The organism is Intestinibacillus massiliensis, assembly GCF_900155735.1.
In the GTDB taxonomy this organism is placed as follows: domain Bacteria; phylum Bacillota; class Clostridia; order Oscillospirales; family Butyricicoccaceae; genus Intestinibacillus; species Intestinibacillus massiliensis.
This window is the reverse complement of record NZ_LT707060.1, coordinates 254604-365354: the sequence shown is the minus strand read 5'-3', so window position 1 is coordinate 365354 and position 110751 is coordinate 254604. Positions and strand designations below refer to the sequence as shown.

The following is a 110751-nucleotide window of genomic DNA, read 5'->3' as shown; positions in this document are numbered from 1 at the left end:
GCTGACCACCGCGCTCGCGGGCACCATCGGCACCGGCAACATCGTGGGCGTCGCCACGGCGATCACGGCGGGCGGCCCGGGTGCGATCTTCTGGATGTGGGTGTCCGCGCTGCTCGGCATGATGACGAAATATTCCGAAATTGTCCTGTCCGTGCACTTCCGCCAGAAGAACAGCACGGGCGAATGGAAGGGCGGCCCGATGTACTACATCGAAAAGGGGCTGCACCTCAAGTGGCTGGCCGTCCTGTTCGGCGTCTTCGCCTTCATCACGACCTTCGGCACCGGCAACCTGACGCAGATCAACGCCATTGCGACCTCCATGCAGACGACCTTCCACGTCCCGCCGTTTGCGACCGGCCTTGTGGTGGCGGCGCTGATCGGCTTCGTCATCATCGGCGGTATCAAGCGGATCGGGCGCATCACGGAAAAGGTCGTGCCGCTCATGTCGCTCTTTTATGTCGTGGGCGCGGCCGTCGTGCTGTTCATCAACCGCGAGGCAATCCTGCCCTGCTTCTCCTCGGTCTTCCATGCGGCCTTTACCCCGTCGGCGGCCATCGGCGGCTTCCTGGGCGCGGGCGTCATGAAGGCGATCCAGATGGGCATGGCGCGCGGTATCTTCTCCAATGAGGCCGGCCTTGGCACCGCGCCGATCGCGCATGCCGCGGCGGATACCGAGCAGCCCGTCGAGCAAGGCCTGTGGGGTATCTTCGAGGTGTTTATGGATACGATCCTCGTGTGCACCTGCACGGCGCTCATCATCCTGACAAGCGGCCTGTGGACCTCGGGCATCGACGGCGCAAACCTGACCATGGCGGCCTTCACCCAGGCGATGCCCACGGCCGGCAACCTGATCATCACGGTCGCGCTGTTCTTCTTCGCGCTGTCCACTATGCTGGGCTGGTCGTACTATGGCGAAAAATGCTTTGAATACCTGTTCGGCGAAAAATGGGTCATGGTCTACCGCGTGGCCTTCATCCTGGTCACGGTGCTCGGTTCCCTAATCGAACTCAAGATCGTCTGGGCGGTGTCGGACACGCTCAACGGCCTGATGGCAATCCCCAACCTGATCGGCCTGATCGGCCTGTCCGGCGTCGTCATGAAGCTGACACGCGACTACTTTGGGGAAAAGATGTAGTGTAAATTACAATCCGTATACAAAAAGAGGAGCCGTAAGGCTCCTCTTTCCTATTATTGCATCTTCCCGTCCCGGGTCTGCTGGATGATGCTTTCCATCTGTTCGCGCGACAGCATGCCGCGCACATACCCGAACGGCTTGCCCTCCTTATCGATCATGAACGTCGTCGGGAAGGAGGAAATCCCATAATCGAGGAAGGTGTCCCCGGTCGTATCCATGACGACCGGATAGGTGTAGCCGCTGTCCGTCAGGAACTTTTCGACCTCCTCCTGGGAAACGTCCTGGTTATACGGGTTGTCGTCGGTGCGCGGGTTCGCCACGCCCAGGATGACAACCTCGTCCTGGTTTTCCCCCAGGTCCTTATAAAGCGCCTCGAGATCCGGCATTTCCTCCTTGCAGAAGCCGCACCATGTCGTCCAGAAGTTGAGCAGCACGATCTTGCCCTTGTAATCAGACAGGGTGTGCGTGTTCCCATACTGGTCGGNGGCCGGCTCGTCCCCGCCCTTGGCGTCCGCGGCGGTCTGGCCGGTCGCCTGGGACAGGTAGCCGGTCACGCCGTTCATGGTGCCGGTAAACATCATCAGCCCCATCAGGATGAGCAGCACGCCGCCGGCCTTGACCGTGTATTTCACCACGTTCTGATGCCGCTTGAACAGGTCGAGCAGCGCGCCCGTGAACAGGCCGACCGCAAGGAACGGCAGCACGAAGCCCAGCGTATACACACCGATCAGCGCAAACCCCATCCCGGCGGAGGAAGCGGACGAGGCAAGCAGCAGCACGCCCGCGAGCGCGGGGCCGACGCAGGGCGTCCAGGCGAAGCTGAACGTAAAGCCGAACAGCAGCGCGACGACCGGGTTCATCGTCAGCTTATCCAGCCGGAACGGCAGGCGGCGTTCCTGGCTGAGCAGCTTCGAGCCGTAAAACCCGACCTGGTACAGGCCAAACAGGATCACCAGCACGCCGCCCACGCGCGCAAAAATCATCCGGTTGCCGGAAAAGAACTTGCCGAGCGCAGTAAAGCCGAAGCCGAGCAGGAAAAACGCGAAACTCACACCGATCACAAAAAACAGCGTGTTAAGCATCACGCGGCTGCGCTGGTAATGCGTCCGCCCCTCCCCGTCCACAGAGCGCGCGCCGCCTGCAAGATAGCTGATGTAGAGCGGCACCAGCGGCAGTACGCAGGGGGAGAAAAAGCTAAAGATACCCTGCAAAAATACGGTCAGGGCGGAAATATTCGTCTGTAAGGTGAGTCCCATAAAGCCTCCTTAGTGTTAGGTCACGCGGTGCCGGGGCCAAAAATGCGCCGGTCGATGTCCGCTATGGTGTAAGACGCCAGCCGTTCCCGGCACAGGCCGTCCAGCTCGCTGTAAATGCCGTCCATGATATCGGCCATGCCGGACGCGACCAGGCAGTCCATGTCCGCGTCGCCGCTGCGCCACGCCGTGCCAACAAACTGCACCGCAACCGCATCCCCGACCTGGCGCAGGGTAACGCCCGCGGGGTCGCGCGTAAACAGGTAACCGCCCTCCGCACCTTCCCGTGTTTCCACGAGGCCGTGCTTTTTGAGCTTTGCCATCACCTTGCGCACGCGCGCCGGGTGCGTGCAGATATTGTGTGCCAGCTGCTCGCTCGAGACCGTGGCCTGCTTGTGGTTTAAAAAAGTCAGCGCGTGCACCGCGATGCCGAACTCACTTGTCATGTTATCATTCCCCCATTTGTATTTTTACGAGCCGAAAGCGCCGCTTTCGGTCTCATAAGGCCAGTCGATAATGCCGCCCATATCGAAAACCGCGGTATAGCCCATATCGGTAAGCTTTTGCGCCGCTTCCGCCGAGCGCCGGCCGGAGCGGCAATACACGAGCAGCGGCGCGTCCAGGTCCGGCAGCAATTCCGGCGGGGTGCCCGCAATTTCCTCATTCGGCACCAGCAGCGCGCCGGGGACGTGCCCTTCCTCGTATTCCTCCGCGGTGCGCACGTCGACGACCGTCACACCGCCCGCATCTATCTTGCCCTTCCCTTCCTCCGCCGTAATCACGGTGATCGCGGCCGTGTCTTGCGCGGCCCCGCCCGCCGCAGGGGGCGCGCCCCGGCCACAGCCCGTGAGCGCTAGCACGCCGGCGAGCAGCAATGCAACGATACCCTTCTCCATAGAAAGCCTCCCAACTGCAATTGTTTCTGTTTCATTTCCTATCTGTTATTATAATAATATCAGTTTGGTTTGTCAAGCCATTTTTCTTGTGCATCCTGCGCCCGGATGCTATACTGGTTCCATTAAGATGATTCCCACAGGGGTGGTGAAACCATGTTTTACAATGAAAAAGGCGTGCTTGCCCCGTCGGCCAAGTATTTCCTTACGCCGTCGGGCATAGCGCGCGAACTATTCTTTTATATCACCCGCTGCGGGCATTATTTTTGCGACAGCCGGTATTCCTATAACGGGCAGACGAGCGAGGGGCAGGTTTCCTCCCGGCGCACCTTCCTGCTCTTTTACATCCGTTCCGGCAGCATGGCTCTGCGCCTCGACGGCCGGCTTTACAAAGCGTCCGACCACCACGCCGTGCTGATCGACTGCCGCCGCCCGCAGGAATATTACGCCACAAGCGACCTTGAATTTATCTGGATCCATTTTGACGGCGCAAATTCCCGCGCCTTTTATGAAAAGATCGTGCAGATGCGCGACAAGGTTTTCGCCGTGCATGACGGCGGCGTGCTCTTCCGCGCGATGCACGAGCTGGTGTCCGATTGCGGGCGCGCTGGCGGCCTGCCCGAAATCGTGCGCTCCCAGCGGATGTACGCCATCCTGTGCCAGCTCCTGCTGCCGCGCACCGCCGCGGGGCGGTATGGCGCCTCGCCGGTCGACCGCGCGCTCGATTACATCCGCCTGCACCTCGGGGAAAAGCTGACGATCCGCGACGTGGCCGATTCCGTCGGGCTAAGCCNGATGTGTATAAGAGACAGATGCACGAGCTGGTGTCCGATTGCGGGCGCGCTGGCGGCCTGCCCGAAATCGTGCGCTCCCAGCGGATGTACGCCATCCTGTGCCAGCTCCTGCTGCCGCGCACCGCCGCGGGGCGGTATGGCGCCTCGCCGGTCGACCGCGCGCTCGATTACATCCGCCTGCACCTCGGGGAAAAGCTGACGATCCGCGACGTGGCCGATTCCGTCGGGCTAAGCCCCTCCCATTTTTCCCGCCTGTTCCACAGCGCGACCGCGCTTTCGCCCTATGAATATATCCTGCTGCAGCGCATGGACCGCGCCAAGACCCTCCTGGTCACAACGACCTATTCCGTCAAGGAAATCGCATATATGGTCGGGTATGGCAACGAAGCGACCTTTACCACCGCCTTTTCCGACAAGGTCGGCGTGTCCCCGCGCGCTTACCGCAAGCTGGTCAATTATCTGGATTTATAGGCAAAAAGGAAGCCCTGCGGCAAAAGCCGCAGGGCTTCCTTTTTGCCCAGAACCGCTAGTATGCGATCCCGGGCGGAAAAAAGAGAAGATATTGGTTTAAAGCGTGTAGGACTGCGCTTTCCGGATGATATAGCGCAGCTTTTCCAGGCTGACGCCGGGCGGCAGGCTGTCGCCGTTTTCAATGATCCATTTGCGGCGCAGGCCGCCGAGCTTTTCCGCGGTTTCATCCAGATAGCGGCCGAGCTCCTCAATGGTGCAGTTGATCAGGAACGCCGGGTCCAGGCCGCCGATCATCAGGAATTTGTCGCCCCAGGCCGCGGCGCACTCTGGAAGCTCCACGTTGCCGGTCGTAAGCGGCGTAATGGACTCAAACGCCGCCACATGTTCGGTTTCCATGAGCGGCAGCAGCGCCTTGATATGCCCGCAGGCGTGGTGGATCAGCTGCTTGCCCGCGGCCGCCGTGATGGAGGTGAATTCCTCGAACTCCGGCAGGACATAGTCCCGGAACAGCGTCGGGGAAAGCAGCGTCGTGGAGGAATCCTCCCAGATATTGAACACCGTCGCCGGGCACTCCACCGCCGCCCGCGCGGCCTCCATATTTTTGCTGCGCAGCGTCGCAAGGAACTCCCCGACGACCTCCGGGTAATCCATCATGTCGAAGGTCGTGCGCTGCACGTCGTCTTCGCTCAGGTATTCCAACGAGGAGCGGAACTCGGTAAGCTGCGGGACGATGATGCCATGGTCGCCCAGCATCTTTTCGCGCTCGGCATACCAGCCCGAATCGGGTTCAAAAACGGTATGTTCAAACACATATTGCAGGATTTTGTAATCCTCTACGGTTTTAATGTAGCTTTCCTTTTTAAACGGGATGTCGCCCCACGCCATCTTGCCGGCATAGGACTCATAGACCGTGCCGACCGGGGTTTCAAAAATGCGCCGGGTCTCGCCGCCCTGGTAAACCTCCTGAAATGTCACGCCGCCGGTATATTTTTTGCGGTAGGGCAGCGGGCCGTCGCGGTCAAGGATGTCCGCCCCCAGCTCCATCATCAGCTTCATGGGATCGGGCTTGTCCGGCAGGCTGTTGGTAAAGTAGGGGTTGATCAGGAACGTCGAACCGACCCGGTCAGGCATACCACCTGCAAACAGGCAGGCCAGCCGCTCACGGGATGTCATATCCATTTGCATTCACCTCATATGGAATCTCGCCGTGTCATTTGTGCTATCCTGCTACCAGTATAGCGCGCCGCGTCCCGCTTTTACAATCGGGATTCCGCGCGCAAACCTTGGATATCCGGCCATGCAAAAATACCGTGCCGCGCGATTTATAGGTTTTCTACAAACCGGACGCAGCCTGCCTTATTTTCGCATAAACAGGCGGTTTTTCATCCCAAACCCGGAGGCTGTACCGTCCATTCCCAATAAAAAGCGCCTCCCGGATTCATCCGGGAGGCGTTTTCTGTCCCCTGCGACCCCTCAGCGGAAGTCGTAATGCTTTTCGTTGCCATGCGCGGCGGGGCGGCTCGCCCTGTTCTCCACGCGGGACGGGATGATGCTGGCCGCGATAACCGCTAGGCCACAAACCGTAAAAAAGGCTGCCATGGTATTTTCCCCCTTTCGGTAGTCGGCGCCTGCGGGCGCCGGTGCTTTTTTCTTTACGTCCATAGTATACGCCTACAGTGGGAAATCTGACAGATCATTCTTGCGAAAATACAGGCCGGTTTTGCACGGTTTCCCCGGCGTTCTCTTTGGTGGAATTGCACTTTTTTGCGATTTGTTTTTTGTGCATATTCTCCAAGTATTATTTTCCCTGTTTTGCCTGCTTCATGGAAAGGGAAATCCTTTTCTTGGAAGCGTCGGCCTCAAGCACCACGACGTTCACCACATCCCCCACGGTCACCGCTTCGGAGGGGTGGCGAATGAACCGGTTACAGATCTGGGAGACGTGCACCAGCCCGTCCTGATGCACGCCGATATCGACAAACGCGCCGAAATCGACCACGTTGCGCACCGTGCCGGTAAGTTCCATCCCGGGCTTCAAGTCCTTGACGTCCAGCACGTCGGTACGCAGCAGCGGGGGCGGCAGCTCGTCGCGCGGGTCGCGCCCGGGCTTTTGCAGTTCGCTTACGATGTCGAGCAGCGTCGGCGCGCCCACGCCGCACGCGCGGGCGGCCTCCGCCGTCCCCTGTTCCTTGACGCGCCCTGCCAAGCCGTCCAGCTTGCCGACGTCGGCAAGGCGGTAGCCGCACAGCGCGAGCAGCTTTTCCGCCGCCGCGTAGGATTCCGGGTGCACGGCCGTGCGATCGAGCACGTTTTCGCCGTCCGGCACGCGCAGGAAACCCCCGCACTGCTCGAAGGCCTTGGGGCCGAGCTTCGGCACCTTGCGCAGTTCCTTGCGCGTGCGGAACCGTCCGTTCTGTTCGCGGTACGCCGCGATGTTCTTGGCAACCGTGGCGCTCACGCCCGCCACCCGGCCGAGCAGCGAGGGCGACGCGGTATTGAGGTCGACGCCGACCGCGTTCACGCAGTCCTCGACCACGCCGTCCAGCGCCGCGCCAAGCTGCGCCTGCGGCATATCGTGCTGGTACTGCCCCACGCCGATCGCCTTGGGGTCGATCTTGACCAGTTCCGCCAGAGGGTCCTGCAGGCGGCGCGCAATCGACACCGCGGAGCGCAGCGACACGTCGAACTCCGGGAACTCCTCCGCGCCGAGCTTGGAGGCCGAATAGACCGACGCGCCCGCTTCGCTCACGACCATATAGGATATCCCGCCGCCGTACTCATGCAGGAACTCGGTAATAAAGATTTCCGACTCGCGCGACGCCGTGCCGTTGCCGATCGCGATGCACTGCACGCCGTGCTTATCACACAGGCGCGCCAGCTCGCGCTTGGCCTCCGCCGTCTTGTTGTGCGGCTTGGTGGGGTAGACGACCGAGGTCTCGAGCACCTTGCCCGTGCCGTCGACGACCGCGATTTTGCAGCCCGTCCGGTACGCGGGGTCGAAGCCCATGGTCACGCGGTCCCTGACCGGCGGCTGCATCAGCAGCGGGCGCAGGTTGAGCGCAAAGGTGCGGATCGCCTGCTCGTTTGCCTGCGCGGTCAGGTCGCCGCGCACCTCGCGTTCCAGCGACGGGAAAAGCAGCCGTTCCCAGGCGTCCTGCGCGGTTTCGCGGATGCGCGCTGCAAACGGGTTCTGCGGATGCAGCACCATGCGCAGGATCGCGACCTGCGCGCCCGCGTCGTCGCAGCGCACGGACGCCTTGAGGACGCCCTCCTTTTCACCGCGGTTGATCGCGAGGATGCGGTGGCTCTGCAGCTTATTGAGCGGCTCCTCAAAGTCGTAATACAGGCGGTAGACCGTATCCTCCTCCGTGGCGGCCACGGCGCGCAACACGCCGGTGCGCTGCACATGCGCACGCAGCTTCTTGCGCAGCGCGGCGTCGTCGGACAAATTTTCCGCGATGATGTCCTGCGCGCCCGCCAGCGCGTCTTCGGCGCTCCCGACGCCCTTCTCCGGGTTTATAAACGCCGCCGCGAGCGCCTCCGGGTCGCGGGACGGCGCTTTGCCGGAAAACAGCATCTCCGCGAGCGGCTCCAGCCCCTTTTCGCGCGCAATGCCCGCGCGCGTGCGGCGCTTGGGGCGGTACGGCCGGTACAGGTCGTCGACCTCGGCCAGCGTCGCGGCGCGGCCGATGGCGGCGGCCAGTTCCCCCGTCAGCTTGCCCTGCCCTTCGATCGCGGCCTTGACCTCGGCGCGGCGCGCTTCCAGCCCCCGCAGGTAGGCAAGGCGCTCGCTGATTTCACGGATTTTCTGGTCGTCCATCGTGCCGTGCTGCTCCTTGCGGTAACGCGCGATGAAGGGCACCGTATTGCCCTCGTCCAGCAGGCGCACGACATTTTCCACATGCTCCGGCCGCACGGAAAATTCCTGCGCCAGTATTGTAATCATGGTATCCATTTTAACCGTTCTCCTTTGTATCGTTGCCCTTCTATTGTACCCTTTCCGCCGCCCCGCGGCAAGGCGCTTTTCATGCGGGCGCACCGCGGGGTATGATAAGTAGCAGGCAATTTACGCAAGCTATACGTGAACCAAGGAGGATGGCCTATGAATAAAAGGACTTACGGCTATGTCCGTGTATCGACGCGCGACCAGAACGAGGACCGGCAGCTTATGGCGATGGAACCGCTCCGGATCGACCGCATTTTCCTGGACAAGCAGTCCGGCAAGGATTTTGCGCGCCCCGCCTACCGGCAGATGCTCCGCGCAACCCGCCCCGGCGACCTGATTATCGTCAAAAGCATCGACCGCCTCGGGCGGAATTATGAAGAGATCATCGCGCAGTGGAAACGCATCACCCGCGAAAAGGGGGCGGACATCCGCGTGCTCGACATGCCGCTGCTCGATACGCGCGCGCGGGACGGGAACGACCTGACGCGCACCTTTATCTCCGACCTGGTGCTGCAAATCCTGAGCTATGTGGCACAGACGGAACGCGAAAACATCCGCCAGCGGCAAGCCGAAGGCATTGCGGCCGCGCAGCGGCGCGGCGTAAAATTCGGCAGGCCGCCCAAGCCCGTGCCGGACAATTTTTACGAACTGCGCGGCCTGTGGCAGCGCGGCGAGCTGTCGTCGCGGCAGGCGGCACGGCTACTGCAAATCCACCACAGCACATTTTTGCGCTGGGTCAATGGTAAAAATAATGGCGCATGAGGTAGACTTTACACGACAAGGGAAATACATACGTTTCCGGTTATCCCACAGCCTATCAGAACCCACAGGCATGGATAACCTCTCATTTTTTATTATAGCGCCTGTGTCGGATATTNCGGCGGCCAGTTCCCCCGTCAGCTTGCCCTGCCCTTCGATCGCGGCCTTGACCTCGGCGCGGCGCGCTTCCAGCCCCCGCAGGTAGGCAAGGCGCTCGCTGATTTCACGGATTTTCTGGTCGTCCATCGTGCCGTGCTGCTCCTTGCGGTAACGCGCGATGAAGGGCACCGTATTGCCCTCGTCCAGCAGGCGCACGACATTTTCCACATGCTCCGGCCGCACGGAAAATTCCTGCGCCAGTATTGTAATCATGGTATCCATTTTAACCGTTCTCCTTTGTATCGTTGCCCTTCTATTGTACCCTTTCCGCCGCCCCGCGGCAAGGCGCTTTTCATGCGGGCGCACCGCGGGGTATGATAAGTAGCAGGCAATTTACGCAAGCTATACGTGAACCAAGGAGGATGGCCTATGAATAAAAGGACTTACGGCTATGTCCGTGTATCGACGCGCGACCAGAACGAGGACCGGCAGCTTATGGCGATGGAACCGCTCCGGATCGACCGCATTTTCCTGGACAAGCAGTCCGGCAAGGATTTTGCGCGCCCCGCCTACCGGCAGATGCTCCGCGCAACCCGCCCCGGCGACCTGATTATCGTCAAAAGCATCGACCGCCTCGGGCGGAATTATGAAGAGATCATCGCGCAGTGGAAACGCATCACCCGCGAAAAGGGGGCGGACATCCGCGTGCTCGACATGCCGCTGCTCGATACGCGCGCGCGGGACGGGAACGACCTGACGCGCACCTTTATCTCCGACCTGGTGCTGCAAATCCTGAGCTATGTGGCACAGACGGAACGCGAAAACATCCGCCAGCGGCAAGCCGAAGGCATTGCGGCCGCGCAGCGGCGCGGCGTAAAATTCGGCAGGCCGCCCAAGCCCGTGCCGGACAATTTTTACGAACTGCGCGGCCTGTGGCAGCGCGGCGAGCTGTCGTCGCGGCAGGCGGCACGGCTACTGCAAATCCACCACAGCACATTTTTGCGCTGGGTCAATGGTAAAAATAATGGCGCATGAGGTAGACAATATCCGACACAGGCGCTATAATAAAAAATGAGAGGTTATCCATGCCTGTGGGTTCTGATAGGCTGTGGGATAACCGGAAACGTATGTATTTCCCTTGTCGTGTAAAGTCTGATTTACGCGCCAATGCCCCGATAGAAGGAGGTGCGCCTTTGACGCCAACAAACGACCCCGGCCGGCTGCTGCAGGATCTCGCGGACGCGCTCGGGCTGCTATACCTGTCCGACCTGCATACGCCCCGGTACCGTGTTTCGCTCCTGCGGATGCTCGAAAACGTACCTGCTTCCCAATATAGCGACGCGGAATGGCGCGCCGCAGCATCCTATATCCTGTGCGGCGAAGCCGCGGCAGGCGAGGCGCCGCGCGACCACCTGCTGCGCGGCTTGCGCGAAATGCTGCGGAAAAATCCATAGATCTGCTAAAACCGTCCTTTAGGACGGTTTTTTACCGCCCCAAGGGGCACAAAAAAACCCCATCCGGCTAAAATCCGGACGGGGTTTTAAAATGGTGAAGATGAGAGGACTTGAACCTCCGACCCCCTGCATGTCAAGCAGGTACTCTAACCAACTGAGCTACACCTTCCTATATGGTGCAGATGGAGGGACTTGAACCCTCACGTCCTTGCGAACACTAGCACCTGAAGCTAGCGCGTCTGCCATTCCGCCACATCTGCATATTGCACCCCGCCGCCTTGCGGCAGGGCATGTCTCCGAAAAGAATACTGGACTCAACGTGTTGAATCCAGTATAATGGTGGACCTGGAGGGATTCGAACCCTTGACCTCTGCGTTGCGAACGCAGCGCTCTCCCAGCTGAGCTACAGGCCCATATATGGGGCTACCGCACCGAAGCGAGGACGCCCACATATGGTCGAGGCGACAGGACTTGAACCTGCGGCATCCTGCTCCCAAAGCAGGCACTCTACCAAACTGAGCTACGCCTCGGGACAATTTTCAGCGTTTCGCTTTAAGCCCTTGACAAGTATTAATTATACTTGTAAGATAGTCGTATGTCAAGCATAAATTTTAAAAAATGTGCGTGTCAGCCAGACACGCCAAAAGGAGACTGAAAAGCATGAAAAACAGCGAAAAGACCATGGAAAAGATCGTCGCCCTGTGCAAGGGCCGCGGTTTTGTGTACAGCGGCTCCGAAATTTACGGCGGCCTCGCGAACACCTGGGACTATGGCCCGCTGGGCGTTGAATTCAAAAACAACGTCAAGGCGGCATGGCGCAAGAAGTTCGTACAGGAAAGCCCGTACAATGTCGGCCTGGATTCCGCCATCCTGATGAACCCCATGACCTGGGTCGCATCCGGCCACGTCGGCGGCTTCTCCGACCCGCTCATGGACTGCAAAGACTGCAAGACCCGCCACCGCGCCGACCAGCTCATCGAGGATACGACGGGCGAAAACCCGGCCGGCTGGTCCAACCAGCAGATGATGGACTATATTAATGAGCACCAGATCGCCTGCCCGAACTGCGGCGGCCACAACTTTACCGATATCCGCCAGTTCAACCTGATGTTCAAGACCTTCCAGGGCGTTACGGAAAATGCCAAGAGCGAGCTGTTCCTCCGCCCGGAGACCGCGCAGGGTATTTTCGTCAACTTCCAGAACATCCAGCGCACCACGCGCAAGAAGATCCCGTTCGGCGTCGCCCAGGTCGGCAAGTCCTTCCGCAACGAGATCACCCCGGGCAACTTCACCTTCCGTACCCGCGAGTTCGAGCAGATGGAGCTGGAGTTCTTCTGCAAGCCGGGCACCGACCTTGAGTGGTTCAAGTTCTGGAAGGATTATTGCCACCAGTTCCTGCTGGATCTCGGCATGAAGGATGAAAACCTGCGCCTGCGCGACCACGAGCAGGAGGAGCTTTCCCACTACTCCAACGCCACCACCGACATCGAATTCCTGTTTCCGTTCGGCTGGGGCGAGCTGTGGGGCATCGCCGACCGCACCGACTTCGACCTTACCCAGCACCAGAAGACGTCGGGCGTGTCCATGGAGTATTTCGACCAGGAGGCGAACGAGAAGTACGTCCCCTATGTCGTAGAACCCTCCCTCGGCGCAGACCGTGTCGCGCTGGCCTTCCTGTGCGACGCGTACGACGAGGAAAACGTCGGCAAGGACGGCAAGGAGGACATCCGCACCGTGCTGCGCCTGCATCCGGCGCTGGCGCCGTTCAAGGCCGCTGTGCTGCCGCTCTCCAAGAAGCTGTCCGCCCAGGCCATGCCGGTTTGGGAGAAGCTGTCGAAAAAGTTCAACGTCGACTTCGACGACGCCGGCTCGATCGGCAAGCGCTACCGCCGCGAGGACGAGATCGGCACCCCGCTGTGCGTCACGGTCGATTTTGAGACCGAGGCCGACGGCTGCGTTACCGTCCGCGACCGCGACACCATGGAGCAGGAGCGCATCAAAATCGACGACCTCACGCATTATATCGCCCGCAAGATCGCGTTCTGACCCCTGCACAAATGTACCAAAAGCCCCGCCGTTTTTTTGGCGGGGCTTTTTCCCGCCTTTTTGCCAAAAAGCGGTTGACACCGGGCTTCACGTGGGGTATAGTTAATTCAGTAATAATTCCTAATATTAAGAGGAGGGAACCCCATGGCACATAAAGCATACGATAAGATCAGCGGCACGCTCGCCATTGTGTCCACCGCGCACGAGGGCAAACTGTCCGGCTGCATCATCAACTCCGTCCTGCTCGCCGCAGGCGGCAAGCTCGCCATTTCCGTCAGCAAGGACAACTTTACCTGCGGGGAAATTGAGAAATCCGGGCTGTTTACCGTCGCGCTGCTCACCCAGGAGGTACAGGGGCAGGTCATCGCGGATTTCGGCTTCAAATCCAGCGCACAGCTCAATAAATTCGCAAGCTGGGCGTATGTGAAGGACAAAAAGGGCGTCCCCTGCCTGACGCAGGACGTTGCGGCGCGCTTTGCCTGCCGCGTGACCGACAAAGTCGACCTCAACTCCCACATCCTGTTTATCGGCACGGCCTACGAGGTCGAGGCGCGCAGCGAATCGCCCGTCCTGACCACCGAGTATTACAAGACGGCCAAGGAAGGCCAGGTGCCCGCCGCCGCGCCATCCCACGTCACGGGCGAGCCGGGCTGGCGCTGCTCGGTGTGCGGCTACATTTTGGAATCGGACGAGATCCCGGACGACTTCAAGTGCCCGATCTGCGGCCGCGGGCCTAACATGCTCGTAAAACGGTAATAAGGCAATTGTTCCTCCTTATTCCCATCATAAAAGGGGACGGCTGACAGCCGTCCCCTTTTTTGTCCCCGGTAACCTTGCGCCGGTGCCGCAAACGGCATCCCGGCAGCCTATGCGCTGCCCTTCCGCCGCCGCTTTTGCCTGAAATAGCCGAGGTACAGGATGCCCGCCGCAAGCGACCAGAAATAGGCCATCATATACGGCACCTCGAAAATATTCTCGAAATAGCAGTGCACCAGCACGCCGCACATGCCCGCGAACATCGCGACCGCGAGCGGGTGCATGTCCGAATGCCGTGTGCGCCCGATCGAGCGCAGGCACCAGAGCGCCATGCCGACCAGCAGGATGATGAAGAAAATCAGGCCGATATACCCCATTTCCACGAGGGTCTTGAGATAATAGTTGTCCATGTAGAAATACTCGAAGGTATCGGTCTTCTCCATGATCTGGTTCTGCATCGCGACCGCGCCGCCGAACCTGCCGAGGCCGAAGCCGAGCCATGGGTTGCTTTCATGCAGCAGCTGCAGGCCGGTGTCCCACCGCACCATGCGCCCCGCGCGCTGGCTGGCTTCCACATAGTCCGACGTGAACAGGTAGGTGATGCGGTTTGCGATCGAGGGGATCGCAATCATCGCCCCCGCGCCGCCGACCGCCATGACCGCGATCAGCCTGCGGTCGAGGAAAATTGCAAAAACGAGCACCGCGACCACAAGGCCGCCCCATGCGCCCTTGGAAAAGGTAAAGATGATCGAAAGGCACATGACGCCCGTACAGCAGACCGCGGCGGCCTTGACCCAAAACTTTTTCGCATAATAGGCGATGCCCGCCGCCATCGGCGCGAACAGAACGAGGAACGACCCCATGATGTTCGGGCTGCCCGTGATGGAAAAGACGCGCGTGCGCACGCTCTCCTCGGTCTGGGAAACCCATGAGGCCGGGATCGGCGTCGCGACGATGAACTGGTAAATGCCATGCAAGCCGACCAGCACCGCCGCCGCCACGAGCGTCCCGTACAGGATACCGAAATCCCGGTCGTCCTCGATCAAACGGATGACGACGAAGAACCAGAAAATGTACTGCACCACCGCCCGCAGGCCGTCAATCGCAATGCCCATATAGGGCGAAACCGCGCACATCAGGAAAAAGCCCACCGCGACGAACAGGAAGATATACCCGTCCAGCGGGGTCGCGCGCGTGCCCATCGGGGCACGGCGCATGGCCTTGCGCCAGCAGACATAGCAGAACGCAAGCATCATCAGCCCTTCGTCCCAGAGCGAACCCACAATGGCGGGCGCATAGGCGCGCAGGAAATAATCGAGCGGCAGGTAAAGCGCGACCGCCATGATCAGGAACCCGCGCACGCCGAAGAAACGGCAGACCCGGCCGACCGCGCCGCCGCCCAAAAACCGGCCGACCGGCGCCGCGGCTGCCCGGCCAAGCCGGTATACGCCGCTTGCTTCAATATACGTACCGATGCGCTGCAAAAAACGGCCGAAACGCGCCACGGCGCGCGAATAAACCGAGCCGCTGCCCGCGAACATCGGCGTGCCGGTAAAACGGTCCCACCACTTCCGGGTGCGGGAAAACGGGTAGCTTTCCGCAAACGACCGGAAGAACGCCGCGATCGCGCCCGCATGGTACCACTCGCGCAGCCGCAGCAGGAACCGCCAAAGCACGCTTCCCGTCAGTATCTGTTTCATTCGCTAAATTCCACCGAATCAATATTGGCCGTGGTCTCGAAGTTGTTGGTCTTAATGATAAAGGTGCGGCCCGCGCGCACTTCCTGCGTGCCGATCTTGGGGGCCGGGGTGTCCTTGCGGACCTGGGACTCGACGATGATGACCACGTCCTTCTTGGACGGGTCGAGCGCATTGGCGATGCGGCCGTCCGCCGTCGGGATCTGCTGGACATAGTCCTCAACCGTCAGGCTCTTGATCTCCGCGTCCACATATTCGTTGCCGGATACCAGCTTTTTCCCCACCTGGTCGTTGCCCTCGCGCTGCAGCTCCTCCACAAGGAAGGGCGTCGCGCCGCGCACGCGCAGCACCGTGGTCATGGTCACCTGCGGGCTGACCGCTTCCGCCACCTTGGGCGCAAACAGCTTGTACCCCACGCCGGCGACCACCGCGATAACTGCAATCAGAACGAACAGATCCACCAGATTGATCAGTCCGAAAAGCTTGCCTTTTTCGTTGATAATCTTCATTTTAAACCTCCGTTATTTTATCTTGCCGCATCCATCATAGCACAAACGGAGGCCGACCACAAGCCTCTTTTCGGTCAGGCAGCGCCGAAGAAGTGCCGCACCTCGCCGAGCAATTCTGCGGCTTTGAAGCGCACCACATAGCGCGTGCCGTCCCGGCGCGTCATGGCGCGCTCCCCCGGGGAAAGCGACGCCGTCTCCCCCGCCGCCGCGCCGTCGCACAGCGGCGGGAAGATCACGCACCACCAATTATGCCCCTGCGCGCTGCCAATGCGCACCTTAAGCCCGACATACCGGCCGGCCGGCAGGGAAAAATCCGTATAATCGCGCGTCGGATAGTATTCTTCGCTGATCTGCGCGGTGACCCCGTCGTCCGCCCCCTGCGCCCACAGTTCGAGCTGCGCGGCGTCCACGATCTCCTGCATGTGCGCGCCCAGGATCTGCCGCACCTCGTCCTGGTTATCCGCTTCCTCCAGCCACGGCGCGCACAGCGCCAGCACGCGGTCGCGCACGCACAGCTTGACCCGCTGGTCCTCCGCGCTGTCCGAATCCGCAATCACGTGCAGCCGCAGCACCTTATCCGCGATATCCTGCTGCTGCGCCCCCGCGCCCGCCGCATATGTAAAGAGCAGCAGCACTGCCAGCGCCAGCATAAGCTCCACGCGTTTTACCTTTCCCGTCATAAATAAAACCTCCGTCCTGACTCTTTGCACAGAGTATGGACGGAGGTTTTGCATTTTATACCAAAGATATGCCGCATCCTCGCGCAAACCCGGCCTTGCGGGGTTATACGCCCCCGCGCAGGACCGTGGTGAGATGGGTATCCTTATACCGCGCCTTCAAAGCACCGTACGCCGCGCGGGCGGCCTCCCCGTCGGCAAACAGGCCGTAAGTGGTCGGCCCGCTGCCGCTCATCACCGCGCCGTCGGCGCCACAGGTCAGCAGGGTATCGCGGATTTCCGCAATTTCCGGATGGCGGCCGCCCGTGACCGGCTCCATCACGTTGTACAGCCGGTGGCACACGCCGGGGTAATCCCCCGCTCGCAGCGCGCCGAGCATCCCGGCGGTATCCGGGCGCGGGGAGACGTTGCCGCCGTTCATACGGGCGTACACCTCCGCCGTGGAGACGGAAAACGGCNGGTCGAGCCGCCCGCAAGCCCGGCCGCGACCGGGATGCGCTTGACAATGTGTATCGCGGTGCCGGGGTTCTGTATCCCGGTGCGCATGTAAAACAGTTTTGCCGCGCGCATGGCGAGGTTGCGGTCGTCCGACGGCAGGTACGGCAGGTTGTTTTTCAGCCTGAAGCCGCCTTCCCCCGTCAGGGCGACGGTTACGTCGTCGTGCAGCGCGACGGTCTGCATCACCATTTTGACCGTGTGGTAGCCGTCCGGCCGTTTGCCGGTCACGTCCAGCGTCAGGTTGATCTTCGCATAAGCGTCCCGTTTGACCTGTTTCATGGCTCCCCCTTCTTAAAACGATACCTGTTCGGGCTTGCGGCCGCGGAATACCGTCAGCTCCGTAAAGCCCGCCGCGCGCGCGTGGGCGAAGCACTGCCCGATGCCGCGCCCCGCGTCCGGCGCGCAGTGGCTGTCCGAACCGATGGACAGCATCGTGCCGCCGAGGTTCCGGTACATCTCCAGCACAAACCGCGGCGGCCCGGCCTGTTTCTGCCAGCCGAACAGCCCCGCGGCGTTGATTTCCAGCGCGATTTCGCGGTCGATGATCTCGCGGAGCACCTGCTCGATGCGCGCCTCATACCCCACGAAGGTCGGTTCGTAACCCGCCTTTTTCATCACGCGCAGCGGGTAGTCGATGTGCCCGAGCACGTCGAACCCGCCGTGCCGTACCATTTTGAGCAGCTCGTCGAAATAGGTGTGCAGGAACGCCTCGCAATCCATGCGCCCGTAGGGCAGGAAGTAGATGTCGATATCGTCGGGCGGCATCGTGTGCAGCGAGCCGATCACCTCGTCAAACTGGTACGCCGCGAGGAAATCCGGCGCTTCCGGGCTGACATGGATTTCGCCCAGCTCCACGCCGTACAGCACGGTGAGCTGGCCGCCGTATTGCGCCCTGCACCGCCGGATATCGCGCTGCTGCGACTCGATATCGAGCGGCATCGGGTGCTTATTATAATGGAAATCCTTGTGGTCGGTCAGCGCGATAATATCCAGCCCGCGCTGTATGGACGCGCAGCAGATGGACGCGACGGACGCGTCCGGCTTTGCATCCTCGGAGTATTCCGAGTGCATGTGCAGGTCGGCAAGCATAGTCAAGCCCCGTTTCTATTTTTATTTTTTTACGTCCTAATCATACCACAGCGCGCGCCATTTCAAAAGCCCTAATTCTGCCAGCATAAAGCGGGCGTAAATTTGCAAAACTAAAGCGAAAGGAGTGAACCTTATGAACCGTTTGGCACTGACCCTGGTCATTATCGGCGCGGTCAACTGGGGCCTCATCGGCATCTTCGGCTTCGACCTCGTCGCCTGGCTGTTCGGCGGCCAGCTTTCGGTCGTGAGCCGTATCATCTACACGCTGGTCGGCCTGGCCGGGCTTTGGGCGCTTTCCTTCTTCGGACGGCGGGAACCCGCGGCGCACAAGCCCTCCTGACAAGCCGGAAAAACGGCGGCCCGCATGGTTTTTTAACGATGCGCGCCGCCGTTTCCCTGTCTGGACGCGTCCCGCAGCACGCGTACCGCCGCCTTGTCCTGCGCGCCCACCTGCCGGGACTCCAGGATCTTTTGCAGCGCCTTGCGGTAGGTCTCGCCGTCCAGCGCGCCCCGCTGCAGGTACTGCATCGTCTGCGCCGGGAAGGCGGCAAAATAGATGGAAACCGCCCAGGCCACCGCCATTTTTACATAGTAATCCGGATGCCGCACCGCATCCAGCCGTGCAAGCGCCGCCTCCAGGTGCGCCGCGTCCACATAGTAGTTGAGCAGCATCACCGCGCCGAAGCGGATGGTATACGCCTGCGCCGATTGCAGGCAGCCGCCCACATATTCCCACATTTCTTCCGGCCAGCGGCGCGCAGCCTTCAGCCCGGCGCAAAAGCTGTCGCAGACCGACCAGTTGCCGGCCTTCGGCAAAAACCAGCCGATCCACCGGAACAGCTCCTCCTTCGGCATGTCGGCATAGCCGATCACCATGCCCTGGAGCATCACCTCTTCAAAGCTGCCGTCCGGCGCGCCCCGCAGGTAGGCGCGCCAATCCCCCTTCGCAACCTGCCGGGCAATCGCCCGCAGCGCGGGCAGGCGGACGCCGAGCATCCATCCCTCCGGCAGCCCGGGGACCAGCGCGCTGGAAAAATCCCGGAACCCCGGCTCCGCCAGGGCTTCCAGCTTTGCGCGCACCGCCCGGTACGGCGCGCCCTGCCCGGGCATAGTCCCGTTTGCCATCTTTCCTCCCCCTACAAAAAAGGCGGGGACACCGTCCCCGCCTTCCCGTTTTAATCCTGGATGCCGTGCTGCAGCTTCGCAGCCTTGAGCGTGTTTTTCATCAGCATCGTGATCGTCATGGGGCCGACGCCGCCGGGTACGGGCGTCATATAGGCCGCCTTGTCCATGACCGCCGCGTCCACGTCGCCGCAGACCTTGCCCTCGGCGTTGCGGTTCATGCCCACGTCGATGACCGTCGCGCCCTCCTTGACCATATCGGGCGTGATGAATCCCGCCTTGCCGACCGCCGCGACCAGGATGTCCGCGCGGCGGCACACCCCCGCCAGGTCGTGCGTGCGGCTGTGGCAGATGGTCACGGTGCCGTGACGGTGCAGCAGCAGCATGGACATCGGCTTGCCCACGATGTTGGAGCGGCCGACCACCACGCATTCCTTCCCCTTGGGGTCTACGCCGTATTCGTCGAGCAGCTCCATGACGCCGGCCGGCGTACAGGGCAGGAAATCAAAGTCGCCGATCATAATCTTGCCGACGTTGACGGGATGGAACGCATCCACGTCCTTCTTCGCGTCGATCGCCGCGATAACGGCCTCCTCGCTGATGTGCGGGGGCACCGGCATCTGGCACAGGATGCCCGAGACCGCCGGGCTGACGTTGAGCTGCGCGATCAGGCCGAGCAGCTCCTCCTGCGTGGTCTCGGCGGGCAGCGCGTACTTTTCGCTGTAAAAGCCGCACTCCTCGCACGCTTTTTCCTTATTGCGTACATAAATCTGGCTTGCCGGGTCGTCGCCCACGATGATGACTGCGAGGCCGGGCGTCACGCCCTGCGCCTTCAGCTTTTCGGTTTCTGCCAGGATGCTCCCGCGCACCTTGGCGGAAAGCGCCTTGCCGTCCATGCGTACTGCACTCATTTGTTGTCTTCCTCCTCTGTGTTGTCCGGGTTAACGGGGTTGATCTCGGTCGGCACCGCATAAACGCGGTGCTTTTTATAGTTATAAACGATCAGGCAGACCGCCGCGATGCAGGATATGCCCGCGAGCACCTGCGACACGCGCACCGGCGTGCCCGGCACATACAGGCTGTCCGTCCGCAATCCCTCGATGACCATGCGGCCAAGCCCATACCACGCGACGTATTCCAGGAATATCTCGCCGCGGAACCGCTGCTTTTTCGAGTGGAAGTGCAGCAGCACAAAGCCGAGGGCGTTCCAGATGGATTCGTAAAAGAACGTCGGGTGCACGCCCGCGCCGCCGTCGATCACCATGCGCCAGGGCAGCATGGTTTCCCCGCCGTGCGCCTCCGCGTTGACGAAGTTGCCCCAGCGCCCGACCGCCTGCCCGATCAGCAGCCCGTAGGCCGCGAGGTCGAGCATCGCCGGGATGCTGCGCTTTTTGATCCTGCCGTACAGGATCACCACGGCGACCGCGCCGATAATACCGCCGTAGATGGCAAGCCCGCCGTGCCAGATCTTGATGATCTCCGCCGGGTTATTTTTGTAATCCGCCCATTGGAAGATCACATAGTAGGCGCGCGCGCACAGGATGCCGACCGGCACCGCGAAAATCAGCACGTCGAACAGGTCGTCCGAGGTCAGGCCGTAATCGGGCACGCGGCGGTTGACATAGAGCGCCGCCAGGATAAAGCCGGCGCAGATGATGATCCCGTACCAGAAAATGTCCTTGCCGAATACGCTGAACGCGACACGGTTCAGGTGCAGCGTCAGCCCCAGGCCGGGAAAAGAAATTACATGTTCCATAAGCTGTCGGTCCTCCAGGCTCAGGCGCGCGGTTCGACGATGGACAGCGACGCGCGGCCGGGCGCCGACCAGCGCGCATAGCAGTCCCGTACATCCTCCGCGGTTACGGTGTCATAGATCGCCGGGAAGTCNGGCTTTCGCCGCCGAAGACCGCGCCGGCCGCCTCCGGCAGCAGGGAATACTCGCTGTCGAAGCTCGCGTTGATCAGGCGGCTTTCGTACAGGCGCGTATAGAGCGGCGACGTCTTGCCGCACAGCAGGCGCAGCGCGATATCGCCCACAATGGCGCGGCGCCGGCGGCTCTCGCCCGGGCGCACCGGGTCGTCCTTCAAACCGAGCATAAAGGTCGGCATGGAGACCTGCATGCTGCGCACCACCTCGGCCTGGTTGACCGTGCCCTGGCGCGCGCCGTAATGCCGCTGGCCAATCACGGCGCTCTCCTTCGGGGAATATTCGCGCGCTATATTACAAATTGTATTGAAATCTGCCGTGCCGACGACGACAAGCGCCATATTGCACGGGCTGTAAAACGCCTTGTGGCAGGCGTACAGGATCTCCGGCGTGATGTGCGAAATGCTCTCGACGCTGCCCGCGATCGAGCGGCGCACGGGGTGTTCGTGATACATCCCCTCGTACATGCCAACCATGGCCTGCCAATCGGGTGTATCGTCCATCATGCCGATTTCCTGCCCAATGATGCCCTTTTCCTTCTCCACATTCTCATCGGTAAAGTAAGGCGTGTATACAAACTTCAGCAGGATCTCGAGGTTCTCCTCGAACCGGTCGGTGCAGGTGAAGTGATAGGCCGTCATTGTATGGCTGGTAAAGGCGTTCGGGGACGCGCCGGTCGCCGCAAACTTTTGCAGCGCGTTGCCGTCCACATCCTCAAACATCTTGTGCTCCAGGAAATGCGCCACGCCAGTGGGGGTATCATACCGCACGCCGTCCAGCGTGAAGCTCTCATCCACCGAGCCGAAATCCGTGGCGAGCACGGCGAAGGTTTTGGAAAACCCGGGCTTCGGGAAATAGTAGATGCGCAGGCCGTTGTCCAGCGTCTCGCCCATCATGCGCTCATGGAGCGTTTCAAACTGCTTTTCCATTACTGCGCCACCCCTTTCAGGAAATACACCGTATCCAGGCGCACCTGGTTTGCCGCGGCGATGACCTCGTCCCGCGTGGCCGCGCGGATGCGCTTGGACAGGTCGTCCAGGCCCCACTCCAGACCGGCGACCGACTGGCTGAGCCAGAAGTTCTCGAGCTGCGCCGGGCTGTCCTGCATGGACTGCAAGCCGCTCAGCACCGTGCGGCGCGCGGACTCCAGCTCGTCATCCGACAGGCCGCCCTGCTGCATGCCGGAAAGCTGGCGCAGGATTTCCTCCCGCGCCGCGTCGTAGCTGGAATTCTCGATCCCCGAGCTGACCGACAGCAACCCCTTTTGCCGCTCGATGGACGAGGAGGCATAGTAGCACAGGTGCAGGCGCTCGCGCACGTTCATAAACAGCTTGGAGCTGGTCGAACCGCCGAAAGCCGCGTTAAACAGCATGAGCGCCGGGTATGCCTCGTCCGCGCCCGTGATGCCGGTGCGGAAGCCCAGCGACAGCTTGCCCTGCCGCACGTCCATTTCCTCCACCACGGTGCGGGGGCCGCCCGCCGGGCGCGCCAGCACGCGGGTGGACGGCAGGGCGTAATCCCCCGCTTCCCGGGCGCCCCAAGCCTCTGCAAACGCATTTTCCACCGCCGCAGGCTCCATGGCGCCGCAGTAAAACAGTTCGACGCAAGCGCCCGCGAGCGCCTGCGTATATACCTTATATAGGGCGTCCGGCCGGATGGCGCGCGCGCCGTCCACCGTGCCCAGCTCGCTCTGCCCGAACGCCTCGTCCGCGCACATCAGCTCATAGAGCCGGCGCACCGCATAGCTGCGCGGGTCGTTCTTGAGCGCCTCGACGCGGTCGGCCAGGTTTTCGCGCTCGCCCGCCACATAGTCCGGGCTGAATACGCCGCCCATCAGGAACGGCTGCTTCCAGAAGGAAACCAGCAGCGCGGCCGCCTGCGCGGTCAGCCCCGCGCCGCCCGGCGCATAGGTTTCGTCGATCACGTCGGAGATAAAGCCGACCGCGAGCGCCTCGCCGCGGCGGCGGACGGACGGTTCGACGCGCGCGCCGTACAGCGCGTCCAGCGCGCCGCCCAGCGCCTGCATATCGGGATAGTGCGCGGTGCCGCGGCGCAGCACGCGCGGCAGCACGGCATAATCGGAGGCGTGCACTGTGCCCAGCGGCAGCAGGAGGCACGCGCTCATGACCGAAGTCTTGAATTTGTCAGTCGGAACAATGGTCAGGCGCACGCCCGGCGCGACCGTTTTCCGGATCATTTTTTGCATAAGCCTTCCTCTTTTCGGAAAAAATGAAGTTCTGCTATCCAGTATATCCTGTTTCCTGCGCAAAGTCCAGAGGCGCGCCTCCTTCAATTGGCGTGTTTTCGGTATTTTCCCCGATTTTCCGAAAAATACTCTTGACATATGCGCGCTTTTCCTGTAATATAATTATCGTTGTAGTTGTAAAGGGATTTAACTTTACAGCACGGAGGTGGCACCATGAAAAACAAGCCTTTTGAAATGTGCCTGCTGTTTGATTTCTACGGCGATATCCTGACGGAAAAGCAGCATGAGCTGTTCGACCTCTACTATAACGAAGACCTGTCCCTCGCCGAAATTTCCGAGCACGCCGGCATCACCCGCCAGGGGGTGCGCGACGCGGTCGTCCGTGCGGAGCACACGCTGCGCGAGATGGAGGAGAAACTGGGGCTGGTCGCGCGCTACGGCCGCATCGAAGCCAACCTGGAATCGCTTGCCGCCGACCTGCGCGAAATCCACCTGATCAATATCAACCGGTACCGCAACCAGGACCTGGCGCGGCTGATCTCCCACATGGAGGACTGCCTGAAGACCATTTCCGGGTAAGCGCTGCCGCCCCGGCCTACGGAGGCAATTATGGCATTTGAAGGTCTTACCGAGAAAATTTCATCCGCCTTTAAAAAGCTGCGCAGCCGTGGACGCCTGACGGAAGCGGACGTCAAGGAGGCCATGCGCGAGATCCGTCTCGCCCTGCTCGAGGCCGACGTCAACTTCAAGGTTGCCAAGGACTTCGTAAAGGACGTTACCGAAAAGGCGACGGACGCCGAAATCCTCGAAAGCCTGTCGCCTGCGCAGCAGGTCATCAAAATCGTCAATGAGGAGCTGACCGCCCTGCTCGGCGGCCAGAACACCCGCATCAATATCGCGCCGCAGCCCCCGACGGTCGTCATGATGGTCGGCCTGCAGGGCGCGGGCAAAACCACGAACTGCGCCAAGCTCGCCGCGCTCCTGCGCAAGCAGCAGCAGCGCCGGCCGCTCCTCGTCGCGTGCGACGTATACCGCCCGGCCGCGATCGACCAGCTTAAGGTCGTCGGCAAGCAGCTCGATATCCCCGTCTTTGAGATGGGACAGGGCGACCCGGTCGAAATCGCCAAGGCGGGCGTCGACCACGCCCGCAAAAACGCCTATGACCTGGTCTTTTTGGACACGGCCGGCCGTCTGCACATCGACGAGAAGCTGATGGACGAGCTGAAAAACATCAAGGCCGAGGTAAAGCCCACCGAGATCATGCTGGTCGTCGACGCGATGACCGGCCAGGACGCCGTGAACGTCGCCAAGACGTTCGACGAGGCGCTCGGCATCGACGGCGTGCTCATGAGCAAGATGGACGGCGACGCCCGCGGCGGCGCGGCCCTCTCGGTCAAGGCCGTCACCGGCAAGCCGATCAAATTTGCGGGCACGGGCGAAAAGCTGGACAACATCGAGGCCTTCCATCCCGACCGCATGGCCTCCCGCATCCTCGGCATGGGCGACGTGCTGACGCTGATCGAGAAGGCGCAGCAGAACTTCGACCAAAAGCAGAACGCCGAGCTGGAAAAGAAGCTGCGCGCCGGCCGGCTGACGCTGACCGACTTTTACGAGCAGCTCAAGCAGATGAAAAACATGGGGAGCATGGAGGAAATGCTCTCCATGCTCCCCGGCGTGGATACAAAGGCGCTCGCGGGCGCGCAGGTCGACGAAAAGGCGCTTGCGCACACCGAGGCGATCATCCTTTCCATGACCCCCAAGGAGCGCGACAACCCGCAGCTGATCAACTTCTCCCGCAAAAAGCGCATCGCGGCGGGCTGCGGCCTCAAGGTCGAGGAGATCAACCGCCTGCTCAAGCAGTTCGACATGATGCAAAAGATGACGAAGCAGCTTTCCGGCATGCAGCGCCGCGCCAAGGGCAAGAAGAAAAAGGGCTTTGGCGGCATGAAGCTGCCGTTTTAACACACGTTTGTAATAAAACATTACAATAGACTTATTCTATTTCAAGGAGGTGAAAACCATGGTAAAAATCAGACTTCGTAGACTGGGCGCCAAGAAGGCTCCTTTCTACCGTATCGTTGTCGCTGACTCCCGTTACCCGCGTGACGGCCGTTTCATCGAAGAGATCGGTACCTACAACCCCCTCATGAACCCCGCTGAAGTGAAGGTGGACAGCGAGCGCGCACAGCAGTGGATCAAGAACGGCGCGCAGCCGACGGATACCGTTCGCGATATCCTCAAGAAGGCCGGCGTGCTGTAAGGATGAGTGAGGTTATATCAATGAAAGAACTGTTAACCTACATCGTAAAAAATCTGGTTACCGAACCGGATGCCATTGCTATCACCGAAACCATCGAGGGCGACGAGGTCGTCTATGAACTGCGCGTCGCGCAGGCGGACATGGGCCGCGTCATCGGCCGCCATGGCCGTATCGCAAAGGAGATCCGCACCCTGATGAAGGCGGCGGGCAATCGCGAGAACAAAAAAGTGTCGGTCGAAATTTGCGACTGACTTCTTGACTGTCAAAAAACTTCGTTTTTCGACACGAAGACCTGTCTCAGACAGGTCTTTTCGTTATCCGGAGGAAAATATGCAAAAAGAATTTCTCGAAGCCGGCCAGATCGTCAACACGCACGGCGTGACCGGCGACGTCAAGGTACAGTCCTGGTGCGACGCGCCCGAGGTGCTGACCGATTTTGATACCCTGTACTGGGCGGACCACACGCCGGTGCACATTGAAAAAGCCTATGTGCACAAGGGCTGCGTCATCATGCGGCTGGAAGGCGTCACCACCATGGAGCAGGCCGACGCGCTGCGGCAGAAGGTGCTCTACCTGCGCCGGGAGGACGTCGAGCTGCCGGAGGACCTGGTCTTTATCCAGGATATCCTGGGGTTCGAGGTGTTCGACGCGCGCACGGGGCGCACGGTCGGCACGCTCCGCGAGGTCATCACGACGAACCCGGCGCACGACCTGTACGAGATCGAGCGCGCGGACGGCGGCAAATGCTATGTCCCCGCGGTAAAGCCGTTCCTGGAGCGCGTCGACCAGGAGGCCGGGCGCATCACGATCCGCTCGATCGAGGGGCTGCTCGATGAAAATTGACATCATGACCCTGTTCCCCGGCATGATCAACGCGGTCATGCGGGAGAGCATCATCGGCCGCGCGCAGGACAAGGGGCTGGTGCGCGTGCGCGCGGTCAACATCCGCGACTGGGCAAGCGACAAGCACCACAAGGCCGACGACGCGCCCTACGGCGGCGGCCGCGGGCAGGTGATGCTGCCGGAGCCGCTGTACCGCTGCCACGACGCGCTGACCCGCGGCGAGCCGGTGCATACCGTGCTGCTCAGCGCGCAGGGCGCGCCCTTCACCCAGGAAAAGGCGCGCCAGCTGCTCGCGAAGGGGCGCTTTATCCTGGTCTGCGGGCATTACGAGGGCATCGACCAGCGCTTTATCGACGCCTGCGTGGACGAGGAGATCTCCATCGGCGACTTTGTGCTGACCGGCGGCGAAATCCCGGCGATGGCCGTGGCCGACGCGGTGTGCCGCATGGTGCCCGGCGTGCTGCCGGACGAGGAGGCTTTCACGGAGGAAAGCCACTGGGACGGCCTGCTGGAGCACCCGCATTACACCCGCCCTGAAACCTGGCGCGGCCGCGCGGTGCCGGAGGTGCTGCTGTCCGGCCACCATGCCAACATCGTGCGCTGGCGGCGCAAGATGAGCCTGCTGCGCACGCGGCGCGACCGGCCCGACCTGTATGCGGCGTTCCGGCCGCGGGACAAGCAGGACCGGAAAATCCTCGCAGAAATTGAACAGGGAACCTGAAGAACCCGCGGAAACGGCCTTGCAGCCGCATCCGCGGGTTTTTTTTGTTTATGCACGGCCGTTTGTCCGCCGCAGGCGCGCCAATACCGCATCCAGGCGGCAGCGGTTATACCGCTGGACCATTGCAAACGGGAAGTTGCACAGCCCCAAGGCGGTCGCAATCCCAAAAAACAGCGGCAGGTTGCGCGCCGGGCGCTCGCAGGCAAGGCAAAACAGCAGGGACAGGTAGCCCAAGGCCGCGATCAGGTAATGCACGGCCTCCGCCTGGCAGGTGATAAAGCGGTATTCCAAGAGGTACCCCTCCGTCACCTCGGCAGGCAGACCGCGCTTATCAAAGTCGCGGTTATACTGCGGCAGGCGGTCTTTCCACTCCGGCAAGCGGATTTTACGGTAAAACCGCATCTCTGCCTGCGGCACACGGAAGAACGCACGGCAGGCGGCAAACAGCCGCTCCCGGTAGCGCCGCGGGACCGAGGTAAAGGCAAAGGCCGTGCCAAAGTGCAGCCCGACCCAAAACGCCGTATTGGCCGCGATCATTATGAGCGTAAATAACATGCCGCACCACCACCCGCTTCCAGTCTACCACAGCGGCGCGCGCGGCGCAATCACGCCTTTTTCCGCACGGGGAACAGCACGCCGGTCTCCAGCCCCTCCGGGTCCTGCGCCTCCCCTTCGTCCTTGAGGTAGCGTTCGATTGCCGAGCCGCAGGACTCATATTCCGGATGCGCCGCCATCCACGCGCCCAGCGCCTTGTACGCAAAATGAATTTCCTCATACGGGCCGATATGCGTCACTGCGGCAAACGTGCCCGCGGGCAGGGTGCGCACGCCTTCGCCGTCCTGCGCGACGACCGCCTGCGCCTCGACGTCCATACTTTCGTAGGAAAATGCCTTGCCGTGGTACAGCAGCTGCGCCGCACCGGCACGCTGCAGGCCGCGCCGCCCCATTTCTTCATATAGCGCCCGGAACAGCGCATGCGTTTCCGCGATGTTGATGGTCTTGCGTAGGCCGAACACCTTTTGCGCCGGCGCTTCCATCAGAATCACATGATATTTTTGGTTGTTTTCCATGCCGTTTCCCTCCATTTTTAACAGGTACTCCTCCATCCGGCGGATCGTGCGCCGCAGGCCGTCCAGTTCGCGGAACGCGGCAAGGCGCCGCGTATGGATGCGCTGTGCCAGCGCCCCTTCCGGCAGGCGCAGCAGCGCGCCGACCTCGTTCAGCGCAAACCCGTACCCTTTCAGCGTCTCGATCTGCGCCAGTACGGGGAGTTGCGCCTCGTCGTAATAGCGGTATCCATTCTCCCCCACGTATGCGGGGCTGAGCAGCCTTACCTTATCGTAATAGCGCAGCATGCGGGGCGATACGCCGCCGCGCCGTGAAAATTCGCCGATGGTGAGCATAGCCGTTTCTCCTTTTACAGTAGCGGAACCAGTTCCATGCCTATATGGTACACCTTGACACGGTGTCAAGGTCAAGTAATATTTTTTTGCTAAATGTAAAACACTCTTGACATTTCAGGCGCGCCGCCTTACACTTAAATTGTCAAAAGGTTTTTACATTATTATCTGGCATACATCTGGAAAGGGTTGATCTCTATGCGGAAAATGGACGAAATGGAGCTGAATATCCGCCTACAGGCCATCAAATGGACACATTTGTATGTAACGGTGTTCCTTCTGGCCTGGATGCTCTATAATTGGCTCGCCACCGGGAAATGCGGCCTGGAGCTGCTGCTGCTTTGTACCTCCAACCTGCTGCTCTGCACGCTGCAGCAGGTATTCACCGCGCGCGCGACCGGCGACCGCAAACCGCTGCTGTGGCTCGCGGCCGGCGCGGCCATCTTCGTGGCGGCGGCGGTGCTCCTCCCCCTGCTCCTCATCGGGAGGGCGTGAATGCAGAACAACGTCAAGGAACTGCGCCGGGCGCGCGGCCTGCGGCAGGAAGACCTCGCCCGCGCGCTCGGCGTGACGCGCCAGACCATCAACGCGATCGAGAATGACCGCTACGACCCCACGCTCGCCCTCGCCATGAAGCTGGCGCGCCTGCTGGAAACGCCGCTGGAGCAGCTTTTTTTCCTGCCTGGATAACCGGCATAGGGCGCGCCCGGGGCGCATATGCTGATTACAGGACAGGCCTTCCAGCCCCTACGGATAACTGATTTTGCAATCCTCGTCGGAAAATGTAAATTTTAATTTACAGGCGCGCTTTTTTTCGGTAAAATAGAAGAGGAATACGATTGCCTATAACGGCACTGTGATACAATGACCCAGGAGGTTATGTCCCATGATTATCACGATTACCCTGAACCCGGCGATCGACCGCACGCTGCGGATCGATAAACCCCTCCAGCCCAACAAGCTGAACCGCGCCATCGGCAGCCAGGTTGAACCGGGCGGCAAGGGCATCAACGTTTCGCGCGCGATCAAGGCGATCGGCGGCGAAAGCGTTGCAATTGCTTTTTCGGCGGGCACCAATGGCCGCGCACTCAAGGACGCGCTGACCTCCATGGACATCCATCATGACTTTGTGGACGTCCCCGGCCAGACCCGTGTCAACATCCAGATCATCGACAACTGCGGCGACCATACCGAAATCAACGAACCCGGCGACAAGATCTCCGATGGGGATTACCTGCGCTTCCTCGAACGGGTCGAGGGCTATCTTGACCCGGAAAACATCTTCGTCCTCTCCGGCAGCACGCCCCCCGGCTTCTCCCTCAAGAACTTCGGCAAGCTGTGCCGCGTCATCAAGGACGCGGGCTGCCGCCTGATTGTCGACGCCGCCGGCGAATGGCTGCTGGAAGCGCTCAAGTACAAGCCGGACTGCGTCAAGCCCAACCTGTTTGAGCTGGCGGACGTGGTCGGCGACAAGCCCACGATCGACCCCGAAGCGGTCGCAGCGAGCGCGCGCAAGCTGCTCGACATGGGCGCGGGCATCGTCTGCGTATCCATGGGGCAGGAAGGCGCGGTCTATGTTTCCAAGGACAGCCCGGAAGCGCTGTACGCCAACACCAACCCCAAAATCCAGGAGGAGGGCGCGGTCGGCACCGGCGATTCCATGGTGGCCGCCATCGCCAACGGCATGCGCCAGGACATCAAGCTCGATGAGATCGCCAAGTTTTCCGTCGCGGCGGGGCGCGCCTGCGCACGCCTGCCCGGTACCGAAATGGCCACGCTCAAAAAGGTCTACGAGGTCTACGAGATGGTCGAGCTCTACACGATCTAAACCAGCACACACAAAAGCCCGCTGCCGGTATCCCCGGCGGCGGGCTTTTATTTTGCCCGGTAATTGACGATGTTTTGCAAGGAACCTGTAAGGAATGCCTGCTATACTGCTTGCAGACTGAAGGAGGGGTTCCCATGAATTTTAAACAGCTTAAATGCCTTGCTGTAGGCTGCATGGCCTTTGACCATGTGACGCGCATCTTCCCGATTGACCATATGCTGTTCCCGCTGGCCGATGCGCTCTGGGCGGCGGGGCATCCGCGCCTGGCGGACGGCATCCTGCAATGGGTGCCCTTCCTGCTCGGCTTTATCGGCCGCCTGGCGGCGCCGGTCTTCCTTTTCTGCATTGTGAACGGTTTTTTCCATACCCACAGCGTGCGAAAATACCTCCTGCGGCTCACAGTGGCCGCCGTCATCGCGCAGCCGCCCTATATGTGGTTCGACATGGCAGAACAGAGGCTGTACGGCGTTCCGGGGCCGTGGCAGCCGGTGGGGCTCAATATCCTGTTCACGCTGGCCTTTGGGCTGGCCGCGATAGCGGCGTTCGACTGCTGCGGGCGCCGTAACCGGCATTTTACCGGCCTGCTCGCGGTGCTGGCCGCTGCCGCGGCCTGCCATTACCTGCCGTGCGAGGGCAAGGAGGGCTACATCCTGCTCATCTTTACCATTTACCTGCTGCGCGGCCGCTCGCGCAGGGTACAGGCCGCCCTGCTTGCGCCCGCGGTGGCGCTGTCTCGCATCCGGCTGATCCTGATGCCCTTCACCGATCCCGCGGCCAATTGGGCGAGCTGGGCGATGACGGCGTCCATGAACGTCGCCGGCAATTATTTCGGCACGCTCATCCCGCTGCTCTATAATGGGGAAAAGGGCGAGGTAAAGCCCTGGTTCCAGTGGTCCCTGTATGCGTTTTATCCCGCGCACTTTGCGCTGCTCGCCGCCATCGGCTGGCTCCGCCCGCCGTTTTGAATACAGGAAAGGCCCTGCAAGCTTCATTGCAGGGCCTTTTCCCTTTATTTATGGTATTTCCCGCCGGCGAGGATGTTGAGTGCGCGGTAAAGCTGTTCCAGCACCATGACGCGCGCCAGATGGTGCGGGAACGTCATCGGCGACATAGACAGCCGCAGCGCCGCGTCCTGCTTGAGCGCTTCGTCCAGCCCGCAGGAGCCGCCGATCAGCAGGCACAGGCGCGATACGCCGTGCGCCGCCATCGTGCCGAGCTTATCCGCAAACGCTTCGCTGGACAGCGTCTTGCCCTCGACGCACAGCGCAATGACCGAAGCGCCCTGCGGGATCTTCGCGCGGATGGCCGCGGACTCCTTGGCGAGCGCCGCGGCGATTTCGCCCGCGGAAGGCGTTTGCGGCAGGCGCTGCTCGGGCAGCTCGGCGATTTCCAGCTTGCAGTAGGCCGACAGCCGCTTTTCATACTCGCGCACGGCATCCGCCCAGAACTTTTCGCCGAGCTTGCCGACGCAAATTAGCTTTACAGACAGCATACCCGCCCCTCCGCATCCAGCAGCACCGGCGCTTCCATCGCGTCCTTCGGCGCGACATACAGCTCGCACGCCGCGCCGCACTGGTCGAGCGCGCGCCGCGTTTCGCGGAACGCCGTGACCGGCGTGTTATTGTGCTCGCTCAGGTGCGCCAGGATCAGCGTGCGCGTACCGGCCTGCGCAAGCTCGGCCGCGCAGGCGGCGCAGTCCGGGTTGGACAGGTGCCCCTGCGCCCCGCCGACACGCTGCTTGAGCGGCCAGGGGTACGGGCCGTTTTGCAGCATCACCGGGTCGTGGTTGGACTCCAGCACAACGGTATCGCAGCCTGTAAGCTGCTTTTTGACCTGGGACGGCATAAAGCCGAGGTCGGTCGCAAAGCCGAGCGCGCCTTCCGTCCCGCGCAGCACATAGCCGACGCTTTCCGCCGCGTCGTGCGGCGTCAGGAAGGACTGCACCGACAGCCCGCCGACCGGGAAGGCCTCGCCGCCGAAAAACGGGCGCAGCTTGTCCGACGCGGGCGGCGTCTTGCGCACCAGCTCGCGCGCCGTCGGCCCGGTCGCATAGACCGGCACGTCATATTTTTTGACAAAGGTCGCAAGCCCCTTGACGTGGTCGATATGCTCGTGCGTAATCAGCACGCCGGCCAGGTCTGGCACGTCCATCCCGAGCGTGCCGAGCGCCTGCCGCAGCCGCCGCACCGACACGCCGAGGTCGAACAGCACCGCCGTCCCGCCGGACACATACAGCGAACAGTTGCCGCCCGACCCGCTCGCAATACTGTAATAATAGCGTTCTTTCATGCGTTCTCCATAAATGAATACAGGGACGCGTTTCCTGCGTCCCTGCCGTGTTTCCGCTTACTTTGCCTCGGGCAGGGAGGTGTCCCCCTCCGGGATCTCCGCACGGTACATATCCGCGCCGATCGCCTGGAATTTCTCCACAAGGTTTTCATAGCCGCGTTCAATATTGGTGACCTGCTCCACCTGGGTGACGCCGCGCGCCGCAAGGCCCGCAATGACCATTGCCGCGCCCGCGCGCAGGTCGTACGCGCGCACCGGCGCCGCCTTGAGCTCCTCGACGCCCTCCACCACGGCGATCTTGCCGTCCACATGGATGTTTGCGCCCATACGGGTCAGTTCCTCGGTGTAACGGTAGCGGTTATCCCATACGCCCTCGGTGATGATGCTCGTGCCCTTGGCCAGGCACAGCGCCGTGGTCAGCTGGGGCTGCATATCGGTCGGGAAGCCCGGATAGGGCATGGTTTTCACGTTCGTCTTGACCAGGTCGCCCATGCGGCGCACCAGCAGCGCGTCGTCGAACTCGTCGATCTCGACGCCCATCTCGGTCAGCTTTGCGGTGATGCACTCCAGGTGCTTCGGGATGACGTTCTTGATGAGCACCTGCCCGCCGGTCGCCGCGACCGCCGCCATAAAGGTGCCGGCCTCGATCTGGTCGGGGATGATCGAATAGGTGCCGCCGTGCAGCTTGGGCACGCCGCGGATCTTGATGATATCGGTGCCCGCGCCCTTGACGTCCGCGCCCATCGAATTGAGGAAGTTCGCCAGGTCGACGATGTGCGGCTCCTTCGCGGCGTTCTCGATGACGGTCTGCCCGTCCGCCAGGACAGCCGCCAGCATGATATTCATGGTCGCGCCGACCGAAACCACGTCAAAATAGACATGGCCGCCCTTGAGGCCGTCCGGCGCGTCCGCGACAATGTAACCGCCCTCGCGCGTCTCGATCGTGGCGCCGAGCGCGCGGAAGCCCTTGAGGTGCTGGTCGATCGGGCGGATGCCGCCGAAGTTGCAGCCGCCGGGCATCGCCACCTCGGCATGGTGGTACTTGCCGAGCAGCGCGCCGATCAGGTAATAGGACGCGCGGATCTTGCGCATCAGCTCGTAGGGCACCTTGCTGCCGCCCACGGCTTCCCCGCTGATCTCGACCGTCGTACTGTTGAGCAACCGGATGCGCACGCCCAGTTCCCGCAGGATTTCAAGCTGGAGCGTCACGTCAATGATCTTGGGTACGTTTTCAATCCGGCACGGTCCGTCCGCCAGCAGGGCGGCCGGGATAATGGCCACTGCCGCATTCTTGGCGCCGCTGATCGTAACCTCGCCGTTGAGGCGTTTGCCGCCGTTAATAATATATTTCGTCAAGCCTATCTACTCCTTATAGATTGGTTGGGCGCCAGCCTCCGAAACGGCTGCCGATTACTCCATCCTATTCCATACTTTTCCCCTGTGTGACCGCTCTCAAACGCAGCCTGCATGTTTTTTATTTTATCACAAGAACACCGGAAAATCAAAGTTATTTTGACGTGTTCTATACGATATTTGTTCCCGAAATGCGCCTTTATTTCAGCGCATCGACGAAAACCGTGCCCCGGTCGGTTTCCACCCGCCAAAAGGGGGAAAGCNGTGCGGCGTCAGGAAGGACTGCACCGACAGCCCGCCGACCGGGAAGGCCTCGCCGCCGAAAAACGGGCGCAGCTTGTCCGACGCGGGCGGCGTCTTGCGCACCAGCTCGCGCGCCGTCGGCCCGGTCGCATAGACCGGCACGTCATATTTTTTGACAAAGGTCGCAAGCCCCTTGACGTGGTCGATATGCTCGTGCGTAATCAGCACGCCGGCCAGGTCTGGCACGTCCATCCCGAGCGTGCCGAGCGCCTGCCGCAGCCGCCGCACCGACACGCCGAGGTCGAACAGCACCGCCGTCCCGCCGGACACATACAGCGAACAGTTGCCGCCCGACCCGCTCGCAATACTGTAATAATAGCGTTCTTTCATGCGTTCTCCATAAATGAATACAGGGACGCGTTTCCTGCGTCCCTGCCGTGTTTCCGCTTACTTTGCCTCGGGCAGGGAGGTGTCCCCCTCCGGGATCTCCGCACGGTACATATCCGCGCCGATCGCCTGGAATTTCTCCACAAGGTTTTNACTGCCCCGCGACCGCCGTCTGCCCCTCCCCCTGCCAGGAAACCGTCAGGCGGCGGTTGAAAACCGGGAGGCCGCCGACCGTGGCCGTCAGCACGGCTTCCCCCGCCTCAAGGTCGGCCTCGACCCTGCTGCCCTTGAGGGTTACGCCGCAGGCGGCGAGCAGCTCGGAGGCGCTTTTTTCCATCCCGCGCGCGGAGCCGGGCACGACCGCGCCTTCCTGCCGGAAGGCGGCGTTTACCGTCCCGTCCGGCCGCCAGCTTACCGAGCCGTTGCCGCCGGTGAAGACGGTCTCGCCGTCCTCCCGCTCCACGCGCTCGACCGTGCCCTCCAGCACGGCGCGGGCGAAGGCCTCCTCCGCCGTGCGGCTGCGGTCGATCTCGAGCGCGAGCATCCCGCGCTGCGCGGGGATGCGCAGCCCCTTGCCGCATTCCACATCGTATTGCCGCAGCACCACCCGGATATCCTCCAGAAGCGCCTGCTGTTGCATGTCCGTGCCGGCCTGCCGCAGGATCAGGCTGCCGAGCAGGAAGCCGTTGACCACGAGCAGGATCACAAGCAATATGTTTTTGACCTTATCCCACTGCACTGCCGCCCCTCCAATCCTTCCGGTAGGCCGCAGGCAGCACCCGCCCGCTGCCGTCGTCCGTGTAAGCCACGACATACCCGTACTGCGATGCGCCGTCCAGCGCGGCCGCGGCCTGCGCAACCGGCAGGACATACAGCTTCTCCCCGGTGGATACATAGTCCCGCAGGGACAGCTCCGCCGCAACCAGCATGCCGTCCTGGAAGGTAAAGCGCGCGAGCGGCTGCCCATCCGCCCGCCGCACGGGCAGCCCGCCCACCGTCTGGTTGAACTGCACGTTCCACGCGCCCGATTCCGCATCCAGCCGCACGCTCTCCAGTTCCGCGGGGATGGTGGAGCCGACCGCGCCCAGCGCGGCGTTCAGCACCTCATGTGCATAGTCCACCTGCGCGGCAAGTGCGCCCGCCGCGTCGACCTCGCCCTCCTGGTAGGCGGGCAGGCCGCCGGACAGCGAATTGGCCTTGAAGCGCACCTGTCCGTCCTGTGAAACGCGCAGCGCGCTGTAATTCTCGACAAAAACCTGCGTCGCGCCGTCGTTCTCCGAATAATTTGTCACATATGGGTCATAGCTGAACGCGGCGAGCAGCGTCTGCAGGCTGTCGCCGCTCGCCGGGTCGCCGAAGGCCGGCATGCGCGCCTGCAGCACGTCATATGCCGCCGCGCCTTCCGGCACCAGGGTTTCCGGCAGCAGCGCACCGTATACCTGCGTATCGAGCGTGCCCGCATAGCTGCACGGCGGCGCGGTGACGCCCGCCGCGACCCGCTCCCACACGCCGGCGTCGACCTTGACGCCGCCCACCGTGCGGTACAGCATACCGTCCGCGCCGTCGCGCACATAAAGCACGCCGCCGCGCGTCAGCACCAGGCTGGCCACGCTGCGGCTGTCGGTGTGGGCGGGGTCCGCGCCCATCCAGCCTGCGAGCAGGCTGAGTGGCAAGCTGCTGTTGTAGGACAGGAAAAGGGTATCCCCGCGCAGCGCCTCTTGCAGCGCGGCCTCTTCGGCCTTCTCAAAGCTGCGCGCCCCCGCCAGCGCGTCCGCCCAGAGCGGCCGCACCGATTCGTACAGGGAACCTTCCGCGGTCTCGTTATAGGAAGCGCCCCGCAGCCCATCCGCCGCCGTCATGGCGATGCCCGACGGGTAGGCCGCCGGGGTATCGCCCGCGCGCTGGATATAGCCGCCGTCGCCCATGGGCAGCAGCGCGTAAACCTGTGCAAAGAACGAGTCCGCGGGCGCGTTGTCCCGCCCCAGGCCGGTGCCCCAGTTGAGCGCGACCAGCAGGGCGAGCAGCAGCGTCAGCAGGACGAGCACAAGGTTCTTCAAGTGGTTTTTAAGGGAGCCTTGACGTTTCTTCATACGGCTTTTTCCCCGTCGAGCGGCAGGTCGGTCGGCAGGACGATGGTCACCGCCGTCCCGGCGTCCAGTTCGCTTTCCAGATGGATCGTGCCCTTGTGCGCCTCGACCATTTCCTTGGCGATGGCGAGGCCGAGGCCGGTGCCGCCCTTTTCGCGCGAGCGCGCCTTGTCCACACGGTAAAAGCGCTCAAACAGGCGCGGGACGTCCTCCTTCGGGATGCCCATGCCGTTGTCCTTGACGCGGATCACCACATGCCGGTCGTCGCGCATTGTGGCGAACAGCTCGATCCGGCCGCCGCGCGGCGTATATTTGATGGAATTGGATACGATATTTACGATCACCTGCTCCAGGCGCTCGCGGTCGCCGACCATGTCCGGCAGCGGGCCGCGCAGGTCCATCCGCAGTTCGTGGCCGTTGTCGCGCGCGGCCAGCAGCATCGCCGTGTGCACGCCCTCGAGCATCGTCTGCAAGGAAAAGCGCGTGAACCGCAGGTCCATCCGGCCGTAATCTAGCTTGGACAGCGTGAGCAGGTCCTTGACGATGCGCGTCATGCGGTCGGCTTCGTTCGAGATGACGCCGAGGAACTTGACCTCGGTCTCCGGGGGCAGGTCGCCCGCCGCGTCGACCAGCGTCTCGGTATAGCTTTTGATGTTCGTCAGCGGCGTGCGCAGCTCATGCGAGACGTTCGCGACAAATTCGCGCCGCGCGTCGTCCAGCTTGCGCTGCTCGGTGATATCGTGGATGACCGCCATGATCCCGCCCTCGCCCGTGCCGCCATAGGGTGCGAACAGCACGTTCAGCGTGCGGCCGAGGCGTTTGATTTCGGTCTGCACATAGCCTTCCTTGCCCGCATCCTCGCTGTCGGGCAGCGCCATGCTGTGGAACATTTCGCCAAACGTCATATCCTCGCGGAACTCCACGCCGAGCAGGCGCTCGGTCGCCGGGTTCATATGGATGATGCGCCCCTCCGTCGTGAAGGCGGCCACGCCGTCCGTCATGTGCAGGAACAGCGTATTCAGCTTGTCGCGCTCGCCCTGCACCTCCTCGAGCGTGGTTTTGAGCACGCGCGACATGTTGTTGAACGTGCGCGTCAGTTCACCGATCTCGTCGCTCGACTGGATCGGGATGAGCTGCCCGAAATCGCCCGCCGCGACGTGCTGGGCGCTCTTCGTGATGTTTTCGATCGGGGTCGTAATGGTCTTCGACAGCAGGAAGCTGAGCAGGATCGCGACGAGCAGGCCGAACAGCATCGCCTGCATGACAATGGCGAAAAAGCGCCAGGTCAGGGACTGGATGTCCTCCTTCGTGTCGCGGATATAGACGATATAGGGCTTGTCCCCCTGTACCGGGATGGCCACGTCCATATAGCTGTCCGCCATCGAGCCGCTCGCGCCCACCCGCCCGGCCATGGCCGCGACGATATTGGGGTTCGCGCGCAGCTCGCTGCCGACGGCCTGGTTGGAGCCGGCGACAAACGCGCCCTCGCCGTCCAGGATGTAGTAATTGCGGTAATTGTCCAGCCCGAGCGGCCCTGCGTAGTAGGATATCATTTTGGACAGGCGTTCCCCGCCGTCCCCGCCGCGGGCGGTCTGCCCCAGCTCCTCCAGCAGGTCGCGTGTGAACACGTCGCCCACCTGCTTCTGGAAATCCTCAAAATAAAAGTTGCTGACGCTGTTGATCAGGAAGGTGCCGACCACCGCCATCACCGAGATGATCAGCAGCACGAGGATCAGCACCAGCTTCATATGCAGGCTGCGAAACATAACTTATAATCCCCTTGTATCTCTGTCAATTCCCGGAGGAAAAGTAATAGCCCAGCCCGCGCTTTGTGATGATGTACTGCGGCTGCGCAGGGTTGTCCTCCAGCTTCTCACGCAGGCGGCGGATCGCGACGTCCACCGCGCGCAGGTCGCCGTAGTATTCGTAGCCCCACACCTTTTCCATCAGTTCCTCGCGCGAAAAGACCTTGTCCGGCACGGCGGCCAGGAAGGTCAGGATTTCGTACTCGCGCACCGAAAGGTCGAGCGGCTTGCCGTTTTTGCAAATTTCGCTTTTGTCCTCGGAGATCGTGAGCGCGCCCGCAAGCCGGCGCGCCTGCCCGTCCGTTTCCCCCGCGTCCGGCGCGGGCACGCGGCGCATGTTCGCGCGCACGCGCGCCACCAGCTCGCGCATGGAAAAAGGCTTCGTAATGTAATCGTCCGCGCCCAGCTCGAGGCCGGCCACCTTGTCGGATTCCTCCTCGCGCGCGGTCAGCATCAGGATCGGCACCTCGGACTGCTCGCGCACGCGGCGGCAGACCTCAAAGCCGTCGAGCCCCGGCAGCATGACGTCGAGCAGGATCAGCCCCGGGTCACCCTCAAGCGCCTTTTTCAGCCCGTCGTTGCCGTCGTATGCGGTTTCGGTCTCATAGCCCTCGCGCTCCAGGTTAAACGCCAGGATATCCGCGATGGCCGTTTCGTCCTCCACAATCAGAATCTTATTGTTCACAGCGAGCCTCCTGTTTTTCTACACCAGCCCTAAAAGCCGCGCCTTGCACACGGCCGCAATCGTTTTCCCGTCGCGCACCGTGCCGTCCGCCACCAGCTTTTCCAGTTCTGAAAACGGCATGTGGACCGTCTCGACGAATTCGTCCTCATCCGGGTCGCAATCCCCGCCGTGCAGGCCGAGCGCGCAGTAGAGGTGCAGCACCTCGGTCAGGAACCCGGGGGACGGGTACACCTCGCCCATATAGACCATGCGGTCGGCCGTGTAGCCGGTCTCCTCGCGCAGCTCGCGCACGCCGCATTCCAGGTGCCCTTCCGGGCCGTGGTCGATCTTGCCCGCCGGGATTTCGAGCAGCGTTTCGCCGTATGGGTAACGGAACTGCCGTACCAGGACGGCGTTGCCGTCCGCGTCGACCGGCAGCACGCCCACGCCGCCGACGTGCTCGCACACCTCGCGGTAGGCCTCCTTGCCGTTCGGCAGCAGCGCGGTGTCAACGCGCGCCTTCATGATGCGGCCTTCAAATTTATATTCGCTCGTCAGTGTTTTCTCTGTAAAATCCATTGCTGTTTCTCCTTTTGCGGTCAATGGTTGCGGCACCGTTCCCTCATCACGCCCTCGCACCGCAGGATCATGGCGCTTTCCGGCTCCAGGATGACCTGCGTGCCGCTTTCGCCGTTTGCACACGTGTAGGCGCCGCCGCCGCGCAGCATGTCTTCCGCGGCCAGGCACGGCAGGAATACCGAGCGCATGTCGCCTTCGCGGTTGACCGCGATGATTACGCACTCTTCCCCGATGCAGCGCGCGTACACCAGCACGCCCTCGTCCATCCGGATGAAGTGCAGGTCGCCCCGGCGCAGCGCTGCGCTGCCGTCCCGCGTCTCGCACAGCATACGGTAAAACGACAGGATTTCCGGGTCTTCCTTGCCCCAGGGGTAGGTGCGGCGGTTAAACGGGTCCTCGTACCCCTGCATGCCGGCTTCATCGCCGTAGTAGATGCAGGGCGACCCCGGCATGGTAAACTGCAATACGGCGGCCAGGCGCAGGCGGCGCTTCGCCCCCTCCAGCACGCCGGGCGGCAGCATATGGTACGCGCGGTAATCGCGGTCCATCTCCCAGACGTCCGGTTCGCCGCCGAGCACCGACAGGATGCGCGGCGTGTCGTGTGTGCCGATGATGTTCATGAGGTTGTAAAAGATATCGTGCGGGTAGTTTTCGCGCAGCGTCTCAATGCGCTCCGCGAAATGCTCCGCCGTGCCGCCGGTCACAAAGGCCAGGATGGCCTCGCGCAGCGGGTAATTCATCACGCTGTCCAGTTCGCCGCCCTGGAAATACCGGCGGCGCTCGTCGTACGCGACCTTGTTGGAGGCGTCCTCCCAGACCTCGCCGAGCACCAGGCCGTCCGGCTTCTCCTCCTTGACGACCGCGTCGATCTTCTGGATGAACCAGTCGGGCAGCTCGTCGGCGACATCCAGCCGCCAGCCCGACGCGCCCAGGCGCAGCCAGTGGCGGATGACGCTGTCCTCGCCCTCGATGATATAGTCGATATAGGCCGGGCTGTCCTCCCGCACCTGCGGCAGGGTATAGATGCCCCACCAGGATGAGTACTTATCCGGCCACTCCTGGAAATCGAACCAGTCAAAATAGGGCGAATCCTTGGACTGGTGCGCGCCCTGCCCCGGATAGTGCCCGCGGCCGTTAAAGTACCGGCTGTCAAATCCGGTATGGTTGAAAACGCCGTCCAGCATGACGCGGATGCCGCGCTCGGCCGCCTCCGCGCACAGGGTGGCGAAGTCCTCCTCCGTGCCCAGCATGGGGTCGATCTTCTTATAGTCGCCGGTATCGTACCGGTGGTTGGAAAACGCCTCGAAAATTGGGTTTAAATACAGCGTACTCACGCGTAGGGAGGCCAGGTAATCCAGCTTTTCCGTAATCCCGCGCAGGCTGCCGCCAAAAAAGTCGTTGTTCAGGATTTCGCCGCGCTTATCCGGCCGGTAGTCCGGCACGTCGCCCCAGTTCTTGTGGACGTGGCGCTCCGCGGGGTAGCCGTCCTCCGGCGGGACGCTGGTGCGGCGGAAGCGGTCCGGGAAGATGTTATAGGTGATGCCCTCGCCGAACCAGCGCGGCACCTTGTATGCCCCGTCATACGCCGTGAGCTGGAAGCGCGCGGAAAGTTCCGCCGCCATCTCGCCCTTGCTGCCGTAGCCGCGGCTGATGTAAAACACGCCGTGCGAGGTGGACACGCGGAAATAGTACCAGTACAGCCCCGGCCGCGGCACCGTATACGCGCCCTCGTAGTGGTCCCGGCAGCCCTCCAGGCCGCGCCATTGGAGCGGGATGCGCCGCTGCTCGCGGTCGTTCCCGTCCTCGGCGATGAACAGGCTGGCCTCATACACGCCGTGATAGCGTTCCGGATATAGGCAAAAGACGACGGTTCCCCCTGCCTCTGCCGCGCCATATGGTCTTTTATACGCCTCGTCGCGCGCGTTGAAAATCAGGTCTTTCATCTCTAACGCCTTCTCCCCCGGAGCCATTCTGAGAACCCCGCCTGCCGGGCGGCGCTCTCAGAATGGCTTCAAATTTAATAGGTCCCGCTGCCTGCCGCACGCTTTTGCGTGCGCGGCGCGCCCCCTCATGAACCGCGCAAGGGACTGCCCGCTGATACAGGCAGTCCCATTGCGTTTTTTCCATCGCGTCTTAGTACGCGAAATCGGTGTGCACCTTCCAGATATTTTTAGCGTATTCCGCGATCGAACGGTCGGAAGCGAACCGGCCGCTGTTTGCAATATTCATCAGCGACATGTAGTTCCAGTTTTCCGGCCGCAGGTACATCTGCGACACACGCTCCTGCGCCTTCACGTAGGAATCAAAATCGGCCAGGGACATAAACTTGTCGGCAGGCCCGCCGTTGCCCTGCAGCAGCATCTTGACGAGGCTGTCGTATTTCTTGCCGTCGCCGAAGCCGTCGCGCATCTGGTCGAGCACGCGGCGCAGCCCCGGGTTGCTGTTGTAGATCGACATCGGCGAATAGGTGCCGCCCTCCGCGAGGTTCTCCGCCTCCTTGGCGTTCATGCCGAAGATGAAGATATTCTCCTCGCCGACCGCCTGGCAAATCTCGACGTTCGCGCCGTCCATGGTGCCGATCGTCAGGGCGCCGTTCATCATGAACTTCATGTTGCCGGTGCCGGACGCTTCCTTGCCCGCGATCGAAATTTGCTCGGAGACCTCGGCCGCCGGCATGATCATCTCCGCCAGCGAGACCTTGTAGTCCTCGATAAAGACGACTTTGAGCTTGTCGCCGACGTCCGGGTCGTTGTTGATCTTGTTTGCGATCGAGTTGATCAGGCTGACCGTGCGCTTGGCCACCACGTAGCCCGGCGCGGCCTTGGAGCCGAAAATATAGGTGCGCGGTACGAATTCGGCTGACGGATCATCCTTGATCTTGTTGTACAGGTACAGGATATGCAGGATATTCAGCATCTGGCGCTTGTATTCATGCAAACGCTTGACCTGTACGTCGAAAATGGAGCCGAGGTTGACCTCGATGCCGTTGTGCTCTTTAATATATGCGGCCAGCCGCTCCTTATTATGCCGTTTGATCTCCGCAAGGCGGTCGAGCACCTTTTTGTCCTCGCCAAAGGTGCGCAGCACCTGCAGCTCGGACGGGTGGGTGATGAAGCCGTCGCCGATCAGCTCGGTGATCAGCCCCGTCAGCTCCGGGTTGGCCTCGCACAGCCAGCGGCGGTGCGCGATGCCGTTCGTGACGTTGCGGAACTTGGCCGGGGAGATATGGTAAAAGTCGTGGAAGACCTTTTCCTTCAGGATATCCGAATGCAGCTCGGAAACGCCGTTGACCGAGAAGCTGCCCGCGATTGCAAGGTGCGCCATGCGCACCACGCCGTCCGACACAATCGCCATCTTGGAGATGCGGTTGAAGTCGCCCGGGTAGTAGTTCCACAGCTCCTTGCAGAAGCGCTCGTTGATCTCGTTGACGATCATCATGACGCGCGGCATCAGGGACTGCATCAGCTCGATCGGCCAGCACTCCAGCGCCTCGGGCATAACGGTGTGGTTCGTGTACGCCACGCACTGGGAGACGATGTTCCACGCCTTATCCCAGCCCATGTTTTCCCCGTCCATCAGGATACGCATCAGTTCCGGGATGACGAGCACCGGGTGGGTGTCGTTGATATGCAGGATGTGCTTGCGCGCGAAGTTCTCGAGCGTGCCGTACTGCGCCTTATGCTTGGCGCAGATATCCTGGATTGTCGCGGAGACCAGGAAGTACTGCTGCTTGAGGCGCAGGGACTGCCCCTCGATGTGATTGTCCTCGGGATAGAGGATCATCGAGATGACCTCGGCCATCGCGTGCTTTTCGACCGCCTTGAGGTACTCGCCGCGCGAAAACAGGCTCATATCGAGCGGGATCGGGCTGCTGGCCTCCCACAGGCGCAGGGTGGAGACGTTATCCGTCTTGTAGCCGGAAATCGGCATATCGTACGGGGTGGCGAGGACTGGCGTATAGTCGGTATGCTCGACCACAAGCTTGCCTTCGTCGTTCCAATAGGTGTTGACGTTGCCGCCGATGCGCACCTCGCGCACGTCGTCCATGGCCGGGATCTGCCAGACCGCGCCGGTCTCCAGCCAGCTGTCCGGCAGCTCCACCTGCTCGCCGTCGACAATCTTCTGCTTGAAGATGCCGTGCTCGTAGCGGATGGAATAGCCCGTGGCGCGCACGCCGATCGTGGCCATGCCGTCCATATAGCAGGCGGCCAAGCGGCCGAGGCCGCCGTTGCCGAGGCCCGGGTCTGCTTCTTCCTCGAACAGGTCGGACAGGTCCACGCCCATATCGGCCAGCGCGTCGCGCATCGGCCCGAGAAGGCCGAGGTTGTAAGCATTATTGCGCAAAGAACGCCCTACCAGGAATTCCATGCAAAGGTAATGTACCTGGCGCTCCTTATTCTGCTCCACCTGGTTTTGCGTCTCGATCATGTGATCCGCGAGCGTGTCGCGGATTACCAGGGCGCAGGCCTCGTAAATCTGCTCTTTGGAGGCCTCGCCCGGTTCACGGCTGAAATGGCGGCGGAGCTTGCCCTCGATCGCCTGTTTCATGGTATTCTTTGTATACGTCTTTGGCATGGTGTATCTAACCCCTTATCTTTCTTCTCACTTCTGGGACCGCTTTTTCGGGAGGGAAACGGGCAAACCCGTTTACAGAGATTCGTAAACCTCTAAGTACTTGTCGGCCGAAGCGTCCCAGCTGAAGTCGGCCGTCATGCCGAGTTCCATCAGGTGCGCCCAGGCTTCCTTGTTGGTGCGGTAGGTCTCGCACGCCTCGCGGATGACATGCAGCATGTCGTGCGCGTTGTAGCTTGCGAAGGTAAAGCCGTTGCCCGTGCCCAGGTAGTCGACGAAGGCCTGCACCGTGTCCTTCAGGCCGCCTGTCTCACGCACAATCGGGATGGTGCCGTACCGCATAGAGATCATCTGCGCCAGGCCGCACGGCTCGGTGCGCGACGGCATCAGGAACATATCCGCGCCGGCATAGATTTTGTCCGCCAGGTCGCCGGAGAACATGATGGAAGCCGAAATTTTCGCCGGGTACAGGCGCTTGGCCTCCAGGAACATCTGCTCGTAGCGCCAGTCGCCCTTGCCCAGCACGATCAGGCGGACGTCGTCCTCCAGGATATCGTGCAGCACGGCTTCCAGCAGGTCGAGCCCCTTGTGGCTGACAAAACGGGTGACCATGCCGATGACCGGCGTGCCGTCGTCGCCCTCAAGGCCGCACAGCTTGAGCAGCTCCCGCTTGTTCTGCAGCTTATCCTTGAGCGTCTTCGGCCCGTAGTTCTTGTACAGGTGCGGGTCGGTCAGGGGGTTGAACACCTCCATGTCGATACCGTTCAGGATGCCGTGCAGCTTCCAGCTATTCTGCCGCAGGATGACATCCATCCGGTGGCCGTAATACGCCGTCTGGATCTCCTCGGCGTAGGTCGGGCTGACCGTCGTGACCGCGCTGGCCGCCAGGATCGCCGCCTTCATCAGGTTGACGTCGCCGTCGAGCACCATAAAGCCGGAACGGTAATGCGCGTCGTCGATGCCGAGGACATATTCCAGGATCTCGCGGCCGTACTGGCCCTGGTACTGGATGTTATGGATCGTAAACACCGTTTTGATGCCCTGGTAGAACGGGCGCGCGCTGAACATCAGGTTGTAATAGACCGGTACAAGCGCGGTCTGCCAATCGTTGCAGTTGATGACGTCGGGCTTCCAGTCCAGGTCGGGCAGGATCTCCAGCACGGCTTTGGAGAAAAAGGCAAAGCGTTCCGCGTCGTCATATTCGCCGTAAACCTGCACGCGTGCGAAGTAATACTCGTTATCGATGAAGTAATAGGTCACACCGTCCTGTTTCAGGCTGAAAACGCCGCAATATTGGTTGCGCCATGCAAGCTGTACATATGCATTTTTGACAAAATCCATTTTCTGACGCCAGTCCGTGGAAATCGCGCTGTGAAGTGGACAGAACACCGCCACATCGTGACCCTTGGCCGCAAGCGCCTTGGGCAGGGAACCCGCCACGTCGCCCAAACCGCCGGTTTTGACAAACGGAGCCACTTCGCTTGCAACATACATGATTTTCATTTTGCCAGACCTCCCGTCCTGCCCTTCATAACAGCGGGTACCGCAAATGCGGTCCGTAACTTGTTTATTTTACTAGACAATAGAACTTTTTGCAATAACAACCGGATAATTTTCATGCCCCATCATCGTACGGCCTTCCCGGATGGTAACGCCGCGGTCGGTGATGATATGCGCCAGGGACGCCCCGGACAGGATACGGCCGGACTGCATGATGATGCTGTTGGAAATCTTGGCGTCCTTCTCAACATGGACGTCGCGGAACAGGATGGAGCCGGAGACCTCGCCCTCGATATAGCAGCCGTCAGCGATCAGGCTGTCGTCCACCACGGCCTTGTCGCCGTAGTAGGCCGGGGCCTCGTCGTGTACCTGCGTATAGATCGGGCGGTTGCGGAGGAACAGCTCGTCGCGTACCTCCTTTTCCAGCATATCCATGTTGGACTGGAAATAATCTTTGGTATCCTCAATCTTTACCGCGTATTTGTCGAAAACAAAACCGCTGATCTTATCCTCATTCAGGGCGCGCTGCAGCAGCTCGCGCTCAAAATGCACCAGGTTATGGGTGACGCAGTCCGCGATCAGGTGGATCAGGTATTCGCGGCGCATGACGTATACGCCAAGGGCGGTATACTTGCACTTGCCGTCGTTGCAGTCGCCGACGCGGATGTCGGTCACCTCGCGCTTGCGGTTCAGCTCGACATAGGTCGTGAACGGGCTTTCCTTGACCTTTTTGCAGCAAACCATGGTCATGCTGTTGCCGCTCTCCTTATGGGCCTCCACGATCTCGTCCAGCGGCAGGTTGGCAATGATGTCGCCGTCCGCCACCACGACATAGTCGGAGCGGTTCTTCTGGAGGTAATCGACCGCGCCCGCGAGCGCGTCAATCTTGCCGCGGTATTCGCCGTTGACCAGCGGGGAGGCGCGCTTGGAGTAGGAGTACGGCGGCAGCAGGGTGACGCCGCCGTTTTTACGGGACAGGTCCCAGTCCTTGGCGCTGCCGATATGGTCGATCAGCGACTGGTATTTGTCGCGCATCAGCACGCCGACACGGTAAATGCCGGAGTTGACCATGTTGGACAGCATGAAGTCGATGATGCGGTAGCGGCAGCCGAACGGGACGGCGGCCACCGTACGGTGCTCGGTGATTTCGCGCAGGTCGTTATCGGTATCGAAGGCGATAATAATGCCCAGTACGTTTTTCATAGCTTTCGTCCCCCCTTAAATCTTGTCCGGCAGGTCTTCGGCGGCCATTTCCTTTGCCGCCATCTTGACCCCGCGCCCAACGCGCACGCCGCCTGCGACGACCGCCACGCCCCAATTGTCGATATCCGCGTCTGCCGGGCTCTGGCCGACCTCCGCGCCCGCGGCGATAGTCGCGCCTTCCGCTACGATCGCATAGCGCACGACCGCGCCCTCCTCGACGATCGCGCCGGGCATCAGGATGGAGTATTCCACCTGCGCGCCGCGCCCGACCGTAACGTCGGAAAACAGTACGGACTCGGATACGTCGCCGTAAATCTCGCAGCCCTCGGAAACCAGGGAGTGCGTGATGTGGGAATCCACGCTGGCAAAGTGCGGGGGCGCGCCGTTGTTACGTCCATAGATCTTCCAATCGTCGTCGTCCAGGTTCAGCCCGGACTTGGGCGACAGCAGATCCATATTCGCCTCCCACAGGCTTTCGATCGTGCCGACGTCCTTCCAGTAGCCGTCGAAACGGTAGGACTGCATCTTTTCGCCCGCGGCGAGCATCGCCGGGATGATGTCCTTGCCGAAGTCGTTGGAGGAGCCCGTCCGGGCCTCGTCGTCCATTAAGTACTGGCGGAGCTTTTTCCAGGTGAAGATGTAGATGCCCATGGAGGCCAACGTGGACTTCGGCTTCTTGGGCTTTTCCTCGAACTCGTAGATGCTGCCGTCCTCGTTGCAGTTCATGATGCCGAAGCGGGACGCCTCGGACATCGGCACGTCGATGACCGCGATAGTCGCGTCCGCCTTCTTGGCCTTGTGCTCGGCCAGCATCTTGGAATAGTCCATCTTGTAGATATGGTCGCCCGAGAGGATCAGGACGTATTCCGGGTCGTACTCGTCCACGAAGCCGATGTTCTGGTAAATCGCGTTTGCCGTGCCCTTGTACCATTCGGAAGTCTTGCCCTTCTGGTACGGGGGCAGGATGTAGACGCCGCCGCTGACGCGGTCGAGGTCCCACGGCTGGCCCGAACCAACATAGGCGTTCAGCGCGTGCGGCTCATACTGGGTCAGCACGCCGACCGTATCAATGCCGGAATTGATGCAGTTTGAGAGCGGGAAGTCGATGATCTTGTACTTTCCGCCGAAGGGGACTGCGGGCTTGGCGACCTTGGTCGTCAGCACATACAGCCTGCTGCCCTGGCCGCCGGCCAGCAGCATAGCAACACATTCTTTCTTTCGATACATTTTAAATTCTCCATTCTCCGCTTTTTGCGCATTTTTAGAATTAGAATCTGTAAGCCGCCCGCTGGGCGGTTGATTTTATACCATGCGGCACGCGGCTCCCATCACCGCGCGCCTTGTGCGCCGCCCCCGTTTGCAGGGGCGCCCCCTTGGTGGGACTCAGGCCTCCGTCCCCTCCTTGCCCTTTGCCGCGCCGTCCGGCGCCGCATCGGCCTTGGGCATGTCCTCCGCCTTGCGTCCCCCAGCCTTGCCCGCCGTTTTCGCGACTGCCTTTTCCGGCTGCTTTGCGACCGCCTTTTCCGGCGTTTTGGCCACGGCCTTCCCCGGCTGCTTTGCGACCGCTTTTTCCGGCGTTTTGGCAACCGCCTTCTCCGGCTGCTTGACCACGGCCTTCCCCGGCTGTTTTGCAACCGCCTTTTCCGTGGCAGCCGGCTCGGCCGCCGCCTTTTTCACCGTCTTTGCCGTCTTGGGTTTCGTGCCGACCTTGGCGCGCGGCGCGCCCTTCGCGGCCTTTTTCTCCGCCGCCTTTTTCGCGGCCTCGATCTCCGCCTTGGTGCGGCGGCGGCGCTTGGGCGTGCCCTTGAGGAATACGATGCCGAGCGGCGGCAGCTTGAGCTGCACCGACTGGTCGCGCCCATGGAAGGGCACCGACTCGGTCTTGAGCTTGCCGTTGGCCACGCCCGTGCCGCCGTACTCCGGCCGGTCGGACGAGAAGGCCTCTTCATAGCTGCCCGCAAACGGCACGCCGATGCGGTATTGCTCGTGATAAACCGGCGCGAAGTTGACGACGACGACGAGGTCGGAGCCGTCCTTTGCGATGCGCCGGAAGGAAATGACGTTGTTGCGGCTGTCCTCGTGGTCGATCCACTGGAAGCCCTGCCAGTCGACGTCGTTCTCCCAGAGCTGCTTGCTGTCCAGGTAGAAATGGTTGAGCGCGCTGACGTACGCCTTGAGCTGGCGGTGCGCGTCGTAATCGAGCAGCATCCAGTCCAGGCCGCGGTGGTACGCCCACTCGGTGAACTGGCCGAATTCGCCGCCCATGAACAGCATCTTTTTGCCGGGATGCGCCATCATATAGCCGTACAGCGTGCGCAGGCCTGCAAACTTCTCGGCGTATTCGCCGGGCATTTTGTCGATCAGCGAGCGCTTGCCGTGCACGACCTCGTCGTGCGACAGCGGCAGGATATAGTTTTCCGAAAAGGCGTACATGAACGAGAAGGTGATCTTCTCATGCATGTCCTTCCGGAAGAACGGGTTTGCCTCGCAGTAGCAGAGCATGTCGTTCATCCAGCCCATGTTCCACTTGAAGTTGAAGCCCAGGCCGCCGTCGTAGCCCGGCTTGGTGACCATCGGCCACGCGGTGGATTCCTCGGCAATCATGAGCACGTCGGGATGGTCGGTCAGGATCTTCTCGTTCATCAGGCGGAGGAAATCGACCGCCTCGAGGTTTTCGCGGCCGCCGTGGATGTTGGGCGTCCAGCCCTGGTCCTGGCGGTTGTAATCGAGGTAGAGCATGGAAGCCACGGCGTCCACGCGCAGGCCGTCGATATGGAACTGCTCGATCCAGAACATGGCGGAGGACATCAGCAGGTTGCGCACGGACACCTTGCCGTAATCGAATACGCGGGTGCCCCACTCCTTGTGCTCCATCTTGCGCGGGTCGGCGTACTCGTAAAGGTACGAGCCGTCGAACTCGACCAGGCCGTGCCCATCCTTCGGGAAGTGCGCCGGCACCCAGTCCATGATGACGCCGACGCCCGCCTGGTGGCACCTGTCGATGAAATACATGAGGTCCTGCGGCGTGCCGTAGCGCGAGGTCGCGGCGAAATACCCCGTGACCTGGTACCCCCAGGAACCATCATATGGGAATTCCGTCAGCGGCATGACTTCAATATGCGTATAGCCCATTTCCTTTACGTAAGGCACAAGCTCTTCCGCCATCTCCCGGTAGGAATAGAAGTTGCCGTCCTCCTTCATCTTCCAGGAGCCAAAATGCATCTCGTAAATATTGAGCGGCTTATCGTATGCAAGGTTTTCGCTGCGCCATTTCAGCCAGCCGGCGTCGTTCCACTGGTAGCCTTCCAGGTCGTAATACTTCGACGCATTCGCGGGGCGGGTCTCGGAATGGAAGCCGTAGGGGTCCGCCTTATCGATGATGTCGCCGATTGCAGTCTCGACGCTGTACTTATACGAGTCATATTGCTGCACGCCCGGGATAAAAAGCTCCCATACGCCCTGCTCGTCCATGGCCATCGGGCTTTTCTCTCGTTCCCATTCGTTAAACGAGCCAATGACTGACACGCTCTTGGCATTGGGCGCATAAACACAGAAATTTACGCCCTCCTGGCCGTCCTGTTTCGCGGGGTGCGCACCCATAAATTCATATGCGCGGCAGTCGCGCCCCGAGTAAAACAATTGACCATGCTCATTGCGCGAGAGTTTTTTTGCTTCTAAAGCCATTTTGCTCATCTCCTCCTAAACGCATCGCAAAATGCGTGAATTCTCTCTTAATATCCATTCTTTTACAGTCTTTTTTGTGATTTTAGCACAGATTTTGCGATAACCCATCCAATTTTACTAGGGATAGTATACAACACTTACAAAAAAAAGTCCAGTAAATTTCAGATTTACCGGACTTTTTCCTATCTTTTATTTTTTGCCGCTGTCCAATAAACGGGTTTTTGCCGCCCCGCTGTAACTTAACGGACTGCCCGCGGGCGCGTTATTTCAGCACTCCGCCGCGCCGAACACGTGCCGCCGCACCAGGTCGAGCGCGGTCGACGCCGCCTGGTTGCGCACGCGGTCGCGGCCCAGCTTGGACTGCATTTTACGGGTCACGTTGCGCCCGTCGTAATACACGCTGATATAGACGAGGCCGACCGGCTTTTCCGCCGTGCCGCCGTCCGGCCCCGCGATGCCCGTGATGCCCACGCCGACATCCGCGCCGAGCGCCTTTGCCACGCCCGCGGCCATCTGCTCTGCCGTTTCCGGCGATACCGCGCCGACCGTATCCAGCGTGCCCTTTTGCACGCCGAGCACGCCCATCTTGACCTCGTTGGAATAGGAGCACACGCCGCCCTTATAGTAGGCCGAGCAGCCCGGCACGTCGGTGATGCGCTTGGACAGCAGGCCGCCCGTGCAGCTCTCCGCAACGGCCAGCGTCAGGCCGCGCGCCTTCAGGCCGTCCCCGACCACCTGCTCGAGGGAATCCACGTCCACGCCGTAAACGTCGTCGCCCAGGATGTCGCACACCTCGCGCACGACGGGCGCGAGCAGGCGCTCCGCCTCCTCGGCGGTATCCGCCTTGGCGGTGACGCGCGCGAAGCACTCGGAAATCTTGGCGTAGGGCGCGATCGTCGGGTTCTCCATCCGCGCCATCATATCGTGCAGCTTGGCCTCCATCATGGATTCGCCGGTGCCGAACACACGCACGTTGTGGGACACGATGCAGCCGCCCGCCAGCGGGTAGAGGTAGGGCATCGCGCAGTGCTTCCACATTGGGTTGCACTCGCGCGGGGGGCCGGGCAGCATGAGCACGTGCTTGCCGTCCGCCTCGAAGGCGCAGCCGGGCGCGGTACCCCATTCGTTGACGAACACGGTGCAGCCCTCGGGCAGCCATGCCTGCTTTTCGTTATTCTTCGTCATCTCCTTGCCGATATCGTGAAAGAACGACACGATGCGGTCGAGCGACGGCTGGTGCAGCGCCATCTTCTTGCCGAATACGGTGGCAAGGGTCTCCTTGGTCAGGTCGTCGAGCGTCGGCCCGAGGCCGCCCGTCGTGATAATGATATCCGCGCGCTGCTTGGCGTTTTCAATCACGCCGCGCAGGCGTTCCGGGTTGTCGCCCACGACCGTCTGGTAAAATACGTTGATGCCCAGCTCGGACAGCCCCTGCGAGATAACCTGCGCGTCGGTATTGACGATGTCGCCCAGCAGGATTTCCGTGCCCACTGCGATCAGTTCTGCGTTCATAATGATATTAACTCCCTTCGGTTCTTTCCGTCATATTGCCTGCGGCGCCCCGCCGGGGTCAGCCCAGGACGATGCGCTCCGTCCCTGCGACGGCCTCGCCGACCAGCGTTTCCACATCCAGGCGGCTTTCGGCCTCCAGGATCTTGGGCAGCTTGGGGCGGGTGTTCGGGTGCTTGGGGGTAAAGACCGTGCAGCAATCCTCATATGGCAGGATAGAGGTTTCAAACGTGTCGATTTTGCGCGCGATGCGGACGATCTCCTCCTTGTCCATGCCGATCACCGGGCGGAACACGGGCAGCTCGCACACCGCGCCGGTCACCGCCATGGCAGGCATGGTCTGGCTCGCGACCTGGCCGAGGCTCTCGCCCGTGATCAGGGCGCCGCATTCGTACTGCACGGCGAGCCGCTCCGCGATGCGCATCATAAAGCGGCGCATCACCAGCGTGAACAGCTCCTCGTGGCACTTGTCGCGGATCTCTTCCTGGATCTTGGTGAACGGCACAATGAGCAGCGGCATGCGCCCGGTATAGCGCGTCAGGATCTGGCCAAGCTCGACCACCTTTTCCTTGGCGCGTTCCGAAGTGTAGGGATAGCTGAAAAAGTGCACGCCGACCAGCTCCAGCCCACGCTTTGCCATCATATACCCCGCGACCGGCGAGTCGATGCCGCCGGAAAGCAGGAACGCCGCGCGGCCGTTCGCGCCGACGGGCATACCGCCCGCGCCCGGCTCCGGCCCGGCGTGCACAAAGGCGTGCTCCGTGCGGATTTCCAAATGGACGGTCAGTTCGGGCGTGTGCATATCGGGCTGCAGGTGCTTATATTTGTCCGCCAGCTCGCCGCCGATGTGCTGCGAGACCTGGATGGAGGTCATGGGGAATTTTTTGTCCCCGCGCTTGGTCTCGACCTTGAAGCTGCGCGCGTCCGCGATACGATCGGCGAGGTAGTCCTCGGCGGCCGCCTGCATGCTTTCGAGCGTCTTCTCGCAGACCGCGGCGCGGCAGATCGTCGCTACGCCGAACACGCGACGCACCGCCTCCGTCACCGCGTCCCCGTCCGCGTCCTCCGGGATCCAGACGTAGATGACCGACTGGTGGATTTCGACTTGGCACGGCGCGACCGCGCGGATGCGGCGGCGCAGGTTGCCGAGCAGGCGGTCTTCAAACTTTTTGCGGTTCAAACCCTTGAGTACGATCTCGCCGCACTTGAGCAATAAAACTTCCTTCATATGTTCTCCTTTTCAGGGGGCGTGCGCCCCGCCGTTTATCTCCTGAGCATCGCCGCACCCTTGCGCGCCGCGGCGATGAACGCGTCCACATCCGCCCGCGTGTTGTGCGGCGCGAAGGACACGCGCAGCGCGCTGTCGATGCGCTCCTTTGGCAGCCCCATCGCGCGCAGCACGTGGCTTTCATGCCCCTTGGCGCAGGCCGAGCCGGCCGATACATAGACCTCCTCCTGCTCCAGGATGCGCAGCATGACTTCGCTCTTGCATCCCGGGAACGACAGGCTGACGACGTGCGGCACGTCGTTTACGCCGTTCTGTACCGCCCATGGGAAGGCTTCCGCCACCTGCGCCTTGAGGTACGCGCACAGGCCGCGCACATGTTCGCAGTCCCCCGCAAAGGCCGCCGCGCGCACCCGGCAGGCCGCGGCGAGCGCCGCGATGTTCGGCATCGGCTCGGTGCCCGGGCGGAAGCCGTTTTCCTGCCCGCCGCCGTACAGCAGGGGCGGCAGCGCCACGCCCTTTTTCATATAGAACGCGCCGATCCCCTTGGGCGCGCCGACCTTGTGGCCGGAAACGCTCATCAGGTCGCAGCCCCATTTCGCGGGCGTGAGCGGGACGCGGAAAAAGCCCTGCACCGCGTCGATATGGAACAGCGCGTGCGGGCAGCGGCGCTTGAGCAGCCTGCCCATCTCCCCCACCGGCATGCACGCGCCGACCTCGTTATTGACCAGCATGCAGGTCAGCAGGATGGTGTCCTCCCGCAGCGCTTCCTCCAGCCGCCCCAGCGGGATATGGCCGTCCACGTCCGGCTGGAGGCGGGTGACCGAAAAGCCCTCGCCTTCCAGCTTTTTCAGGCTGTTCAGCGTGGCGGAATGCTCCACCGCCGTTGTGATGATATGCTTCCCGCGGCGGAAATTCTTACGGCAGACGCCGAAAACCGCCGTGTTGATGCCCTCGGTGCCGCCGGAATTAAAATAAACCTCGCCGGGCTGCGCGCCCATGGCCTGCGCCACGCAGGCGCGCGACTCCTTGAGCATTGCCGCGGCGCGGTTGCCCAGCCGGTGCTGGGAGGAGGGGTTCCCGAACGCCTCCCGCATGGCGTGCACCGCCGCCTCCGCCGCCTCCGGCAGCACCGGCGTAGTCGCCGAATTGTCCAAATAATGCATGGTTTCGCCCTTTCTTCCGGATTCCCGTACCAGTATATTATACATCCGCCCCCGCCCCGTGCCAACCACTATTTTGCACCTTTTCTATTGAAAGGCACGCTTTTTGATGCTATAATAAGTAGGCATGTGGCTTTATGCTGCAAAAAAGATGTGCATCCGATTGAAAGGGGCTATTTTGATATGCCGGGTAAGGTAATTTTGGGCGCCCAGTGGGGCGACGAGGGCAAGGGGAAGTTCATTGACATTTTCGCAGGCGAGGCCGACTTGGTCGTCCGCAGCCAGGGCGGCAACAACGCGGGCCACACGGTCGTCGTAAACGGCGAAACCTACAAGCTGCAGCTCATCCCCTCCGGTATTCTCTATAAAGACTGCGTAAACATCATCGGGCCGGGCGTGGTGGTCGACCCGCGCGCGATCCTCAAGGAGATCGACGGCCTGGCCGCGAAGGGCGTTTCCGCGGACAAGCTGTTTATCGACGCCCGCTGCCACTGCATCCTGCCGTGGCACCTCGAGCTTGACGCGCTCTCGGAAAAGGCGCGCGGCGGCGACGATATCGGCACCACCAAAAAGGGCATCGGCCCCACCTACATGGACAAGGCGGAGCGCATCGGCGTGCGCATGCACGATTTTGTCGGCGGGCGCTTTGAGGAGGCCATGCGCGAGGCCTGCGCGCGCAAGAACAAGGTGATCACCGGCGTTTACGGCGGCGATCCGGTCGACATTGAAGCCGTCCTGGCAGAGTACCGCGGTTACGCAGAGCGCCTGCGCAGCCATGTGCGCGATACGACCGTCATGACCTATGAAGCCGTCAAGTCCGGCAAGAACGTGCTGTTTGAAGGCGCGCAGGGCACGCTGCTCGACCTCGACATGGGCACCTATCCCTATGTCACCTCTTCCCACCCGGTTTCCGGCGGCTGCTGCATCGGCTCCGGCGTCGGCCCGACCGCCATCACCGAGATCATGGGCATCTGCAAGAGCTACACGACCCGCGTCGGCAAGGGGCCCTTCCCGACCGAGCTGTTCGACGAGACGGGCGACTATATCCGCAAGGCCGGCGGCGAGTTCGGCACGGTCACCGGCCGCCCGCGCCGCACCGGCTGGTTTGACGCCGTCATCGCGCGCTATGCGGTGCGCGTCAACGGCCTGACCGAACTTGTCATCAACAAGATCGACCCGCTGTGCGGCCTGCCGAAGCTCAAGGTCTGCGTCGCGTACGATTTCAAGGGCGAGCGCCTGACCGAGTTCCCGGCGGACTTTGCCGACCTGGAGCATTGCAAGCCGGTTTACGAGGAGTTCGACGGCTTTACCGAGGACATCACGGGCTGCCGCAGCTTTGACGAGCTGCCGGTTAGCGTACAGGATTATATCCGCGAGCTTGAGCGCATCTGCGGCTGCCGCGTCTCCATGCTTGGCGTAGGCCCCGCGCGCGACCAGGTAATCGCCATCCGGTAAGGCGGCAGTATAGTTTGAAAAGGGAAGCGGCCGGCACATGTCCCGCCGTTACACAAAAAATGGCCGCATACGCGGCCATTTTTATATGCGCCGAGGGTTTTTCCAACGCCACCCCGGCCTAACGAGAAAAGGGGGTAAACCATGGAAATCCAAACACGCCGCCTGCTGCTCCGCCCGATGACGGAGGCCGACGCGCCCGCCGTGTACGAATATTCCAAGCACCCGGACGTCGGCCCGCGGGCGGGCTGGAAGCCGCATGGGAGCCTCGAGGAAACGCGGGAAATCATGCGGGCGGTCTTCCTCGAGCGCGACGACGTGTGGGCAATCGTGCGCCGCGCGGACGGCAAGCTGATCGGCTCCATCGGCCTGATCCCGGACCCTGCGCGCGAAAACGGCCGCACGCGCATGGTCGGCTACGCGCTGGACGCGGCCTGCTGGGGGCAGGGCTACATGACGGAGGCCGTCCGGGGCGCGCTCCGGCATGCCTTCGGCGCGCTGTCGCTCGACCTGGTCTCCGCGACCTGCTACCCGGGCAACCCGGCCTCCCGCCGGGTGCTGGAAAAGTGCGGCTTTCGCCTGGAGGGCCGCCGGAGGCTGGCGGAGCGCCTGTGGGACGGCACGGTGCAGGATCACCTGTGCTTCTCCATTACGCGGGACGAATATGCATAAAGGAAGGCGGAAGCACGATGCTTCCGCCTTCCTTTATGCATTAATAGCCGAAATTGCCGTCCTCCAGGATCCACGCGCCGTCCGCGCCCTCCCGGTAAAGCGTGAACATGCAATCTTCCTTTTTCGTATGTTCAAATACCGCGTCGCCCGTCAGCGTGATCACGTTGGCGCGGTCGCGCCCTTCCATCGGGTTGCCGGTGCGCATCATGGCGGGCGTCCAGGCCTCGTCCTTTTCCGCGTCAAACCGCAGGTTTTCCGCCGCAAAGCCCTGGGCGGCGGCATAGGACAGCACCGCCTGCTTAGCCGCGCCGATCTCCTCCTCGGTAAAGGCAGCCTCCGCCGCCCCGTCTTCCGCGCCGTCCGTCCGGGTGGATCGGATGATCTGCTCCAGCGCGGCGCGCGCGTCGTCCTCGGCCTCCGCCGGGCACAGCTCGCCGATGCAGAACAGCTCGCCGTCCTGCCCGTAAACCAGGCTCAGTTCGACAAGCGCGTTGCCGTCCGCGTCCTTGGCCTCGTTGCGCAGCACCTTGAAGTCAAACCCCGCGATACGCATATCCTCGACCTCGCCGACCGCCTCGCGCTGCGTTTCCAGTTTGCCGCGCGCCTCTTCCAGGTACTGCCCCGGCGTCTGCTCGCTGTCGAGCACGAAGAAGGTCAGCACCTCCTGCCGGTCCTGGCGGCGCGCCGCGAAACGGTACAGGCTGGAAGCCTTGGCCGCAAGCTGGCGGTCGAGCGCCTTGCCCGTCACGATCTCATACCCTTCCGGGATATGCAGCTCCATGCCGATGCCGGGCAAGCTGTAAATATTGCCGTCCAGCGTGCCCTCGGCCACGCCTTTGCCCATGGTAACCGGCCCCTCCGGCGGCGCATCGTCCGCCGCGCCGCCGCAGCCCGCAAGCAACCCCGCGCACAGCGCGAGCGCCAGCAGTGCAGAGATCCATTTTTTCATAAAAAGCCTCCCTCGTCACACTGGGATGTGGTTGCAGATCCGGCGCACCGAACGGCACATCCCGCTTCCGGTATCAATTTCAAACAGCGCGCCCGAGAGCACGCATTCGCCCTCCGCAGGCTGGAAGTATTCCGTCAGGTCGCCGCGGAACATCGCGACCGACTGCTCGGCCTTTACGCCGAGCACCGACCACCACGGGCCGGTCATGCCGATATCGGTCACGTACCCCGTGCCCTTGGGGTTGACGCGCTCGTCCGCCGTCTGCACATGCGTGTGCGTGCCCCAGACCGCGGCGCAGCGGCCGTCCAGATAGTAGCCCATCGCGAGCTTTTCGCTCGTCGCGTTCGCATGGATTTCGCACACCGCGAGGTCGTAGCGCCCCTCGTACTGCCGCAGGAGCTTATCCGCGGCCAGGAAGGGGTTGTCCGGGCCGAAGGCCATGTCGCAGCGGCCGATCAGGTTCATCACCAGCAGGCGGTAGCCGCACGCCTCATAGACGCCGGCGCCCTCGCCGGGGAGCTGCGGCGCGAGGTTCGCAGGCCGCAGGATATAGCGGTTGTCCTCCAGGTACGGGACGATCTGCCGCTTGTTGAACACGTGGTTCCCGAGCGTGATCACGTCCGCGCCCGCGGCAAAAATATCATCCGCCTGCGCGGGGGTGATGCCCACGCCGGAGGCGTTTTCGCCGTTGACAATGGTAAAATCCGCGCCGCACCCCTTCTGGAGCGCGCGCAGGTGGTTCCGCAGGGCAGACAGGCCGGGCTTGCCGACCACGTCCCCGATACAAAGCAGTTTCATATACCCTTTTCCCTATCCAAAAAGCGGCGCGCCCTGCCGGAACGCGCCGCCTTGTTTTTTCATCCGCCGCCCCGCCCGGGGCGGGCAGCCCCGCCTTTAGTCGAACAGCGGGGAGACCGAAACCTCTTCATAAATGCGCGCGATCGCTTCCGTAAAGACCGGGGCGACCGGCAGGATGTTGATCTTGTCGATCTGCTTATCCTGCGGCAGCGCGATGGTGTCGAGCAGGGTCAGCTCCTGGATCGGGCTGTTCTGGATGCGCTCGATCGCGGGGCCGGACAGCACGCCGTGCGTGGCGCAGGCGTAAATCTCGGTCGCGCCGCCCTTTTCCACCAGGGCGTTCGCGGCGTGCACCAGCGTGCCCGCGGTGTCGATCAGGTCGTCCACCAGGATGACCTTCTTGCCGCGCACGTCGCCGATGATGTTCATGACCTCGGACACGTTGGCTTTCGGGCGGCGCTTGTCGATGATCGCGAGCGGCAGGTCGAGCTTCTCCGTGAACTTGCGCGCGCGGCTGACCGAACCGAGGTCGGGGGATACGATGACGACGTCGTCGCGGCCGCAGCCGAATTTGCCCGCGATATGCGGGATGAGCGCCGAGGTGCCCAGCATATTGTCCACGGGGATGTTGAAGAAGCCCTGGATCTGGGAGGCGTGCAGGTCCATCGTCAGCACGCGGTCCGCGCCGGCCGTCGTGATCAGGTCGGCCACGAGCTTCGCGGAGATCGGGTCGCGCGCCTTGTTCTTACGGTCCTGGCGGGCGTAGCCGAAGTACGGGATGACCGCCGTGATGCGGCCGGCGGACGCGCGCTTGCACGCGTCGATCATGATGAGCAGCTCCATCAGGTTGCTGTTGACCGGGTCGCAGGTCGACTGGACGAGGAACACGTCCGAGCCGCGCACGCTCTCCGCAATCGACACCGAGATTTCGCCGTCGGAAAAGGTGTTTACCGTCGCCTTGCCGAGCGGCAGGCCGAGCGCGGAGGCAATCTGCATCGCCAGCGCCGGATGCGAGTTACCGGAGAAAATTTTGATATTCTTACCGTGAGAAATCATGTTTTTTTCGTACCCCCTGCAAATAATGCAATCGTTCTTTATTGTGCGTCCTATCTCATCTTTTTAACCGGCTCAGCCGTTATCCTGCCCGTGCGCGGCGCGCCTGCGGTCGTTCCAGCCCTCCAGGTTCTTTTGCCGCGCGCGCGCCACCGTCAGCGCGCCCGCGGGGACGTCGGTCGTCACCGTGGTGCCCGCCGCCGTAAAGGCGCGGTCGCCCAGCGTGACCGGCGCGACCAGGTTGGTGTTGCAGCCGATAAAGCAGTCGTCGCCGATGACCGTCTTGCTCTTTACATAGCCGTCGTAATTGACCACGACCGTGCCGCAGCCAAAGTTCACGCGCTCGCCGACCTCCGCGTCGCCGATATAGGTCAGGTGCGAAACCTTGGTGCCGTTGCCGATCTTGGCCTTCTTCAGCTCCACGAAATCGCCGATGCGGGCGTGGTCGCCGACCTGGCAGCCGGGGCGGACGTACGCAAACGGGCCGACCGTGGCTTCCGCGCCGATGGACGACTCGTAGACCTGCGAGCTGTTGACGCTCGTGCCCGCGCCGATCTCGGCCTGCTCCAGGATGGTGTTCGGGCCGATCTTGGCGTTTTCGCCGATCCGGCAGCCGGGCTTGATCATCGTACCGGGCAGGATGGACGTGCCCGCGCCGATCACCGCGTCGGGGGAAATATAGGTCGATTCGGGCGCGAAGATCATGACGCCCCGTGAAATATGGAAGAAGTTGATGCGCTCCATCATGCGGCGCTGCACATGGTAAGCGTCCAGCCCGGTGACGATCTCGGTCACCGTGCCGACGTGCGCCACGCCGACCTGCGCGCCGGAACGCACCGCCGCGTTGACCACGTCGTAGAGGCAGCCCGCGCCGGCCGCCAGCGCCTCCTTAAGTACGGGCGCGCGGAAAACCGCCGCGTGCAGGGCGCGTTCGCCCTCACCCTGCGCGATGGAGACAAACGCGTCGTCCTCGTCGCGCACGATGGCGTAGCGCTCGCTCACGCCGCCGTCGCAGCACAGGACGGTGACGTCGTTGCCCGCGTTGCCGTGCGTGCCGAGCAGGCGCAGGTAGTCGCGCCGCGTCAGCTCCGGCATGGGCGCGGATACGACCAGCACGTTTTCACACTGGAACGCCTCGTCGAGCGACGCCAGCACTTCGTACCGCTTCCCCGTTTCGCAGGGGACGGAAACCGCGCCGGGTACTGCGGGCGCGTCCTCCGCGCATAAATAGTAGGCCTGGCCGCAGGTTTCGTGCGGCAGGGTGTCCGCCACCCAGGCGCCCGCGGTGCGGAACAGGATTTCACGCGAAAACGCGAAAATCCCGTCGTCCCCGCGGCAATTCCCCAATAATACCGTTGTCATACTGTCCATCAGAAAAATCCTTTCGATTTCGCGGCAAAACCCGCGCGTATGAATCATTCTTTTTTATTATACTATACGGCAACCCAAAAATCATCTGCTAAAATAAGAAAATTTGCACCCCCCTTGCGTGATCTCTTTTGACAGGATATAATATTTTCATACCAATTTGCAGGCCTTTTCCCGGCCTGCCTGCGGAGGAAACCCAATATGTCATTACCCGCCCTGCTCCTGACCGGGGGCGAATTCTGCGTGCTGCGCGCCGAAGTGGCCGATAAGCTCATCAAATGCGGCGACGGCGANCACCGTCAGCGCGCCCGCGGGGACGTCGGTCGTCACCGTGGTGCCCGCCGCCGTAAAGGCGCGGTCGCCCAGCGTGACCGGCGCGACCAGGTTGGTGTTGCAGCCGATAAAGCAGTCGTCGCCGATGACCGTCTTGCTCTTTACATAGCCGTCGTAATTGACCACGACCGTGCCGCAGCCAAAGTTCACGCGCTCGCCGACCTCCGCGTCGCCGATATAGGTCAGGTGCGAAACCTTGGTGCCGTTGCCGATCTTGGCCTTCTTCAGCTCCACGAAATCGCCGATGCGGGCGTGGTCGCCGACCTGGCAGCCGGGGCGGACGTACGCAAACGGGCCGACCGTGGCTTCCGCGCCGATGGACGACTCGTAGACCTGCGAGCTGTTGACGCTCGTGCCCGCGCCGATCTCGGCCTGCTCCAGGATGGTGTTCGGGCCGATCTTGGCGTTTTCGCCGATCCGGCAGCCGGGCTTGATCATCGTACCGGGCAGGATGGACGTGCCCGCGCCGATCACCGCGTCGGGGGAAATATAGGTCGATTCGGGCGCGAAGATCATGACGCCCCGTGAAATATGGAAGAAGTTGATGNTTCGCCATGGCGCTGCACCGCGCGGCCGACCTGGGTACGGACGCGGTGCTCATCGCGGGCGACCTGTTCGACGCGCCCACCCCGCCGGCGCCGCTGGCCGCGCAGGCCATGACGCTGCTTTCCAAGGCGCGCTGCCCGGTGCTGATCGCGCCCGGCAACCACGATTACCTTTGCCCGGAAAGCCCTTACAGCGGCGAACTGCCGGAAAACGTCCATGTTTTCGACCGCACGCACCTGGAACCCTTCCAGCTGGATGGGGATACCGTCATCTGGGGCGCGGCGTTTTGCGGCACGTCGGCCGCGATCCCGGTCACCGCGCCGCTGCAGCAGGACGTGTGCAACATCCTGCTGGTACATGCCGACCTGCTCACGGNCGCCGGCGTGGTGCGCGCCGCCCTGGAATCCGGCGACGACCCCACGGTGGCCGTCGCCCGCCTGCGAGACCGCAACCTCGCGCTGCAAAAGGAGCGCGAAACCCTGCTGATGCAAAACGGCTTCGCCCCGGACTACCTTTCGCTGCGCCCCTCCTGCCCGGTGTGCGCCGACCTCGGCTACATCGGCACCCACCCGTGCGAGTGCCTCAAGGCGCGCTACGCCAGGAAGCTGACCGAGCGCCTGTCCACCATCCTGCCGGTCGCGGATCAGAATTTTGAATCCTTCCGGTTCGACTATTATTCCGAAAAGCCGGACGCGCGCATGGGCATTTCCCCGCGCGAGAATATCGAATACAACTTCGACGAGTGCTCCGAATACGCCCGCCACTTTACCTCGCACGCCGGGAACCTGCTGCTCTACGGCTCCGCCGGGCTGGGCAAGACCTTCCTGTCGACCTGCATCGCCAAAACGGTGTCCGAGCGCGGCTTCTCCGTGGCGTATGATACGGCAATCAACATCCTCGGCCACTTTGAAACGGAAAAGTTCGGCGGCGCGGACGCGGCGGGCGCCATGCGCCAAATCCGCAAGTACCAGGACGCCGACCTCCTGATCATCGACGACCTCGGCGCGGAGCTGACGACGGCGTTTACGACTTCGGCGCTCTACAGCCTGCTCAACCACCGGCTGATGGTGCGCCGCGCGATGATCATCAACACCAACCTGGTGCCGGGCGAGCTGGAAAAGCGCTACTCCCCCGCCATCGCCTCGCGCATCCTCGGCGAGTTCTCCCAGCTCCGCTTTTTCGGGGAGGATATCCGCCTCATCAAGCGCCACAGGGGCGGGCGGTAAGCCCCCTGCGCCGCGTTTCCCCCGCCTTTTATACGTCTTTAAGATTTTGTTGCAAAATCGTAGCAAATCCTTAACAAGCCGTTCACGGACTATTCACACATTCCGGGGAAAGCTGCGGTATACTAAGACCATCAGCAAGGGACGTTCCCCCTACGGACCTCACTGAAGTATCAAAATGCCAACCTATCTTTTATTTCTCTTTTACCCCCCTTTTATTTTGTGAAGAATACGCACGACGAAGGCCCGCTCTCCCCCGAGCGGGCCTTTGCCATGCCTTTTACGGTTGGACCCGCCGCGCGCTGTCCATACTGCAGGGGGAACGCGCGGTTGTGCGCACGGGCGCGCCATGGTATAATAGGCGCACGGGCGCCTACTATACCTGTGATTTTATATTTATGATACCACTCCCGTGGCATCATGGCGCAGACGCGCCTACTATACCGTCGATCTTATATTTATGATACCGCCGCTGTGGTATCATGGCGCAGGCGCGCCGATCCTATCGTTACTTTTGCGCGCCCCGCCGATAGGCGCAAAAACATCTTTCGCCAAAGGAGGCCAAAGCCTTGCCTAAAATACTGCATCTTGCCGACCTGCACCTCGGCGCGCCCTATGACAGCCTGCCCCCGCAGGCCGCGGCCGCCTGCCGCACCGCCCAGCTCGAAGCGTTCGCCATGGCGCTGCACCGCGCGGCCGACCTGGGTACGGACGCGGTGCTCATCGCGGGCGACCTGTTCGACGCGCCCACCCCGCCGGCGCCGCTGGCCGCGCAGGCCATGACGCTGCTTTCCAAGGCGCGCTGCCCGGTGCTGATCGCGCCCGGCAACCACGATTACCTTTGCCCGGAAAGCCCTTACAGCGGCGAACTGCCGGAAAACGTCCATGTTTTCGACCGCACGCACCTGGAACCCTTCCAGCTGGATGGGGATACCGTCATCTGGGGCGCGGCGTTTTGCGGCACGTCGGCCGCGATCCCGGTCACCGCGCCGCTGCAGCAGGACGTGTGCAACATCCTGCTGGTACATGCCGACCTGCTCACGGGCAGCGGCTACAACCCGCTCACCGCGGCGGATCTTGAAGCGTCTGGCTTTACCTATGCCGCGCTTGGGCATAACCACGAGTTTTCCGGCCTGCGGCGTGCCGGCGGCACGGCCTACGCCTGCCCCGGCAGCCTGATGGGGCGCACGGCGCAGGAGGACGGCCCGCGCGGCTACCTGCTGGGCGAAGTCTCGCGCGCAGGCGTGAACCTGCAATGGACGCCGGGCGGCGGCGTGGAATTCCTGTCGCTCACGCAGCCGATGGAGGGCATCGGGGACGACCGCGCGCTCGGCAAGGCGGTCGCCGCGCAAATCCCGCCGCACCACAGCCGCATCTGTGCGACGCTGACGCTCTCCGGGGAAAAGCGCTACGAACCCGACCTGGCGGCGCTGCAAAACGCACTGGCGCAGGTTTTCCTATCGGCCGCGCTGCGCGACGAATCCGTCCGCTGGCGCGACCCGTGGCGCTATGCCGCGGACGACGGCCTGCGGGGCGCGGTGACGCGCCGTTTCCGCAAGCAATATGACGACGCGGCGGATGAGGGCGCGCGTGCGCAGGCGCTTTTTGCGTTGCGGGTCGCGCTCGCCGCGCTTGAGGGCGAGGCGTTCCCCCAGGCCGCCGTATAACCCCCGGACATGAAGGAGGATCCCCCATGGCAAATGCTTTCCAGGAGGCCGTCTATTTTTACAGCCCCGCGCCGGCCGGCTACCAGACCCAGATGAAAATGGTGTTCGCGCGCCTGGGCGTGCGTTTCCACGCAATCACCCCCGCGCAGACGGGCGAAACGGTCGGCTACCTCGTGGGCGTCGACGGTTTCGGGCCGCAGCCCGAAGGGACGGAGGCGCCCGCCGTCACGGACGAGGTGCTCATCCTGAAAAACTTCACCGGGCGGCGGATCGACGCGATGCTCGCCGCGCTCAAAAAGGCCGGCGTGCCTTCCATCGCGCTCAAGGCGGTCGTGACCGAGCACAACCTCGGCTGGACGTTCGCCGCGCTGGCCGAAGAGCTGCGGCAGGAACACGAGGCTTTCCACAAAGGGCAAAAAGGGTAAAATACGAAGACGCAAAAAGGCGGACGGCTAGGATAAGCCGTCCGCTTTTTTACTTCTTTTCCCCGTATAGCCGGATGCTGCCGACGCCGCTTTCCATCACCAGCCGCCGCAGGGCGGGGCGGTACATGAACGGGCATTTGAGCATCTTGCCGGTCAGCCGGACGCGCAGCGCGCGCGTCTTGCGGCGGTAACGCGCCGCCGCGCCCGCAAACCCCGGCGCCAGCGCCTCCGCTAGCATCGTGCCGCTCTGGATCGCCCAGCTAAAGCCCTCGAGCGAGCTGGGGCTGATAAAGCCCGCCGCCTCGCCGATCAGGAACACGTCCCCCTCCCCCGTGCAGAACGCGCGCGGCGAGGAGGGGCGCAGCACCTGGCATGCCTCCGTCCGGAGCGGCTCGCCAAACTGGAAACCGAACGCCTTGAGCTTTTCCTTCTGCCGTTCGAAGCTTTCGCGGCAGCCCTTTGGCGCAAACGCGCCGCCGAAGATGAAATAATGGTCCTTGGAAATCGACCACGAGCAGCAGTCCGAGGTCTCGGGGTCGAACACGCAGGAATAGAACGGGCTGCGGTGCGTTTCCGGAAACCACTGCTGGATGGCGACATAACGCCTGATCTGCTTCTGCGGGAAAAACGCGCGCCGCACCAAGGAACCCGCGCCGTCCGCCCCGACAAGGGCTCTTGCGCGGTACTCCCGCATCGCGCCGTCCGCCAGGCGGCAGGACAGCCGGAAACCGTCCCCATCGCGCTTTACCGCCGTGCACTGCCCGGTGACGCAGTCCGCCTGCGGCGGGATGAGGGATTGCAGCCAGCGGTCGAACTTGTGGCGGTCGAGATTGGCGTAAAAGCGCTGGTAATGCCGCGTCAGCCCGGTCGCCAGGTCGATGGTCTTGACCGAGAAGATCTGCGGGTCGACCAGCACCTCCTTGGGCAGCGTCAGGTCAAAGCGGGACAGCGCCTTTTGCGCGTCCGGCGACAGCAGCCCGCCGCAGGGCTTATGGAAGCTGCCCGGCGCGTCGGTTTTCCTGTCCAGCACCAGCACGCGGTACTGCGCCGCCGCAAGGCGCGCAAAGGTCGCGCCCGCAGGGCCTGCGCCGACGACCGCAATATCATACATATCCTGGCTCAATCCCATTTCACGCTCCTCATAAGGGGGCTTCCCCGGTCAATTGAAAATATCGCCCGCCTGCCCCCACATCTTTTCGACGCGGGCGCGCAGCAGCGGGTACCCCTCCAGCGCCGGGCTTTCCGCCAGCAGCGCCGCGGCCTCCTCCTGCGCACTTTGCAGCAGCGCCATATCGCCCGCGAGGTCGGCCAGGCGGAGGGGCGGCAGGCCGTGCTGCCGCGCGCCGAAAAAGTCGCCCGGCCCGCGCTGCGCAAGGTCCGCTCGCGCGATTTCAAACCCGTCCGACGTGGCGCTGAGCAGCCGGAGCCGCCCGCGCGCGGCCTCGCCCTTGTCCACGCCGAAAAAGATACAGTAGGACTGCCGCTCGCCGCGCCCCACGCGCCCGCGGAGCTGGTGGAGCTGCGACAGGCCGAACCGGTCGGCGTCCTCGACGACCATAAGCGTGGCGTTCGGCACGTTCACGCCGACCTCGATGACCGTGGTGGATACGAGCACGTCCAGCGCGCCCGCCGCGAACGCGGCCATCACCCCGTCCTTTTCCGCGGGCTTCATGCGCCCGTGCAGCAGCCCGACGCGCCGCCCCGGCAGTTCCTGCCGCAGGATCTCCGCGTGCTGCTGCGCGCTGCGCAGCCCGGTTTCGCCCTCCTCGACCAGCGGGCACACGACGTATGCCTGCCCGCCCAGGGCGCATTGCTTTTCCATAAATTTATAGATGCGCTGGCGCATCTTTTCGCCCACCGCGTAGGTTTCGACCGGCCGTCGGCCGGGCGGCAGCTCGTCCAGCACGGAAACGTCGAGGTCGCCGTACAGGATGAGCGCGAGCGTGCGCGGGATCGGCGTCGCGGACATGACGAGCACATGCGGCGTTTCCCCCTTGGCGCAGAGCGCCGCGCGCTGCGCCACGCCGAAACGGTGCTGCTCGTCCGCGACGACCGCGCCGAGGCGGCGGAACGTCACGCCCTTCTGGATGAGCGCGTGGGTGCCGACCACGACCTGCGCGCGCCCGCTTTCGATTTCCGCGAGCGCCTCGCGCCGCGCCGCCGCGCCCATCGACCCTGTCAGCAGGGCGCAGGAAAGCCCCAGCCGCCCGAGCAGGGGCGCCAGGGTTTCATAGTGCTGCGCGGCCAGGATTTCGGTCGGCGCCATGAGCGCGGCCTGATACCCGTTCTGCGCCGCGAGCACGCAAAGCGCCGCAGCCACGACGGTCTTCCCCGAGCCGACGTCGCCCTGCACCAGGCGGTTCATCGGCCGCCCGGAAGCTACGTCGCACCGCACTTCTTCTACCGCGCGCCGCTGCGCGCTGGTCGGCGGGAAGCCGAGCGCGTCCCAGAAAGCCGCCAGCCCGGTGTCCAGAAACGCCGTGCCGCGCTCGCCGCGCCGGCGCTCCCGCAGGCGCGAAAGCCCGCAGCACAGCAAAAACAGCTCCTCGAAAACCAGCCGGCGGCGCGCCAGGCGCACATCCTCCAGCGTTTCCGGCCGGTGGATGCGGCGCAGGCAGTGCCGCAGTTCCGGCAGCCCGTACTTTTCCCGGAGGGGCTGCGGCAGGAAATCCGGCATCCCCGCGCCCCCAAGCGCCTGGAGCGCCGCGTCGGTCACGCGCTCCATGTCGCGCCGGGTGACGCCCGCCGCCAGCGCATAGACCGGGACGATGCGGCCTTGCGGCCTGTCCTCCTCGCAGCGTTCAAATTCGGGCGACACCATCATGCGGGCGCGCCCCTCGCCCTGCACGCGGCCGTAAAACAGGTAGGCCGCGCCCTGCCGCAGCTGCGCGGCCACGTATTTGTTGTTAAAATAGGTCACCGGGAGCGTGCCGCTCCCGTCGAATACCGTAAGCTTGGTAATATCCATGCCGCGGCGGATATGCCGCAGCACGGGCGCCGTGCCCACAACCGCGCATACGCACGCCCTGTCCCCGTCGCGCACATCGGCAACCGGGACGATCGCGGTGCGGTCCTCATAGTCGCGGGGGTAGGCGTAAAGCGCATCCTCCAGCGTGTAAAGCCCCATGCCCTCGAGCAGCGCGGCCTTTTTGGGGCCGACGCCGCGCACCGCACGCACGCTGTCCGACAATGCCGCCATGGGGTCAGGCCTGGTACTGGCGGTAGGCCGCGACCACCACGCCCAGGATGGTGCAGCCCGTGCCGTCGATCGGCGGGAAGGCGGGGTTTTCCGGCATGAGCCAGATTTCGCCGTCCTCCAGCTTCAGGCGCTTGCAGGTCGCCTCGTCCTCCAGCAGCGCCACGACGATCTGCCCGGAGCGGGCGGTCTCCTGCTTGCGCACGACGATCAGGTCGCCGTCCAGGATGCCCGCGCCAATCATGGATTCGCCGCGGATGCGCAGCGCGAAATGCTCGCCGTACTTGCCGGTGAGGTCCATGGGGAGGTAGCCCTCGATCTGCTCGACCGCGAGGATCGGCATGCCCGCGGTGACCTGCCCGAGGATCGGCACCTTCTGCACCGCGCCCGCCGTGCCGCGGATGGACAGCGCGCGCGTCTTATGGTCGCCCTTTTCCAGGTAGCCCAGGTCGCGCAGGGTCTTGAGATGCGCGTGTACCGTGCTCGGGGAACGCAGGCCGACCTCCGCGCCGATCTCACGCACGGAAGGCGGGTAGCCGTTCTGCGCCGTAAATTCCGCAATATATTCCAGGATTTTCTGCTGCTTCGCCGAAATTTTCTTCATTCGAGCGGCCTCCTTCATGAAAACGCATGTTTGTTTTGTCCATTATACAACAAACGCGGCATGAATGCAAACAAATGTTTTGCTTACCTGCGCCACCTGCGGCAAATTTCCCTTGTACTCTCCCCGCAAGTATTATAGAATAGAGAAAAGCACATACTGGGAAGGATCGCGAACGCGTTTAGGAGGTTTTCTACATTATGACTATCAAAACCGATCTTGGATATATCGAAATCGCTCCAGAAGTCATGGCCGGCATCGCGGGTTTCGTCACCTCCGGCTGCTTCGGCGTCAAGGGGATGACGGTGCGCTCGGTATCCGACGGGCTCGCCCACCTGCTGCGCCGCGAAAACCAGAGCCGCGGCGTACGCATCGCCGAGGCGCCGGACGGCGGCGTCAATATCGACCTGCATATCGCGGTGGAGCACGGCGTCAATATCGCGACCGTGTGCCGCTCGATCATCGGCGAGGTGCGCTACAATGTCGAGCGCCTGACCGGCGTGGACGTCAAGAACGTCGATATCTATGTGGACAGCATCAAGGCCGACTGATAAGGAGTTAAGTAACATGTCTAACACAACCGAGCATACTACGATAGACGGGCAGCTTTTCCGCTCCATGGTGATCGAGGGCGCCCTTGCGATCCGCGACAAGAAGGAACAGGCCAACGAGCTGAACGTGTTCCCCGTGCCGGACGGCGATACCGGCACCAACATGTCGCTGACCATGGCGGCCGCGATGGACGAGATGGCCAAGCTCGACGCCCCGCCGCTTTCCAAGGCGGTCGATACCACGGCCTCCGCCCTGCTGCGCGGCGCGCGTGGCAATTCGGGCGTCATCCTGTCCCTGCTGTTCCGCGGCCTGGCGAAAAAGCTGCGCGAAAAGGAACAGGCGGACGGCCGCGACCTCGCCATTGCGCTGCGCGAGGGCGTGGATACCGCGTATAAGGCGGTCATGAAACCCGCGGAGGGCACGATCCTGACCGTATCGCGCGTCGCGGCGCAGTACGCGCTTGAAAAATGCCAGGCCGACCCCGCGCTCCCGGTCGCCGCGGTGCTGGACGCGGTGCTCGAGCGCGGCGAAACCGCGCTGGCGGAGACCACCGCGCAGAACCCCGTGCTTGCCAAGGCGGGCGTGGTGGACGCGGGCGGCTTCGGCTTCCTCGCCATCTGGGGCGGGATGCGCGACGCGTTCCTCGGCATCCGTCGCACGCATACGGCGGCCCCCGTGGCAAACCGCACGGCCGCGGACTTCGGCGCGATCTCGGACGAGGACATCACCTATACTTACTGCACGGAATTCATCGCGGAGCGCCGCGACAAGTCCCGCAACGTCGCGCGGATGCGCGCGCTGCTGGGCGAGATCGGCGACAGCCTTGTCGTGGTGGAAGACGACGACATCGTCAAGGTGCACGTCCACACCGACGAGCCGAACAAGGCGATCGGCGAGGGGCTCAAGTTCGGCCCCCTGCTGACCGTCAAGATCGAAAACATGCGCGAGCAGCACACGGCCAAGGTGCTCGAGGAGACCGCGCCCGTGCCCAAGGAGCGCGTCATCGCCGCGCCGGAAAAGAAATACGGCTTTGTGGCGGTCGCGGCCGGCGCGGGGCTGAAAAGCGTATTCACCGACCTCGGCGTCGACCGGGTCGTGCAGGGCGGGCAGACCATGAACCCGTCCACGAACGACATCCTGCGCGCCGTCGACGCGGTGCCTGCGGAAATCGTGTACGTGCTGCCGAACAACAAGAACATCATCATGGCCGCGGAACAGGCCGCCCACCTTTCGGACAAGACGGTCATCGTCATCCCGACAAAGAACATCCCGCAGGGCATCTCCGCGCTGCTGGTATTCGACCCGGACGGCGAGCAGGGGCAGAACACCGCGGGCATGACCGGGGCGATTGCGGGCGTGCGCGCCGGCCAGGTCACCTATGCCGCGCGCGACAGCGAGTTTGACGGCAAGAAGATCAAGGAGGGCGAGTACCTCGCCCTGTGCGAGGGCAAGCTGTGCGCGAGCCACAAGAAGGCCTACGACGTGCTCAAAAAGCTTGTGCGCGAAATGGTCGAACCGGACAGCGCCTTTGCGACCATCATCTTCGGCGAAGGCGTTACCGCGGAGGACGCGGCGCGCGTCGAGGAGCTGTTCCGCAAGGAGAATAAGAACCTCGAGGTCACGATGATCGACGGCGGCCAGCCGGTCTACTACTACATCCTGTCGGTAGAGTAAGGCGGCCGCGGCATTCCAAGCAGGAAAAAAGCAGCCTCCCCTGACTAAGGGGAGGCTTTTTGAGGGGATAAACATGTCTATTTTTGATGTATTTGCAAAGCTAGAGGCGGAAAAGGCGCAGAAGGCCGCGCCCGCCGCCGGCCCGGTGGAGTGGCTGGTCGTCGGCCTGGGCAACCCGGGCGACAAATACGCGATGACGCGCCACAACGCGGGCTTCCGCGCGCTCGACGCATACTGCGCCAAAACCGGCCAGAAAATCGACCGGCTCAAATTCAAGGCGCTGACCGGGGAGGGCACGTTCGGCGGCGCGCGGGTGCTGTTTATGAAGCCGCAGACCTTTATGAACCTGTCCGGCGAGGCCGTGCGCGAGGCCGCGGCTTTTTACAAGATCCCGCCGGCGCGCATCGTCGTGCTGTTTGACGACATCTCGCTCGACGTCGGCCGCCTGCGCGTGCGCCCCAAAGGCTCGGCGGGCGGGCAGAACGGCGTCAAGAGCATCATCGCGCAGCTCGGCACCGACCAGTTCCCCCGCGTCAAGATCGGCGTCGGCGCAAAGCCGCACCCGGATTACGACCTGGCCGACTGGGTGCTGTCCCGCCTGACGCCGGACGAGGAAAAGCAGTTTGCCCCGGCGCTCGCCCGCGCGGCGGAGGCGGCGGAAGATATCGTCCGGAACGGCGCGGCGCACGCGGCGCAGTATTTTAACGGCAAATCCGAATAAGGGCAGGAAAGGGCGGTACCCATGAGGGGTACCGCCCTTCTTTAACCTATGAAGCCGCCGCCGATGACGATATCGCCGTCGTAAAACACGGCGGCCTGCCCCGCGGCCGGCGCGCGCACCGGCGTTTCAAAAACCACGCGCGCGCCGTCCCCTTCGGGGTAAACGGTGGCCGCGGCCGCCTTCTTGGAGTAGCGCACGCGCACCCCGCAGGAAAACGCGCCGTCCGCCGCGTACTCCGGCGCGCACCAGTTGACGTCCCGCACGGCGATCTCCGCACGGTGCACATCGTCGAGCGAAAGCACGACGCGGTTGCCCGGCACGTCGATCTCGTGCACAAAGAGGCGCCCCTCCGCCGCGACCCCAAGGCCGCGCCGCTGCCCCACCGTATAGTGGTGGATGCCCCGGTGCCGCCCGAGCACATTGCCCTGCCGGTCGACGAAATCGCCCGCGGGCAGGCAGGCGCCGCGGCGCTCCAGCCAGCCCGCAAAGTCGCCGTCCGGCACAAAGCAGATGTCCATACTGTCCGGCTTATCCGCGATCGGCAGCGCATGCCCGCGCGCCTCCGCGCGCACCTCGTCCTTGCCCTGCGCTTCGCCGAGCGGGAAGATGCAGCGCCCGATCACGTTGCGCGGCAGGCGGCACAGCATATAGCTCTGGTCCTTTTCCGACCGCGCGCGCAGCAGCAGGGCGCGCCCCTGCGTGTCCCGCCCGGTGCGCGCATAGTGCCCGGTTGCGACATAGCGCGCGCCGATCTCGTCCGCGTACGCGGTAAGCGCCTTAAACTTGACCGTCGGGTTGCACATGACGCATGGGTTCGGCGTGCGCCCCGCGCAGTATTCCCGCTCGAAATAGGCGCACACGTTGCGCTCCAGCTCCTCCGCCCGGTGCGCAACATAGAGCGGGACCCCGAGGCTGCCCGCGACGCGCTGCGCGTCCTCTGTACCGCCCAGGCCGACCTCCAGGAACAGCCCGTGCACCTCGAAGCCCTGCGCGCGCAGGCGCGCGGCGGCCACCGCGGAATCCACGCCGCCCGACAGCCCTAAAACTACCTTATCCATTTTATCCTGCTTTCCACTCCTTGACATTGATGAACATCGAATAGGGCGCGGCCTTGTAGCCCTCGATCAGCCCGCCGCGCGCGATGACCTGCCCACGCGTGAACGCGATCGGGATAACCGGCATGGTGGACAGGAACTGCTGGTAAAACGTCCGCTGCGCGTCCACGCGGGCGTCCCCGCCGGCCGCGCGCATCTGCGCGATCAGCCCGTCCGTCATGCCGTTCTGGCACGCGCCGAAATTGAGCGCGCCGCCGGTGCCGATGAGCGGGCGGACGTCGAAATCGGGCGACAGGATGGTCTCGCCGTAATAAAAATCGTACTCGCCCTTGGAGAGCGCCTCCTGGTACTGCTCAAACGGCAGCGCGTTCATGGTGGCGCGGATGCCGATCTGCTCCAGGTCGGCGATGATCTGCTGGGTCACCGCGACCTTGAAGGTATTTTCGGAATTGACGAGGATCACGGGCGTGAGCGGCGCGCGCTTGCCGTCCGCCGCGGCGTAATCGAGCACGCCGTCGCCGTTCGTGTCGGTGACACCCACGTCGGCCAGCAGCTTCAGCGCGCGCTGCTGGTCCTGCTCCACCGAATAGAGGAAGGCGCCGCCCGGCTCCGGCTGCGGGTTGACCGGCAGCACCGCGGGGTCGGCAAAGGTCTGGAGCTGGGTCGTGCACAGGCGCGCGCGGTCAAAGGCGTAGCTGACGGCTTGGCGCACCGCCGCGACCTGGTACGGGGCGCGCGTACAGTTGACGCCCAGGTAATGCAGGTCGGACGTGCGGGTCTGGTAGACCTCGACCGCGCCTTTGAAGGTCGCCGGGGCCGCGCTGATCCGGTCGGCGCGCGTCAGGGACACGTCGCCGGTCTCAAAGCTGTAGACGACCGCGTCCGCGCGCACGGTGGACACCAGGTCGATATGGTCAAACGTGTCCAGCGCCCCCTGGTGCCAGCCCTTATACGGCACCAGCCAGCGGATCGAGCCGTCCGACTGCGGCTGGTAGGGGCCGGTACCCTCGGAAAAGTCGCCGTTCTCGGTGCCTTCCCGGAAAATCGGGATGTCCAGCAGCGCGGGCAGCGCGGCGTTCGGGCTTTTGAGCACGATGCGCACCTCGTTATCCGACACCGCCTCGACCGATTTGACCTCGGACAGGCGGCTGTAATAGAGCGATTCCGGCGTTTTCATCGCGGCCTTATACGTGTAGGCCACGTCCGAGGCGCGCAGCGGCTCCCCCGACCAGAACGTGACGCCGTCCTTGAGCGTGAACGTCCAGGTGGTGCCGTCGCCCGTGTAGGTCTTGCACAGCACGGGCTGCGGCTGGAACGAGCCGTCCAGCACGAACAGGCCCTCGTACAGCGCCTCGACCAGGATGCGGTTGATTTTGGACACGCTCAGCACCGGGTTGACCTTTTCGCTCGCATAGTAGGCCAGGCCGAAGTAGCCGGGGCCGCCGTCCGACGGCTGGGTCTGCCCCTGTCCGTCGTCCTCCTCCCGGCCGATGCGCTCCGTAATCGTGCAGCCAGACAGCAGCGCCGCCGCCATGGCGAGCGCCAGCGTGCGTTTTAACAATGCTTTCAGTTTCATCGGTTCTCCTTTTACAGGCAGATGACGGCCGCCTGTACGCCGCGCCGCCCGTTTGTCACACGGTGCGACCAGAATTCATCGCTGTGGCAATACGTACACAGCCCGCTGTCTATTATGTTTTCCGGGCGGACGCCCGCGCCGCGCAGACACTGCGCGTTGACGCCCTGCAGGTCGATATGGTATTTTTCGCCGTGCGGCTCGATAAACGGGCGCACCGCCGCGCCCATCGCGGCCTCCATGGCCTCCGGCACGTCCGCGTCCGTCTCAAAGCAGCACTGCCGGATGGACGGGCCGATGACCGCGACCAGGCTGTCCCGGTTTGCCCCCAGCTCGCGCGCCATCGCGTCGACCGTCTTGCCGAGGATGTTCCTGACCGTCCCGCGCCAGCCCGCGTGGCACACGCCCGCGGTGTGGCTCCGGGGGTCGTAGAGCAGGGTGACGACGCAGTCCGCGTAAAAGCCCGCGAGCGGCACGTCCGGCAGCGCCGTGATGATGGCGTCCGACTCCCAGGCCATCGGGCGGTGCAGCCCCATGCCGACGCAGCCCTCCGTCACGACCGAGACTTCGTCCCGGTGCACCTGGTTCGTCATGGTCAGCCGGCCGTAGGGCATGCCGAGCGCATCGGCCAGGATGTGGTAGTTCTGTATGACATTTTCGCGCTTGTCCCCGCGGTTGAAGCCGAGGTTCAGGCTCTCGCAGTCGCCTGTGGACACGCCGCCGCGTTTTGTGGTGAACGCGTGCCGCACGCCCGCCAGGCGGGTGCAGGTATAATAAAGCAGGCCGCCGCGCGACACGCGGCACAGTTGCTGATGCATGAAAAGCCTCCCTGGCCTGTTCCGCAATATTGTGGCGCGGGACGGCACGAGGATATTATACACTAGATGCCCCGCCGGAAACAACCGCCCGCCGCAATTTCGGGGCGTTGCGCTTATATTTTCCAAGTGTCGCGCGCCGCGGCGGTTTTTCTTGACAGGAGAGGCAATTGGCTATAAAATTATATTTATAATTGCCTTCTAGGATGGACATGTGAGCTTTCATGAAAATCTTTCAGGAATTATAAAAAAATTTAGAATTTTGAACAAAAATGGGAAACAGGAGGTGTTCCACAGGCAAATGCACATTGTAATTCCAATTATCACTGCCGTTGTCGGCATTATCGTCGGCGCGGTTATCGGCTTTCTTTATAGAAAAACGGTTGCAGAAAAAGAAATCGGCAGCGCCGAACAGGAAGCCACCCGCATCATCAACGATGCCATCAAATCAGGCGAGACCAAAAAACGCGAAGCCATCTTGGAGGCCAAGGACGAAATCCACAAGAGCCGTACCGAGGCGGAGCGTGAAATCAAGGAACGCCGCAACGAAACACAGAAGCTGGAACGCCGGCTGATCCAGCGCGAGGAAGCGCTGGACAAAAAGAGCGACGCCGTCGAGCAGAAGGCCGAGGAACTCGACCGCCGCCTCGCCAAGGTGCAGAAGACCCAGGAAGAGAGCGAAGAGGTCCGCGCCAAGCAGATCGCCGAACTCGAACGCATTTCCGGCTTCTCGCGCGACGAGGCCAAGGAATACCTCGTCAGCACGATCGAGCGCGAGGCGCAGCACGACGCGGCCGTCAAGCTGCGTGAAATCATGCAGAAGGCCAAGGACGAGGCGGACGCCAATGCGCGCGAGCTGATCTCGATCGCGATCCAGCGCTGCGCGGCCGACCATGTCGCGGAAGCGACGGTCTCGGTCGTCCCGCTCCCGAACGACGAGATGAAGGGCCGCATCATCGGCCGCGAGGGCCGCAACATCCGCACCCTGGAAACGCTGACCGGCGTCGACCTCATTATCGACGACACGCCCGAGGCGATCACCCTGTCCTCCTTCGACCCGGTACGCCGCGAGGTGGCCCGCATGACGCTGGAAAAGCTGATTGCAGACGGCCGCATCCACCCGGCGCGCATCGAGGAGATGGTCGAAAAATCCCGCAAGGAAATCGAGCAGATCATGAAGGCCGAGGGCGAACGCGCCACCTTCGAGGTCGGCATCCACAACCTGCACCCCGAGCTTGTCAAACTGCTCGGCCGCCTGCGCTACCGCACGAGCTATGGGCAGAACGTCCTGAAGCACTCGATCGAGGTCGCGCACGTCGCCGGCATCCTGGCCGCAGAACTGGGGCTCGACCCCGTCCCCGCGCGCCGCGCCGGCCTGCTGCATGATATCGGCAAGGCCGTCGACCACGAGGTCGAGGGCAGCCACGTTTCCATCGGCGTAGACCTCGCCAAGCGCTATAAGGAAAATCCCGCCATCGTCCACGCGATCGCCGCCCACCATGGCGACGTAGAGCCGGAAAGCATCATCGCCTGCCTGGTACAGGCGGCGGACGCCATCTCGGCCGCACGTCCGGGCGCGCGCCGCGAGAACCTGGAGAACTACATCAAGCGCCTGGAAAAGCTCGAGGAGATCGCCAACACGACGACCGGCGTCGCAAGCTCTTACGCCATCCAGGCCGGCCGCGAGATCCGCATTATCGTCAAGCCCGAGCAGGTCTCGGACGACGCGATGGTCCTGCTGTCCCGCGACATTGCCAAGCATATCGAAGACGAGCTTGACTACCCCGGCCAGATCAAGATCAACATGATCCGCGAAACCCGCGTAGTCGAATACGCAAAGTAATTAAAACATTAAAAGCGCCTGATTAAAAGCGCCTGTCTGTGATCACAGACAGGCGCTTTTCCATGCCCTTTGCCAAACTATTTCCCCTGCGCAACCTCGTCCAGCAGCGCATATATCTCCGGATATTCAAAGACCTCGCCGGCGCGCACCATGGCGCGCAGCCCCGCGGGCGTGACCCACCGCACGTCCGAAACCTCTTCGGGCTGCAGCCGCAGCGCCGCAAGGTCGGCCTCGCGGTCGATGCGGTACACGTCCCAGATCAGGTCGCGCCGGATGATGCGGCGCAGCAGGCGCGGCTCTTCCGGCCGGACTGCAAGCCCAAGCTCTTCCCAGACCTCGCGCACGCAGCCCGCGCGGCTGTCCTCCCCGGCGAGCATGCGCCCGGTAGTCAGCCCCCAAAGACCGGGGAGCAGCTCGCAGGCATCCGACCGCCGCTGCAGCAGGATCTCGCCCTGGCCGTTGATGATCCATGCCTCCATGGCGAGATGCCTCTCGTCCGGGGCAAACGCCGCGCCCTTGGGCTTCACGCGNCCTGCATGCGGGACAGCGCCCGCTGCCCGGCTTCCAGACGCGCCTGCGCCTCTTCCATGGCGGCGCGCGCCTGGCTGACGGCCTGCTTGGCGTCCCCGGCCTCCCGCTCGCGCGGCAGCAGCTTCTTCGGCTGGAGCAGCAGCTCCTGCAGGGCGGCTTCCTCGCGCCGCAGCGCCTGCAGGTTGTCCTGCGCCTGCCGCACCGACTGCGCGGCCTGTTCGATGGTGGTTACCCCGGGATAGATGGCCTGCGCCGCCTGCATCAGCTCGTCATAGGCGTCCTGCAGGACGGAAGCCGCCGTGCTCTGCTGGGACTCGTCCTCAGCGCGGGCGCGCAGGAGGGTTTCCCGCTCGGCGTCAAAATCCCGGGCGGCCGGCTGCGGGCGCGGCACGCTCCCCGCAAAGGCCAGGATGACCGAAAGCACCGCAAGGCCGGACAGCACGGGCGAAGCGTACGCCGTATATGCGCCCCAGTCGATATGGAACAGGATCGTAGCCGCGGACGCGACCGCAAACAGCAGCGCCATCACAAGCGCCCACCAGCGGATATGCGGTTTGCCCGCCTCATTGCGCGCGATCTCGTCCGCGCGGCGCTCCCGCTCCAGCGCCTCGAGCGCCTCCTCGTAACGGTTCGCACCCTGCGGCAGCGCCTCCCGTTTTTCGCGCTCCAGGTGCACCGCGCCCTCATAGCCGTACAGCGCTTCCGCCGCGCGGCGGATGAGCGGCTCCGGCGGGGTCTGCGCCTCCAGCTGGCGCACCATGCGCTGGCTCTCCCCAACCAGGACGGACAGCCGCCCCTCCTCGCTCGCCATCNGCCCGCCTGCGCGATGGACAGCATCTTCTCCCGCAGCTCCTCGGACGGGCGCTGCAGCTCCGCGCCGTCGATGAACGCGCTCGACTGGAAGGCGTCCTCCCCCATGCCGAGCAGCGTCTCCCCGCAGTTCTTGGCGTTTAAAAAGGTGCACTTTTCCCCTGTGTCCGCATAAAACGCATCGAAATCCTGCATGGGGCCGCCCTTGCCGGTGGCGCGCGTGATGACGATGTCGCGGCCGCCGTGCCGCACGGCCAGCCGCCCGTACATGGCCTTGCCGTCCTGCGGCGCGTAATGCGTCTTGTCGGACAGCGCCGCGGCGGTGTCGCGCCGCGCGGTATTCAGCCCGTAGAGCATGACGCGCAGGAAGGCGCACAGCGTGGTCTTGCCCCAGCCGTTCGGCAGGACGCTGTGGCACAGGCCGTCGCCAAACTCAAACTTCTTCCCGCCAAGGTTCCCAAAATTACCCTGTATTGATACGATCTTCATAGCAGCCTCGCTTAATCTTTGTCTCTCTGCATCCTGCAGTACCAATAAGTATACCATATTCCGCCGGGAACCGCGCCCCGCAGCCGCCTTTTTTTGCAAAATTTTTATTGATTTTCTTGAATAAAGTGGTACAATATTAAAAGACTGTTCATTTAAAACTTTAGGAGGACTATACTTATGAAGATGAAGCGCATTGCAGGCCTGGTGCTGGCCGGCACGCTCACCCTCTCCCTGCTTGCCGGCTGCGGCGGCAAGGATAAAAGCGCAAGCGACCTGGACGCCGTCAAGGGGGCGGGCGAGCTCAAGGTCGGCTACACGGTCTACCCGCCGATGAACTATACCGACGAGGCGACCGGCGAGTTTACCGGCTTCGATACGGAGTTTGCCAAGGCGGTCTGCGAAAAGCTGGGCGTCGAGGCCAAATTCGTCGAGATCGTCTGGGATACCAAGGAAGTCGAGCTGGAGGCGGGCAACGTGGATTGCCTCTGGAACGGCATGACCATCACGGACGACCTGAAGGAAAACCTTTCGGTCTCCGACCCCTATGTACAGAACACGCAGGTCGTCGTGACCAAGGCGGAAAACAAGGACGCCTACGCAGACTTCTCCAAGCTCGTCGGCAAGACGGTCGCGGTCGAGGCCGGCTCCGCCGCCCAGGGCGTGGCTGAGGACGATGAAAACCTGCAGCAGTCCAACCTCGTCACGGTCAACAAGCAGACCGACGCGCTGCTCGAGGTCAAGTCCGGCACGGCGGACGCCGCGATCTTCGACCAGACCATGGCCGACAACATGATCGGCGACGGCACCGACTTCGCCGACCTCACCGTCTGCGGCGTGTTCCACGAGGAGCAGTACGGCATCGGCTTCCGCAAGGGCAGCGACCTGTGCGACGCGGTCAATAAGGCCATGGCCGAGATGAAGGAAGACGGCAGCCTCAAGGCGCTCGCCGACAAGTATGGCCTGACCCTGGCAGATTAACCAAATTTAAGAGATATTTTTTTACCAAACGGGACAGCGATGCCGCTGCCCCGCTTGGCTTTGTTTGGAGGAGTTACATTGAACCCATCGGTTGTCTTTTCCAGCCTGTTCCAAAGCTTCGGCATTAACTGCACCATCTTCTTCGTGACGCTGCTGGTCGCGCTGCCGCTCGGCCTGATCGTATCCTTCGGCGCCATGAATAAGTGGGAGCCGTTCCGCAGGCTGCGGCACGCGGGGGTTGCCTCCCACAAATGGGGGGCGGCGCTTGTATGCCTGCGCCCGGTCGCGCTCGTCGTCAAGTTCCTCGTGTGGATCATCCGCGGCACCCCGCTGATGCTGCAGATCATTTTCATCTATTACGGGCCCGGCCTGCTCCACTGGGGCCAGCCGTGGAACGGCATGGGCGTGCAGGGGCGCGTCGTCGCGTCCTGCGTGGCCTTTATCATCAACTACGCCTGCTACTTTTCCGAAATTTTCCGCGGCGGCATCCAGTCCATCCCGCGCGGCCAGCAGGAGGCCGGCCTGGTGCTCGGCATGACCCGCCGGCAGATCTTCTTCAAGGTCACGCTGCTGCAGGTCGTCAAGCGCGTGCTGCCGCCGATGGGCAACGAGTTCATGACGCTGATCAAGGACACCGCGCTCGCCAACATCATCGCAAGCAAGGAAATCATCATGATGAGCAAGGAATTCGTCAACAAGGGCCTGATCTGGCCGCTGTTCTCCACGGCGATCTTCTTCCTGCTCTTCTGCGGCATCCTGACGCTGCTGTTCGGCTGGCTGGAAAAGAAAATGGACTATTTCAAGGTGTAAGGAGGGCGCGAAATGCCGATTTTAGAGGTTCAGAACATCCATAAAAGCTTTGATTCGACCGAGGTGCTGCGCGATATCAGCTTTTCGCTGGAGCGCGGGCAGGCGCTGGCCGTGATCGGGTCGAGCGGCTCGGGCAAAACCACCCTCCTGCGCTGCCTCAACTTCCTGGAAACGCCGGACGGCGGCAAAATCATCGTAAACGGCGAAACGCTGTTCGACGCGGACGCCCCCGCGGGGCGCAACGACGCGGAGACGCGCGCCAAGCGCCTGCACTTCGGCATGGTGTTCCAGCAGTTCAACCTGTTCCCGCAGTATACCGCGCTGGAAAACGTCATGCTGGCAAGCCAGCTCCTCGCCGAGCAGCGCCCGGATTACAAGCAGGATCGCCGCGCCATCCTGGAGGGGATCGAGCACCATGCGATCGACCTGCTCGACCAGATGAGCCTGTCCGGCCGCATGAACCATTACCCGCACCAGCTTTCCGGCGGCCAGCAGCAGCGCGTCGCCATCGCCCGCGCGCTCGCGCTCAAGCCCGACATCCTGTGCTTCGACGAGCCGACCTCCGCGCTCGACCCCGAGCTGACGGGCGAGGTGCTGCGCGTCATCCGCTCCCTGGCCGACCAGCACATGACCATGATCATCGTCACCCACGAGATGGCCTTTGCCCGCGACGTGGCCGACCATGTCGTCTTTATGGACGGCGGCGTGATCGTGGAACAGGGCACGCCGGAGCAGGTGTTCGCGGACACGCAGAATGAACGCACGCGTTCTTTCCTGAGCAGATATGCCCAAAACAGCTGATTTTCCATTTGTAGCAAAATCTTATAGCAAAATTAAATAAAAAACCGATTTACAAAACGGAAAAAATAAGTTAAAATAATGACATGCATAGGGCGGATGCATGTCATTTTCTTTTATCCCGGTGCAGACGGCGGCTTTTTTGCGGCCCATTTTTCCCAGTTCTTTATGGTCATTTCTTGTGAATTTATGTTGCAGTTTGGTAATGTCTTTGATACAATAGGGTGCGGGGCGGCAGACACCCCGGTCATATCCCCTGTCCGCAGACAGTATAATTAGGATAAAAAGCCAGTACGGCCTTTTATACAAGCGAAATTTTTGAAAATGGAGATGTTTCAACATGAGAGAAATTCTGATCAAGCCGACTCTGTACAAGTTCAAGAACTTTGGGGAGTTTGCGAAGGAGTTCAATGTCGGCAAGGGCGACCTCGTCTTTACCAACGAGTTCATCTACACCCCCTTTATGAAGGACTACAACCTCGATGCAACCTTTGTATTCCAGGAGAAGTTCGGCGCGGGCGAACCGTCCGAGGAAATGATCGAAGCGATCTTTGAAGCCATCCCGTTTGATAGCTATGACCGCGTTATCTGCATCGGCGGCGGCGCCATCATGGACCTGGGCAAGCTGCTCGGCCTCGAGCGTCCGGACACCGTACACAACCTGTACTTCAAGAAGTACCCGGCCACCAAGACGAAGCCCGTTATCGCGATCCCGACCACCTGCGGCACCGGTTCCGAGGTTACCGAGATCTCCGTCGCCATCGTCAAGGACGAGGCTGGCCAGACCACGAAGCTCGGCCTGGTATCCGAGGAGCTGATCCCGAACACCGTCTGCCTGATCCCGGACATGCTGAAGACCCTGCCCTGGAAGCCGTTCGCATCCTCCGCGATCGACGCGCTGATCCATGCGGTTGAGTCCTACCTGTCCCCGTCCCGTGCGACCATGACTTCCGAGCTGTTCGGCGTCAAGGCCATGGAGCTGATCCTCGAAGGCTTCCGCCGCATCGGCGAGAACGGCCCGGACGCCCGTCTGGACTACCTCGAGGAGTTCGTCACCGCTTCCCTGTATGCAGGCATCGCGTTCCTGCAGGCCGGCTGCGCGACCGTGCACGCCATGAGCTTCCCGCTCGGCGGCACCTACCACGTACCGCACGGCGAGTCCAACTACGCGCTGTTCCCCAAGGTCCTCGAGAAGTACGACGCCATCAAGCCGGACGGCAAGATCGCGGAGTTCAAGAAGACCGTTGCGCGCATCCTGGGCTGCTCCGAGGCGGATGCCCTTGCCAAACTCGCCGAGCTGGAGAACAAGATCCTGCCGCTCAAGCCGCTGCATGAGTACGGCTTCACCCAGGACGACATCCAGACCTTTGCCGATTCCGTACTGGCGAACCAGCAGCGCCTGGTTGTCAACTCCTATGTACCGCTGACCCGCGACCTGATCGTCGAGATCTACAGCGAGTGCTATTAATTTAATTTTTTAAACGGTGCTTATGGGGCGGGCGCATCCCGCCCCGCCTGATCCATACGGGCCGCCCCGGGCGCGCCCGGTAAAAGAGAAGTTATTTGCGAGAAAGGAAGACTGATTCAAATGATGACGAAAGAACAGTACATCGAGTCCCTGCGCAAGCTCAACCTGAACCTGTATATGTTCGGCAAGAAGGTAGAGGACCCGGTAGATAACCCGGTAATCCGCCCGTCGCTGAACTCTTTTGCGGCGACCTATGAGCTGGCAGAGGATCCGCAGTACGAAGACCTGATGGTAGCGACCTCGCACCTGACGGGCAAGAAGGTCAACCGTTTCACCCACATGCACCAGTCCACGGACGACCTGATCAAGAAGGTCAAGATGCAGCGCCTGCTGGGCCAGAAGACGGCGGCCTGCTTCCAGCGCTGCGTCGGCATGGACGCGATGAACGCGGTATTCTCCTCCACCTATGAGACGGACGAGGCCTGCGGCACCAAGTACCATGAGAACTTCCTGAAGTTCCTGCAGCGCGTGCAGGACGAAGACCTGGCGGTAGACGGCGCAATGACGGACGTCAAGGGCGACCGCAGCCTGTCCCCGTCCCAGCAGGCGGACCCGGACCTGTTCGTACACGTTGTCGAGCGCACCGCGGACGGCGTATATGTCACCGGCGCGAAGGCGCACCAGACCGGCTTCGTAAACTCCCATGAAGTGCTGGTCATGCCGACCATCTCCATGCGCGAGGGCGACGAGGACTACGCGATCTCCTTCGCAGTCCCGACCGATTCCAAGGGCATCACCCTGATCTACGGCCGCCAGTCCTGCGATACCCGCAAGCTGGAGGAGTATAACGACATCGACGTCGGCAACAAGGTATACGGCGGCCACGAAGTGCTGGTCATCTTCGACCGCGTGTTCGTCCCGAACGACCGTATTTTCCTGAACGGCGAAGTCAAGTTTGCCGGCATGATCGTGGAGCGTTTCGCAGGCTACCACCGCCAGTCCTACGGCGGCTGCAAGGTCGGCGTAGGCGACGTGCTGATCGGCGCGACCGCGCTGGCGGGCGACATGGCGGGCTCCGCGAAGGCTTCCCACGTCAAGGATAAGCTGATCGAGATGGTCCACCTGAACGAGACCCTGTACTGCTGCGGCATCGCATGCTCTTCCCAGGGCACCAAGACCAAGGCGGGCAACTACCTGATCGACCTGCTGCTGGCCAACGTCTGCAAGCAGAACGTCACCCGTTTCCCGTATGAGATCGCGCGCCTGGCGCAGGATCTCGCGGGCGGCCTCATGGTAACCCAGCCGTCTGAAGCGGACTACCGCAACCCGGAACTGAAGCCCTATATCGAGAAGTACCTCAAGGGCGTCGCTTCCGTCCCGACGGAAGACCGTATGCGTGTCCTCCGCCTGATCGAGAACATGACCATGGGCACCGCGGCGGTCGGCTACCTGCCGGAATCCATGCACGGCGCAGGCTCCCCGCAGGCGCAGCGCATCATGATCTCCCGCCAGGCCAACATGGAAATGAAGAAGGACCTGGCCCGCAAGATTGCCCGTATCGGCTAATTATTAATGGAATAACAAACCTATATAGGCACTCATGGTTTAGCTGTGAGTGCCTATATAGTAATTACACCGGGTTTGCGGTTATCCTATGCGGCGCCCCTGCTGCCGCGGCATAGGATAGCCGTCAACATCCCCAGTTTGCGAGGAATGGACATGCTCAGAGCTGCAATTAAATTTTGCGGCGGCTGCAACCCGCGGTACGACCGCGGGGCGCGCTATGCTGATTTCCAACAGCGCCTTGCGCCGTCCGTAACGTTTGAATTGCCGCGGGAAGGCGTACACTACGACTTCCTGCTCATCATCACAGGCTGCCACGCCTGTCACTATGAGTATGAGGAGATCGAAGCGGAGCGCCGGTTTTATTGTACGGCTTATGAAGACTTTGAACCTATTATCCGCGAAATCGAGCAACTTATACACCTAAGGGAGGAAACTGACAAATGAATCCACAGGAGATTTACAAGAGCCGCCTGATGGGCGTCGACGACGCTGTCAAGCTGCTGAAGAGCGGCGACCGCCTCATCCTCGGGCACGCGATCGGCGAGCCGACCACGTTTACCAAGCGTATGGCGGAACTCGGCCCGGAGCTTGGCCTGAAGGGCATCGAGGTCAACCACGAGGTCTACATGGGCGGCGGCGAATACATGCAGCCCGAGATGGAAGGCATCTTCCGCAACAACTCCATGTTCGTCGGCGGCCCCGCCCGCACCGCGATCAAGGAGAAGCGCGCGGACTTTACCCCCGGCTTCTTCCACGAGTACCCCAAGATGATCCGCGAAGGCTACCTCCACCCGGACGTCTTTGCCGCGCAGTGCACCCCGCCGGACAAGTTCGGCTATGTAAACCTCGGCGTTTCCTGCGACTATGCGCTGGCCGCGATCGAGGTTGCGGACACCGTCATCATGGAAGTCAACGACCAGATGCCGACGACCTACGGCTCCACCTTTGTACACGTCTCCGAAATCGACGCGTTCTTTGAATCCAGCCACCCGCTGATTGAGCTCCAGCCGCCGAAGATTGGCGAGATCGAGAAGAAGATCGGCAAGTACATTGCCGACCTGATCCCGGACGGCGCCTGCATCCAGCTCGGCATCGGCGCGTTGCCGGACGCGATCCTGTCCTTCCTGGGCGACAAGAAGGATCTGGGCGTCCACACCGAGATGATCTCCGACGGCACGATCCCGCTGATCGAGAGCGGCGTCATCAACGGCAAGCGCAAGCAGACCTTCAACGGCAAGATCACTTCCGCTTTCTTTATGGGCACCAAGAAGTTCTACGACTTCATCGACCGTAACCCTGCCATCCAGATGATGCCGGTCGATTACACGAACGACCCGGATATCATCGCGCAGAACGACAACGTGATCGCGGTCAACTCCTGCATCCAGGTCGACCTGATGGGCCAGGTCTGCTCCGAGGCGATCGGCGAGCGCCAGATCTCCGGCATCGGCGGCCAGCTTGACTTCGTCCGCGGCGCGAACCGCTCCAAGGGCGGCAAGGCCATCATCGCAATGGCTTCCACCACGAAGGACGGCAAGACCTCCAAGATCGTACCGTTCCTCGACCACGGCGCGCCGGTCACGACCGACCGCTGCGACGTCAACTACATCGTCACCGAATACGGCGTCGCCGAGCTCAAGGGTAAGACCCTGCGCGAGCGTGCCCGCCGCCTGATCAACATCGCCCACCCGGATTTCCGCCCCGACCTCATCAAGGAATGGGAGCGCCGCTTCAACATGGAGTGGGAAGCCTAAGCAACGCTGAATCCACCAACTGATCATAAGGAGTAGTTTTAATGAACGTTTATATCGTATCTGCAGCCCGTACCGCAATCGGCACCTACGGCGGCACCCTCCGCGACGTCCCGGCACCGCAGCTCGGCATTGCCGCTGCTAAGGCCGCGGTCGAGCGCTCCAAGGTTGACCCGTCGATCATCGACGAGGTCATCTTCGGCGAAGTCCTGTCCGCAGGCGTCGGCCAGAACCTGGCGCGCCAGGTTGGCGTCGGCATCGGCCTGCCGCTTACGACCCCGGCGATGACCATCAACAAGGTCTGCGCTTCCTCGATGCGCGCCCTGTCCCTGTCCTCCCAGATCATCCGTTCCGGCGACGACCAGGTCATCCTGGCGGGCGGCGCGGAGTCCATGTCCGGCGCGCCGTACATCTCCCGCAACATGCGTTGGGGCGCCCGTATGAACGACGTCAAGATGGTCGACTACATGGTATATGACGGCGTATTCGACGTATTCAACCAGTACCACATGGGTATCACCGCGGAAAACGTTGCCGAGCAGTATGGCATCACCCGCGAGATGCAGGACGAGATCGCCCTGATGAGCCAGCAGCGCGCGGCTGCCGCAATTTCCTCCGGCCGCTTCAAGGACGAGATCGTCCCGATCGAGGTCAAGAAGAAGAAGGAAACCATCGTATTCGATACCGACGAGCACGTAAAGCCGAATACCACCATTGAAATCCTGGCGAAGCTCCGCCCGGCGTTCAAGAAGGACGGCGGCACGGTCACCGCGGGCAACGCTTCCGGCATCAACGACGCCGGCGCCGCGATGATGATCGCATCCGAGGACTTTGTCCGCGCCCACGGCCTCAAGCCGCTGGCGAAGATCCGCTCCTTCGGCTCCGTCGGCTGCGACCCGTCCATCATGGGCATCGGCCCGATCGAGTCCTCCCGCCAGGCGCTTAAGCGCGCAGGCCTGACCGTCGCCGACCTCGACCTCGTCGAGTCCAACGAGGCGTTTGCCGCGCAGGCCGCTGCCGTTAACCGCGAGCTGGGCTTCGACATGGACAAGGTCAATGTCAACGGCGGCGCGATTGCGCTGGGCCACCCGATCGGCGCTGCGGGCTGCCGCATCACCACCACCCTGCTGCACGAGATGGTCAAGCGCGACCTGACCCTCGGCCTCGCGACCATGTGCATCGGCGGCGGTATGGGCGAAGCCATCATCGTCGAGCGCGACGAGCTCTGCAAGTAAGCACATCTAAGCAGCCCTGTCCCGGCACGTCGCGCCGGGACAGGGTCACAAATACCATGACAACAGTTTGGAAGGGAAGTCTTAACAATGTCTGAAGAAAAGCAGGTTTTAGTAGAACAGCAGGGTCAGGTAGCGGTTATCACCATCAACCGTCCCAAGGCGCTGAACGCCCTGAACACCAGCGTATACCATGAGCTGGACGCGATCCTCGACGAGATCGAGCAGATGGAAGACGTCCGCTGCATCATCCTGACCGGCTCCGCCCGCGTCGACAAGGAAGGCAACATCGTCCCGCAGAAGCAGTCCTTCGTCGCCGGCGCAGACATCGCGCAGATGAAGGACCTCGACGTTGCCGGCGGCAAGTTCTTCGGCAACGACGGCAACGCGATCTGCCGCCGCCTGGAAAACTTCCCCGTCCCGGTCATCGCCGCGATCAACGGCTTCTGCCTCGGCGGCGGCTGCGAGCTGGCAATGTGCTGTGATATCCGCCTGGCGTCCGAGCATGCCTCCTTCGGCCAGCCGGAAGTCGGCCTGGGCATCACCCCGGGCTGCGGCGGCACCCAGCGCCTCGCCCGCCTGGTCGGCATGGGCAAGGCCAAGGAAATGATCTACACCGCCCGCGGCAACTACACCGCGCAGGACGCGCTGGACATGGGCCTCGTCAACTACGTTTACCCGTACGAGCAGCTGATGGACGAAGCGATGAAGCTTGCAAAGCAGATCTGCAAGCAGGCGCCCGTCGCGGTCGCGCTGTGCAAGGAAGCCATCAACGTCGGCTGCCAGATGGATCTGGATTCCGCCCTCAAGTATGAGGCCAACTGCTTTGCGCAGTGCTTCGCGACCGAGGATCAGAAGAACGGCATGACCGACTTTGTCGAAAAGAAGAAGGGCCCGGATAAGCACCCGTTCCTGGGCAAGTAAGCGCGCAAGGTTAAGGTAAGAGAAGAAAGGGTAATCAACATGAAAGTATGTGTATTTGGCGCAGGTAATATGGGCGCTGGCATCGCGCAGGTCTTCCTGACAAGCGGCCATGAGGTCGTGCTGTGCGACGTCAAGGACGAGTTCGCGCAGGCCGGCTACAAGAGGATTGTAAACGGCCTCGGCAAGATGGTTTCCAAGGGCAAGATTGCCCAGGAGTTCGCGGACGAGTGCCTGAACCGCCTGACCGCCACCACCAACTACGTCCTGGCCAAGGACGCCAAGCTGGTGCTGGAAGCGGTTATCGAGAACATGGACGTCAAGAAGAACCTGTTCCTGAAGCTCGACAGCATCTGCAGCCACGAGACCATTTTCGCGACCAATACCTCCGCGCTTTCGCTGACCGAGATGGCGGCTTCGCTGCCGCACCGCTGCGACAAGTTCGTGGGCATGCACTTCTTTAACCCCGCGCCGGTTATGAAGCTTGTCGAGATCATCCGCGCGATCCAGACCTCCGACGAGACCTACGAGGCCGCTTTCGCCCTTGCGGAATCCCTGAACAAGCAGCCGGTAACCGTTAAGGAAGGCCCGGGCTTTATCGTCAACCGTATGCTGATCCCGATGATGAACGAGGCGATCGGCATCCTGGCGGACGGCCTGGCTTCCGCCGAGGATATCGACAAGGCAATGTGCCTGGGCGCCAACCACCCGTCCGGCCCGCTGGCTGTCGCCGACCTGGTCGGCAACGACGTCAACCTGGCCATCATGGAGACCCTCTTTGAGGAGACCGGCGACTCCAAGTACCGTCCGCACCCCCTGCTGAAAAAGATGGTGCGCGCCGGCTATCTGGGCAAGAAGACCCGCAAGGGCTTCTTTGCGTATGATGAAAACGGCAAGCAGATCCCGGGTTCCGGCATGAAGCCGTAACGCCGCCTGCGCCTGTATAAAATGTTATTAGGGGGCATCCGGAAAACCGGATGCCCCCTAATTTATGCAGCTTTTACAGATGATTCTAAATTTCTTTGGAATTACTGTTAATAGCATACAATTAATTACAGATTTTTTTAAGCAAACAGCCAAATTTCGTCATTTATCGTAGAAATCCACTAGATTTTTTGTGCTATATATGTAATAATAAGATTAACCGATTTTTTACATTCAAGCAAACAGGAGACGGACAAAAAAGGCGGATGCAACAAAGGCCGTCAGGTCGCCCAGCAGCGCAGCCGGGACAGCATAGCGCGTGTCCCGCAGGCCAAGATGCCCGCTATACAGGCTGACCGTATAGAGGCTGGTTTCGGACGCGCCGAGCATCACCGCCGCCACCCGGCCGGCATAGCTGTCGGCGCCCGCCTGTTTCATGATTTCACTGCCCAGCGCCAGCCCGCCGCTGCCACTGACCGGTTTGAGCAGCACAAGCGCGGCGCAATCCTTGGGGATGCCGAGGAAGGACAGTACCGGCGCAAGCGCATTGCCCGCAACGTCAATAAAGCCCGATGCGCGCAGCATATACACAGCCGTCAACAGCCCCACCAGCGTGGGGAAGATGCTGAGCGCAGTCTGCAAACCGGTCTTTGCGCCCTTCAGGAACGTGGGAAAAACGTCTACGCGCTTATACAGAGCGTAAACCCCTATGGCGCACAGCAGAAGCGGCACCACACATGCGGTGATCTGGTTCACTTCTCCCTTCCTTTCTTCGCCCTTTTTCGCACGATATCTCCAAATTTAACGTGCATTCAAATTTTTTTCGTGCTTCGACAGTTTTCGACAAACTTTACACAGAAAATAGTGGATAATACAATCTGTAAACAGAATTTACAAAGTCTTCCACTTATGGTGAAGATCCGCTATTTCCCGTGCCCCAGAATTTCCGTAGGATACGGGAAGCCAGGATCACGACTAAAACAGACAAAACCGATGCCCCCCAAACGGCCGGCATGATATCATATGGGTTTTGCGCCCCATACCCGGCGCGCACTGCCGCAACGGTGGATGGGATGAGCTGGATCGACGCCGTATTGAGCACGATCAGCGTGAGCACCGCATCCGGCGCGCCCCGCCGGCCGCACACGGTATACAGCCTGTCGGCCGCGCGCAGCCCGATCGGCGTCGCCGCGTTGCTAAGCCCAAGCAGGTTTGCCGTGACGTTTGCGCTGACCGCCTCCATCGCTTCCCTATCCGCGGCAGCTTTGCCGAACAGCGGGCGCAGGAGCGGGCGGAGCAGGGAGGCGATCTTGCCAGCCAGGCCGGAAGCGCTGACGAGTTCCATAACCCCGGACCAAAGGCACATGATGCCGGTGATGCTGAGGATCAGCGATACCGCTTCCGTCGCGCCCTTGGCCGCGGCGGCGGAAACCGCGTCAAGCCGTCCGGTCATTGCGCCGAACACCAGGCTCAGCGCCAAAAAAGCCACCCATAGCTTGGAAATCAACTTTAGTTACCCCCTTCGGCGCTGGCCGCTACTTTGTTTGTGATCCGACCGTCGGATTTCACATATTTGGAATGTTTTGTGAGAAGGAGTGTCAAAAAATGAAATCTACTGGTATTGTCAGAAAGGTCGACGAACTCGGCCGCATTGTACTACCCATCGAGCTTCGCAGAACGCTCGACATCGACGTGAAGGACGCACTGGAGATCTATGTCGACGGTTCCCAGATCGTACTGAAGAAGTATGAACCCGCCTGCATTTTCTGTGGGAACGCCAAGGATATTGTCCATTTCAAGGGCAAGAATATCTGCAAGAGCTGCATGGCCGAAATGGCGGGCTCCATCTAAGGGAATAGGCATACATACCGGCGGCGCCCCCGTGGTGGGACGCCGCCCTTTTTTGCCCTTAGGCAGGGCGCCCGTCCTCCGGTGCGTTGCCCTGCCGCTTCCGTGCTTCACGGTACTTTTCCCGCGTCGCCATGCCCCCACGGATATGGCGCTCGCATTTGTTCTTGGCCAGCACGGACTGTACCTGCAAATAGAGGGAACGGTTCAGGTGGGACAGCCGGTCTGTAATATCTTTATGTACCGTTGATTTCGATATTCCAAACTGCGCGGCGGCCTGCCGCACAGTCGCTTCCTGCTCAATGATATACTGCGCCAGACGGACGGCGCGTTCCTCCGGTAAGCCTTTCACAAGTGCTCTCCCTCCGATTCCTGTCGTTGTGATATTGTATCTCTATGCCGCCGGACGCGCAGATAGACGTAAAAAGCCCCGTGCAATCGCACGGGGCCTCATCTTATCCGGCCTGCGGCCGCCTGATTCCGCCGGAGGGCGCTTCCTGGAACAAAAAAGCCCGGGGCCAATGCAGCCCCGGGCTTTTTTTATGCCTTGTCCTGTTCGTATGCCGCGCGCACCGCCTGTGCGAGCTGGTCGGAGCAGGACGTGCCTTTCCCGCCGCAGCTGATGCCGCGGAAATAGCTTTCGACCTGCCCGACCGTCATACCGTCCACCACCCGGCTGATCGCCTGCAAATTGCCGTTGCAGCCGCCGATAAATGAAACGTTGTGCACGACGTCCCCGTCCAGGTCAAATGCGAGCCGCGAAGGGCACACGCCGCGCGGCTTTACTTCATACCGCAATGTTGTCAACTCCTTTACTTGTCTAATCCCGGAGCAGCCCGGCGAGCACTTCCGCCGCGCCCTCCATGGAACCTACCATATAATCCGGCGCGTTTCCACCGTCCGGCACGGGCGCGCCCTTGCGGTTAATCCAAACCGTGCGGATACCCACGGCCTGCGCGCCTACAATGTCGTGCGCGTAGGTGTCTCCCACCATGGCCGCTTCCGACGCGGTGCAGCCCGTGCGCTCCAGCGTATACCGGAAAATCGCCGGGTCGGGCTTGTCCACGCCGGCCTCCTCGCTCGATACGAAGCAATCGAACGCGTCGTCCAGCCCCAGTTCTATCAGCTTGCGCATCTGGATATCCGCCATCATATTGGTGCATACCGCCGTGCGGACGCCCGCCTCGCGCAATGCCGCAAGCAGGCGCGGGATCGACGGCTCGATCTGCATATTCGCGAACACGCCTCGCCAATAGGCGTTATGCAGGTTTTCCGCGTGCGGCACCGGGTTGATCCCGATGCGCTCCAGGCCGAATTTCGCGAACAGCGCCCGGTTGTGCGCGCTGCCGACCGGGCCCAGGCGGCGGATCGCATGCGCCCTGCCGTCCAGAAAGGCGGTTACCGCCGCTTCCTCGGTCAGGCCGAGGCGCGCCACGCCGTAAGCGCCGACTTCCTGGAGCCCCGCCCGATGGCAGGTATCCCAATCGGTATACAGCGTGTCGTCCAGGTCAAATATGACTGTTTTTAGATGCATAGGCCCGCCTCACATTAAATCAGGGTTATAGTGCGCCCGCTCGCCGCCGACAAATTTCGGGCGGGTGCGCGCGCACAGCAGAATGGCTTCGCCGATATGGTCAATCTCCAGGCGCACCGGCACGGCGACCGCTTTTAGATGCATGCCGATCAGCGTGCCGCCGATGTCCATGCCGGCCTTGGCCTGCTGCTTCACCGATTCCACCGCCACCGCATCGCGGAAGCCCTGGTAGGCCGCGGTTGCAAAGGAACCGCCCGCCTTGGGCTGCGGCACGACGTTGACGATTTCCAGGCCGAGCAGGTCGGCCACCTCGCGTTCAACGACCAGCGCGCGGTTCAGGTGCTCGCAGCACTGTGCCGCGAGGAAGATACCGCGCATCTCGAGTTCGCTTTCCACCGAGTGGAAAATCGCCTGCGCGGTATCAAAGTTGGAATCGGTGCCAATCTGTTGCCCAAGCACCTCGCTTGACGAGCAGCCGACGACCATCAGGTCGCCGACGCGCAGCTTCGCCGTATCGCACAGCGCCGCGACAGCCTTCCGCGTTTGCGCTTCAATTTGTTCCAGCATAGTTTTTCCCTCCATTTATCAAAACTCCTGATGATGGTTTGTCCTATATGTTATTATACCACAGCGGCCCAAAACGTGCAGCCTGAACGCCGTAGGCAGTGTGATGAAATCTTTTCCCGCCCGCCTGCAAGGCGCCGCGCCGGAACCCATGGCGGGCATTGCTGCATAGGATGGCATGGAGACAGAAATGCCTTCCGAAAAACCGCAATAAGGAGCGAAACGCTTATGGATATGATATGCGTGACCCCCACGCCATTGGGGACGGATGACCTCCCCGGCTTTGTCCCGCCGACTCCGCAGGACTGCCGGCTGCCGTCTGACAGCATTAACCCCGCGCTGCTGTCCCTGGCAATGGGCTTTGTCCCCTATCAGGCCTGGGAAACACCGTATGAACTCGACGTCGCGCTGCAGCGCGGCACGATCTTCCCCTCCCTCGACAAACCCTTTATCGGCGAGGAGGCGGTTACACGATGACGGAACGCGAACAACTGCTCAACCGCGTGCGCATGTACGACTTTGCACTGGTGGACGTGTCCTTGTACCTGGACGGCCACCCGCACAACGCTTCGGCGCTTGCCTATTACCAAAAGAACCGCAAGCTGCTCAACGAAGCTAAAGCGGCGTATGAAGCGCGCTTCGGCCCGCTCTCCCGCAAAAACAGCACAGACGAAACCGAATGGACCTGGATCAACGATCCGTGGCCGTGGGAAGGAGCGGATAACTGATGTGGGCATATGAGAAGAAATTACAATACCCGGTAAAGATCCAGACGCCCGACCCGACGCTTGCGAAGGTCATTATTACGCAGCTTGGCGGTGCCAGTTGCAAAAAGAGATACCGCCTCAGCCCTGCCCCGGCACGTCCACCCACCACAGCTTTTCCGCGTCGCCGTAATACAGATAACTGCGTTGCCCACAGATTTGCACCGTGTACCGGAAACCCGTGCCGGGGCTGCTTTTCAGGCTCTCCAGGGGCTGCGCCGCAAAGACCCGTTCGACCTTGTAGCGCACGCCGTCGAGCTGGAGCGCCACCGGGACAATCTTGCCCGTCTTTTCCCAGTTGGCCAGCACGTCCACATATTGCTTCAAACTACACCGCCTCCGTTTTCCATTAGTATAACCCTTTCCCAGAAAAAAGCTACCCCTTCCCGGCAGATTTTACGTCAGACTTTTCATTCCGCCAAGCCGTCCAACCTATGAAATAGATTTTGGAGGTACTTACCATGAAAAAATTGGCGCAGCCCCTTATCTCCCTGCTGCTGGCGTGCTCCCTGGCGGCCTGCGGCAAGGCGGCGGAACATACGTTTACCGGCACGCTGGAGGAAAATAAAGGCTCCATGATTACCGTGGCCAAGGACGGCGACAGCTATGTATTTGGGACGGACGGCATCACCATAAGCGCCAAGGATGGCGACACGGTAACCGTGACCTATACCGGCGACATTGAAGAGGTCGGCGCGCTGCTCGACGCGACCAAGGTCGAGAAAACCGACGCCCAACCGCATTGATTATTATGCACAAATACTTGCGCCTATTTTGCAGCAATATATACAGCCAAAAGCTTGCAAAACGGCTCCTGGATGCATATACTGAACCCCCGACCGGCAGTAATCCGATCGGGGGTATTTTTTGCCTGTTATTGTGCCGGGATGGCAGGAGGGCAAGGCCAAGTGCGCCGCGCCTTCCCTGTTGGTTAAAGGTTTGGTGCTGTCGAACTGCATCCATATCCCCGGTTTCCCCGCTTTTTACTGACCCATACTTTCATTCCATCTTCACGACCCACCAGGCATGTTCCCGCGCCACCTGCTTGTCCTTCATATAGCGCTGCGCGGCAAACCTTGTGGGAAATGTCCGGGCGTAGTCGGGCAGGTAAACCGCCACGCGCCAATTGTATAGATATTTCTTTACCCCGTCGATGTCCAGGCAGATATAGAACATGTTTCTGCCTCCCCCCTTGTTGTCTGCTTTTATTTATTTAGGTCTTCTTTCACAAATTCCATGATGTCGCCCGGCTGGCAGTCCAAATACGCACACAGGCTTTCAATAGAACGCGTATCGATATCGCCGATACGGTTCTGCATCTTGCCTACGGTAGCCGTGCCGAGCACCTTGTCCTTGCGCAGTTGATAGGTGGAAATACCGCGCTCCCGGAGCAGCATAAACAATTTATCGTATGTAATGGACATGTCGTTCCCTCCCATAAAGCTATATGATAGCACGTTATGCACTTTTTTTCTAGTGCTCTTAAGCGTAAAATAAAATCTCTTTCCCCCTTACCGTTTCGCTTCCACAAACCACCGGTTTTCCTCCAGGAACAAATATCTCGGGCGGCCGCGGATTTGTACGATATAGCGGATGCCGCACCCGCCGGCCTCGATGGACGCCGCCCGGCGGACGTCCAAGATCCCGTCCACCTCATACCGGGTGCCGTCCTCCCATTTGACCACCCGGGGCAGGATTGTCCCATCCGACCGCATGGATACAAGCACATCAACATAGGCTTTGCGCATGCCTTCGCACCTCCGAACAACCGTTTTGTTTATTCATATTATGATACATCCGTTCGTAAAATGCAACCTGTAAAAAATGACAGTCTCACCGTTTCACAACGGTTGGGGCGGCAACTTTATCGATATGCAGCACACCGCCGCCCTCCAGCGATTATTCCGCTTGCTTCTTGGCAACCATTGGGTTACAATGAAAATAGTATACAATATTGGAGGGGGTTACATGAAACGGTGGCTCAAGAGTAGCCTGGCATTTTTATTTCTGTCCTTGTTGCTTTTGGGCGGGGTGACCGTACATGCAATCACCCAGGCGCAAGATTATGGCCGCCTGATCAACTATGTGGGCATTGTGCGCGGCGCAACACAGCGGCTCGTCAAGCTTGAACTGGTCGGGCAGCCAAACGATGAGCTGATTATTTATCTGGATTCCATCCTGGACGAATTAAACGGCACAGCGGGCGAATTTGGCCTGCCTTGCCCAAATGATGCAAACTACCAAGAAGACCTTCACGACCTGACACAAATGTGGGACAACCTCAAGGGGCACATCGCGGCATACCGCGAAAATACAGAAGACTCAGCGCCGCTTGTGATGCTCAGCGAGGCTTATTTTATGCAGGCGAATAACACGGTGTTCTGCGCCGAAGCATACACCGTGCATCAAAACCACATGCTCCTGCTTTTCTGCCTCGTTATGCTGGCCGTGATGCTGCTGACATGGGCGTTTATCTTCTGGGCTGCGTCTCGCAAAATATTGCGGCTTGAGGATACGAACCAAAAGCTCAACGACCTTACGCAGCGCGACCCCCTTACCGGCGTGTATCAGATCAAGGCGTTCAAGGAGCAGGCGCAGCGCCTGATCAATAGCCATCCCGAGTACAAATTCGCTGTGCTTCACACCGATTTCTCGGACTTCAAGTATATAAACGACGTATTCGGCTACGATTACGGCGACAGTATTTTGTCGCACTACGGCGCACTGCTGCGCGACGGCCTGTCAAAGCATGAACTGGCTGGCCGCGTATCGGCGGATAACTTCGTGCTGCTGCTCCGGTATGAAGACCGGAAAGAGCTTGTGCTGCGCCAGCGCAGTACGGACGAGAAGATCACGGAATTTATGAGCCGCTCGCACGACCGGCAGTCGCTTACAACCTGCTGCGGGATTTGCTGCATCGAGGACGTGATCGAAAGCCTTGAAATCGGCGGCTATTTAGACCGTGCGAATTTCGCGCGCAAGACCGTAAAAACTGGGAGCCGGCAAAATTACGTGTTCTATGACGACAGCATCCGCCACCGCCTTTGGGAGCAGAAAAGCATCGAGCGCCGCATGTACGATGCGCTTGACCGCAGGGAGTTCACGGTTTATTACCAGCCCAAGGTCAAACTTGAAACCGGCCGGGCGGCCAGCGCCGAGGCGCTTGTGCGCTGGCGATCGGATGACGGCGCAATCATCCCGCCCGACCGTTTTATCCCGGTATTTGAACAGAAGCTTATGATTGACCGGCTTGACCGCTATGTCATGGACGATGTCTGCCGCTGGCTGCGCAGCCGGCTTGATGCCAAACTGCCGGTGCTGCCGGTTTCGGTCAATGTGTCCCGCCTGCAATTCTACGATGTGGGGTTTGTCGACCGGTATGTGGAAATCCGGGACAAATACCACATCCCGCCCGAACTGCTGGAACTTGAGTTTACAGAATCCATCGCATTTGAGAACACGGAAGTCCTGCTGTCCACGATCCAGGCGCTAAAAGCCGCCGGCTTCGCCTGCGCCATTGACGATTTTGGCAAGGGCTATTCCTCGCTGAGCCTGCTCAAGCAGCTGCCCGTCGACGTATTGAAGATCGATAGCCTGTTCTTCACCGACAGCGGGGATTGCAAGCGCGATAACGTTATCGTCGCGGGCATCATTGATATGGTGCATAAATTCGGCATCCGCACGGTCGCCGAGGGCATCGAACACCCGGACCAGGTAAACTACTTAAAACAAATCGGTTGCGATTATGTGCAGGGCTATGTCTTCTACCGCCCGCTCCCGCAGGCGGATTTTGAAAAGCTGCTCGACAGCGGCAACTAAAACACAACGCAAAAGCCCCCCATGGTACAAATCCTGGGGGGCTTTGTGTCCGCGTAGGGCGCCGGGCATGTGATGCCGGCTGCCTGAAAAACACGGTAAAGCATTTCTCACACAATCGTGAGATGAGTTGAAAAATAATGCCGAAATATGCTATAATCAGATGACCCAAATTTATATTTTTTAGGATGGAGAGGAAATGGCGGTAAGCTATAATAAACTATGGAAGCTGCTGATTGATAAAGGGATGAATAAAACGGAACTTAAAGAATGTGCGGGGATCAGCTTCAATGTACTTGCACGGATGGGTAAGAATGAAACGGTATCCATGGAGAGCATGGAGAAAATTTGCCAGGCGCTTACCTGCAATATAGGGGATGTTATGGAAATCACGGACGCACCTGAGAACACTGCCAAGCCCTTGCAAACCATCGAGCTGTTCGCCGGGGCGGGCGGCCTGGCTTTAGGGATAGAGCAGGCGGGGTTTGATACGATCGGCCTAATTGAGTTTGACAAAAACGCCGTGGACACCCTAAGGTGCAACCGGCCGCAATGGCGGGTCATACACAGCGATATTGCAGACATTTCCTGTTTAGACCTGGAAGAATATTTCGGCGTGAAAAAAGGCGAATTAGACCTGCTGTCCGGCGGCGCCCCGTGCCAGGCCTTTTCCTATGCCGGCAAGCGCCTGGGGCTGGAGGATGCACGCGGCACACTATTTTATCATTACGCCTTGTTTTTGCAAAAGCTGCAGCCCAAGATGTTCCTGTTTGAAAACGTGCGCGGGCTGCTCACCCACGATAAGGGGCGGACGTATAAGACCATCCTGAACATTTTCGAGCAGGCCGGCTATACGATCGGGGACGGGCAACGGAAGGTCCTCAACGCCTGGGATTATGGCGTGGCGCAAAAGCGCGAACGGCTCATCACCGTCGGCATACGCAACGACCTGGTGGGCAAAATCCATTTTGAGTTCCCGGCACCGCATAAATATAAGCCAGTGCTGCGCGATATCCTGCTTGACTGCCCGGCAAGTGCCGGCACAGAATATTCCGAGCACAAGCGCAAGATATTCGCCATGGTGCCGCCTGGCGGGTATTGGCGGGATATCCCGGAAGACGTCGCGAAGGCATATATGAAAAGCTGCTGGTATATGGGCGGCGGCAGGACAGGCATCTTAAGGCGGCTGAGCCTGGACGAACCATCCCTGGCCGTACTGACCTCGCCCAGCCAAAAGCAGACCGACCGTTGCCACCCGTTGGAGCCCCGCCCGTTTACCGTAAGGGAAAACGCAAGATGCCAGGGCTTCCCAGATGACTGGGCGTTTTGCGGCAGCGTGGGGCAGCAGTATAAGCAGGTGGGCAACGCGGTCCCGGTCAACTTGGCATATGAAATAGGCAAATGCATAAAAAAAGGATTGGAGTGCCTAGGATGCAACAATGGGGATTGAGCTTTATTAAAAAAGCGGATTTTAAACGGCATGTGCAGGAAACGATCCAGAAGTATGGCGAGAAACTGGAATCATTCGATTTAAAACGGTTTAACCGGAACCTTGTAGACCCGATTAAACTGATATTTGATAAGACCGTTTACCGGTCGACCTGGGATGAAATCATCAGCAATGAGATTTTCCGGCAGCGGGATAAATCCAATAACAACAGCATCGGCTATTTCCATCAGCGCATCTTCCAGTACATCGACCATTGCAGCGTCCCCGATAATGGGCATGAGGGCGGCTGGGATGTCATTTATGAAAACCCGGATGGGATCTTATTGGCGCCAAACTGCATCGTCAGCAAGGCCTATGTAGAGATGAAAAACAAGCATAACACCATGAACTCTGCCTCCGCCGGCAAAACGATGATGAAGATGCAGAACCAGATACTCAAAGATGACGATTGCGCCTGCCTGTTGGTAGAAGCGATTGCGCAGCGTTCCCAAAATATAGTCTGGCAGACAACCGTAGACGGCAATAAGGTCGGGCACCGGCTTATCCGGCGGGTAAGCATAGATAAATTCTATGAACTGGTAACCGGGCAAAAAGATGCATTCCACCAGATGTGCATGGTCCTCCCAGGAGTTATCCAGGAGGTCGTGGACCATACGGAAGGGCTGGCAATCCCGCAGGATACAGTCCTTGAGGAACTAAAATCCATTGCTGACAGCCAGCGGCAAACGGCAGAAGACCTTTCTATCGCCATGGCGGTTTACATGCTCGGGTTTGGTACATATGCAGGCTTTTCATAAGCATCCCGCGGGGCCATCCTCCTGATATACCTTTTGCTCAAAGATCAGGTCTTCTATCGCTTCTACACAATCGGATGTCCGTTTTATAATATCCTGCCCCCAGAAATGGACGGGGAGCCAGCCCAGTGCAATGAGCTTCAAATCGTTCTGGTTATCCCGGGCAATATTGCGTTCAATTTTACGTATCCAATACTCCCGGTTGTTCCCCAATTTACCTTTTTTGATATCCCAATGGTAGCCATGGAAAAACTCGCTGTCACAGAATACCGCAATTTTATACTTGGTGATTGCAATATCCGGGGTTCCCGGGAGTGCCTTATAATTTTTGCGGTACCGTATCCCCCGGCGCCATAGCGCTTTCCTTAGGATAATCTCAATACTGGTATCCTTGCCCTTTATATGGCTCATTGCCTTACTCCGCTGGCTAGGCGTCATGATATCCACAAGCAGCCCCCCTAAACTATTTTATATTGTATCATTTATCAGGGATAGCGGCAACGGCCAGCCATTCAGGCTGAGTAACACATATAAAACAAGCCCCTCAGACCACTACAGTCCGAGGGGCATTCCCATATCCATTTTCACTTATACAGCCCGGCGCGCCAGTTGATCACCAGCCCACGCAACATGTAATGCTCCAGGTTGAGCTGCCCGTGGCCGTCGCCCTTGAGGTAGGACAAAAGCTATCTGGCGGCGGGAGAACGGGACATGGTTTGTGGAGACAGGGAAATGAAAAGCCCCTGTCCGGAGTAATGGTATTTTCTAGGTTGTGCTTCCGTATTTATTGCCAGGGTGACAAAATCGCTCAAATACTGTAAAATAAGTTCATAATAATTCGGAACTTGGCCTGTAATTTACCCGATGGGGTTTTTGACGGCTATGATCGGCAACACCCTATCCTCCGTCTTGTTCAGTAATACAGCTCACGTAATATGCAAACAGCCCCTCCAGCCATCAGGCCAGAGGGGCTTTCGCATGTCTATTTTCACTTATACAGTCCGGCGCTGCTCCTCGCAGCCCTCCGGCGTGCCGTACTTGGCGTCAAACATGCTGACCGCTACGCCCCAGTCCTTGCCGTTCTCGTTCGCAATCTTCGTGATCTCCGCGATGTGGCCAATGTAGTAGTTTTCCATGGTCTTGTCCTTTCCGGGCGTTAGCCCTGTCCGTTATATTGTTACGCAGGTTCGGCCTGCGTGGCCGCCGTTACTGGTATTCCTGGCCGGTGATCTGCTGGTACTGCGCCGCAGTAATCACGCCCTTTGTCACCGCCATAGCAACCATTTTTGCGTTCCACAGCTTGCGGTCGTAATTACTTTTGATGGTTTCGAAAGTCATACCGTATCCCTCCCTTACATATTCACAAGGTTCTGATATTCCAGCGCTGCCGCGATGCGCTCCTCTGCAGACGGCGCGGGTTCTGGCAAAGGCGCATTCATGGCATCCTCAAGCGCCGCAATCCTATCCGCCTCCGGAAGCGTACGGTCGATGCTGTGCTGCGCGCACATGGCAGACAGGTTGTAAACGCCAAAGCACACCTCCCCGCCCTCGTCTGTATGGATAACGTGGGGAAAGGTCAGCACCGTGGGGAAATCCCGCAGCATTGCATCCTTATCCGCCAGTGCGCCATTTGGGAACATATAAGTCTTGTCCCCTACGTATTTTTCAAGCTTGACCATTTAAAATTCCTCCTTATTAAAGTCCTGTCAGCGTAAACCCACCCGTGCATATATAACCTGTTATCCTGCCAGGGCTATACCATTCCTGTGCATCAATTGCAAGTTTTTCTTCTGCGTGAAAACCGTCAAACTTGTATTTAGTAAAGCCCGGAATTGTGAAATTTGTAAAAACATCATAATTGAGAGCATCTACCGTATCTACAGTTTCAGTATTGGTCTCACCAGAGCCTCCCGCAAAGATAGCATATACGCCGATAGCAGTCGCCGCTGGATATGCACGTGATGAGCTTAATGGAATCGCGTATACGCTCCGCAAATTACTATCAATTGCTTGCACGGTGTCTTGCCCAGGAGCATTTGGCCCCCCTCCCGCAAATACCGCACAGTCTGCAATAGATGTTGCTGCAGCCCCTTCACCAACCATGCGTTTTATCGAAAGTACAGAGTGAACTAAAGTGGATGTGTATACGTCTACCCAGTTTGTTGTAAGAAATATAGCATTACTTCCCGCCGTAGCCGCAGGAAATCCATAGGAATTGGGGGAAGTTGGTGCGGGAAGCGTACGGACAAGCGAAGCGTTATACGCATCAACGAAGTTGTATTCCGGATGGCCGGATGTATTCCCGGAGCCACCGCCAAATAAAGCATAGTCGCCGGCAGTCGTCGCAGCTAAACGATTGCGTCCGTGACTTAACAAAACAGGATTTGTGTGTGTTAGGTTTGCATTATAAACATCTATCGTATCGAAGAATGTCGCATTAGTAGCAGATGATCCACCACCAAATAATACAAACCCACCAACCGTTGTCGCTGCAAGTTGGCGTTTCGATACACTTAATCCGGTTGGAATGCTGCGCACAAGGCTAGAATTAAAGGCATTAACAACACTTACAGCTGTCTCATCGCTCGGAACTCCGCCCCCAATAATTGTGTATTCCCCCACCGTAGCCGCCGCAGAACCGTATAACGGCTGGCTCAGTTGTGTTTTTGTTGTACGCTGCAGTTTATCATTGAACACATCAACGACGTCAAGCGCCCCGCTATTCCGTCCGCCAGCAAACAGAGCATGATTCCCTATGGTTACTGCCGCGGATTGCTTTCTTGCCTCACTGAGCGCAGGGGCAGGATTACGTGCAATCCCTTGTCCTGTGTAGAAATCCTTAAACAGTATTTTGGATGCCCCATCAACCCGTTCCCCCAGCGCCGCGTCTGCCGCTTCACGCGCGGGCTTCTCCGCGTCCCACCCCTGTGCCTTTGCGGCCAGCGTGGTATCGCCGACGGTTACCGCCCCGTCTACCGTCTGCGGGAAGAACGCATTGCCTTCCGCGTCATAGACCAGGTGTATTTGTCCTGTGATTGGCATGCTGCGTCACCTCACTTAAATGCAATGTAAACGTACTTTCTATCAAGTAAATCTGGTATATGATTGGGATTTGAACTAGTAAATGTAACGCCTCTGCTGTCAATTTGGGCATCATAATTTTCTATGCCGATAGATGCGGTAGAGTATCTTGCGCAAAATACTCTACCGGTCGCACCGTCAATGCGCCATTCTTGCGGGGAATAACCGGCTGTCAAACATGTAATTGTAAGCAGACTTGGCTTAAATCCAATATTAAGCCGAAAAGTATACGACTCGGAACCGCTACCTGTCTGCGTCCCTACATATGAGCCAGATTTCGGCACATTGTTCCACGCCGCCCGCTCCGCCGCCGTAATGTGCTTGACCGCGTCCGCGATATGCGCCGTAAGGTCGGCCTGCGCGGCTTTCCCCGCGATCAGGTTCGTCACCGTCGTGGCGAAGTTTGCGTCATTGCCAAGCGCCGCCGCCAGCTCTTCCAGCGTATCCAGCGCGCCCGGTGCGGAACCGATCAGCCGGATGATCGCCGCGGACACAAACGCCGTCGTGGCAATCAGCGCGGAGCTGTCTCCCTGCGCGGGCGTGGGCGCTGTCGGGCTGCCCGTGAGCGCCGTGTCCGTCAGGATTTGCGCCAGGGTCTTGTGCTCCAGCGTGTCCGCGTCCTGCGGGATCACGATAGGCGTACCGGGCACTGCGGGTCCGCTGTACACCAGCCGCGCCGCCATCTCCGGCGGAACCCCGCCCGCGCCCGCGGCGTCCGCTTTCGCCTTAAAGTCCTCGTTGGTCACGTTCACAAGGGTTTTGTCGGCTTTGGCATCCTCAAGCCCGGCGAGCGCCCCGTCTATGGCGTCCGCGTTGCCGTTCAGCGCGCCGATGTCCGCATAATCGCTCGGGTCCGGCTTTTTCAGTTTATAACGTCCCGTCTCCTGCATTTATAATGCCGCCTCCTTTACGTCGTGCCAGGTACGCCCAGCCAGGCTTCCCCAAGTAACCTGCGCCACCTCGCGCCATAGGTTATACCGGATGATGTATTCGACTGTCATGTGCGCCGGCCGCGCCGCCGCAACCGCCGCCTTAAGGTCGTCCATGTTGCTCGGCACGCCCACCGTCCCGATAAACGTGACCACCAGCGTGAACAGCTTTTCCAGGTCGTCGACCGCCGTCTCGCCGCCTGAGTAGGCCGCCGTCAGCCCCTGCAGCATCTCGACCGTCGTCGTGCCCGCGCCGCGCATATGGCTGCGCACCCGCGACCGGCGCTCCGCGTAGGTCTCGGAAACGTCCGGCGTCAGGCCGTAGTCGCGCTCCCAAAGCGTCAGCCCCCAGGTGGCCGTCCCGGCGTTCAGCTGATCCATCAGGTCGTAGGCCGCGTCCTGCAGCGCCTCCAGCGCCGGGTCGATGGCGTCCCACAGCGCCGCCAGCTCCGGGCTATTGTAGTACCGTGCGGGGATCAGGTCACGGAGCATGCGCCGTCACCTCCACTGTCCCCAGCACCGGCACCTGCGTCGCGCCCAGGGGGATGTTTGCCGTGCCGCCGCACACCGTCAGCCCGGTGAAATCGGCCACGCCCGGAAGCCCCAGCAGTAGGTAGGCCACCCGGTTATAGATCAGCTGCGTCGCGCGGAAGGTCAGCGTCCGCAAATAGGCGCGCAGCCCGTCCTCCAGCGCCGCCTTGACCTCCCCCAGCGTCGTCGAGGTGTCCAGCGTCACCTGTACGGAAACGTCAATCGTGACGCGCTCCGCGCCTTCGACCGTGACAGCGACCCCGCCCGCCGGGCGCGCCGTTTCCAGATAAGCCGCGCAGGCCGCGCGCACCTCCTCGGTCACGGGCAGCAGCTCCATGTCCACCAGCACGACCTTGACCGTGCCTGGACCGTCCCAAATGTCGATCGCGTGCGCGTCCCCCACGCCGGGTACCTCGCGCGCCCACTGTTCGTATTGCGCCAGGTTGCCGGAGGTCGCGGGGCGCTTGCGGAAGGCGTCCAGCCGGGCAAACAGGGATGCGTCGCTTTCCGCGTCCATCCCGCCTTCCGCCGCGGCCGGGTTCGCCACCGTCGCCAGCCCTTGCACGTTCGTCAGCAGGCGGCAGATTGCGCCCGCGGGCACATTGTACTGCGCCCCTACCCCCGCGGCTTGTGCCGCGGCCTGCGCCGCGCCGTCGGCGTCCAATGTCACAGCGTCAAGCGTGTCGAACTCCAGGCCGGACAGGGTCACGCAGGCCGTGCCCGCCGGGATTTGCGCCCCTGCCGTGCCCGTGAGCGCCAGCACCGCCTGCGCCCGCTGCCCTTCCTTGCGCGTGATGCCGTAATCCGCGGCGCGCCAGGCCACCGCCTCGCCGCTCTCCGCTGTGGGGAACGCGACGCCCAGCAGCTTGCCGTACATCCCGTAGCACCGCGCGATGGCGTAGGCCACGCCACGGGTCACCAGGTCGTAAAAGGAGCCTTCCTGCACCGGCGCGTCCCCGCCCATGCGGGTGAGGATTTCCGCCTGGATATTCTCCTGTGTCCTGTCCTCGTACATCGTCACACCTCCATGCGCACAGGGCCGTAAATGCTGTCTATCGCGAAGCTTGCCGTCAGCCGGCCGCCCACAAAGGAAGCCGTCAGGTCGTTCACCGCCGTGATATAGGGGCTTGCGAGCAGGCATTCGGTCACATACTGCCGCGCCTCGGCCTGTTTCAGCTCTTCCGACCAGCCCGAACCCGCCAGGTTTTCCACGTCCGAGCCGTATCCCGGCGTGTGGATTTCATAGCGCCAGCGCGGCGTATGCAGCGCGTTCCACGCCCACACGGCGACCGCCGCCTCGCGCTCCACCCAGACCGGCTCGCCGTTTTCAAATACCGGCCGGTCTGCCGTAAAGTCCCACTTGATTTCGCGCAGCAGCGGCAGCGCATCGGCCTCCGCGACTGCTTCCGGCTGCAAATAGGGGAAAATTGTCTCAGCCATCGTCCAAAAACCTCCCAATGCAGCAATACCGCTGCCCGCCGTCTATGGGCAGGACGAGCAGCCGCTCGCCGACCTTCACATCCCCGCGTGTGTGCTGCAAAAATTCGATATCCTCCGCGTCCAGCGGCAGGTCGCCCAGGCTTGCCGTCAGCAGCTTCCCCACCTTTGCGCTGGATGTCGGCCGGACGGTCACCACCACCGCCGTCAGCGGCGCGGGCGCCGCGCCGCCGCCATCCGGACGCCCCAGCACGTCCAGCAGCGCCTGTACCGGGTTCCCATCGTTCATTTATCCGTCCCCGCTTCGCCCTCCCACATCATATTGCGGAAATTCAGCGTCAGTTCGTTTGTGTAGATGCCCTTGCGCCAGATGTGCTTGTCCGTATCGATCCAGAACAGGCCGATCTGCCCGGTGAACGGCTCGAGGAGCTGCACCGCGTCGCCCGTGATATAGGACGGGTCGCCGAGGGTGTTGACCGTCACCCGGCGCTCCACGCCGCCATCCTCCAGCATCTTTTTCGCCTTCCCCGCCGCGTCCTCGTCCTTGCCCTGCCGGATCACGCTGCGCATCAGGCCGTACAGCTTCACCGCGTCGTCGTCTGATAAAGAGCGCAGGAACTTGTCGTCACTGTCATAGATCGAAACGCGGTTCACCATGTGCTCGATGCTCTCGGAATAGGCCGCGGTCATCAGCCCTGTGCCCGGCTCGATCACCCCGCGCGACGGCGCCGCTACCTTTTCAATCACGGTCAGCGCAGGCCCCGCGAACCGCGTCAGGTAGCGTTTGCCCGTCTGTTCACTGGCCAGCGTGTACGCCGTGTCGATGATGCTGTACAGCGCCACGCCGGAAAACTTCCGGCTGATCACCTGCCCGGTCGCCGCAAGCGCGCCGCAAGCGATACCGAAGTCCCGGCACACGCGCCGCGTGATTGCTTCTGGTGTTTGTGATTTAAAATTATACGTTCCGTAATTCTGTTTGAGGTAAAACCCACGGTCAAAGCAGGTCACGGTCATGGTCGGGGCGTCCGTGGCCTTGCTCTTGGATACCACGTGCCCATAGAACAGCAGCGCCCCGTCCGCCGAAAGCTGCACCGTGCCGCCCAGCGGGAAATAGACGGACGGGAGCGCCTTGTCATAGGGGGAGACTAGCACCTCGGCTTCCAGCGTCCGGCAGCACTGCCGGTAATCGCCGGACAGCGTCACAGAGGAAATGAGCGCTGTCACATCCTGCGTGCCGTCCGTGTTTGTCAGCAGCAGTTTTAGCTGCATGGCCGCCACCTCCTTTGGCTGTCAGAGTTTGTCCTTTGGCGGGATTTTGAGCGTGTGCCCATCGTAAATCATGTTGGGGTTCGCAATGCCGTTGAACGCCGCGAGTTTGGGGTACAGGTTCGCNCCTGCCGCCGCCCCCACGGTGCGCACCGCGCCGAGCGGCCGCCAGCGGTGCATGGTCAGCACGCAGTACACGTCGTTCGTGCCGTCCCGCTCGCCGTATTGCAGGTTTTCGAGCAGCACGTCGCAGATGGTCGGCGTGTCCGAGATGACAAAGCGGCAGGTCTGCCGGCGGTCGGACGTGAGCTGGAAAAACTCGATGTAATAGTACGGGTCAAGGTTTGTGCCCGGCTGATTGAACGGGTAATCATGCCGCGGCAGCATAAACTCCAGCGTTTCGGAAAAAAGCTGCATCCCTGCGCCCGCCATCGCGTATTCGCCGAAACCGTGCAGGTCTACGGTCTCGACCGGCACGCCGCGGTCAATCTGGAAGCTACCCGGCGTCACCGGGAGGACGACCTCCTGCCCGGTCACGTTGTTTTTGAATATGTATTTGCGTAGCATGGCAGGCCCCTCCCTTACTGCGGCGCGCGGGCGGCCTTGCCCAGCGTAATGAGCCGTGCCAGTTCCTGCGCGACCTTGCCGATGTCGGCCTCCTCGCGCACGGTAAGGCCGCTGACATTGACGACCACGCTTCCCGCGCCGCCCGCGTCCTGCTGCCGTGCCTCGCGGGCGGTGAGCACGCGCTCGCCCTGGTGCAGCAGCGCCGGGTAATTGTCATACGGCACGCGCGGGAGCCCGGCGGCGTGGCCGGTTGGCGTTATGCCGTACTGATAATATGCCGTTTTGGGGTCAAGCGTTTCCACCGCACCGTTTGCAAGCGCCCGGATATTCGCATCAAGCATCCCCGCCGCCAGCCCTTTGGAGTAGTTCTGGCTGCGTGCATAACCCGCATCCCAATACGCTTGGTCCGCCGACGCATCCTCACGGATTTCCCCAATCAGTGCCTCCTCGCTTTGCCTCATGAGCTGCGCCCCTTCGGAGGCGTTATACTGATTAATGCCCATTGTTTTGGCGCGTGCAAGCACTTCGCCCATCTTTGCCCACGCGGCCTGCTGTTCCTCTGTAGAAGCTTCCGGGTTGTTCGCCGTCTTCTGGGCTTCAACAAACTCATCGGACGCCATCATGACGTCCATTGCGCCGCGGATCCGGCCTTCCCGGTCGTTTTCCTGGCTGGCGGCGAATGCCCCCATCGCCCGGTTGACCTCTTCCATTTTTATGCCGCCTTCGCCGCCGTACCATTCGATTTGTTTTTCAAGGCCGGCCGACCGTAATTCGTTGAATCCCTCGCCCGCCGCATTCTGCTGTTCCCGCTCTAGGCTGGCAAGGCGTGCAGACAACCCGGAAAAGCTTTGCGACCTTGCCTGTGCCGCCGGGCTGTAAGCAGCGTCTATCCCGGTTATGAGATCGGCTGCCGTAGCGCTGCCGCCCAGCTCCCCTCTGGCTGACTGTCCCTTCAGCGCTTCCCGGCTCGTGCCGCGCGCCGCAGCGAGAATCCCATATGCATCGATGCCATAGGCATGAAGTCCCGCCAGCGCGGCATCTGTCACGGTGCCCATGTTTTTTATGCTGCCGAGCGCCTGGGCGATGCCGGCCATTTGCCCTGTATCCATCCCTAGCGCTAGCCCGGCGCTACTTACTGCATCCAATGTACTTAAAAGCCCGCGCTCATCGTAGTCGTAACCGCGCATCGATTTACTGATTGCCGCTAATTCGCCATACTGTACCGCGCCGGCCTTCGCCCTGTCTTCCAGCCCGCGCTGGAAACTGCCTGCTGCTTCTTCCCCAAGCATTTGGGAAAAGATAATGCGGTCGTCTTCACGCTGCGCCGCTTCTGCTGAGCCGGATACCACCATTTCGTCCCGTTCGGCAAACCGCGCTTCCGCCTGTTCCTTCACATACGCTTTAAACGCATCATCCTTTGCTTGGTTCTCTTGCATAGCGCCCTGCGCAGCCCCGAGCAGGCCGCCCGCCACCGCGCCTACCAACGTCCCAACTCCCGGGCCGCCGATTGCCGTCCCCATCGCCGCACCGGAAAGTGCTCCGGACATCGCGCCGGATACGGGCGCGGCGTCTGCCTGTCCAAGCGCGCTTTTCAGATGGAGGTCAGCCGCCTGTAGCCCAGCCTGTTCGATCCAATCGAGCGCACCTGCGTCACGCATCCGTTTGCCGAGCCCAGCTAAAGTGTCCCTAGGACCCGTGCCAATTTGCGCCGTAGCTTTGGAAAACATCCCAAGCGTATCTTTCAGCTCCGACCTTGCCACACGCGCCGTGCTACCGACCGATCCTAACGCCCCCGTCAGGTGATCCACAGATAGGTTCGTGTTTTGCAAATTGCCTGCGCTTGTTTTCACTTCTGAAAATGCTTGCCGCATACCGGCGAGCTCTTTTTGAGCAGCGCCAAAGCCGATATTCAACGTAACCTTCGTCCGGCTCAGCACATCCAGTTTGGACTGTACTTCACCTATCCCCTTATTGAGCGGTTCTACCGTCCTCTGTATGCCACGGAGCGCTTCCGTGCTATCCTTCGCGGCAATCGCGATGCTTGTATCCGGCATATTACATCCCCCCTTGTTCTGGGCGCATAGTGTGATATAATAAAAATAGAAAGGCGGCGGTTTAATGAGCCTTTTGCAACAATTAAAGCAGTGTTACCGAAACAATACGGTATACTTCTGGCTTGTCGGCGGCATGCTCATCGTTTGTTTGCTGATCACAATCTGGATGTTATCGCTCTTCCATTGATACCTTGCATTCCAGCCCGGCGGCCTTGCGCCGGTCTTTTCCTATGCCTTTTGCATGTCCAGCCAAAGTTCAAAAAAGCCCCGCAAAACCACCTTGTCGCTGTCCGGCAGGGCGGCGAACGCAGACGGCAGGATGTGGTGCCGGTCAAACGCCCAGTACATGAGCTGCGCGTCCGCGTCCGCCGTTACTTTTTTTTAACGTCCTTCACGAGTTCGGTCACGTTCTGCCGGTAACCGGACAGCAATTCGATGCGGCGGCACAGCTCCTCGATCTCGCCCGCGGACAGGAATTTCGGCAGCACCTCATAAGGGGTCGGCGCACCGTACTTTTCCAGCAGTTCGGGGTCGCTCAGGTTCGGCTGCGTCACGCCGGCTAAAATCACCGCGGCTTGGAAATTGCCTTCCGCGCCGGATTCCATGCGCTGTATCTCGCGCACGCGGTCATAGCCTAGCGCCCGGATATCAAAATATACGTCCTCGCCCGCCGTTTC

Annotated in this window: 116 protein-coding genes, 4 tRNA genes and 2 pseudogenes (2 of these 122 running past the window's edge); 46 read left to right on the top strand and 76 right to left on the bottom strand. The window is 61.4% G+C overall.

From position 1 onward, the window contains the following. Nucleotides 1-1135, top strand: partial view of an alanine/glycine:cation symporter family protein gene (locus tag CZ203_RS13225; RefSeq protein ID WP_200809488.1) — the 3' portion only. It extends 221 nt beyond the left edge of the window; only the last 1135 of its 1356 coding nucleotides appear in the window; its start codon lies beyond the left edge, outside the window; the stop codon is at nt 1133-1135. 53 nt (nt 1136-1188) lie between these two features. Here CZ203_RS13225 and CZ203_RS13220 read toward each other — a convergent pair whose 3' ends face one another. From CZ203_RS13220 to CZ203_RS13210, 3 genes are read right to left on the bottom strand one after another with little or no spacing between them, the layout of a single operon-like run. Beyond that, nucleotides 1189-2391: a redoxin domain-containing protein gene (locus CZ203_RS13220; protein WP_087066569.1), complete on the bottom strand. Its 1203-nt coding sequence runs from the start codon at nt 2389-2391 to the stop codon at nt 1189-1191. A gap of 20 nt (nt 2392-2411) precedes the next feature. Beyond that, entirely contained in the window at nt 2412-2834 is a 423-nt protein-coding gene (locus CZ203_RS13215) for an RrF2 family transcriptional regulator (RefSeq protein ID WP_087066568.1), read from the bottom strand. A 24-nt stretch (nt 2835-2858) separates the two neighbouring features. Further along, nucleotides 2859-3284, bottom strand: coding sequence for a rhodanese-like domain-containing protein (locus CZ203_RS13210; protein WP_087066567.1), 426 nt, complete (start codon nt 3282-3284; stop codon nt 2859-2861). Between the two features lie 875 nt (nt 3285-4159). Here CZ203_RS13210 and CZ203_RS13205 point away from each other — a divergent pair. Further along, entirely contained in the window at nt 4160-4546 is a 387-nt protein-coding gene (locus tag CZ203_RS13205) for a helix-turn-helix domain-containing protein (protein WP_159456533.1), read from the top strand. A gap of 96 nt (nt 4547-4642) precedes the next feature. On the opposite strand, the gene CZ203_RS13200 is transcribed toward CZ203_RS13205, so the two are convergent. From CZ203_RS13200 to CZ203_RS13190, 3 genes are all read right to left on the bottom strand, one after another. Further along, nucleotides 4643-5725 carry a uroporphyrinogen decarboxylase family protein gene (locus CZ203_RS13200; RefSeq protein WP_159456532.1) on the bottom strand — a complete coding sequence of 361 codons (1083 nt, stop codon included), beginning with the start codon at nt 5723-5725 and terminating at the stop codon, nt 4643-4645. A gap of 294 nt (nt 5726-6019) precedes the next feature. Next, nucleotides 6020-6145 (bottom strand): hypothetical protein, encoded by a 126-nt coding sequence (locus tag CZ203_RS15310; protein ID WP_268875375.1) that lies wholly within the window; start codon nt 6143-6145, stop codon nt 6020-6022. Between the two features lie 199 nt (nt 6146-6344). Further along, entirely contained in the window at nt 6345-8501 is a 2157-nt protein-coding gene (locus CZ203_RS13190; RefSeq protein WP_087066563.1) for a Tex family protein, read from the bottom strand. Between the two features lie 147 nt (nt 8502-8648). Here CZ203_RS13190 and CZ203_RS13185 point away from each other — a divergent pair, with 147 nt between their 5' ends. Next, complete coding sequence (locus CZ203_RS13185) at nt 8649-9254, top strand: recombinase family protein (RefSeq protein WP_087066561.1); 606 nt, start codon at nt 8649-8651, stop codon at nt 9252-9254. Here the strand turns inward: CZ203_RS13185 and CZ203_RS15305 are convergent. Beyond that, entirely contained in the window at nt 9192-9623 is a 432-nt protein-coding gene (locus CZ203_RS15305) for a Tex-like N-terminal domain-containing protein (protein WP_456236205.1), read from the bottom strand. The genes CZ203_RS13185 and CZ203_RS15305 overlap by 63 nt on opposite strands. A 156-nt stretch (nt 9624-9779) precedes the next feature. Between CZ203_RS15305 and CZ203_RS13175 the strand changes: the two genes are divergently transcribed. Then, a complete protein-coding gene (locus CZ203_RS13175) occupies nt 9780-10385 on the top strand; it encodes a recombinase family protein (RefSeq protein WP_087066561.1) in 606 nt (201 codons plus the stop codon). A gap of 158 nt (nt 10386-10543) precedes the next feature. Further along, nucleotides 10544-10804 carry a hypothetical protein gene (locus CZ203_RS13170; protein ID WP_087066560.1) on the top strand — a complete coding sequence of 87 codons (261 nt, stop codon included), beginning with the start codon at nt 10544-10546 and terminating at the stop codon, nt 10802-10804. Between the two features lie 92 nt (nt 10805-10896). On the opposite strand, the gene CZ203_RS13165 is transcribed toward CZ203_RS13170, so the two are convergent. From CZ203_RS13165 to CZ203_RS13150, 4 genes are all read right to left on the bottom strand, one after another. Continuing rightward, nucleotides 10897-10973 (bottom strand) — tRNA-Val (locus tag CZ203_RS13165). Between the two features lie 5 nt (nt 10974-10978). Beyond that, nucleotides 10979-11064 (bottom strand) — tRNA-Leu (locus CZ203_RS13160). A 77-nt stretch (nt 11065-11141) separates the two neighbouring features. Continuing rightward, nucleotides 11142-11217: transfer RNA gene (locus tag CZ203_RS13155), tRNA-Ala, on the bottom strand. Between the two features lie 40 nt (nt 11218-11257). Further along, nucleotides 11258-11334, bottom strand: a tRNA-Pro gene (locus CZ203_RS13150). 130 nt (nt 11335-11464) lie between these two features. Here CZ203_RS13150 and CZ203_RS13145 point away from each other — a divergent pair. Together CZ203_RS13145 and CZ203_RS13140 are read left to right on the top strand one after the other, a co-directional pair. Further along, on the top strand, nt 11465-12850 hold the full coding sequence (locus CZ203_RS13145; protein ID WP_087066559.1) for a glycine--tRNA ligase: 1386 nt from the start codon (nt 11465-11467) through the stop codon (nt 12848-12850). A gap of 144 nt (nt 12851-12994) precedes the next feature. Next, nucleotides 12995-13606: a flavin reductase family protein gene (locus CZ203_RS13140; protein WP_087066558.1), complete on the top strand. Its 612-nt coding sequence runs from the start codon at nt 12995-12997 to the stop codon at nt 13604-13606. A gap of 110 nt (nt 13607-13716) precedes the next feature. Here the strand turns inward: CZ203_RS13140 and CZ203_RS13135 are convergent, their stop codons facing one another. The 6 genes from CZ203_RS13135 to CZ203_RS13110 all read right to left on the bottom strand — a co-directional run bounded on the left by CZ203_RS13135 (nt 13717) and on the right by CZ203_RS13110 (nt 18076). Beyond that, nucleotides 13717-15306 carry an O-antigen ligase family protein gene (locus CZ203_RS13135; RefSeq protein ID WP_087066557.1) on the bottom strand — a complete coding sequence of 530 codons (1590 nt, stop codon included), beginning with the start codon at nt 15304-15306 and terminating at the stop codon, nt 13717-13719. Further along, nucleotides 15303-15812: a DUF4330 domain-containing protein gene (locus tag CZ203_RS13130; protein ID WP_087066556.1), complete on the bottom strand. Its 510-nt coding sequence runs from the start codon at nt 15810-15812 to the stop codon at nt 15303-15305. Before CZ203_RS13130 ends, CZ203_RS13135 begins: the two co-directional genes overlap by 4 nt. Before the next feature lie 74 nt (nt 15813-15886). Next, nucleotides 15887-16492 (bottom strand): stage II sporulation protein R, encoded by a 606-nt coding sequence (locus CZ203_RS13125; RefSeq protein ID WP_159456531.1) that lies wholly within the window; start codon nt 16490-16492, stop codon nt 15887-15889. A 103-nt stretch (nt 16493-16595) separates the two neighbouring features. Beyond that, on the bottom strand, nt 16596-16910 hold the full coding sequence (locus CZ203_RS15215; protein ID WP_087066554.1) for a 4-(cytidine 5'-diphospho)-2-C-methyl-D-erythritol kinase: 315 nt from the start codon (nt 16908-16910) through the stop codon (nt 16596-16598). Beyond that, nucleotides 16907-17035 (bottom strand): hypothetical protein, encoded by a 129-nt coding sequence (locus CZ203_RS15615; protein WP_456236204.1) that lies wholly within the window; start codon nt 17033-17035, stop codon nt 16907-16909. Before CZ203_RS15615 ends, CZ203_RS15215 begins: the two co-directional genes overlap by 4 nt. A 243-nt stretch (nt 17036-17278) precedes the next feature. Further along, complete coding sequence (locus CZ203_RS13110; protein ID WP_087066552.1) at nt 17279-18076, bottom strand: histidinol-phosphatase HisJ family protein; 798 nt, start codon at nt 18074-18076, stop codon at nt 17279-17281. A gap of 133 nt (nt 18077-18209) precedes the next feature. On the opposite strand from CZ203_RS13110, the gene CZ203_RS13105 reads away from it, so the two are divergent. Continuing rightward, nucleotides 18210-18416, top strand: coding sequence for a DUF378 domain-containing protein (locus CZ203_RS13105; RefSeq protein ID WP_087066551.1), 207 nt, complete (start codon nt 18210-18212; stop codon nt 18414-18416). 32 nt (nt 18417-18448) lie between these two features. On the opposite strand, the gene CZ203_RS13100 is transcribed toward CZ203_RS13105, so the two are convergent. From CZ203_RS13100 to yfmF, 5 genes are all read right to left on the bottom strand, one after another. Continuing rightward, nucleotides 18449-19201, bottom strand: a complete 753-nt coding sequence (locus CZ203_RS13100; RefSeq protein ID WP_235847534.1) for a DNA alkylation repair protein — start codon at nt 19199-19201, stop codon at nt 18449-18451. Between the two features lie 50 nt (nt 19202-19251). Continuing rightward, a complete protein-coding gene (folD, locus tag CZ203_RS13095; RefSeq protein ID WP_087066550.1) occupies nt 19252-20109 on the bottom strand; it encodes a bifunctional methylenetetrahydrofolate dehydrogenase/methenyltetrahydrofolate cyclohydrolase FolD in 858 nt (285 codons plus the stop codon). Beyond that, the gene (gene lgt / locus CZ203_RS13090; RefSeq protein ID WP_087066549.1) at nt 20106-20954 is read right to left on the bottom strand and encodes a prolipoprotein diacylglyceryl transferase; all 849 of its coding nucleotides are present in this window, start codon (nt 20952-20954) and stop codon (nt 20106-20108) included. The genes folD and lgt overlap by 4 nt, the downstream gene beginning before the upstream one ends. A 103-nt stretch (nt 20955-21057) precedes the next feature. Further along, nucleotides 21058-22017 (bottom strand): EF-P 5-aminopentanol modification-associated protein YfmH, encoded by a 960-nt coding sequence (yfmH, locus tag CZ203_RS13085; RefSeq protein WP_456236203.1) that lies wholly within the window; start codon nt 22015-22017, stop codon nt 21058-21060. 35 nt (nt 22018-22052) lie between these two features. Beyond that, nucleotides 22053-23330: an EF-P 5-aminopentanol modification-associated protein YfmF gene (yfmF, locus tag CZ203_RS13080; protein ID WP_159456530.1), complete on the bottom strand. Its 1278-nt coding sequence runs from the start codon at nt 23328-23330 to the stop codon at nt 22053-22055. Nucleotides 23331-23543: 213 nt separating this feature from the next. On the opposite strand from yfmF, the gene ylxM reads away from it, so the two are divergent. The 6 genes from ylxM to trmD all read left to right on the top strand — a co-directional run bounded on the left by ylxM (nt 23544) and on the right by trmD (nt 27154). Continuing rightward, nucleotides 23544-23909 (top strand): YlxM family DNA-binding protein, encoded by a 366-nt coding sequence (gene ylxM / locus CZ203_RS13075; protein WP_087066546.1) that lies wholly within the window; start codon nt 23544-23546, stop codon nt 23907-23909. Between the two features lie 30 nt (nt 23910-23939). Further along, complete coding sequence (gene ffh, locus CZ203_RS13070; protein ID WP_087066545.1) at nt 23940-25292, top strand: signal recognition particle protein; 1353 nt, start codon at nt 23940-23942, stop codon at nt 25290-25292. A gap of 58 nt (nt 25293-25350) precedes the next feature. Continuing rightward, nucleotides 25351-25590 carry a 30S ribosomal protein S16 gene (gene rpsP, locus CZ203_RS13065; RefSeq protein ID WP_087066544.1) on the top strand — a complete coding sequence of 80 codons (240 nt, stop codon included), beginning with the start codon at nt 25351-25353 and terminating at the stop codon, nt 25588-25590. Between the two features lie 20 nt (nt 25591-25610). Continuing rightward, nucleotides 25611-25841, top strand: coding sequence for a KH domain-containing protein (locus tag CZ203_RS13060; RefSeq protein WP_087066543.1), 231 nt, complete (start codon nt 25611-25613; stop codon nt 25839-25841). Nucleotides 25842-25920: 79 nt separating this feature from the next. Continuing rightward, nucleotides 25921-26433, top strand: a complete 513-nt coding sequence (gene rimM, locus CZ203_RS13055) for a ribosome maturation factor RimM (RefSeq protein ID WP_087066542.1) — start codon at nt 25921-25923, stop codon at nt 26431-26433. Next, complete coding sequence (trmD, locus tag CZ203_RS13050) at nt 26423-27154, top strand: tRNA (guanosine(37)-N1)-methyltransferase TrmD (RefSeq protein WP_087066541.1); 732 nt, start codon at nt 26423-26425, stop codon at nt 27152-27154. Before rimM ends, trmD begins: the two co-directional genes overlap by 11 nt. Nucleotides 27155-27202: 48 nt before the next feature. Here the strand turns inward: trmD and CZ203_RS13045 are convergent, their stop codons facing one another. Together CZ203_RS13045 and CZ203_RS13040 are read right to left on the bottom strand one after the other, a co-directional pair. Then, nucleotides 27203-27709, bottom strand: coding sequence for a glycosyl-4,4'-diaponeurosporenoate acyltransferase CrtO family protein (locus CZ203_RS13045; RefSeq protein WP_087066540.1), 507 nt, complete (start codon nt 27707-27709; stop codon nt 27203-27205). A gap of 50 nt (nt 27710-27759) precedes the next feature. Next, nucleotides 27760-28557, bottom strand: coding sequence for a MerR family transcriptional regulator (locus CZ203_RS13040; RefSeq protein ID WP_087066539.1), 798 nt, complete (start codon nt 28555-28557; stop codon nt 27760-27762). Nucleotides 28558-28752: 195 nt separating this feature from the next. Here CZ203_RS13040 and CZ203_RS13035 point away from each other — a divergent pair, with 195 nt between their 5' ends. From CZ203_RS13035 to CZ203_RS13020, 4 genes are all read left to right on the top strand, one after another. After that, the gene (locus CZ203_RS13035; RefSeq protein ID WP_087066538.1) at nt 28753-29049 is read left to right on the top strand and encodes a hypothetical protein; all 297 of its coding nucleotides are present in this window, start codon (nt 28753-28755) and stop codon (nt 29047-29049) included. Beyond that, a complete protein-coding gene (locus CZ203_RS13030; RefSeq protein ID WP_087066537.1) occupies nt 29050-29244 on the top strand; it encodes a helix-turn-helix transcriptional regulator in 195 nt (64 codons plus the stop codon). A 196-nt stretch (nt 29245-29440) separates the two neighbouring features. Next, on the top strand, nt 29441-30382 hold the full coding sequence (locus CZ203_RS13025) for a 1-phosphofructokinase family hexose kinase (protein WP_087066536.1): 942 nt from the start codon (nt 29441-29443) through the stop codon (nt 30380-30382). 134 nt (nt 30383-30516) lie between these two features. Beyond that, on the top strand, nt 30517-31347 hold the full coding sequence (locus CZ203_RS13020; RefSeq protein WP_087066535.1) for a TraX family protein: 831 nt from the start codon (nt 30517-30519) through the stop codon (nt 31345-31347). A gap of 44 nt (nt 31348-31391) precedes the next feature. Here CZ203_RS13020 and rlmH read toward each other — a convergent pair whose 3' ends face one another. The 17 genes from rlmH to CZ203_RS12935 all read right to left on the bottom strand — a co-directional run bounded on the left by rlmH (nt 31392) and on the right by CZ203_RS12935 (nt 54693). Beyond that, nucleotides 31392-31874, bottom strand: coding sequence for a 23S rRNA (pseudouridine(1915)-N(3))-methyltransferase RlmH (rlmH, locus tag CZ203_RS13015; protein WP_087066534.1), 483 nt, complete (start codon nt 31872-31874; stop codon nt 31392-31394). Beyond that, nucleotides 31862-32671 (bottom strand): MBL fold metallo-hydrolase, encoded by an 810-nt coding sequence (locus CZ203_RS13010; protein WP_087066533.1) that lies wholly within the window; start codon nt 32669-32671, stop codon nt 31862-31864. The genes rlmH and CZ203_RS13010 overlap by 13 nt, the downstream gene beginning before the upstream one ends. A gap of 57 nt (nt 32672-32728) precedes the next feature. Further along, on the bottom strand, nt 32729-34027 hold the full coding sequence (locus CZ203_RS13005; protein WP_087066532.1) for a UDP-N-acetylglucosamine 1-carboxyvinyltransferase: 1299 nt from the start codon (nt 34025-34027) through the stop codon (nt 32729-32731). Nucleotides 34028-34228: 201 nt separating this feature from the next. Further along, a complete protein-coding gene (locus tag CZ203_RS13000; RefSeq protein WP_087066531.1) occupies nt 34229-34657 on the bottom strand; it encodes an MBL fold metallo-hydrolase in 429 nt (142 codons plus the stop codon). A gap of 722 nt (nt 34658-35379) precedes the next feature. Continuing rightward, on the bottom strand, nt 35380-36744 hold the full coding sequence (locus CZ203_RS12995; protein WP_087066530.1) for a hypothetical protein: 1365 nt from the start codon (nt 36742-36744) through the stop codon (nt 35380-35382). Continuing rightward, the gene (locus tag CZ203_RS12990; RefSeq protein WP_087066529.1) at nt 36741-38507 is read right to left on the bottom strand and encodes an ATP-binding protein; all 1767 of its coding nucleotides are present in this window, start codon (nt 38505-38507) and stop codon (nt 36741-36743) included. The genes CZ203_RS12995 and CZ203_RS12990 overlap by 4 nt, the downstream gene beginning before the upstream one ends. A 25-nt stretch (nt 38508-38532) precedes the next feature. Then, entirely contained in the window at nt 38533-39231 is a 699-nt protein-coding gene (locus CZ203_RS12985; protein WP_087066528.1) for a response regulator, read from the bottom strand. 18 nt (nt 39232-39249) lie between these two features. Further along, nucleotides 39250-39789 carry an NUDIX domain-containing protein gene (locus CZ203_RS12980; RefSeq protein ID WP_087066527.1) on the bottom strand — a complete coding sequence of 180 codons (540 nt, stop codon included), beginning with the start codon at nt 39787-39789 and terminating at the stop codon, nt 39250-39252. Nucleotides 39790-39809: 20 nt separating this feature from the next. Next, entirely contained in the window at nt 39810-41732 is a 1923-nt protein-coding gene (locus CZ203_RS12975; protein WP_235847533.1) for a glycoside hydrolase family 13 protein, read from the bottom strand. Nucleotides 41733-41922: 190 nt separating this feature from the next. Further along, on the bottom strand, nt 41923-44364 hold the full coding sequence (locus CZ203_RS12970) for a glycogen/starch/alpha-glucan phosphorylase (protein ID WP_087066526.1): 2442 nt from the start codon (nt 44362-44364) through the stop codon (nt 41923-41925). Nucleotides 44365-44436: 72 nt separating this feature from the next. Further along, the gene (glgA, locus tag CZ203_RS12965) at nt 44437-45864 is read right to left on the bottom strand and encodes a glycogen synthase GlgA (protein ID WP_087066525.1); all 1428 of its coding nucleotides are present in this window, start codon (nt 45862-45864) and stop codon (nt 44437-44439) included. A 72-nt stretch (nt 45865-45936) separates the two neighbouring features. Next, nucleotides 45937-47064, bottom strand: coding sequence for a glucose-1-phosphate adenylyltransferase subunit GlgD (glgD, locus tag CZ203_RS12960; protein WP_087066524.1), 1128 nt, complete (start codon nt 47062-47064; stop codon nt 45937-45939). A gap of 15 nt (nt 47065-47079) precedes the next feature. Then, on the bottom strand, nt 47080-48291 hold the full coding sequence (locus CZ203_RS12955; RefSeq protein WP_087066523.1) for a glucose-1-phosphate adenylyltransferase: 1212 nt from the start codon (nt 48289-48291) through the stop codon (nt 47080-47082). Nucleotides 48292-48447: 156 nt separating this feature from the next. Then, nucleotides 48448-50748, bottom strand: coding sequence for a 1,4-alpha-glucan branching protein GlgB (gene glgB / locus CZ203_RS12950; RefSeq protein WP_200809487.1), 2301 nt, complete (start codon nt 50746-50748; stop codon nt 48448-48450). 267 nt (nt 50749-51015) lie between these two features. Next, nucleotides 51016-52260 (bottom strand): competence/damage-inducible protein A, encoded by a 1245-nt coding sequence (locus CZ203_RS12945; protein ID WP_087066522.1) that lies wholly within the window; start codon nt 52258-52260, stop codon nt 51016-51018. Nucleotides 52261-52318: 58 nt separating this feature from the next. After that, nucleotides 52319-53485, bottom strand: a complete 1167-nt coding sequence (gene thiI / locus CZ203_RS12940) for a tRNA uracil 4-sulfurtransferase ThiI (RefSeq protein WP_087066521.1) — start codon at nt 53483-53485, stop codon at nt 52319-52321. 35 nt (nt 53486-53520) lie between these two features. Next, nucleotides 53521-54693 carry a cysteine desulfurase family protein gene (locus CZ203_RS12935; RefSeq protein ID WP_235847532.1) on the bottom strand — a complete coding sequence of 391 codons (1173 nt, stop codon included), beginning with the start codon at nt 54691-54693 and terminating at the stop codon, nt 53521-53523. A gap of 135 nt (nt 54694-54828) precedes the next feature. On the opposite strand from CZ203_RS12935, the gene CZ203_RS12930 reads away from it, so the two are divergent. Together CZ203_RS12930 and CZ203_RS12925 are read left to right on the top strand one after the other, a co-directional pair. Further along, the gene (locus CZ203_RS12930) at nt 54829-56100 is read left to right on the top strand and encodes an adenylosuccinate synthase (protein ID WP_087066520.1); all 1272 of its coding nucleotides are present in this window, start codon (nt 54829-54831) and stop codon (nt 56098-56100) included. Between the two features lie 141 nt (nt 56101-56241). Continuing rightward, complete coding sequence (locus CZ203_RS12925) at nt 56242-56769, top strand: GNAT family N-acetyltransferase (RefSeq protein WP_087066519.1); 528 nt, start codon at nt 56242-56244, stop codon at nt 56767-56769. Nucleotides 56770-56809: 40 nt separating this feature from the next. Here the strand turns inward: CZ203_RS12925 and CZ203_RS12920 are convergent, their stop codons facing one another. From CZ203_RS12920 to CZ203_RS12900, 5 genes are all read right to left on the bottom strand, one after another. After that, entirely contained in the window at nt 56810-57718 is a 909-nt protein-coding gene (locus tag CZ203_RS12920; protein ID WP_087066518.1) for a hypothetical protein, read from the bottom strand. A gap of 15 nt (nt 57719-57733) precedes the next feature. Further along, complete coding sequence (locus CZ203_RS12915) at nt 57734-58516, bottom strand: TIGR00282 family metallophosphoesterase (protein ID WP_087066517.1); 783 nt, start codon at nt 58514-58516, stop codon at nt 57734-57736. Between the two features lie 96 nt (nt 58517-58612). After that, on the bottom strand, nt 58613-59572 hold the full coding sequence (locus CZ203_RS12910) for a ribose-phosphate diphosphokinase (protein ID WP_087066516.1): 960 nt from the start codon (nt 59570-59572) through the stop codon (nt 58613-58615). A 72-nt stretch (nt 59573-59644) separates the two neighbouring features. Further along, entirely contained in the window at nt 59645-60940 is a 1296-nt protein-coding gene (locus CZ203_RS12905; RefSeq protein ID WP_207651269.1) for a DapH/DapD/GlmU-related protein, read from the bottom strand. Between the two features lie 204 nt (nt 60941-61144). Beyond that, nucleotides 61145-61786 (bottom strand): DapH/DapD/GlmU-related protein, encoded by a 642-nt coding sequence (locus tag CZ203_RS12900; protein ID WP_087066514.1) that lies wholly within the window; start codon nt 61784-61786, stop codon nt 61145-61147. 38 nt (nt 61787-61824) lie between these two features. On the opposite strand from CZ203_RS12900, the gene CZ203_RS12895 reads away from it, so the two are divergent. The 3 genes from CZ203_RS12895 (at nt 61825) to CZ203_RS12885 (ending at nt 65131) form a co-directional block, all read left to right on the top strand. Continuing rightward, entirely contained in the window at nt 61825-63042 is a 1218-nt protein-coding gene (locus tag CZ203_RS12895; protein WP_087066513.1) for an ATP-binding protein, read from the top strand. A 566-nt stretch (nt 63043-63608) separates the two neighbouring features. Next, nucleotides 63609-64706 carry a metallophosphoesterase family protein gene (locus tag CZ203_RS12890; protein ID WP_087066512.1) on the top strand — a complete coding sequence of 366 codons (1098 nt, stop codon included), beginning with the start codon at nt 63609-63611 and terminating at the stop codon, nt 64704-64706. A gap of 26 nt (nt 64707-64732) precedes the next feature. After that, on the top strand, nt 64733-65131 hold the full coding sequence (locus CZ203_RS12885; RefSeq protein WP_087066511.1) for a DUF3783 domain-containing protein: 399 nt from the start codon (nt 64733-64735) through the stop codon (nt 65129-65131). Nucleotides 65132-65180: 49 nt separating this feature from the next. On the opposite strand, the gene CZ203_RS12880 is transcribed toward CZ203_RS12885, so the two are convergent. The 3 genes from CZ203_RS12880 to lexA are packed head-to-tail and all read right to left on the bottom strand — an operon-like array spanning nt 65181 to nt 68931. After that, nucleotides 65181-66260 (bottom strand): FAD-binding protein, encoded by a 1080-nt coding sequence (locus CZ203_RS12880; protein WP_143436222.1) that lies wholly within the window; start codon nt 66258-66260, stop codon nt 65181-65183. 30 nt (nt 66261-66290) lie between these two features. After that, the gene (gene recG, locus CZ203_RS12875) at nt 66291-68330 is read right to left on the bottom strand and encodes an ATP-dependent DNA helicase RecG (RefSeq protein ID WP_087066510.1); all 2040 of its coding nucleotides are present in this window, start codon (nt 68328-68330) and stop codon (nt 66291-66293) included. A gap of 4 nt (nt 68331-68334) precedes the next feature. Continuing rightward, nucleotides 68335-68931, bottom strand: a complete 597-nt coding sequence (gene lexA, locus CZ203_RS12870; RefSeq protein WP_087066509.1) for a transcriptional repressor LexA — start codon at nt 68929-68931, stop codon at nt 68335-68337. 197 nt (nt 68932-69128) lie between these two features. Here lexA and CZ203_RS12865 point away from each other — a divergent pair, with 197 nt between their 5' ends. From CZ203_RS12865 to pth, 3 genes are all read left to right on the top strand, one after another. After that, the gene (locus tag CZ203_RS12865) at nt 69129-69479 is read left to right on the top strand and encodes an Asp23/Gls24 family envelope stress response protein (RefSeq protein WP_087066508.1); all 351 of its coding nucleotides are present in this window, start codon (nt 69129-69131) and stop codon (nt 69477-69479) included. Nucleotides 69480-69495: 16 nt separating this feature from the next. Further along, the gene (locus CZ203_RS12860) at nt 69496-71154 is read left to right on the top strand and encodes a DAK2 domain-containing protein (RefSeq protein ID WP_087066507.1); all 1659 of its coding nucleotides are present in this window, start codon (nt 69496-69498) and stop codon (nt 71152-71154) included. Between the two features lie 73 nt (nt 71155-71227). After that, nucleotides 71228-71875, top strand: coding sequence for an aminoacyl-tRNA hydrolase (gene pth, locus CZ203_RS12855; protein ID WP_087066506.1), 648 nt, complete (start codon nt 71228-71230; stop codon nt 71873-71875). 41 nt (nt 71876-71916) lie between these two features. On the opposite strand, the gene mnmA is transcribed toward pth, so the two are convergent. From mnmA to pgeF, 3 genes are read right to left on the bottom strand one after another with little or no spacing between them, the layout of a single operon-like run. After that, entirely contained in the window at nt 71917-72933 is a 1017-nt protein-coding gene (gene mnmA, locus CZ203_RS12850; protein ID WP_087066505.1) for a tRNA 2-thiouridine(34) synthase MnmA, read from the bottom strand. Between the two features lies 1 nt (nt 72934). Continuing rightward, complete coding sequence (locus CZ203_RS12845; protein ID WP_087066504.1) at nt 72935-74506, bottom strand: ABC transporter substrate-binding protein; 1572 nt, start codon at nt 74504-74506, stop codon at nt 72935-72937. An 11-nt stretch (nt 74507-74517) separates the two neighbouring features. After that, nucleotides 74518-75321 carry a peptidoglycan editing factor PgeF gene (gene pgeF, locus CZ203_RS12840; protein ID WP_087066503.1) on the bottom strand — a complete coding sequence of 268 codons (804 nt, stop codon included), beginning with the start codon at nt 75319-75321 and terminating at the stop codon, nt 74518-74520. A gap of 298 nt (nt 75322-75619) precedes the next feature. Between pgeF and rny the strand changes: the two genes are divergently transcribed. Then, on the top strand, nt 75620-77161 hold the full coding sequence (gene rny / locus CZ203_RS12835; protein WP_087066502.1) for a ribonuclease Y: 1542 nt from the start codon (nt 75620-75622) through the stop codon (nt 77159-77161). Nucleotides 77162-77238: 77 nt separating this feature from the next. Here rny and CZ203_RS12830 read toward each other — a convergent pair whose 3' ends face one another. Then, the gene (locus CZ203_RS12830; RefSeq protein ID WP_087066822.1) at nt 77239-77640 is read right to left on the bottom strand and encodes an NUDIX domain-containing protein; all 402 of its coding nucleotides are present in this window, start codon (nt 77638-77640) and stop codon (nt 77239-77241) included. A gap of 1528 nt (nt 77641-79168) precedes the next feature. Between CZ203_RS12830 and CZ203_RS12820 the strand changes: the two genes are divergently transcribed. The 10 genes from CZ203_RS12820 to CZ203_RS12775 all read left to right on the top strand — a co-directional run bounded on the left by CZ203_RS12820 (nt 79169) and on the right by CZ203_RS12775 (nt 89442). Then, a complete protein-coding gene (locus tag CZ203_RS12820; protein ID WP_328588172.1) occupies nt 79169-79969 on the top strand; it encodes a transporter substrate-binding domain-containing protein in 801 nt (266 codons plus the stop codon). Between the two features lie 39 nt (nt 79970-80008). Next, nucleotides 80009-80779, top strand: coding sequence for an amino acid ABC transporter permease (locus tag CZ203_RS12815; protein WP_087066500.1), 771 nt, complete (start codon nt 80009-80011; stop codon nt 80777-80779). Between the two features lie 12 nt (nt 80780-80791). Next, nucleotides 80792-81580 carry an amino acid ABC transporter ATP-binding protein gene (locus CZ203_RS12810; protein ID WP_087066499.1) on the top strand — a complete coding sequence of 263 codons (789 nt, stop codon included), beginning with the start codon at nt 80792-80794 and terminating at the stop codon, nt 81578-81580. Nucleotides 81581-81917: 337 nt separating this feature from the next. Further along, a complete protein-coding gene (locus CZ203_RS12805) occupies nt 81918-83045 on the top strand; it encodes a 4-hydroxybutyrate dehydrogenase (RefSeq protein WP_087066498.1) in 1128 nt (375 codons plus the stop codon). A 114-nt stretch (nt 83046-83159) separates the two neighbouring features. Beyond that, on the top strand, nt 83160-84611 hold the full coding sequence (locus tag CZ203_RS12800; protein ID WP_087066497.1) for a 4-hydroxyphenylacetate 3-hydroxylase family protein: 1452 nt from the start codon (nt 83160-83162) through the stop codon (nt 84609-84611). 153 nt (nt 84612-84764) lie between these two features. Further along, on the top strand, nt 84765-85055 hold the full coding sequence (locus CZ203_RS12795; protein ID WP_143436221.1) for a hypothetical protein: 291 nt from the start codon (nt 84765-84767) through the stop codon (nt 85053-85055). Beyond that, nucleotides 85052-86365: an acetyl-CoA hydrolase/transferase family protein gene (locus tag CZ203_RS12790; protein ID WP_087066495.1), complete on the top strand. Its 1314-nt coding sequence runs from the start codon at nt 85052-85054 to the stop codon at nt 86363-86365. Before CZ203_RS12795 ends, CZ203_RS12790 begins: the two co-directional genes overlap by 4 nt. Nucleotides 86366-86406: 41 nt before the next feature. Further along, nucleotides 86407-87597 (top strand): acetyl-CoA C-acetyltransferase, encoded by a 1191-nt coding sequence (locus CZ203_RS12785; protein ID WP_087066494.1) that lies wholly within the window; start codon nt 86407-86409, stop codon nt 87595-87597. An 87-nt stretch (nt 87598-87684) separates the two neighbouring features. Next, complete coding sequence (locus tag CZ203_RS12780; RefSeq protein WP_087066493.1) at nt 87685-88518, top strand: enoyl-CoA hydratase-related protein; 834 nt, start codon at nt 87685-87687, stop codon at nt 88516-88518. Nucleotides 88519-88557: 39 nt separating this feature from the next. Further along, the gene (locus CZ203_RS12775; protein ID WP_087066492.1) at nt 88558-89442 is read left to right on the top strand and encodes a 3-hydroxyacyl-CoA dehydrogenase NAD-binding domain-containing protein; all 885 of its coding nucleotides are present in this window, start codon (nt 88558-88560) and stop codon (nt 89440-89442) included. A gap of 231 nt (nt 89443-89673) precedes the next feature. Here the strand turns inward: CZ203_RS12775 and CZ203_RS12770 are convergent, their stop codons facing one another. Together CZ203_RS12770 and CZ203_RS12765 are read right to left on the bottom strand one after the other, a co-directional pair. Beyond that, entirely contained in the window at nt 89674-90195 is a 522-nt protein-coding gene (locus CZ203_RS12770; protein ID WP_328588171.1) for a spore maturation protein, read from the bottom strand. Between the two features lie 151 nt (nt 90196-90346). Next, complete coding sequence (locus CZ203_RS12765; RefSeq protein ID WP_227106807.1) at nt 90347-90946, bottom strand: nucleoside recognition domain-containing protein; 600 nt, start codon at nt 90944-90946, stop codon at nt 90347-90349. Nucleotides 90947-91044: 98 nt separating this feature from the next. Between CZ203_RS12765 and CZ203_RS12760 the strand changes: the two genes are divergently transcribed. Further along, entirely contained in the window at nt 91045-91290 is a 246-nt protein-coding gene (locus tag CZ203_RS12760; protein WP_087066491.1) for an AbrB/MazE/SpoVT family DNA-binding domain-containing protein, read from the top strand. 58 nt (nt 91291-91348) lie between these two features. Here the strand turns inward: CZ203_RS12760 and CZ203_RS12755 are convergent, their stop codons facing one another. The 4 genes from CZ203_RS12755 to CZ203_RS12740 form a co-directional block, all read right to left on the bottom strand. After that, entirely contained in the window at nt 91349-91639 is a 291-nt protein-coding gene (locus CZ203_RS12755) for a sporulation transcriptional regulator SpoIIID (RefSeq protein ID WP_087066490.1), read from the bottom strand. 188 nt (nt 91640-91827) lie between these two features. Beyond that, the gene (locus CZ203_RS12750; protein WP_087066489.1) at nt 91828-92085 is read right to left on the bottom strand and encodes a TIGR03905 family TSCPD domain-containing protein; all 258 of its coding nucleotides are present in this window, start codon (nt 92083-92085) and stop codon (nt 91828-91830) included. A gap of 22 nt (nt 92086-92107) precedes the next feature. Continuing rightward, entirely contained in the window at nt 92108-92821 is a 714-nt protein-coding gene (locus CZ203_RS12745; protein WP_087066488.1) for an HAD family hydrolase, read from the bottom strand. Nucleotides 92822-92830: 9 nt separating this feature from the next. Further along, the gene (locus CZ203_RS12740) at nt 92831-93388 is read right to left on the bottom strand and encodes a TIGR01440 family protein (protein WP_087066487.1); all 558 of its coding nucleotides are present in this window, start codon (nt 93386-93388) and stop codon (nt 92831-92833) included. Between the two features lie 225 nt (nt 93389-93613). Between CZ203_RS12740 and CZ203_RS12735 the strand changes: the two genes are divergently transcribed. The 3 genes and pseudogenes from CZ203_RS12735 to CZ203_RS12725 form a co-directional block, all read left to right on the top strand. After that, nucleotides 93614-93862, top strand: a complete 249-nt coding sequence (locus CZ203_RS12735; protein ID WP_235847531.1) for a spore coat associated protein CotJA — start codon at nt 93614-93616, stop codon at nt 93860-93862. Next, nucleotides 93859-94113, top strand: a complete 255-nt coding sequence (locus CZ203_RS12730; RefSeq protein WP_087066486.1) for a spore coat protein CotJB — start codon at nt 93859-93861, stop codon at nt 94111-94113. Before CZ203_RS12735 ends, CZ203_RS12730 begins: the two co-directional genes overlap by 4 nt. Continuing rightward, nucleotides 94113-94205, top strand: a pseudogene (locus tag CZ203_RS12725) (manganese catalase family protein); the annotation flags it as partial. The gene CZ203_RS12730 and the pseudogene CZ203_RS12725, both read left to right, overlap by 1 nt. A gap of 25 nt (nt 94206-94230) precedes the next feature. On the opposite strand, the gene CZ203_RS14955 reads toward CZ203_RS12725, so the two are convergent. Continuing rightward, nucleotides 94231-94476 (bottom strand): hypothetical protein, encoded by a 246-nt coding sequence (locus CZ203_RS14955; RefSeq protein ID WP_200809499.1) that lies wholly within the window; start codon nt 94474-94476, stop codon nt 94231-94233. A 134-nt stretch (nt 94477-94610) separates the two neighbouring features. Here CZ203_RS14955 and CZ203_RS12720 point away from each other — a divergent pair, with 134 nt between their 5' ends. Then, nucleotides 94611-94895, top strand: a complete 285-nt coding sequence (locus CZ203_RS12720) for a hypothetical protein (RefSeq protein ID WP_087066485.1) — start codon at nt 94611-94613, stop codon at nt 94893-94895. Between the two features lie 253 nt (nt 94896-95148). Here the strand turns inward: CZ203_RS12720 and CZ203_RS14810 are convergent, their stop codons facing one another. The 3 genes from CZ203_RS14810 to CZ203_RS12710 form a co-directional block, all read right to left on the bottom strand. Next, the gene (locus tag CZ203_RS14810; protein ID WP_159456526.1) at nt 95149-95325 is read right to left on the bottom strand and encodes a hypothetical protein; all 177 of its coding nucleotides are present in this window, start codon (nt 95323-95325) and stop codon (nt 95149-95151) included. Nucleotides 95326-95354: 29 nt separating this feature from the next. Next, on the bottom strand, nt 95355-95573 hold the full coding sequence (locus CZ203_RS12715; RefSeq protein WP_087066484.1) for a helix-turn-helix domain-containing protein: 219 nt from the start codon (nt 95571-95573) through the stop codon (nt 95355-95357). An 87-nt stretch (nt 95574-95660) separates the two neighbouring features. Beyond that, entirely contained in the window at nt 95661-95897 is a 237-nt protein-coding gene (locus CZ203_RS12710; protein ID WP_087066483.1) for a hypothetical protein, read from the bottom strand. 220 nt (nt 95898-96117) lie between these two features. On the opposite strand from CZ203_RS12710, the gene CZ203_RS12705 reads away from it, so the two are divergent. The 4 genes and pseudogenes from CZ203_RS12705 (at nt 96118) to CZ203_RS12695 (ending at nt 100212) form a co-directional block, all read left to right on the top strand. Continuing rightward, the gene (locus CZ203_RS12705; protein WP_087066482.1) at nt 96118-97968 is read left to right on the top strand and encodes a putative bifunctional diguanylate cyclase/phosphodiesterase; all 1851 of its coding nucleotides are present in this window, start codon (nt 96118-96120) and stop codon (nt 97966-97968) included. A gap of 196 nt (nt 97969-98164) precedes the next feature. Next, a pseudogene (locus CZ203_RS15550) lies at nt 98165-98353 on the top strand (helix-turn-helix domain-containing protein); the annotation flags it as partial. Next, nucleotides 98348-99415 carry a DNA cytosine methyltransferase gene (locus tag CZ203_RS12700; RefSeq protein ID WP_407927743.1) on the top strand — a complete coding sequence of 356 codons (1068 nt, stop codon included), beginning with the start codon at nt 98348-98350 and terminating at the stop codon, nt 99413-99415. The pseudogene CZ203_RS15550 and the gene CZ203_RS12700, both read left to right, overlap by 6 nt. Then, on the top strand, nt 99397-100212 hold the full coding sequence (locus CZ203_RS12695; protein WP_087066480.1) for an Eco47II family restriction endonuclease: 816 nt from the start codon (nt 99397-99399) through the stop codon (nt 100210-100212). Before CZ203_RS12700 ends, CZ203_RS12695 begins: the two co-directional genes overlap by 19 nt. Here CZ203_RS12695 and CZ203_RS12690 read toward each other — a convergent pair. The 13 genes from CZ203_RS12690 to CZ203_RS12635 form a co-directional block, all read right to left on the bottom strand. Further along, complete coding sequence (locus CZ203_RS12690; protein WP_087066812.1) at nt 100207-100647, bottom strand: very short patch repair endonuclease; 441 nt, start codon at nt 100645-100647, stop codon at nt 100207-100209. The two genes, CZ203_RS12695 and CZ203_RS12690, sit on opposite strands and share 6 nt — an antisense overlap. Nucleotides 100648-101201: 554 nt before the next feature. Continuing rightward, the gene (locus CZ203_RS14805; RefSeq protein ID WP_159456525.1) at nt 101202-101345 is read right to left on the bottom strand and encodes a hypothetical protein; all 144 of its coding nucleotides are present in this window, start codon (nt 101343-101345) and stop codon (nt 101202-101204) included. Between the two features lie 70 nt (nt 101346-101415). Continuing rightward, nucleotides 101416-101547 (bottom strand): XkdX family protein, encoded by a 132-nt coding sequence (locus CZ203_RS12685; RefSeq protein WP_087066479.1) that lies wholly within the window; start codon nt 101545-101547, stop codon nt 101416-101418. A 14-nt stretch (nt 101548-101561) separates the two neighbouring features. After that, nucleotides 101562-101888 (bottom strand): hypothetical protein, encoded by a 327-nt coding sequence (locus tag CZ203_RS12680; protein WP_087066478.1) that lies wholly within the window; start codon nt 101886-101888, stop codon nt 101562-101564. A gap of 16 nt (nt 101889-101904) precedes the next feature. Further along, nucleotides 101905-103251: a hypothetical protein gene (locus CZ203_RS14310; protein ID WP_143436220.1), complete on the bottom strand. Its 1347-nt coding sequence runs from the start codon at nt 103249-103251 to the stop codon at nt 101905-101907. An 11-nt stretch (nt 103252-103262) separates the two neighbouring features. Next, nucleotides 103263-104180 carry a hypothetical protein gene (locus CZ203_RS15300; RefSeq protein WP_200809486.1) on the bottom strand — a complete coding sequence of 306 codons (918 nt, stop codon included), beginning with the start codon at nt 104178-104180 and terminating at the stop codon, nt 103263-103265. Further along, complete coding sequence (locus CZ203_RS12670) at nt 104181-104711, bottom strand: putative phage tail protein (protein WP_087066477.1); 531 nt, start codon at nt 104709-104711, stop codon at nt 104181-104183. It abuts the gene before it with no gap. Further along, nucleotides 104701-105765, bottom strand: a complete 1065-nt coding sequence (locus tag CZ203_RS12665) for a baseplate J/gp47 family protein (RefSeq protein WP_159456524.1) — start codon at nt 105763-105765, stop codon at nt 104701-104703. The genes CZ203_RS12670 and CZ203_RS12665 overlap by 11 nt, the downstream gene beginning before the upstream one ends. Before the next feature lie 2 nt (nt 105766-105767). After that, the gene (locus CZ203_RS12660) at nt 105768-106190 is read right to left on the bottom strand and encodes a DUF2634 domain-containing protein (protein WP_087066475.1); all 423 of its coding nucleotides are present in this window, start codon (nt 106188-106190) and stop codon (nt 105768-105770) included. Further along, nucleotides 106183-106476, bottom strand: a complete 294-nt coding sequence (locus CZ203_RS12655; RefSeq protein ID WP_087066474.1) for a hypothetical protein — start codon at nt 106474-106476, stop codon at nt 106183-106185. Before CZ203_RS12655 ends, CZ203_RS12660 begins: the two co-directional genes overlap by 8 nt. Further along, complete coding sequence (locus CZ203_RS12650) at nt 106473-107456, bottom strand: XkdQ/YqbQ family protein (protein WP_087066473.1); 984 nt, start codon at nt 107454-107456, stop codon at nt 106473-106475. Before CZ203_RS12650 ends, CZ203_RS12655 begins: the two co-directional genes overlap by 4 nt. 578 nt (nt 107457-108034) lie before the next feature. Further along, on the bottom strand, nt 108035-110074 hold the full coding sequence (locus tag CZ203_RS12640) for a glycine zipper domain-containing protein (RefSeq protein ID WP_087066471.1): 2040 nt from the start codon (nt 110072-110074) through the stop codon (nt 108035-108037). 371 nt (nt 110075-110445) lie between these two features. Further along, a protein-coding gene (locus CZ203_RS12635) for a phage tail assembly chaperone (RefSeq protein WP_087066470.1) crosses the window boundary here: on the bottom strand, nt 110446-110751 show its 3' portion. It continues 96 nt past the right edge of the window; only the last 306 of its 402 coding nucleotides appear in the window; its start codon lies beyond the right edge, outside the window — the gene reads right to left on this strand; its stop codon occupies nt 110446-110448.

Excerpts from the sequence above, each read along its gene's own strand:
- CZ203_RS13100 (WP_235847534.1), bottom strand. The coding sequence starts at position 19,201 with ATGGCAAACGGGACTATGCCCGGGCAGGGCGCGCCGTACCGGGCGGTG.
- CZ203_RS15215 (WP_087066554.1), bottom strand. The coding sequence starts at position 16,910 with ATGAACGGCGGCAACGTCTCCCCGCGCCCGGATACCGCCGGGATGCTC.
- CZ203_RS13125 (WP_159456531.1), bottom strand. The coding sequence starts at position 16,492 with ATGACGGGAAAGGTAAAACGCGTGGAGCTTATGCTGGCGCTGGCAGTG.
- CZ203_RS12860 (WP_087066507.1), top strand. The coding sequence starts at position 69,496 with ATGTCTAACACAACCGAGCATACTACGATAGACGGGCAGCTTTTCCGC.
- CZ203_RS13205 (WP_159456533.1), top strand. The coding sequence starts at position 4,160 with ATGTACGCCATCCTGTGCCAGCTCCTGCTGCCGCGCACCGCCGCGGGG.
- ffh (WP_087066545.1), top strand. The coding sequence starts at position 23,940 with ATGGCATTTGAAGGTCTTACCGAGAAAATTTCATCCGCCTTTAAAAAG.
- CZ203_RS12660 (WP_087066475.1), bottom strand. The coding sequence starts at position 106,190 with ATGGCTGAGACAATTTTCCCCTATTTGCAGCCGGAAGCAGTCGCGGAG.
- CZ203_RS12780 (WP_087066493.1), top strand. The coding sequence starts at position 87,685 with ATGTCTGAAGAAAAGCAGGTTTTAGTAGAACAGCAGGGTCAGGTAGCG.
- CZ203_RS12790 (WP_087066495.1), top strand. The coding sequence starts at position 85,052 with ATGAATCCACAGGAGATTTACAAGAGCCGCCTGATGGGCGTCGACGAC.
- CZ203_RS12640 (WP_087066471.1), bottom strand. The coding sequence starts at position 110,074 with ATGCCGGATACAAGCATCGCGATTGCCGCGAAGGATAGCACGGAAGCG.
- CZ203_RS12740 (WP_087066487.1), bottom strand. The coding sequence starts at position 93,388 with ATGCTGGAACAAATTGAAGCGCAAACGCGGAAGGCTGTCGCGGCGCTG.
- CZ203_RS12990 (WP_087066529.1), bottom strand. The coding sequence starts at position 38,507 with ATGTTTCGCAGCCTGCATATGAAGCTGGTGCTGATCCTCGTGCTGCTG.
- recG (WP_087066510.1), bottom strand. The coding sequence starts at position 68,330 with ATGGCGGCATTGTCGGACAGCGTGCGTGCGGTGCGCGGCGTCGGCCCC.
- CZ203_RS14805 (WP_159456525.1), bottom strand. The coding sequence starts at position 101,345 with ATGGAAAACTACTACATTGGCCACATCGCGGAGATCACGAAGATTGCG.
- CZ203_RS12690 (WP_087066812.1), bottom strand. The coding sequence starts at position 100,647 with ATGACGCCTAGCCAGCGGAGTAAGGCAATGAGCCATATAAAGGGCAAG.
- CZ203_RS13200 (WP_159456532.1), bottom strand. The coding sequence starts at position 5,725 with ATGGATATGACATCCCGTGAGCGGCTGGCCTGCCTGTTTGCAGGTGGT.
- CZ203_RS15300 (WP_200809486.1), bottom strand. The coding sequence starts at position 104,180 with ATGCAGGAGACGGGACGTTATAAACTGAAAAAGCCGGACCCGAGCGAT.
- CZ203_RS12945 (WP_087066522.1), bottom strand. The coding sequence starts at position 52,260 with ATGAACGCAGAACTGATCGCAGTGGGCACGGAAATCCTGCTGGGCGAC.
- folD (WP_087066550.1), bottom strand. The coding sequence starts at position 20,109 with ATGAGTGCAGTACGCATGGACGGCAAGGCGCTTTCCGCCAAGGTGCGC.
- CZ203_RS12880 (WP_143436222.1), bottom strand. The coding sequence starts at position 66,260 with ATGGGATTGAGCCAGGATATGTATGATATTGCGGTCGTCGGCGCAGGC.
- yfmF (WP_159456530.1), bottom strand. The coding sequence starts at position 23,330 with ATGCAAAAAATGATCCGGAAAACGGTCGCGCCGGGCGTGCGCCTGACC.
- CZ203_RS12975 (WP_235847533.1), bottom strand. The coding sequence starts at position 41,732 with ATGAAAGACCTGATTTTCAACGCGCGCGACGAGGCGTATAAAAGACCA.
- pth (WP_087066506.1), top strand. The coding sequence starts at position 71,228 with ATGTCTATTTTTGATGTATTTGCAAAGCTAGAGGCGGAAAAGGCGCAG.
- CZ203_RS12970 (WP_087066526.1), bottom strand. The coding sequence starts at position 44,364 with ATGCCAAAGACGTATACAAAGAATACCATGAAACAGGCGATCGAGGGC.
- CZ203_RS12995 (WP_087066530.1), bottom strand. The coding sequence starts at position 36,744 with ATGAAGAAACGTCAAGGCTCCCTTAAAAACCACTTGAAGAACCTTGTG.
- CZ203_RS14310 (WP_143436220.1), bottom strand. The coding sequence starts at position 103,251 with ATGCCAATCACAGGACAAATACACCTGGTCTATGACGCGGAAGGCAAT.
- CZ203_RS12820 (WP_328588172.1), top strand. The coding sequence starts at position 79,169 with ATGAAGATGAAGCGCATTGCAGGCCTGGTGCTGGCCGGCACGCTCACC.
- CZ203_RS12925 (WP_087066519.1), top strand. The coding sequence starts at position 56,242 with ATGGAAATCCAAACACGCCGCCTGCTGCTCCGCCCGATGACGGAGGCC.
- CZ203_RS12670 (WP_087066477.1), bottom strand. The coding sequence starts at position 104,711 with ATGCTCCGTGACCTGATCCCCGCACGGTACTACAATAGCCCGGAGCTG.
- CZ203_RS12710 (WP_087066483.1), bottom strand. The coding sequence starts at position 95,897 with ATGCGCAAAGCCTATGTTGATGTGCTTGTATCCATGCGGTCGGATGGG.
- CZ203_RS13035 (WP_087066538.1), top strand. The coding sequence starts at position 28,753 with ATGCGGAAAATGGACGAAATGGAGCTGAATATCCGCCTACAGGCCATC.
- CZ203_RS13210 (WP_087066567.1), bottom strand. The coding sequence starts at position 3,284 with ATGGAGAAGGGTATCGTTGCATTGCTGCTCGCCGGCGTGCTAGCGCTC.
- CZ203_RS12730 (WP_087066486.1), top strand. The coding sequence starts at position 93,859 with ATGACGGAACGCGAACAACTGCTCAACCGCGTGCGCATGTACGACTTT.
- trmD (WP_087066541.1), top strand. The coding sequence starts at position 26,423 with ATGAAAATTGACATCATGACCCTGTTCCCCGGCATGATCAACGCGGTC.
- CZ203_RS12715 (WP_087066484.1), bottom strand. The coding sequence starts at position 95,573 with ATGTCCATTACATACGATAAATTGTTTATGCTGCTCCGGGAGCGCGGT.
- CZ203_RS12760 (WP_087066491.1), top strand. The coding sequence starts at position 91,045 with ATGAAATCTACTGGTATTGTCAGAAAGGTCGACGAACTCGGCCGCATT.
- CZ203_RS13010 (WP_087066533.1), bottom strand. The coding sequence starts at position 32,671 with ATGAAAGAACGCTATTATTACAGTATTGCGAGCGGGTCGGGCGGCAAC.
- CZ203_RS13140 (WP_087066558.1), top strand. The coding sequence starts at position 12,995 with ATGGCACATAAAGCATACGATAAGATCAGCGGCACGCTCGCCATTGTG.
- CZ203_RS12650 (WP_087066473.1), bottom strand. The coding sequence starts at position 107,456 with ATGCAGCTAAAACTGCTGCTGACAAACACGGACGGCACGCAGGATGTG.
- CZ203_RS12865 (WP_087066508.1), top strand. The coding sequence starts at position 69,129 with ATGACTATCAAAACCGATCTTGGATATATCGAAATCGCTCCAGAAGTC.
- CZ203_RS13105 (WP_087066551.1), top strand. The coding sequence starts at position 18,210 with ATGAACCGTTTGGCACTGACCCTGGTCATTATCGGCGCGGTCAACTGG.
- CZ203_RS12745 (WP_087066488.1), bottom strand. The coding sequence starts at position 92,821 with ATGCATCTAAAAACAGTCATATTTGACCTGGACGACACGCTGTATACC.
- CZ203_RS13025 (WP_087066536.1), top strand. The coding sequence starts at position 29,441 with ATGATTATCACGATTACCCTGAACCCGGCGATCGACCGCACGCTGCGG.
- CZ203_RS13060 (WP_087066543.1), top strand. The coding sequence starts at position 25,611 with ATGAAAGAACTGTTAACCTACATCGTAAAAAATCTGGTTACCGAACCG.
- CZ203_RS12915 (WP_087066517.1), bottom strand. The coding sequence starts at position 58,516 with ATGAAACTGCTTTGTATCGGGGACGTGGTCGGCAAGCCCGGCCTGTCT.
- glgB (WP_200809487.1), bottom strand. The coding sequence starts at position 50,748 with ATGGCTTTAGAAGCAAAAAAACTCTCGCGCAATGAGCATGGTCAATTG.
- CZ203_RS12655 (WP_087066474.1), bottom strand. The coding sequence starts at position 106,476 with ATGAACGATGGGAACCCGGTACAGGCGCTGCTGGACGTGCTGGGGCGT.
- CZ203_RS13135 (WP_087066557.1), bottom strand. The coding sequence starts at position 15,306 with ATGAAACAGATACTGACGGGAAGCGTGCTTTGGCGGTTCCTGCTGCGG.
- CZ203_RS13215 (WP_087066568.1), bottom strand. The coding sequence starts at position 2,834 with ATGACAAGTGAGTTCGGCATCGCGGTGCACGCGCTGACTTTTTTAAAC.
- CZ203_RS12665 (WP_159456524.1), bottom strand. The coding sequence starts at position 105,765 with ATGTACGAGGACAGGACACAGGAGAATATCCAGGCGGAAATCCTCACC.
- CZ203_RS13110 (WP_087066552.1), bottom strand. The coding sequence starts at position 18,076 with ATGCTTGCCGACCTGCACATGCACTCGGAATACTCCGAGGATGCAAAG.
- CZ203_RS12785 (WP_087066494.1), top strand. The coding sequence starts at position 86,407 with ATGAACGTTTATATCGTATCTGCAGCCCGTACCGCAATCGGCACCTAC.
- CZ203_RS13045 (WP_087066540.1), bottom strand. The coding sequence starts at position 27,709 with ATGTTATTTACGCTCATAATGATCGCGGCCAATACGGCGTTTTGGGTC.
- CZ203_RS12905 (WP_207651269.1), bottom strand. The coding sequence starts at position 60,940 with ATGGACAGTATGACAACGGTATTATTGGGGAATTGCCGCGGGGACGAC.
- glgA (WP_087066525.1), bottom strand. The coding sequence starts at position 45,864 with ATGAAAATCATGTATGTTGCAAGCGAAGTGGCTCCGTTTGTCAAAACC.
- CZ203_RS12795 (WP_143436221.1), top strand. The coding sequence starts at position 84,765 with ATGCTCAGAGCTGCAATTAAATTTTGCGGCGGCTGCAACCCGCGGTAC.
- thiI (WP_087066521.1), bottom strand. The coding sequence starts at position 53,485 with ATGAAGGAAGTTTTATTGCTCAAGTGCGGCGAGATCGTACTCAAGGGT.
- rlmH (WP_087066534.1), bottom strand. The coding sequence starts at position 31,874 with ATGCTGTCTGTAAAGCTAATTTGCGTCGGCAAGCTCGGCGAAAAGTTC.
- ylxM (WP_087066546.1), top strand. The coding sequence starts at position 23,544 with ATGAAAAACAAGCCTTTTGAAATGTGCCTGCTGTTTGATTTCTACGGC.
- CZ203_RS12695 (WP_087066480.1), top strand. The coding sequence starts at position 99,397 with ATGCAACAATGGGGATTGAGCTTTATTAAAAAAGCGGATTTTAAACGG.
- lexA (WP_087066509.1), bottom strand. The coding sequence starts at position 68,931 with ATGAAGAAAATTTCGGCGAAGCAGCAGAAAATCCTGGAATATATTGCG.
- CZ203_RS13030 (WP_087066537.1), top strand. The coding sequence starts at position 29,050 with ATGCAGAACAACGTCAAGGAACTGCGCCGGGCGCGCGGCCTGCGGCAG.
- CZ203_RS13190 (WP_087066563.1), bottom strand. The coding sequence starts at position 8,501 with ATGGATACCATGATTACAATACTGGCGCAGGAATTTTCCGTGCGGCCG.
- CZ203_RS12735 (WP_235847531.1), top strand. The coding sequence starts at position 93,614 with ATGGATATGATATGCGTGACCCCCACGCCATTGGGGACGGATGACCTC.
- rny (WP_087066502.1), top strand. The coding sequence starts at position 75,620 with ATGCACATTGTAATTCCAATTATCACTGCCGTTGTCGGCATTATCGTC.
- CZ203_RS13145 (WP_087066559.1), top strand. The coding sequence starts at position 11,465 with ATGAAAAACAGCGAAAAGACCATGGAAAAGATCGTCGCCCTGTGCAAG.
- rimM (WP_087066542.1), top strand. The coding sequence starts at position 25,921 with ATGCAAAAAGAATTTCTCGAAGCCGGCCAGATCGTCAACACGCACGGC.
- CZ203_RS13040 (WP_087066539.1), bottom strand. The coding sequence starts at position 28,557 with ATGCTCACCATCGGCGAATTTTCACGGCGCGGCGGCGTATCGCCCCGC.
- CZ203_RS12920 (WP_087066518.1), bottom strand. The coding sequence starts at position 57,718 with ATGAAAAAATGGATCTCTGCACTGCTGGCGCTCGCGCTGTGCGCGGGG.
- CZ203_RS12955 (WP_087066523.1), bottom strand. The coding sequence starts at position 48,291 with ATGTATCGAAAGAAAGAATGTGTTGCTATGCTGCTGGCCGGCGGCCAG.
- CZ203_RS12935 (WP_235847532.1), bottom strand. The coding sequence starts at position 54,693 with ATGTATAATATACTGGTACGGGAATCCGGAAGAAAGGGCGAAACCATG.
- CZ203_RS12680 (WP_087066478.1), bottom strand. The coding sequence starts at position 101,888 with ATGGTCAAGCTTGAAAAATACGTAGGGGACAAGACTTATATGTTCCCA.
- CZ203_RS12845 (WP_087066504.1), bottom strand. The coding sequence starts at position 74,506 with ATGAAACTGAAAGCATTGTTAAAACGCACGCTGGCGCTCGCCATGGCG.
- CZ203_RS13175 (WP_087066561.1), top strand. The coding sequence starts at position 9,780 with ATGAATAAAAGGACTTACGGCTATGTCCGTGTATCGACGCGCGACCAG.
- CZ203_RS13130 (WP_087066556.1), bottom strand. The coding sequence starts at position 15,812 with ATGAAGATTATCAACGAAAAAGGCAAGCTTTTCGGACTGATCAATCTG.
- lgt (WP_087066549.1), bottom strand. The coding sequence starts at position 20,954 with ATGGAACATGTAATTTCTTTTCCCGGCCTGGGGCTGACGCTGCACCTG.
- mnmA (WP_087066505.1), bottom strand. The coding sequence starts at position 72,933 with ATGGATAAGGTAGTTTTAGGGCTGTCGGGCGGCGTGGATTCCGCGGTG.
- CZ203_RS12910 (WP_087066516.1), bottom strand. The coding sequence starts at position 59,572 with ATGATTTCTCACGGTAAGAATATCAAAATTTTCTCCGGTAACTCGCAT.
- CZ203_RS12980 (WP_087066527.1), bottom strand. The coding sequence starts at position 39,789 with ATGGATTTTACAGAGAAAACACTGACGAGCGAATATAAATTTGAAGGC.
- CZ203_RS13020 (WP_087066535.1), top strand. The coding sequence starts at position 30,517 with ATGAATTTTAAACAGCTTAAATGCCTTGCTGTAGGCTGCATGGCCTTT.
- CZ203_RS15310 (WP_268875375.1), bottom strand. The coding sequence starts at position 6,145 with ATGGCAGCCTTTTTTACGGTTTGTGGCCTAGCGGTTATCGCGGCCAGC.
- CZ203_RS12805 (WP_087066498.1), top strand. The coding sequence starts at position 81,918 with ATGAGAGAAATTCTGATCAAGCCGACTCTGTACAAGTTCAAGAACTTT.
- CZ203_RS13185 (WP_087066561.1), top strand. The coding sequence starts at position 8,649 with ATGAATAAAAGGACTTACGGCTATGTCCGTGTATCGACGCGCGACCAG.
- CZ203_RS12700 (WP_407927743.1), top strand. The coding sequence starts at position 98,348 with ATGGAAATCACGGACGCACCTGAGAACACTGCCAAGCCCTTGCAAACC.
- glgD (WP_087066524.1), bottom strand. The coding sequence starts at position 47,064 with ATGAAAAACGTACTGGGCATTATTATCGCCTTCGATACCGATAACGAC.
- CZ203_RS12830 (WP_087066822.1), bottom strand. The coding sequence starts at position 77,640 with ATGGAGGCATGGATCATCAACGGCCAGGGCGAGATCCTGCTGCAGCGG.
- CZ203_RS12885 (WP_087066511.1), top strand. The coding sequence starts at position 64,733 with ATGGCAAATGCTTTCCAGGAGGCCGTCTATTTTTACAGCCCCGCGCCG.
- CZ203_RS14810 (WP_159456526.1), bottom strand. The coding sequence starts at position 95,325 with ATGTTCTATATCTGCCTGGACATCGACGGGGTAAAGAAATATCTATAC.
- CZ203_RS12705 (WP_087066482.1), top strand. The coding sequence starts at position 96,118 with ATGAAACGGTGGCTCAAGAGTAGCCTGGCATTTTTATTTCTGTCCTTG.
- CZ203_RS12685 (WP_087066479.1), bottom strand. The coding sequence starts at position 101,547 with ATGACTTTCGAAACCATCAAAAGTAATTACGACCGCAAGCTGTGGAAC.
- CZ203_RS12775 (WP_087066492.1), top strand. The coding sequence starts at position 88,558 with ATGAAAGTATGTGTATTTGGCGCAGGTAATATGGGCGCTGGCATCGCG.
- CZ203_RS12810 (WP_087066499.1), top strand. The coding sequence starts at position 80,792 with ATGCCGATTTTAGAGGTTCAGAACATCCATAAAAGCTTTGATTCGACC.
- CZ203_RS12815 (WP_087066500.1), top strand. The coding sequence starts at position 80,009 with ATGCCGCTGCCCCGCTTGGCTTTGTTTGGAGGAGTTACATTGAACCCA.
- CZ203_RS12930 (WP_087066520.1), top strand. The coding sequence starts at position 54,829 with ATGCCGGGTAAGGTAATTTTGGGCGCCCAGTGGGGCGACGAGGGCAAG.
- CZ203_RS12720 (WP_087066485.1), top strand. The coding sequence starts at position 94,611 with ATGAAAAAATTGGCGCAGCCCCTTATCTCCCTGCTGCTGGCGTGCTCC.
- rpsP (WP_087066544.1), top strand. The coding sequence starts at position 25,351 with ATGGTAAAAATCAGACTTCGTAGACTGGGCGCCAAGAAGGCTCCTTTC.
- pgeF (WP_087066503.1), bottom strand. The coding sequence starts at position 75,321 with ATGCATCAGCAACTGTGCCGCGTGTCGCGCGGCGGCCTGCTTTATTAT.